100 protein-coding genes (2 of these 100 running past the window's edge) are annotated in these 115,343 nt (G+C 63.7%); 56 read left to right on the top strand and 44 right to left on the bottom strand.

The genetic code is table 11. The annotated features are described in order from the left end of the window. Positions 1 to 1,141, top strand: the 3' portion of a protein-coding gene (locus AC23D6_RS10055; RefSeq protein WP_487749143.1) for a PAS domain-containing protein. Its footprint begins 149 nt before the window's first position; only the last 1,141 of its 1,290 coding nucleotides appear in the window; its start codon lies beyond the left edge, outside the window; it ends in the stop codon at positions 1,139 to 1,141. Positions 1,142 to 1,330: 189 nt separating this feature from the next. Further along, entirely contained in the window at positions 1,331 to 2,095 is a 765-nt protein-coding gene (locus AC23D6_RS10050; RefSeq protein ID WP_487749142.1) for a helix-turn-helix domain-containing protein, read from the top strand. A gap of 189 nt (positions 2,096 to 2,284) precedes the next feature. On the opposite strand, the gene AC23D6_RS10045 is transcribed toward AC23D6_RS10050, so the two are convergent. Beyond that, the gene (locus AC23D6_RS10045) at positions 2,285 to 2,587 is read right to left on the bottom strand and encodes a putative quinol monooxygenase (protein ID WP_487749141.1); all 303 of its coding nucleotides are present in this window, start codon (positions 2,585 to 2,587) and stop codon (positions 2,285 to 2,287) included. A 238-nt stretch (positions 2,588 to 2,825) separates the two neighbouring features. Between AC23D6_RS10045 and AC23D6_RS10040 the strand changes: the two genes are divergently transcribed. Continuing rightward, positions 2,826 to 5,453 carry an excinuclease ABC subunit UvrA gene (locus tag AC23D6_RS10040; protein ID WP_487749140.1) on the top strand — a complete coding sequence of 876 codons (2,628 nt, stop codon included), beginning with the start codon at positions 2,826 to 2,828 and terminating at the stop codon, positions 5,451 to 5,453. A gap of 186 nt (positions 5,454 to 5,639) precedes the next feature. Here AC23D6_RS10040 and AC23D6_RS10035 read toward each other — a convergent pair whose 3' ends face one another. The 4 genes from AC23D6_RS10035 to AC23D6_RS10020 form a co-directional block, all read right to left on the bottom strand. After that, a complete protein-coding gene (locus AC23D6_RS10035; RefSeq protein ID WP_487749139.1) occupies positions 5,640 to 6,563 on the bottom strand; it encodes an arginine N-succinyltransferase in 924 nt (307 codons plus the stop codon). Further along, positions 6,560 to 7,633, bottom strand: coding sequence for an arginine N-succinyltransferase (locus AC23D6_RS10030; RefSeq protein ID WP_487749138.1), 1,074 nt, complete (start codon positions 7,631 to 7,633; stop codon positions 6,560 to 6,562). The genes AC23D6_RS10035 and AC23D6_RS10030 overlap by 4 nt, the downstream gene beginning before the upstream one ends. Further along, positions 7,630 to 8,643 carry a GlxA family transcriptional regulator gene (locus AC23D6_RS10025; RefSeq protein ID WP_487749137.1) on the bottom strand — a complete coding sequence of 338 codons (1,014 nt, stop codon included), beginning with the start codon at positions 8,641 to 8,643 and terminating at the stop codon, positions 7,630 to 7,632. The genes AC23D6_RS10030 and AC23D6_RS10025 overlap by 4 nt, the downstream gene beginning before the upstream one ends. A gap of 144 nt (positions 8,644 to 8,787) precedes the next feature. Next, positions 8,788 to 10,098, bottom strand: coding sequence for a cyanophycinase (locus AC23D6_RS10020; RefSeq protein ID WP_487749136.1), 1,311 nt, complete (start codon positions 10,096 to 10,098; stop codon positions 8,788 to 8,790). A 295-nt stretch (positions 10,099 to 10,393) separates the two neighbouring features. Here AC23D6_RS10020 and AC23D6_RS10015 point away from each other — a divergent pair, with 295 nt between their 5' ends. From AC23D6_RS10015 to iadA, 3 genes are all read left to right on the top strand, one after another. Continuing rightward, positions 10,394 to 13,114 (top strand): TonB-dependent receptor, encoded by a 2,721-nt coding sequence (locus AC23D6_RS10015; RefSeq protein ID WP_487749135.1) that lies wholly within the window; start codon positions 10,394 to 10,396, stop codon positions 13,112 to 13,114. Positions 13,115 to 13,255: 141 nt separating this feature from the next. Beyond that, a complete protein-coding gene (gene yfcC, locus AC23D6_RS10010) occupies positions 13,256 to 14,665 on the top strand; it encodes a putative basic amino acid antiporter YfcC (protein WP_487749134.1) in 1,410 nt (469 codons plus the stop codon). Next, entirely contained in the window at positions 14,662 to 15,822 is a 1,161-nt protein-coding gene (gene iadA, locus AC23D6_RS10005; protein ID WP_487749133.1) for a beta-aspartyl-peptidase, read from the top strand. The genes yfcC and iadA overlap by 4 nt, the downstream gene beginning before the upstream one ends. A 19-nt stretch (positions 15,823 to 15,841) precedes the next feature. Here iadA and AC23D6_RS10000 read toward each other — a convergent pair whose 3' ends face one another. Continuing rightward, complete coding sequence (locus AC23D6_RS10000) at positions 15,842 to 16,264, bottom strand: Lrp/AsnC family transcriptional regulator (protein ID WP_487749132.1); 423 nt, start codon at positions 16,262 to 16,264, stop codon at positions 15,842 to 15,844. Between the two features lie 133 nt (positions 16,265 to 16,397). Between AC23D6_RS10000 and AC23D6_RS09995 the strand changes: the two genes are divergently transcribed. From AC23D6_RS09995 to AC23D6_RS09975, 5 genes are all read left to right on the top strand, one after another. Continuing rightward, the gene (locus AC23D6_RS09995) at positions 16,398 to 17,471 is read left to right on the top strand and encodes an ornithine cyclodeaminase (RefSeq protein WP_487749131.1); all 1,074 of its coding nucleotides are present in this window, start codon (positions 16,398 to 16,400) and stop codon (positions 17,469 to 17,471) included. Between the two features lie 2 nt (positions 17,472 to 17,473). Beyond that, positions 17,474 to 18,448: an arginase gene (rocF, locus tag AC23D6_RS09990; protein ID WP_487752607.1), complete on the top strand. Its 975-nt coding sequence runs from the start codon at positions 17,474 to 17,476 to the stop codon at positions 18,446 to 18,448. A gap of 59 nt (positions 18,449 to 18,507) precedes the next feature. Beyond that, on the top strand, positions 18,508 to 22,161 hold the full coding sequence (putA, locus tag AC23D6_RS09985; protein WP_487749130.1) for a bifunctional proline dehydrogenase/L-glutamate gamma-semialdehyde dehydrogenase PutA: 3,654 nt from the start codon (positions 18,508 to 18,510) through the stop codon (positions 22,159 to 22,161). Between the two features lie 38 nt (positions 22,162 to 22,199). Further along, positions 22,200 to 24,473, top strand: coding sequence for an NADP-dependent malic enzyme (locus tag AC23D6_RS09980; RefSeq protein WP_487749129.1), 2,274 nt, complete (start codon positions 22,200 to 22,202; stop codon positions 24,471 to 24,473). A gap of 321 nt (positions 24,474 to 24,794) precedes the next feature. Beyond that, entirely contained in the window at positions 24,795 to 25,742 is a 948-nt protein-coding gene (locus AC23D6_RS09975; RefSeq protein WP_487749128.1) for a GlxA family transcriptional regulator, read from the top strand. A 75-nt stretch (positions 25,743 to 25,817) separates the two neighbouring features. Here AC23D6_RS09975 and AC23D6_RS09970 read toward each other — a convergent pair whose 3' ends face one another. From AC23D6_RS09970 to AC23D6_RS09920, 11 genes are all read right to left on the bottom strand, one after another. Further along, the gene (locus tag AC23D6_RS09970; RefSeq protein WP_487749127.1) at positions 25,818 to 26,795 is read right to left on the bottom strand and encodes a carbon-nitrogen hydrolase family protein; all 978 of its coding nucleotides are present in this window, start codon (positions 26,793 to 26,795) and stop codon (positions 25,818 to 25,820) included. 32 nt (positions 26,796 to 26,827) lie between these two features. Then, complete coding sequence (locus AC23D6_RS09965; protein ID WP_487749126.1) at positions 26,828 to 27,049, bottom strand: DUF2798 domain-containing protein; 222 nt, start codon at positions 27,047 to 27,049, stop codon at positions 26,828 to 26,830. 180 nt (positions 27,050 to 27,229) lie between these two features. Beyond that, positions 27,230 to 27,991: an HvfC family RiPP maturation protein gene (locus AC23D6_RS09960; RefSeq protein WP_487749125.1), complete on the bottom strand. Its 762-nt coding sequence runs from the start codon at positions 27,989 to 27,991 to the stop codon at positions 27,230 to 27,232. Then, the gene (locus tag AC23D6_RS09955; RefSeq protein WP_487749124.1) at positions 27,981 to 28,841 is read right to left on the bottom strand and encodes an HvfB family MNIO-type RiPP peptide maturase; all 861 of its coding nucleotides are present in this window, start codon (positions 28,839 to 28,841) and stop codon (positions 27,981 to 27,983) included. The genes AC23D6_RS09960 and AC23D6_RS09955 overlap by 11 nt, the downstream gene beginning before the upstream one ends. A 61-nt stretch (positions 28,842 to 28,902) precedes the next feature. Beyond that, on the bottom strand, positions 28,903 to 29,367 hold the full coding sequence (locus AC23D6_RS09950) for an HvfA family oxazolone/thioamide-modified RiPP metallophore (protein ID WP_487749123.1): 465 nt from the start codon (positions 29,365 to 29,367) through the stop codon (positions 28,903 to 28,905). A 94-nt stretch (positions 29,368 to 29,461) separates the two neighbouring features. After that, the gene (locus tag AC23D6_RS09945; RefSeq protein WP_487749122.1) at positions 29,462 to 30,178 is read right to left on the bottom strand and encodes an HvfX family Cu-binding RiPP maturation protein; all 717 of its coding nucleotides are present in this window, start codon (positions 30,176 to 30,178) and stop codon (positions 29,462 to 29,464) included. Positions 30,179 to 30,220: 42 nt separating this feature from the next. Then, the gene (locus AC23D6_RS09940) at positions 30,221 to 31,036 is read right to left on the bottom strand and encodes an SDR family NAD(P)-dependent oxidoreductase (RefSeq protein ID WP_487749121.1); all 816 of its coding nucleotides are present in this window, start codon (positions 31,034 to 31,036) and stop codon (positions 30,221 to 30,223) included. 201 nt (positions 31,037 to 31,237) lie between these two features. Continuing rightward, the gene (locus tag AC23D6_RS09935) at positions 31,238 to 31,657 is read right to left on the bottom strand and encodes an organic hydroperoxide resistance protein (RefSeq protein WP_487749120.1); all 420 of its coding nucleotides are present in this window, start codon (positions 31,655 to 31,657) and stop codon (positions 31,238 to 31,240) included. A 120-nt stretch (positions 31,658 to 31,777) separates the two neighbouring features. Next, positions 31,778 to 31,999, bottom strand: coding sequence for a DUF2798 domain-containing protein (locus AC23D6_RS09930; RefSeq protein ID WP_487749119.1), 222 nt, complete (start codon positions 31,997 to 31,999; stop codon positions 31,778 to 31,780). Positions 32,000 to 32,045: 46 nt separating this feature from the next. Beyond that, on the bottom strand, positions 32,046 to 32,459 hold the full coding sequence (locus tag AC23D6_RS09925) for a cupin domain-containing protein (RefSeq protein WP_487749118.1): 414 nt from the start codon (positions 32,457 to 32,459) through the stop codon (positions 32,046 to 32,048). Positions 32,460 to 32,607: 148 nt separating this feature from the next. Continuing rightward, entirely contained in the window at positions 32,608 to 33,534 is a 927-nt protein-coding gene (locus AC23D6_RS09920) for a LysR family transcriptional regulator (protein ID WP_487749117.1), read from the bottom strand. 107 nt (positions 33,535 to 33,641) lie between these two features. Between AC23D6_RS09920 and AC23D6_RS09915 the strand changes: the two genes are divergently transcribed. Beyond that, positions 33,642 to 34,373: an SDR family NAD(P)-dependent oxidoreductase gene (locus tag AC23D6_RS09915; RefSeq protein WP_487749116.1), complete on the top strand. Its 732-nt coding sequence runs from the start codon at positions 33,642 to 33,644 to the stop codon at positions 34,371 to 34,373. Between the two features lie 55 nt (positions 34,374 to 34,428). Continuing rightward, positions 34,429 to 34,641 (top strand): tautomerase family protein, encoded by a 213-nt coding sequence (locus AC23D6_RS09910; RefSeq protein ID WP_487749115.1) that lies wholly within the window; start codon positions 34,429 to 34,431, stop codon positions 34,639 to 34,641. A 67-nt stretch (positions 34,642 to 34,708) separates the two neighbouring features. On the opposite strand, the gene AC23D6_RS09905 is transcribed toward AC23D6_RS09910, so the two are convergent. The 3 genes from AC23D6_RS09905 to AC23D6_RS09895 are packed head-to-tail and all read right to left on the bottom strand — an operon-like array spanning position 34,709 to position 37,022. Next, positions 34,709 to 35,266 carry a thioredoxin family protein gene (locus tag AC23D6_RS09905; protein WP_487749114.1) on the bottom strand — a complete coding sequence of 186 codons (558 nt, stop codon included), beginning with the start codon at positions 35,264 to 35,266 and terminating at the stop codon, positions 34,709 to 34,711. 5 nt (positions 35,267 to 35,271) lie between these two features. Continuing rightward, a complete protein-coding gene (locus AC23D6_RS09900) occupies positions 35,272 to 35,976 on the bottom strand; it encodes a cytochrome c biogenesis CcdA family protein (RefSeq protein ID WP_487749113.1) in 705 nt (234 codons plus the stop codon). Continuing rightward, positions 35,973 to 37,022 carry an alpha/beta fold hydrolase gene (locus AC23D6_RS09895; protein WP_487749112.1) on the bottom strand — a complete coding sequence of 350 codons (1,050 nt, stop codon included), beginning with the start codon at positions 37,020 to 37,022 and terminating at the stop codon, positions 35,973 to 35,975. The genes AC23D6_RS09900 and AC23D6_RS09895 overlap by 4 nt, the downstream gene beginning before the upstream one ends. Before the next feature lie 317 nt (positions 37,023 to 37,339). Here AC23D6_RS09895 and AC23D6_RS09890 point away from each other — a divergent pair, with 317 nt between their 5' ends. From AC23D6_RS09890 to AC23D6_RS09875, 4 genes are all read left to right on the top strand, one after another. After that, on the top strand, positions 37,340 to 38,083 hold the full coding sequence (locus AC23D6_RS09890; protein WP_487749111.1) for a response regulator: 744 nt from the start codon (positions 37,340 to 37,342) through the stop codon (positions 38,081 to 38,083). Then, positions 38,080 to 39,417 (top strand): sensor histidine kinase, encoded by a 1,338-nt coding sequence (locus tag AC23D6_RS09885; protein WP_487749110.1) that lies wholly within the window; start codon positions 38,080 to 38,082, stop codon positions 39,415 to 39,417. The genes AC23D6_RS09890 and AC23D6_RS09885 overlap by 4 nt, the downstream gene beginning before the upstream one ends. A 73-nt stretch (positions 39,418 to 39,490) precedes the next feature. Continuing rightward, on the top strand, positions 39,491 to 40,264 hold the full coding sequence (locus AC23D6_RS09880; protein WP_487749109.1) for a hypothetical protein: 774 nt from the start codon (positions 39,491 to 39,493) through the stop codon (positions 40,262 to 40,264). Positions 40,265 to 41,201: 937 nt separating this feature from the next. Further along, complete coding sequence (locus AC23D6_RS09875; RefSeq protein WP_487749108.1) at positions 41,202 to 41,597, top strand: hypothetical protein; 396 nt, start codon at positions 41,202 to 41,204, stop codon at positions 41,595 to 41,597. A gap of 471 nt (positions 41,598 to 42,068) precedes the next feature. Here AC23D6_RS09875 and AC23D6_RS09870 read toward each other — a convergent pair whose 3' ends face one another. The 3 genes from AC23D6_RS09870 to AC23D6_RS09860 are packed head-to-tail and all read right to left on the bottom strand — an operon-like array spanning position 42,069 to position 46,798. Continuing rightward, on the bottom strand, positions 42,069 to 45,086 hold the full coding sequence (locus AC23D6_RS09870; RefSeq protein WP_487749107.1) for a Tn3 family transposase: 3,018 nt from the start codon (positions 45,084 to 45,086) through the stop codon (positions 42,069 to 42,071). Between the two features lie 24 nt (positions 45,087 to 45,110). Next, positions 45,111 to 46,379, bottom strand: coding sequence for a site-specific integrase (locus AC23D6_RS09865; RefSeq protein ID WP_046932193.1), 1,269 nt, complete (start codon positions 46,377 to 46,379; stop codon positions 45,111 to 45,113). After that, a complete protein-coding gene (locus AC23D6_RS09860; RefSeq protein ID WP_046932166.1) occupies positions 46,376 to 46,798 on the bottom strand; it encodes a MerR family transcriptional regulator in 423 nt (140 codons plus the stop codon). The genes AC23D6_RS09865 and AC23D6_RS09860 overlap by 4 nt, the downstream gene beginning before the upstream one ends. A gap of 99 nt (positions 46,799 to 46,897) precedes the next feature. On the opposite strand from AC23D6_RS09860, the gene AC23D6_RS09855 reads away from it, so the two are divergent. The 6 genes from AC23D6_RS09855 (at position 46,898) to AC23D6_RS09830 (ending at position 54,815) form a co-directional block, all read left to right on the top strand. Continuing rightward, positions 46,898 to 48,082, top strand: coding sequence for a DUF3703 domain-containing protein (locus AC23D6_RS09855; protein WP_487749106.1), 1,185 nt, complete (start codon positions 46,898 to 46,900; stop codon positions 48,080 to 48,082). Further along, complete coding sequence (locus AC23D6_RS09850) at positions 48,079 to 48,696, top strand: cation diffusion facilitator family transporter (protein WP_046932167.1); 618 nt, start codon at positions 48,079 to 48,081, stop codon at positions 48,694 to 48,696. The genes AC23D6_RS09855 and AC23D6_RS09850 overlap by 4 nt, the downstream gene beginning before the upstream one ends. A 412-nt stretch (positions 48,697 to 49,108) precedes the next feature. After that, the gene (locus AC23D6_RS09845) at positions 49,109 to 50,386 is read left to right on the top strand and encodes a TolC family protein (RefSeq protein ID WP_056878741.1); all 1,278 of its coding nucleotides are present in this window, start codon (positions 49,109 to 49,111) and stop codon (positions 50,384 to 50,386) included. Beyond that, positions 50,383 to 51,333 carry an efflux RND transporter periplasmic adaptor subunit gene (locus AC23D6_RS09840; protein ID WP_080948168.1) on the top strand — a complete coding sequence of 317 codons (951 nt, stop codon included), beginning with the start codon at positions 50,383 to 50,385 and terminating at the stop codon, positions 51,331 to 51,333. Before AC23D6_RS09845 ends, AC23D6_RS09840 begins: the two co-directional genes overlap by 4 nt. 8 nt (positions 51,334 to 51,341) lie before the next feature. Then, positions 51,342 to 54,530 carry an efflux RND transporter permease subunit gene (locus tag AC23D6_RS09835; protein ID WP_046935219.1) on the top strand — a complete coding sequence of 1,063 codons (3,189 nt, stop codon included), beginning with the start codon at positions 51,342 to 51,344 and terminating at the stop codon, positions 54,528 to 54,530. Positions 54,531 to 54,539: 9 nt separating this feature from the next. Beyond that, on the top strand, positions 54,540 to 54,815 hold the full coding sequence (locus AC23D6_RS09830) for a hypothetical protein (protein ID WP_046935218.1): 276 nt from the start codon (positions 54,540 to 54,542) through the stop codon (positions 54,813 to 54,815). A gap of 281 nt (positions 54,816 to 55,096) precedes the next feature. On the opposite strand, the gene AC23D6_RS09825 is transcribed toward AC23D6_RS09830, so the two are convergent. Further along, a complete protein-coding gene (locus AC23D6_RS09825) occupies positions 55,097 to 56,185 on the bottom strand; it encodes a UvrD-helicase domain-containing protein (protein WP_046933399.1) in 1,089 nt (362 codons plus the stop codon). Next, positions 56,163 to 57,740 carry an ATP-dependent nuclease gene (locus tag AC23D6_RS09820; RefSeq protein WP_487749105.1) on the bottom strand — a complete coding sequence of 526 codons (1,578 nt, stop codon included), beginning with the start codon at positions 57,738 to 57,740 and terminating at the stop codon, positions 56,163 to 56,165. Before AC23D6_RS09820 ends, AC23D6_RS09825 begins: the two co-directional genes overlap by 23 nt. Positions 57,741 to 58,002: 262 nt before the next feature. On the opposite strand from AC23D6_RS09820, the gene AC23D6_RS09815 reads away from it, so the two are divergent. After that, entirely contained in the window at positions 58,003 to 59,055 is a 1,053-nt protein-coding gene (locus AC23D6_RS09815; RefSeq protein ID WP_054668669.1) for a DNA-binding protein, read from the top strand. A 20-nt stretch (positions 59,056 to 59,075) separates the two neighbouring features. Here AC23D6_RS09815 and AC23D6_RS09810 read toward each other — a convergent pair whose 3' ends face one another. Then, the gene (locus tag AC23D6_RS09810) at positions 59,076 to 59,834 is read right to left on the bottom strand and encodes a hypothetical protein (RefSeq protein WP_228903388.1); all 759 of its coding nucleotides are present in this window, start codon (positions 59,832 to 59,834) and stop codon (positions 59,076 to 59,078) included. A gap of 120 nt (positions 59,835 to 59,954) precedes the next feature. Here AC23D6_RS09810 and AC23D6_RS09805 point away from each other — a divergent pair, with 120 nt between their 5' ends. The 9 genes from AC23D6_RS09805 to AC23D6_RS09765 all read left to right on the top strand — a co-directional run bounded on the left by AC23D6_RS09805 (position 59,955) and on the right by AC23D6_RS09765 (position 69,037). Beyond that, complete coding sequence (locus tag AC23D6_RS09805) at positions 59,955 to 60,305, top strand: helix-turn-helix domain-containing protein (protein ID WP_046934799.1); 351 nt, start codon at positions 59,955 to 59,957, stop codon at positions 60,303 to 60,305. A gap of 176 nt (positions 60,306 to 60,481) precedes the next feature. Next, positions 60,482 to 60,901 carry a transcriptional regulator CopL gene (gene copL, locus AC23D6_RS09800; protein WP_487749104.1) on the top strand — a complete coding sequence of 140 codons (420 nt, stop codon included), beginning with the start codon at positions 60,482 to 60,484 and terminating at the stop codon, positions 60,899 to 60,901. A gap of 113 nt (positions 60,902 to 61,014) precedes the next feature. Further along, on the top strand, positions 61,015 to 62,883 hold the full coding sequence (locus AC23D6_RS09795) for a copper resistance system multicopper oxidase (protein WP_046934797.1): 1,869 nt from the start codon (positions 61,015 to 61,017) through the stop codon (positions 62,881 to 62,883). Further along, the gene (locus tag AC23D6_RS09790) at positions 62,880 to 64,151 is read left to right on the top strand and encodes a copper resistance protein B (RefSeq protein WP_046934796.1); all 1,272 of its coding nucleotides are present in this window, start codon (positions 62,880 to 62,882) and stop codon (positions 64,149 to 64,151) included. The genes AC23D6_RS09795 and AC23D6_RS09790 overlap by 4 nt, the downstream gene beginning before the upstream one ends. A 12-nt stretch (positions 64,152 to 64,163) precedes the next feature. Continuing rightward, the gene (locus AC23D6_RS09785; RefSeq protein WP_487749103.1) at positions 64,164 to 65,006 is read left to right on the top strand and encodes a c-type cytochrome; all 843 of its coding nucleotides are present in this window, start codon (positions 64,164 to 64,166) and stop codon (positions 65,004 to 65,006) included. Between the two features lie 70 nt (positions 65,007 to 65,076). Continuing rightward, entirely contained in the window at positions 65,077 to 65,619 is a 543-nt protein-coding gene (locus tag AC23D6_RS09780) for a DUF411 domain-containing protein (RefSeq protein ID WP_102254474.1), read from the top strand. 130 nt (positions 65,620 to 65,749) lie between these two features. Continuing rightward, on the top strand, positions 65,750 to 68,086 hold the full coding sequence (locus AC23D6_RS09775; protein WP_487752606.1) for a heavy metal translocating P-type ATPase: 2,337 nt from the start codon (positions 65,750 to 65,752) through the stop codon (positions 68,084 to 68,086). A gap of 28 nt (positions 68,087 to 68,114) precedes the next feature. Further along, a complete protein-coding gene (locus tag AC23D6_RS09770) occupies positions 68,115 to 68,429 on the top strand; it encodes a hypothetical protein (protein ID WP_049395166.1) in 315 nt (104 codons plus the stop codon). Between the two features lie 74 nt (positions 68,430 to 68,503). Then, entirely contained in the window at positions 68,504 to 69,037 is a 534-nt protein-coding gene (locus tag AC23D6_RS09765; protein ID WP_102254393.1) for a DUF305 domain-containing protein, read from the top strand. Here the strand turns inward: AC23D6_RS09765 and hutG are convergent. The 4 genes from hutG to hutC are packed head-to-tail and all read right to left on the bottom strand — an operon-like array spanning position 69,034 to position 73,952. Beyond that, the gene (gene hutG / locus AC23D6_RS09760) at positions 69,034 to 69,996 is read right to left on the bottom strand and encodes a formimidoylglutamase (RefSeq protein ID WP_487749102.1); all 963 of its coding nucleotides are present in this window, start codon (positions 69,994 to 69,996) and stop codon (positions 69,034 to 69,036) included. The genes AC23D6_RS09765 and hutG overlap by 4 nt on opposite strands. Next, entirely contained in the window at positions 69,993 to 71,531 is a 1,539-nt protein-coding gene (gene hutH, locus AC23D6_RS09755; RefSeq protein WP_219718360.1) for a histidine ammonia-lyase, read from the bottom strand. Before hutH ends, hutG begins: the two co-directional genes overlap by 4 nt. Then, positions 71,528 to 73,219: a urocanate hydratase gene (hutU, locus tag AC23D6_RS09750; RefSeq protein WP_487749101.1), complete on the bottom strand. Its 1,692-nt coding sequence runs from the start codon at positions 73,217 to 73,219 to the stop codon at positions 71,528 to 71,530. Before hutU ends, hutH begins: the two co-directional genes overlap by 4 nt. Positions 73,220 to 73,226: 7 nt before the next feature. Continuing rightward, entirely contained in the window at positions 73,227 to 73,952 is a 726-nt protein-coding gene (hutC, locus tag AC23D6_RS09745) for a histidine utilization transcriptional repressor HutC (RefSeq protein ID WP_046932594.1), read from the bottom strand. A gap of 157 nt (positions 73,953 to 74,109) precedes the next feature. On the opposite strand from hutC, the gene AC23D6_RS09740 reads away from it, so the two are divergent. From AC23D6_RS09740 to AC23D6_RS09705, 8 genes are all read left to right on the top strand, one after another. Then, positions 74,110 to 74,502 (top strand): CopL family metal-binding regulatory protein, encoded by a 393-nt coding sequence (locus AC23D6_RS09740; RefSeq protein ID WP_074053011.1) that lies wholly within the window; start codon positions 74,110 to 74,112, stop codon positions 74,500 to 74,502. A gap of 117 nt (positions 74,503 to 74,619) precedes the next feature. Next, positions 74,620 to 77,340: a TonB-dependent receptor gene (locus tag AC23D6_RS09735; protein WP_487749100.1), complete on the top strand. Its 2,721-nt coding sequence runs from the start codon at positions 74,620 to 74,622 to the stop codon at positions 77,338 to 77,340. Positions 77,341 to 77,408: 68 nt separating this feature from the next. Continuing rightward, entirely contained in the window at positions 77,409 to 78,098 is a 690-nt protein-coding gene (locus AC23D6_RS09730; protein ID WP_074053013.1) for a PepSY domain-containing protein, read from the top strand. Continuing rightward, complete coding sequence (locus tag AC23D6_RS09725; protein WP_487749099.1) at positions 78,095 to 79,921, top strand: PepSY domain-containing protein; 1,827 nt, start codon at positions 78,095 to 78,097, stop codon at positions 79,919 to 79,921. Before AC23D6_RS09730 ends, AC23D6_RS09725 begins: the two co-directional genes overlap by 4 nt. 119 nt (positions 79,922 to 80,040) lie before the next feature. Continuing rightward, complete coding sequence (locus AC23D6_RS09720) at positions 80,041 to 80,604, top strand: RNA polymerase sigma factor (protein WP_234932305.1); 564 nt, start codon at positions 80,041 to 80,043, stop codon at positions 80,602 to 80,604. Then, the gene (locus tag AC23D6_RS09715; RefSeq protein WP_487749098.1) at positions 80,601 to 81,542 is read left to right on the top strand and encodes a FecR family protein; all 942 of its coding nucleotides are present in this window, start codon (positions 80,601 to 80,603) and stop codon (positions 81,540 to 81,542) included. Before AC23D6_RS09720 ends, AC23D6_RS09715 begins: the two co-directional genes overlap by 4 nt. A gap of 98 nt (positions 81,543 to 81,640) precedes the next feature. Continuing rightward, the gene (locus AC23D6_RS09710) at positions 81,641 to 84,679 is read left to right on the top strand and encodes a TonB-dependent receptor (RefSeq protein ID WP_487749097.1); all 3,039 of its coding nucleotides are present in this window, start codon (positions 81,641 to 81,643) and stop codon (positions 84,677 to 84,679) included. A 26-nt stretch (positions 84,680 to 84,705) separates the two neighbouring features. Further along, positions 84,706 to 85,536 carry a DUF4198 domain-containing protein gene (locus AC23D6_RS09705; RefSeq protein WP_487749096.1) on the top strand — a complete coding sequence of 277 codons (831 nt, stop codon included), beginning with the start codon at positions 84,706 to 84,708 and terminating at the stop codon, positions 85,534 to 85,536. Between the two features lie 104 nt (positions 85,537 to 85,640). On the opposite strand, the gene AC23D6_RS09700 is transcribed toward AC23D6_RS09705, so the two are convergent. The 5 genes from AC23D6_RS09700 to AC23D6_RS09680 form a co-directional block, all read right to left on the bottom strand. Next, positions 85,641 to 88,781, bottom strand: coding sequence for an efflux RND transporter permease subunit (locus tag AC23D6_RS09700; RefSeq protein WP_487749095.1), 3,141 nt, complete (start codon positions 88,779 to 88,781; stop codon positions 85,641 to 85,643). Continuing rightward, the gene (locus AC23D6_RS09695; RefSeq protein ID WP_487749094.1) at positions 88,778 to 90,292 is read right to left on the bottom strand and encodes an efflux RND transporter periplasmic adaptor subunit; all 1,515 of its coding nucleotides are present in this window, start codon (positions 90,290 to 90,292) and stop codon (positions 88,778 to 88,780) included. The genes AC23D6_RS09700 and AC23D6_RS09695 overlap by 4 nt, the downstream gene beginning before the upstream one ends. Then, on the bottom strand, positions 90,289 to 91,434 hold the full coding sequence (locus tag AC23D6_RS09690) for a TolC family protein (RefSeq protein WP_487749093.1): 1,146 nt from the start codon (positions 91,432 to 91,434) through the stop codon (positions 90,289 to 90,291). Before AC23D6_RS09690 ends, AC23D6_RS09695 begins: the two co-directional genes overlap by 4 nt. A gap of 233 nt (positions 91,435 to 91,667) precedes the next feature. Next, positions 91,668 to 92,063 (bottom strand): hypothetical protein, encoded by a 396-nt coding sequence (locus tag AC23D6_RS09685; RefSeq protein ID WP_102254386.1) that lies wholly within the window; start codon positions 92,061 to 92,063, stop codon positions 91,668 to 91,670. Between the two features lie 137 nt (positions 92,064 to 92,200). Further along, positions 92,201 to 92,461, bottom strand: coding sequence for a heavy-metal-associated domain-containing protein (locus AC23D6_RS09680; RefSeq protein WP_317718892.1), 261 nt, complete (start codon positions 92,459 to 92,461; stop codon positions 92,201 to 92,203). 103 nt (positions 92,462 to 92,564) lie between these two features. Here AC23D6_RS09680 and AC23D6_RS09675 point away from each other — a divergent pair, with 103 nt between their 5' ends. From AC23D6_RS09675 to AC23D6_RS09665, 3 genes are all read left to right on the top strand, one after another. Next, the gene (locus tag AC23D6_RS09675; RefSeq protein WP_347126507.1) at positions 92,565 to 95,063 is read left to right on the top strand and encodes a heavy metal translocating P-type ATPase; all 2,499 of its coding nucleotides are present in this window, start codon (positions 92,565 to 92,567) and stop codon (positions 95,061 to 95,063) included. Between the two features lie 110 nt (positions 95,064 to 95,173). Beyond that, entirely contained in the window at positions 95,174 to 95,530 is a 357-nt protein-coding gene (locus AC23D6_RS09670) for a MerR family DNA-binding protein (protein WP_228903389.1), read from the top strand. Positions 95,531 to 95,945: 415 nt separating this feature from the next. Next, positions 95,946 to 96,875: a zinc-dependent alcohol dehydrogenase family protein gene (locus AC23D6_RS09665; RefSeq protein ID WP_317718890.1), complete on the top strand. Its 930-nt coding sequence runs from the start codon at positions 95,946 to 95,948 to the stop codon at positions 96,873 to 96,875. Positions 96,876 to 97,407: 532 nt separating this feature from the next. On the opposite strand, the gene AC23D6_RS09660 is transcribed toward AC23D6_RS09665, so the two are convergent. Both AC23D6_RS09660 and dmeF read right to left on the bottom strand, forming a co-directional pair. Continuing rightward, positions 97,408 to 97,596: a DUF1289 domain-containing protein gene (locus AC23D6_RS09660; protein ID WP_317718889.1), complete on the bottom strand. Its 189-nt coding sequence runs from the start codon at positions 97,594 to 97,596 to the stop codon at positions 97,408 to 97,410. Between the two features lie 92 nt (positions 97,597 to 97,688). After that, a complete protein-coding gene (dmeF, locus tag AC23D6_RS09655; protein WP_487752530.1) occupies positions 97,689 to 98,654 on the bottom strand; it encodes a CDF family Co(II)/Ni(II) efflux transporter DmeF in 966 nt (321 codons plus the stop codon). 54 nt (positions 98,655 to 98,708) lie between these two features. Between dmeF and AC23D6_RS09650 the strand changes: the two genes are divergently transcribed. From AC23D6_RS09650 to arsH, 11 genes are all read left to right on the top strand, one after another. Beyond that, a complete protein-coding gene (locus AC23D6_RS09650) occupies positions 98,709 to 98,981 on the top strand; it encodes a metal/formaldehyde-sensitive transcriptional repressor (RefSeq protein ID WP_317718888.1) in 273 nt (90 codons plus the stop codon). A 502-nt stretch (positions 98,982 to 99,483) separates the two neighbouring features. Continuing rightward, positions 99,484 to 100,734 carry a TolC family protein gene (locus tag AC23D6_RS09645; protein WP_487752529.1) on the top strand — a complete coding sequence of 417 codons (1,251 nt, stop codon included), beginning with the start codon at positions 99,484 to 99,486 and terminating at the stop codon, positions 100,732 to 100,734. Continuing rightward, entirely contained in the window at positions 100,731 to 101,966 is a 1,236-nt protein-coding gene (locus AC23D6_RS09640; protein ID WP_487752528.1) for an efflux RND transporter periplasmic adaptor subunit, read from the top strand. The genes AC23D6_RS09645 and AC23D6_RS09640 overlap by 4 nt, the downstream gene beginning before the upstream one ends. Positions 101,967 to 101,976: 10 nt before the next feature. Beyond that, entirely contained in the window at positions 101,977 to 105,165 is a 3,189-nt protein-coding gene (locus AC23D6_RS09635; RefSeq protein WP_487752527.1) for an efflux RND transporter permease subunit, read from the top strand. Between the two features lie 106 nt (positions 105,166 to 105,271). Next, positions 105,272 to 105,973 (top strand): HupE/UreJ family protein, encoded by a 702-nt coding sequence (locus AC23D6_RS09630; RefSeq protein ID WP_487752526.1) that lies wholly within the window; start codon positions 105,272 to 105,274, stop codon positions 105,971 to 105,973. Positions 105,974 to 105,997: 24 nt separating this feature from the next. Beyond that, positions 105,998 to 106,639, top strand: a complete 642-nt coding sequence (locus tag AC23D6_RS09625) for a transmembrane anchor protein (RefSeq protein WP_487752525.1) — start codon at positions 105,998 to 106,000, stop codon at positions 106,637 to 106,639. Between the two features lie 119 nt (positions 106,640 to 106,758). Further along, complete coding sequence (locus AC23D6_RS09620) at positions 106,759 to 107,019, top strand: hypothetical protein (protein ID WP_487752524.1); 261 nt, start codon at positions 106,759 to 106,761, stop codon at positions 107,017 to 107,019. 132 nt (positions 107,020 to 107,151) lie between these two features. Further along, positions 107,152 to 107,472 carry an ArsR/SmtB family transcription factor gene (locus tag AC23D6_RS09615; protein ID WP_296281706.1) on the top strand — a complete coding sequence of 107 codons (321 nt, stop codon included), beginning with the start codon at positions 107,152 to 107,154 and terminating at the stop codon, positions 107,470 to 107,472. Between the two features lie 21 nt (positions 107,473 to 107,493). After that, positions 107,494 to 107,997, top strand: a complete 504-nt coding sequence (locus AC23D6_RS09610; protein WP_487752523.1) for an arsenate reductase ArsC — start codon at positions 107,494 to 107,496, stop codon at positions 107,995 to 107,997. Continuing rightward, the gene (locus AC23D6_RS09605) at positions 107,994 to 108,641 is read left to right on the top strand and encodes an aquaporin (RefSeq protein WP_487752522.1); all 648 of its coding nucleotides are present in this window, start codon (positions 107,994 to 107,996) and stop codon (positions 108,639 to 108,641) included. The genes AC23D6_RS09610 and AC23D6_RS09605 overlap by 4 nt, the downstream gene beginning before the upstream one ends. After that, complete coding sequence (gene arsH, locus AC23D6_RS09600) at positions 108,634 to 109,353, top strand: arsenical resistance protein ArsH (RefSeq protein ID WP_487752521.1); 720 nt, start codon at positions 108,634 to 108,636, stop codon at positions 109,351 to 109,353. The genes AC23D6_RS09605 and arsH overlap by 8 nt, the downstream gene beginning before the upstream one ends. Positions 109,354 to 109,431: 78 nt before the next feature. Here arsH and AC23D6_RS09595 read toward each other — a convergent pair whose 3' ends face one another. Continuing rightward, positions 109,432 to 109,839, bottom strand: coding sequence for a MerR family transcriptional regulator (locus AC23D6_RS09595; protein WP_487752520.1), 408 nt, complete (start codon positions 109,837 to 109,839; stop codon positions 109,432 to 109,434). A gap of 100 nt (positions 109,840 to 109,939) precedes the next feature. Here AC23D6_RS09595 and AC23D6_RS09590 point away from each other — a divergent pair, with 100 nt between their 5' ends. Continuing rightward, a complete protein-coding gene (locus AC23D6_RS09590) occupies positions 109,940 to 110,578 on the top strand; it encodes a cation efflux transmembrane domain-containing protein (protein WP_487752519.1) in 639 nt (212 codons plus the stop codon). On the opposite strand, the gene AC23D6_RS09585 is transcribed toward AC23D6_RS09590, so the two are convergent. The 6 genes from AC23D6_RS09585 to AC23D6_RS09560 form a co-directional block, all read right to left on the bottom strand. Beyond that, entirely contained in the window at positions 110,575 to 110,940 is a 366-nt protein-coding gene (locus tag AC23D6_RS09585; protein WP_407073747.1) for a lipid-A-disaccharide synthase N-terminal domain-containing protein, read from the bottom strand. The genes AC23D6_RS09590 and AC23D6_RS09585 overlap by 4 nt on opposite strands. A 5-nt stretch (positions 110,941 to 110,945) precedes the next feature. Further along, entirely contained in the window at positions 110,946 to 111,680 is a 735-nt protein-coding gene (locus AC23D6_RS09580; RefSeq protein WP_487752605.1) for a glycosyltransferase family 2 protein, read from the bottom strand. 70 nt (positions 111,681 to 111,750) lie between these two features. Continuing rightward, positions 111,751 to 113,454, bottom strand: coding sequence for an ArnT family glycosyltransferase (locus AC23D6_RS09575; RefSeq protein WP_487752518.1), 1,704 nt, complete (start codon positions 113,452 to 113,454; stop codon positions 111,751 to 111,753). A 63-nt stretch (positions 113,455 to 113,517) separates the two neighbouring features. Next, complete coding sequence (locus tag AC23D6_RS09570; RefSeq protein WP_487752517.1) at positions 113,518 to 114,264, bottom strand: hypothetical protein; 747 nt, start codon at positions 114,262 to 114,264, stop codon at positions 113,518 to 113,520. 22 nt (positions 114,265 to 114,286) lie between these two features. Next, positions 114,287 to 114,658 carry a diacylglycerol kinase gene (locus tag AC23D6_RS09565; protein ID WP_487752516.1) on the bottom strand — a complete coding sequence of 124 codons (372 nt, stop codon included), beginning with the start codon at positions 114,656 to 114,658 and terminating at the stop codon, positions 114,287 to 114,289. Between the two features lie 111 nt (positions 114,659 to 114,769). Next, positions 114,770 to 115,343, bottom strand: partial view of a phosphoethanolamine transferase gene (locus tag AC23D6_RS09560; protein ID WP_487752515.1) — the final stretch only. 1,046 nt of this gene lie beyond the right edge of the window; 574 of the gene's 1,620 nt are visible here — the last part of the coding sequence; the start codon falls outside the window, past its right edge — the gene reads right to left on this strand; it ends in the stop codon at positions 114,770 to 114,772.

The following is a 115,343-nucleotide window of genomic DNA, read 5'->3' as shown; positions in this document are numbered from 1 at the left end:
CGATGGGGTCGAACGATATGTGCAGGCCTATGGTGGAACCGTCTTCGTCGACCGCCAGCCGATTCACTTTACCGGTGCCCTGGTCGAGATCACAGAGAGCAAGGGCAGGCAGGCGCGTCTGGCAGAGAGCGAGCGACGTTTCAGGCTGTTTGCCGAGAACAGCAATGACGCCCTGTGGATCGGCGATGCAAGGAACGAAGGCTTCGACTACCTGAGCCCGGCGTATGAACGCATCTGGGGAGAGAGACGGGACAGTTTCGAGCCGACGTTCACGCATTGGGCCGGAACCGTACATCCCGACGACAGAGCCCGAGCTCTCGCGTGGAGGGCGCTCGTCCATGAGGGGGAGGCAAAGTCGCTCAAGTACCGCATCATCCGCCGCGATGGCGCCATACGCGAGATACGCGATGCCGCATTCCCCATCCGTGATCGGAGGGGCAGAGTCCATTGCGTGGGCGGAATCGCCAGCGATGTTACGCGGACGCCGTCGCAGCAGGTGTACGTCGTCGGCTTCGATCAGGAATCGGCACGGCGCCTGACCCCGATGCTCGAGCACGTGGGCTACCAGGTTCACCACTTCCCCTCATCCCTATCGTTCATGAAGATCGCTGCCGTACTGCGGCCTGGTTGCGTGCTGCTAGACGGCGCTTCGTCGTTTGCCTACACCCTCCCGGTCCTGCAGACGATAAAAGCGGCCTCCGCAGGCATGGGGTCGATCGTGATAGGACGGCAAGCGGATGGCGTCACTCCGGCCGTCGAAGCGATGAAGTGCGGGGCGGCGGATTACCTGGGTACGGATTGCCTGGACGAAACCTTGCTCGCCTCTGTCGCTGCGGTGATACGAGGGATCCACGACTCGGCGGCGACGGATCACGCGGCAGATACCGCAAAGCAGCGTGTTGCAAGCCTTTCGTCACGGGAGCGGGAAGTGCTCACCGGGCTACTCGCGGGCGGTTCGAACAAGACGATTGCGCGGAAGCTCGGGATAAGCCCTCGCACGGTCGAACTGCATCGCGCCCATCTGATGGACAAGGTTGGCGCCCATGGCCTGCAAGAGCTTTTCCACATCGCGTTGGCGGCAGGGTTGAAGATCGAGCCACGATGCATGGTGGCCGCGCACCCGATCAGGGATGCTACGTAGTGAACACACGGATGTCGGATGCAGGGGCAAGGTCTATATTCCCACTTCTCGCCTGCGCACGATGGCACTTCCGAAGCCCACAAGGGCACCTTCGAAGCTCCAGCCCTGCCGCTACTGACGTGGGCGTTCTCGGGCCTGTGGCTCCAGGTCCATGCTGCAACACTCCCCTGATATTTCGGTGGCACGGACATGCGCAGAAAGGCCGCGGATGCTGAGCGTCATTTTGATGATGTCATGGGTGCTCTCGTGCTGGCCGATACTTGTAGCGATCTGCCGCGGGCGCTTAACGAGCTGCGCGCCATTGCCGTCATCGAAACGTGGCAGCGTGAGGCACCTTGCCACTCTCTGACGACGAACGATTGCTCTGGTTGGGTCCTTGCGGGTGCATTGCGGAAGTTCACCATCGCCCAGGATGGTCAGCGGCGAATCGTCGATTTGCTGATGATGGGCGACGTCTTCGGATTGCCGACCGATGCAGCCGCGCAGTACTTTCTCCAGGCGATCACGGATGACACCGTGACCTTGCGGACCACGCGAAGTAGCTTGCATGCGCTCGCGGACAGGTGGCCGGCCATCGAGCGTGTCTTGCGGGATAGAGCCTTCATCGCGATAGCCCGCCTGGAAAAGCATTGCCTGACGCAAGGTTGCAGCACCGCCATCGAGAAGGTATCGGCATACCTGCTGGAAATGCTCGGCCGCTTTCCACCCGCGCAGAAATGCGTGCTAGTGCTGCCCATTTCCCGTTACGACATCGCCGACCATCTCGGAATTGCGGTCGAAACCGTCAGCCGTTCCGTAACAGCGTTGTGCAAAGCAGGTTACATATCCTTGGCCACACCTAGATGCATCACGATCCTAGACATCCGTGGACTCATGAGCGGTTGTCGGCGCAAGAGTACTTGTCTGCATCAACCGACCTTGGGAGTGGTGGCGGGGCGTTTCCGACTGCAATAGCGGGTGAGCGGCGTACGACCAGCCACCATCATTCTGTGTGCGGACTGACGATGCCGGCTGCGTGGCCTGAACGGGCATAGGTCCAGCCAGCGTTTGCAAGATCGTCTTGGCTGGCAGTGGCCCCCGTCTTCGAGGCAGCCAACGGAGCCGCCCACACGCGGCTCCATCTGCCGGCGCTCTCCGGCTTGCCTAGCCAGGCAGTTTTACTGCAAGCACATCGACTTTCTCGATGGATGGGGGCGCGGAGAACAGTTCTCCGGCCTTTGCCATCAAGGCTGCTGCCACCTTTCCGGATAGATGGGCATCCCGGCCGGCATCATCGGGAAAGGCATCAAAAATTCCGAACGTCGTTGGCCCAAGACGAATCCCTAACCACGCGGTCGTGGCAGGCTCCTCCATGACGAGTGGCAAGCCACTTAGAAGAAAGCTTTCAACCTCGCTTTCTTTTCCGGCTTTCGCCTCGAGGCGAACGAACAACGCGACCTTGACCATGAGCTGTCTCCTGCTGGTGCAACGGAACAACGACGCCCACCCTTACCTGAAAGCCCAAGGATCCATTGAGCGGCCCGCCGGGGCCTGTTGGCCGCAGCTGTCTGACAACATAAGCCCGTGACGCGGGCAGAATGTTACGACAGCGAGAAGAACCTCCCGACGAATCAGCCATTCTTTTCAACGCAACGGGCGATGCATTGATGAGATAGTTGGTTCAGGGCCGCAGGAATCCGATCCCATGCCACGCAAGCCCCCACCTCAAGCCGCGATCGACCACGCCATTCGCGTGCGCGGTGCGCGCGAGCACAACCTGAAGAACGTCGACCTGGATATTCCCCGCGATGCGCTCGTGGTGTTTTCGGGCATCTCGGGATCGGGCAAGTCGTCGCTGGCGTTCGGCACGCTCTACGCCGAGGCGCAACGGCGATATCTGGAGTCCCTATCGCCCTATGCGCGGCGCCTGATCGACCAAGTCGGCGTACCTGACGTCGACGCCATTGATGGGATGCCGCCAGCCGTCGCGCTCCAGCAGCAGCGCGGTACGCCGAACGTGCGCTCTACCGTGGGCAGCATCACTACGCTGTCGAGCTTGCTACGCATGCTGTACTCGCGCGCCGGCACCTATCCGCCGCGGCAACCGATGCTGTATGCGGAGGACTTCTCGCCGAACACGCCGCAGGGTGCTTGCCCCACGTGCCACGGCCTGGGCTTCGTGTACACCGTCACCGACGAGGCCATGGTCCCTGACCCGTCGCTGTCCATCCGCGATCGGGCGATCGCGGCGTGGCCGCCGGCCTGGCACGGGCAGAACCTGCGCGACATTCTGGTGACGATGGGCTACGACATCGACAAGCCCTGGCGCGAGTTGCCGAAGAAGGACCGCGACTGGATCCTGCATACGGAGGAGAAGCCGGTGGTACCGGTGTACGCGGGCTTCACTCCCGCCGAAACGCGCGCGGCATTGCGCCGGAAGACCGAGCCCAGTTACATGGGCACCTTCACCGGCGCGCGCCGCTATGTGCTTGATACGTTCGCCCATACGCAGAGCGCGCTGATGAAGCGGCGCGTTGCCCGTTTCATCTCCGGCACGACCTGCCCAACGTGCGACGGTCGACGCCTCAAACGCGAAGCGCTGTCGGTGACGTTCGCGGGCCTTGACATCGGCACTTTGTCGCGTTTGCCGCTCGCCCGTATCGCTGAGGTCCTCGCGCCCGCGGCGCAGGGACGGTTCGAGGAAATGGTGTCCACCACCACTCTCAGCCGTGCTGCGGGGCGCAAGGACATCGCCAGGCGCGTGGCGGCCGGCGGACAGCCGCACACCGGCGGTACCGACGTGCGGCGTACCGCCAACCTGTCCGAGGAGAAGCGCATCGCGGCACAGCGCATCACCCATGACCTGATCGAGCGCATCGCTTCGCTTCAGGCGCTCGGTCTCGGCTACCTCGCACTGGACCGTTCCACGCCCACCCTATCCTCGGGCGAACTGCAACGCCTGCGCCTGGCGACGCAAGTGCGCTCTAATTTGTTCGGCGTCGTCTATGTTCTGGACGAGCCGTCGGCGGGACTGCATCCGGCCGACGCGGAAGCCCTGTACGCGGTGCTGGACCAGCTCAAGGCGGCCGGCAACACGCTGTTTGTTGTCGAACACGACTTGGACACGTTGCGCCGGGCCGACTGGCTGGTCGACGTGGGGCCCGATGCGGGGCTGCATGGTGGGCGCGTGCTCTACAGCGGCCCGCCGATCGGATTGCGCGACATCCGGGAGTCGCGCACGCGGCGTTACCTGTTCGACACAATGCCGGCCCCGCCACGCACACCGCGTCAGCCGTCGGGTTGGCTCGAGCTCGTTGGCATCCACCGCAATAACCTGCACGGCCTCGGTGTGCGAATTCCGCTCGGCGCCTTTACCGCCGTTACCGGTGTGTCCGGCTCGGGCAAATCCAGCCTGGTGAGCCAGGCGCTGGTGGAATTGGTGGGCGAGCATCTGGGCCACGAGCCCGTCGTGGAGGAGCGAGCCGACGACATGCCATCACCGGACGAACTGGTGCGTACCGCCGGCCACCTCGGCGCGGGCGTCGACGCGATCCGCCGTCTGGTCAACGTCGACCAGAAACCGATCGGACGCACGCCGCGCTCGAACCTGGCCACCTACACCGGCCTGTTCGACCACGTGCGCAAGCTGTTCGCGGCCACGCGCACCGCGAAGGCGCGCCGCTTCGGCGTGGGCCGCTTCTCCTTCAACGTCGCGCAGGGCCGCTGCGCGACCTGCGAGGGCGAAGGCTTCGTCAGCATCGAGATGCTGTTCATGCCGAGCGTCTACGCGCCGTGCCCGACGTGCCACGGCAAGCGCTACAACGACAAGACGCTCGAGGTCGAGTGGAACGGGCGCAACATCGCCCAAGTGCTGGAGATGACAGTCGAGGAGGCGTTGTCGTTCTTCGCCGACGAAGCGCCCATCCAGCGCTCGCTGGCCTTGCTGCACGGCATCGGCCTGGGTTATCTGCGCCTCGGGCAGCCCGCGACTGAACTGTCCGGCGGCGAGGCCCAGCGAATCAAGCTGGCCACCGAACTGCAACGCAGCCACCGCGGCGATTCGCTGTACGTGCTCGATGAGCCGACCACGGGGCTGCACCCCTTTGATGTCGACAAACTAATGGTGCAACTGCATGGGCTGGTCGACGCGGGCAACACCGTGGTCGTCGTCGAGCATGACATGCGGGTCGTCGCCGACTGCGACTGGATGATCGACGTGGGGCCGGGTGCGGGGGAAGAGGGCGGTCGCATCGTCGCCGAGGGGACGCCGCGGGACGTGGCCGTTGCCGGCATCGGGACAACCTCGCGCTATCTGCGGGGCACGTTGTCCTGACGCTGTGAAGACTGGACCATTCCGGTCGCGTGGTACCGAATCGCCTGTACTACCGATGCACAGGCAATGTTGGCGCCAGCGCTGATTGCGCAATCGACGCACATGGCTGCGGGCGAGGAGTGCGGGACATCAGCGATCATGGCCCCGTCGGGGCAGCAGGGATGGGTGTCGAACGCGGTCCCGACGCTATTCTGGAACCAACACCACCGACGTCGCCCCGAAGCCCCCCCACAACGCTTGCGCGATATCGGCGTGGACTGCGATTACGCCCTCCTTGGCGCTGCAAGGCGCGAACACCGCCACCTTCTGCGTCGCGTCCACCAGCCAATGTGGTGTCGCGCGGATCGACTGCTCGACTACCTCGATCCGGTGCGGCACGTTCCCATCCCGGTCATCGGGGTCGAACCGATAAACGGGCCCGCCATCGTCGATCGAGACATGGCCGGACGGAGCGAAACGCGCCGCCTTCAGTGCCGCCTCCAACGGCGCGTACTGTGCCGCCGCGCATTCGAGGCTCGACTGACCGGAGGGAGCGAGCAGTGACACCAGGACCGGCTGCTGCGGCAGCAGCGACGCGATGCCCGATCGCCAGTCTTCGATCCCCAGCCGGGCGATGGCGTCCTGGCGATCGCCGTCATAGAAGTGCCTGCCGAAGCTGTCCCAGAACGGCGAGCGGCCCGCTTCCGTCACCCCGGGGAGCGCGACGATCACCGCCGTACGATCGCCGTCCCCGTCGCCGATGTCCATCGAGGGCGCCAAGGCCAGCACTCCCCGTAGCAGGCAGGTCAACATCCCCGCGGCCTCGTGCGGTTCCAGATCCGGTTTCCACCACACGTCCTGACACTGGCTCGCCCCGGTGAAGTCGCTGCCGAGCACCAGCATGCGGTCACGACGATGGAGGCCGAGTGCGGGTGCCGAATGCACCCTCGTGCCCAGGTAGAACCAGTAGGCGGGCTTCTGCTCGCCCACGCGTAGCGCCACCGTCAACGAGGCCAGCGGCGCCTGCCATCCGGTCGCTCGGTCGTGGGCTTCCAGGTCGGCCCGCCACTGCCGGCCCGAGCGGCCGGGGCCGCTTTCGAGCGGCGTGGCGCGAACACGCAACAGTGTCATGGGCGATCCCTCCGCACGCAGGAGAACGGGGCGGCAAGCAGCGGCGAGCCCGCAACGAGTTGCAACGCAGCGATGCTTCGAGGGTCCAGACGTGCGTGACGGCCCTCCACCGATCCGTTGGCCACGGTCGCCCGGAACGCGGCACGCTCGCCATTGCCGACCAGCAGTGGCGCTGCAGCAGCTCCTGAAATGCCGGCCAATGGCCCTTGCAGCGTGGCGTCCACATGACTCCCGACCGACTTCAGCGAAGCCAGGCGGGCCTGAGCAATGGGGCCGGCATCGAAGATGTCGACATAGGTGTCGGCCTCCATGCCTTCGTCCAGCAAAATCGAGAACGGCAGCGCCGCATCGGGGTGCAGCTGACCGATGGCCCATTGTGCTTCTTCGGGCAACAGCGGGACATAGAGCGGCGATGCAGGCATCAGCTCGGCGATGAAGGACTTACTGCGACCCTCGGCCACGCGCTCGGCGGCAGGGTAGTCCATTCCGAAGAAGCGCCGACCGACCGCGTCCCAGAACGGACAGTAGCCCGACGCATCCGCCAGTCCCGGGCTCTCGGCCGCGATGCGGTCGGAGAAGTCCCGCGCATTGCCCAGGATGAATAGCAGTCGCGCGCGCGAAAGCAGGTCGGCGGCGACGCTGTCGTGGTACGCCGGCAGCAGGTAGTACGAGGTCAGCAGTGTGACCCCCGTGAGGTCGTGGCAGGGATGCAGCGTATGGATGCGGTTGCGGGCATTCAGTCCCGTGCTGCGATGCACGAGGAACTCGCTGCGATAGGTGTAGAAGGGCTCCGAGAAGCCCGCGCGCGCGGCGATGCCGCTGACGCCCACGACCTGCCCGCGCTCACGATCCTCCATGACGAACAAGTAGGTCTCTTCGCCGCTGGTGTCTTCGCTGGAGAACGCATCGAGCGATCGTTCGATCCGGAGCGACAGCGCGTCGCGGTCGTGTGGCAGGGTGGTCAGGCCGAAAGCGCTGGCTTCGGCGAACGCCTCCAGCGCATCCAGGTCGCGGGGTTCGCTGGGGCGCAGCACGTAGCGTCCTGCCTGATCGTCAGCAAGCGGAGTCATGGGTTTTCTTCAAGAGGAGCGGAAGAGGGCGCAGTCCTCGCGCGCCAGGCGTGGGCGCGCAGACTGCGTTCATCGCGTGGGGTGTGGCCGAAGTGGCTGCGATAGGCGTGCGAGAAATGCGCCGCCGAGGAGAATCCGCACTCCAGCCCGACCTGGAGGATCGAATGCGGGCTCTCCCGCAGCATCTGCCGTGCGCTCGCCAGTCGCTGTTCGAGGTACCAGCGGGAAGGCAAGGTGTCGACGTGCTGCTTGAACAGGCGTTCGAGCTGGCGGCGCGACACGCCCACCAGGTCGGCGATGTCCTGCGTGGACAGCGGTTCGGACAGGTTCGCCTTCATCAGCGCCATGGCTTCTTCAAGCCGCGGCGAGACGCGTGCGGCGGTCGGCGCCGCGTCGACGGGCAGGCCGGCCTGCAGTTCCTCGCTGCTCCGCAAGCGCTCCAGGCCAAGTCGGACGAGCAGGCCACCGACGAAATCCGCGTCGTGCTGGCCCTGCAGCCACGCGATCATCATGTCGATGCTGGCGGTGCCACCGGCGCAGCTCATCCGGGTGGCATCCAGGCAGTAGTAGGTATTGACCACGTCATGCCGGGACAGCTCGGACGCGACCGTGCCTGCGTGCAGTACCGACACGGTGAACCGATGTCCCTGCATCAAATGGGCCTGCGCAAGCCACAACGCGCCCATATCCAGGCCGCCGAACCAGGCGCGGCTCGCCATCGGCGACAGCAGTTCGCGCAGGCGGGGCAGCCGCGCATCCCCGTCGCGCGGTGGTTCGGAGGCGATGACCAGCACGCCGGCCAGAGCCGTGGAGGCCCAGGAAGGATCGGGCAGGGCAGAAGGCCATGCGGCCGAGCTCGATGGATCCTCCGTGGCCGGCAGGTGCAGGAGCACGGTGGCGTACCGGTCCTCGCCCAGTTCGGCGTTCGCGGCGCGCAGCACGTCGACGACGCCGGCCACGGGCAGGCGCGCGCAATCGCCCAGCGTCAGGATTCCCACCTGCACGCTCATCACGTCGATCCCGGCAGATGCCGCGTGCGCGCGCGGCGCAAGCGCGACGCCAACAGCAGGAAGTCCTGGATCAAGAGGGCGCGCACGCAGGCGATCGATGGGAGGAAGGAAACAGGGACATGTGGGCGCGATACCCGCAGGCGGTCATTCTGGGACCCCGTGCCACGGACCGTAAAGAGGTTGCGCGAACCTGACCGGCGCGATGTCCAGATACACCTGCGAAAGCGTGTAGCGCTCGCCGCCCCCGCCAGTGGTCAGCCAGCCCCGCGTTCCCGCTCCCTTGTAGAGGTGGAATTCAAACCCGAGCGCATCCTCGGGTGCCGCCCCGGGGGCGAACGCCAGACCTTTCACGTGGTCTGCCCTGCCATCGAGCAGACGCGCCATCGCCGTGGCCAAGGTGCCATCACCCAGCATGTCCGGGTAGAAGGCACCGGTCGTGTAATAGGGCGAATAGCCGGGTTCCGCCGGATCCAGCAAGCGTCCTTGCAGCTTGTCCTTCGCCGGATACGGTCGTCCGTCCGCAAGATCCAGGCGATCACCGCTTTCCAGATACGTCACCCGTGCACCGTGGATGCCGAATGCGCCGCCGCTGCCCGCGTCCTGCGCTGCCGTCAGATCGACGAACACGACACCGGCGCTGCCCACGACCTCCACCTGCCCGGCATGGATGATCGCGGCCGTGTCCTCTTCCACGCCAAGGCCTCGGGCGATGCGACGCGCCTGCATCACCGGCAGCAGGCGGCCGATGCGGCCGCGGCGAAGGAAATGCTGGTCGACGAACAGGTCGGGACCCACGAATCCCAGGCCACGGTCGATCTCGCGCCCCCATCGCATCTGCCCTCGCATCACCGGCAGGACGTCTTGGGCATCGCGGAACATCACCCCGCTCATCACGGCCGCGCCAGCGGATGTACCTGCCACGACGCCACCGCGCCGCATCAGGCGCCGGATCGCGTCCAGTACCGGGGTCGCGCGCCCGTCGGGCTGCAAGATGGCGGTGATGCGCTCCTGCGCCCCGCCCGCGAAGAACACACCGCTGGCGCCCTCAATCTGGTCCACCGCGTTCCCTGTCGTATCCGTGCTGTCGTTACCGGGACGTCCCAGGACGACAGGCACATAACCCGCGCGCGCACCATGGGCCTGCAACGCGGCGACGATCCGGTCCGCAGACGCCTGCGGGGTCTCCGATGCCATCGCCAGTACGACGAAGCGTGCCTGCCTTCCGCCTGCCAGTGTCACCAGCTTCGACCACACCGCGTGGTTGTCGTCGCGCAGCGCGCCTCCGATGGGGACGACATAGCCTTCGGAAGAGGGGCTGGAAGACCCCGCGTTTGCCGGGTGTGGAACGCCGGACAGTGCCACGAACAACCCCCAGGCAATCCAGGCCTGCCACCACCACGCGCGCGAACCCATCTTGCCGGCCTCATCTCGATCAGGAATGGCAAAGCATTGCATCCGGAGCGCCGGCCTCCATGCGCGACCCCGCGCCAACAGCGCATGCACGCTAGTCCATGTCGCTTTGACGATAGTCGTGTCGTCATACCGACGCTTTTTTCATGTCAGCGACACCGCTGTCGCACACGCGACAATGGTGCGTAGCACCACGCTCCGTCCGCTCGTCCACCCCGTACATTCCGCTCCCAGTCCGAGGCGACACGCACCCGTGTTCGCAGCGGCCCTTTCAGACCACCGGGGAGAGCGGATGAGCGGATTGAACACTGGCCGGGCGTGTAGTCGCCGGCGCTATCGCATGAAATCGACGTGGGTCCTGGCCGCCATGTGCAGCGCGATCCTGCAGCAGGCGGCCATGGCCCAGGAGGCCGCACCTGCGTCCGTCACCTCGCTGGACTCGGTGAAGGTGACCGGCTCACGTATCAAGCGGGTGGATGCCGAAACCGCGTTGCCGGTGGAGATCATCAACCGTGAGGAGATCAGCAAGCGCGGTGTCACCACCGCGGCGGAACTGGTCAAGACGCTCACCGCGAACACGGCGCCGGTGGGCGATGGCGCCAGCATCACCGACAGTACCTCCGGCCAACGCGGACTCAACGGCGCCAATCTGCGCGGGCTCGGCGTATCGAGCACGCTCATTCTGCTCAACGGCCGCCGTCTGGCGAACTTCGCGTCGCCCGGCGACAACGCCGGCGTGGACCTCAACACCATTCCCGCCGGCGCCATCCATCGGGTGGAAGTGCTGAAGGACGGCGCGTCGGCGCTGTACGGCACCGATGCAATCGGCGGCGTCATCAACTTCATCACGCGCACCGACTACCAGGGGCTGGATCTGTCCCTCACCGCCGCCGACACGCAGCACGGCGGTGCCGACAAGCAGACCGTCACGCTCAGCGCAGGCCACGGTGACCTCGACCGCGACGGCTTCAATTTCTTTGGCGTGCTGGACGTGCAGAAGTTGGGCGCATTGCGCTCGGGCCAGCGCGACTTCATCGCCGAACGGCCGTTGGCGACGACGCTGCCCGCCCTCATGTCCAGTAATACGTACCCAGCGAACGTCGATATCAGCACGGCCCAGCGCAACGCATTGATCGCCGCAGGCCTGTTGCCCGCGGGGACGACGCGTACGCGCATTAATCCCAGTTCGCCGGGCTGCAACCCGCCGGCAACCGTCTATGCGCCGCAGGGGCCGGGTGGCCCGGTGGCCTGCAGCTATGACTACATGCAGGACACGGAAATCTATCCCGAAGCGGACAAGCTCAGTTTCCTCGGTCGCGGCACCGTAAAGCTGGGCGATGATCATCGCCTGTTCGGCGAGCTCACCTACACCCAGGCCGAGACGACCTACGTACTGAGCCCCAATCCGCAGCGCATCCGCAATCTGCCGGTCGCGATCCTGCCCGAGCCATACCGGACCGCGCTCACCGGCGTCGGCCTGCCGACGACATTCAGCGGCATCCGCTACCGGATGACCGAGGCAGGCAACCGCACCAACGAGGTGACGAGCGAAGGCCTGCGTGTGCTGGTGGGCGCCGAAGGGCGCCTGGGTGAGTGGGACTACGACGCCGCACTGCTGTACAGCGTCAATGAAGTCGACGACAAGTACGTGGATGGCTACGTGCTCTACGACGGCTTCGAGGCCGGCGTACGCAACGGCACCATCAATCCGTTCGGTCCATCCTCGGATGCGGGCAGGGCGCTGATCGAGAGCCTGAAGGTCAACGACGTGGCCCGGCGCTCGAAGGGGACCTCGCAAGGCGTCGACTTCAACCTCTCGCGGACCCTGGGCACGCTTGGCGGTGGCGATCTCGGCGTGGCGGCTGGCGGCGAGTTCCGCCGCGAGTCACAGCAGTTCCGTCCGTCCGAATTGCTGTTGAGCAACAACATCGCAGGCGATCGCGACAGTAGCGGACTGGCGACCGACCTGGCACCGACAGACGAAGCGCGCAACATCGGCTCGGCCTATATCGAATTCAGTGCTCCGTTCAGCTCGACACTGGAGATGCAGGCTGCCCTCCGCTACGACCACTACAGCGGCGGCGTTGGCTCCACCGTCAATCCCAAACTGGGCCTGCGCTGGCAGCCGCACGAAGACTGGCTCATCCGCGCCTCTGCGGGCACCGGTTTCCGCGCGCCTTCCCTCAACGATCTTTACCGCCCGACCACCTACGGCACGGCGTCGAGCTTCCTGACCGATCCGCAGTGCGTGGCGGCCGGCGACTCGATCGACAGCTGTACGGACCAATGGCCGGTCGAGCGCCGCAGCAATCCCGACCTGGATCCGGAACGTTCGCGCCAGTTCTCGGCAGGCGTGGTGTACGCGCCTTCGACCGCGTGGAGCGTCGGGCTGGACTACTGGAACATCCGCAAGAAGGATGTCATCAGCACGCTGGGCGAGCAGATCATCGTGGAGAGCCCGGACAAGTACGACGGCACCTACATCGAACGCGACGCCGACGGGTTCATCACCAACATCCTGCTGCAGAAGGAAAACCAGGGCGAACTGCGCACGTCGGGCATCGACCTGAGCCTGAGCCTGCGCGGTCGCGAAGCAGGGTGGGGGCGCCTGGGCCTCGATGTGTCCGGTACCTACATCCTCGAATACGACCGCCAGTTCGGTCCGCTGGAGCCCTTTCGCAGCAACCTGGGCGTGTTCCTCAACGACCAGGTGATCCAACGCTGGCGCCATCGCATCGGTCTGAACTGGGATCGCGGTCCCGTGGGCTTGACCCTGTCCAACAGCTATTCCTCCTCGTACCGTGACCAGAACACGACGTACGACCCGGTGTCGGACGAGTTGCTGCCCAGCCGGCGTGTGAAGGCCTACTCGCTGTGGGACCTCACGGGCAGCTGGCAGGCCAGCGATGCACTGCGTATCCGTGCAGGGGTGCTGAATCTGCTGGACACCGATCCGCCGTTCTCCAACCAGGCGTACTACTTCCTGGCGGGCTACGACCCGACGTACACCGATCCCCGCGGACGGTCCTTCTACGTGAGCCTGGACTACAGGTTCCGTTGAAGCATGCCAAGGCAGCGCCCGGCCCATGCCGGTGCGCTGCCGCGGTGTCTGGACGTGACGCATGCGATCCCTCACGATGCGGGCATCCGGCTCCCGCTTTCTTTACGACGTCTCGGCCGTCACACGCGCCGGGGAGATCCGATGACCGAAGCCCACCCCGACCATCCGCGCGGGATCAATACGCTGGTGCTGCTGTTCGTGATCGTCAGTGTGCTGGCGTTGGCCGCGCCCTGGTTGCCGACCGGGCGATTTCGCGCCGGCGAGCCGATCTCGCTGGCCAGCTTCGAGTACGCAGCGCCCGACAGCGCGCTGGCGCTGTTCGCCAGCGGAGACGGCGTCGGCTTCCTCAATTTCCTCTTCCACGGGCTGACGTCGGGCAATGCGACCTCGGCCGCCGTGGGCGTCATCGCATTGTTGTTTCTGGTCGGCGGCGCATTCGCCGTGGTCAGCGCCACGGGCGCCGTCGACCGTGGCCTGGTGCGCCTGGTGCATGCGACCGGCGGGCGTCCGGCGCTGCTGCTGGGATGCCTGTTCGTGGCGTTTTCGCTGGGGGGGGCCGTGTTCGGCATGGGCGAGGAGACGATCGCCTTCCTTGCCCTGCTGCTGCCGCTGATCGATCGCCTCGGACTGCCGCGCGAAAGCGCGGTGATGTCCACCTACATGGCCAGCCAGATCGGCTTCGGTACGTCCTGGATGAACCCGTTCAGCGTGGCGGTGGCGCAGGGCATCGCGCAGGTGCCGCTGCTCTCCGGGGCGCCGTTCCGGATGGCGATGTGGGCGATCTTCACCGTGGTGGGCGCGGCCTTCACCATCCACTACGCACGGCGCCATCGCCATGAGGTGGCGCTCGCAGACCGCGACAGCGTGGTCAGCGCGCCGATGAACTGGGCGGACATCGCGATTCTGGCGGCCGTGCTGGCCACGGTGGTCTGGATCATCTGGGGCGTCACCGCGCAGGGCTATTACCTGCCGGAAATCGCCGCGCAGTTCTTTACGCTGGGCTTGGTGTGCGGTCTGATCGCGTGGATCGATGGACGCATGAACCCCAATCGCATCGCCGAACTCTTCACCGACGGCGCGCGTCAGCTGGTTCCCGTGGCTCTGGTGATCGCCGCGGCCAAGGGCATGTTGTGGTTGCTGGGCGGGGCCGATCCGCATTCGCCTTCGGTTCTGAACAGTCTGCTGTACGCACTGGCGACGATGATGGAAGGCTGGCCCGCGTTGCTGGCGGCCGAGGGCATGTTGCTGGTGCAGTCGGTCTTCAATTTCTTCGTCACGTCGGGGTCTGCTCAGGCCGCGATCACCATGCCGCTGATGGCCGGGCTGAGCGACCTGGTGGGTGTCTCCCGGCAGGTCGCGGTGCTCGCCTTCCAACTGGGGGATGGAATGACCAATCTGCTGATACCCACCTCGGCCGTGCTGATGGGCGTGATCGGCGTGGCCGGGCTGACATGGGCGCGCTGGATTCGTGCGATCTGGCGCCTGGCGTTGATACTGCTGGCGTTGTCGATCGGCACTGTCGCCGTCGCCGTCGTCGTGGGGTTGCAATGACCGAATTGGTACTGATCCGCAATGCGCAGGTGTGGTCGCCCGCGCCCTTGGGTCGACGCGACGTGCTGCTGGGCGCGGGCCGGGTGCTGGCGATGGAACCCCAGTTGGCACCAGGCATGGCGACCACCACCATCGAGGCCGATGGGGCCTTGCTCTGTCCCGGGTTGATCGATTCGCTGGTGCACCTGTCCGGGGGCGGCGGCGAAGGCGGATTCGCCACGCGCACGCTGCCGCTGGCGACGGCGGAAGAGCCGCTTCGTTCGGGCGTCACCACCGTGATCGGCGCACTGGGAACGGACGACACCACCCGGACCCACGTGGACCTGTTGGCCTGCGCGCGCGCACTGCGGCTGCAGGGCCTCAATACCTACATTCTCACCGGCAGCTACCAGACGCCACCGGTCACCCTGACCGGCAACGTACGGCAGGACCTGATCGTGGTGCCCGATATCATCGGCGTGGGCGAGATCGCCATCGCGGATCATCGTGGCTCACAGCCTACGGTGACGGAGCTGGCGCGGATCGGTGCCGATGCGCGTGTGGGTGCCATGCTCGCCGGCAAGCGCGGCACGGTTTTGATCCACGTGGGCGATGCCAGCGATGGACTGGAGTTGTTGCATGCGGTCAGCGATGCCAGCGCCGTGCCCGTCGGCCAGTGGCACCCGACGCACATCAACCGCAGCCGCGCATTGCTGGAGCAGGCACCGGCGTGGCTGGCCCGCGGCGGCAGCGTCGATCTGACCACCAGCACCACGCCTGCGTTGCTGGCGGCAGGAGACCTGCCGGCCGCCTCGGTGCTGGCCGAATTGCTCGCCGACGGCGTGTCCGCAGCGCAGATCACCCTGAGTTCGGATGGGCAGGCGAGCCTGCCCCTGTTCGACGCGGCCGGTACGCTCGTGGACATCCAGCCCGCGCCCATTGCCAGCCTGTTCGAGGCGATGCGCGAAGCCGTGCTACGACACCAGGTAGGCCTCGACGTAGCGCTGACCACCGTGACGCAGACGCCGGCCGCGGTGTGGGGCCTGAAGCGCAAGGGCGAGATACGGGTGGGCGCGGATGCCGACCTGCTCTTGCTGGATCCGGACTCACTGGAGGTGCGCTCCACCTTCGCCCGCGGACACGCGCATCACTGGCGCTCGCCTTCGAACCGGATCTAGCGGACGACGGAGCGTGCCGTCATCCGCGGTACGTCGCCAGGTGAATGCTGGTTTCCGACGTCTGGATGCCCCGTAGCAGGCGGATGCGTTCGAGCGCAGCGGACAGCTGCTGCAGGCTGCCTGCGCGCAGCTCCGCCAACAGATCCCAACGGCCATTCGTGTCGTGCAGGGTCGACACGCACGGTTCGCCAAGTAGGGCGGCGATGACGGCACGGGTCTCGTTGCCGTCCACCACGATGCTCATCCACGCGCGGATGTCGTCCGGCTCAGCGTCCGGCCGCAACCTGACCGTATACCCGCCGATGATCCCTTCGCGCTCAAGTCGCTGGAGCCGATTGGTGACGGTACCGCGCGACACCTTGAGCCGGTGGGCGAGGGTGGCCACGCTCGTGCGTGCGTTGCTGCGCAGAAGGGCAATGAGCTGGGTATCGATGGAGTCCATGCGGGTTGACGTAATGGCAGCGCAGGCCGCCATTATGCGAGACCAGCACACAAAAACTTTCGTTTCTTGGCATTTCGATTGGCGCGAAACGTCGCCACGATGACGGCCTCGCCACCGCCATCGGACACCTGCCATGACCGCCGCTTCCCGTACCGCCACCCGGTTCCTCAGCGCCGAGCGCACCGCCCATCTGCTCCGCGAGGCGGGCATGCCCGACGTGATGGAGACGCTGGCCGGCTACATCGCAGAGGACTTCAGGCGTTGGCCCGACTTCGACAAGTGCGCACGCGTGGCCAACCATTCGCCCGACGGCGTGATCGAGCTGATGCCGGTAGCCGATACGCATCGTTACGCGTTCAAGTACGTCAACGGACACCCGAAGAATGCGCGTTTCAACTTGCCCACCGTCATGGCCTTCGGCGTCCTGGCCGATGTCGATACCGGCCTGCCGCGATTGATCAGCGAACTGACGCTGATGACGGCGGTGCGGACGGCGGCGATGTCGGCACTGGCGGCACGCAGCCTGGCCAAGGCCGGAAGCCGTCGCATGGCCCTGATCGGCAACGGCGCGCAGAGCGAATTCCAGGCGCTGGCGTTCAATCGGCTGCTGGGTATCGACACCTTCCATCTGTTCGACACTGATCCGGCCGCCACGGACAAGCTGGCCGCACACTTGGACGCGCTGGGTCTGCACGCGATGCGGTTCGACTCCACCGCCGCCGCCGTCCGCGGAGTCGACATCATCACCACCGCCACGGCCGACAAGGCCAATGCCACCATCGTCACGCCGGAGATGCTCGAGGCGGGCATGCACATCAATGGGGTCGGTGGCGATTGTCCGGGCAAGACCGAACTGCATGCCGAAGTCCTGCGCAGGAGTCGCGTCTTCGTCGAATACGCACCACAGACCCGGATCGAGGGCGAGATCCAACAGATGCCGGAGGCATTCCCGGTCACCGAACTATGGACGGTGCTGACCGGCACGTCGCCCGGGCGGACACGTGACGATGAGATCACGGTGTTCGACTCGGTGGGTTTCGCGCTGGAGGACTATTCCGCGCTGCGCTTTCTCGCCGATCTGGCGGACGCCTCTGGCGTGGCGGACACGATATCGTTGATCCCCGACCTTCCGGACCCGAAAGACCTGTTCTCGTTGGTCGCGTCCTCGGGCACCGGCACGTTCAGCCAGGCGAACCTCGCCGCATGAGCATGCAGATCCTGCCTGCCCACGCCGCAACACTGCATCGACATCCGCGACCCTCCAGGCCGGTGTCGCTGATCGGCGCACCCACCGACATCGGCGCCAGCACGCGGGGTGGCAGCATGGGGCCGGCCGCGCTGCGCATTGCGGGTATCGCCGGCGCCCTGGCGGGCATGGGATGCGAGGTGGTGGATCGCGGCGACATCGTCGGACCGTTCAATCCGTTGCGGCCGCCGGTCAACGGGTACCGCCACCTTGACGAAGTGATCGCCTGGAATCGCTCACTGCACGACGCCTGCCTGGCGGAGCTGCACGATGGCAGGATGCCCGTGACGCTGGGCGGCGATCACTGCCTGGCGGTCGGCTCCATCAGCGCCGCCGCTCGCTATTGCAGGGAGCGTGGACGCACGCTGAAAGTGGTCTGGCTGGACGCACATGCGGATTTCAACACGGCTGAACTGACCCCCACGGGAAACCTGCACGGCATGCCGGTCGCGTGCCTGATGGGCTTCGGGCCCGACGCGCTTGTCGCGATGTCGGGCCAGGTGCCCGCGCTGGTCCCGTCCCAGCTCAGCCAAATCGGCATCCGCAGCGTCGACGAGGGCGAAAAGCATTTCCTCGACCAGCAGCGGCTGCAGGTCTTCGACATGCGCCAGATCGATGAAATCGGCATGCGCAAGGTGATGGAACGCGCGCTGATGGACGTAGATGCCGACACCCACGTGCACGTGAGCTTCGACGTGGATTTCCTCGACCCCAGTATCGCACCCGGCGTCGGCACCACCGTGCGCGGCGGTCCGGGCTACCGTGAAGCGCAACTCTGCATGGAAATGCTCGCCGACGCCGGCTACCTGGGCTCGCTGGACGTCGTCGAGCTCAATCCCGCGCTCGACCACGGCAACGCCACCGCCGAACTGGCGGTCGACCTGCTGCAGAGCCTGTTCGGCAAGAGCACGCTGGTCCGGTCCACGACCGCACGCTGAGTTCTCCCACGTCATCCGGGCCCTTGTGCCCGCACATCGCACCACGACCGGCCCCTTCGATGAACGCACCCGACTCCCTGCACGTGCCTCTCGCCACACGCAACGCCATTACCCAGGCGTATCGACACGATGAGATCCCGCTGGTGCGCGCGCTGATCGAGCGCCTGCAGACCGGCGGCCCTGACGCTTCCATCGTGGCGAAGGACGCCGGCCAGCTCATCGCGAGGCTGCGCGGGCCGCGCCCGCACGGCGGCATGCTGGACGCGGTGATGCGGGACTTTCCTTTGTCCCGGCCGGAGGGCGTGGCCCTGATGTGCTTGGCCGAAGCACTGCTGCGGATTCCCGATCGGCCCACCCGCGACCATCTGGTCGCCGACGCAGTAGCACGTGGCCGATGGCTAGATAGCAAGGCGGATTCGCTGTTCACCCATGCGGCCGCCTGGGGACTGTGGCTGACCGGACACGTCCTGCCGACGGAGGAGCAGCAGGATCTCCCTTCGTCGCTACGGGGACTGATCGCGCGGGGCGGCGCACCGCTGATCCGCGCAGCCATGGCGTGGGGCATGACGCGGCTCGGACGACAGTTCGTGATGGGAGAAACCATCCAAGAGGCGTTGATGCGCAGCCAGGCCGGGCGAAAGCTCGGCTATACCCATTCGTTCGACATGCTGGGAGAGGCGGCGGCCACGCAGGCCGACGCCGAACGCTATCACCAGGCGTATCGCGACGCGATCGAAGCGATCGGCCAGGCGGCGACAGGGCAGGGCGTGGTCGGTGGACCGGGGATCTCGGTCAAGTTGTCCGCGCTGCACCCACGCTATACGCGCCAACAGCGTGCCCGCGTCATGGCCGAGCTTTACCCGCGCTTGCACGCGCTGGCGCAGCGCGCCTATCACTACGGAATCGGACTGACCCTCGATGCGGAAGAGGCCGACCGTCTGGAGCTCTCGCTCGATCTCATCGACCGGCTGGCCCATGAGCCGGGGTTGTCCGGCTGGGACGGTCTAGGCGTGGTTGTCCAGGCGTACCAGAAGCGCGCACTGGCGGTCATCGACCATCTGCAGGCGTTGGCCGCTCGCACCGGGCGACGCATCATGGTGCGGCTGGTGAAGGGGGCCTATTGGGATACCGAGATCAAGCGTGCCCAGCTTGATGGGCTGGAGGACTATCCCGTCTTCACCCGCAAGGTGCACACCGACCTGTCCTACCTGGTGTGCGCGGCGAAGCTGCTGGACGCCGCCGACACGCTCTACGGCCAGTTTGCGACCCACAATGCGCATACGCTGGCCAGCGTGCGCACGATGGCACGCGACAGGAGCGTGACGGACTACGAGTTCCAATGCCTGCATGGCATGGGCGAATCCCTCTATGACGATCTGGTGAAGCGGGGTACGCGTTGCCGTGTGTACGCACCGGTCGGCGGGCATGCGACGCTGCTGCCTTACCTCGTCCGACGACTGCTGGAGAATGGTGCGAACAGCAGCTTCATCCACCAGATCGCCGACCGAACGCGCGATATCACCACCCTGCTGGAAGACCCGCTGAGCCGACTCCGGCGGGAAGGCCTCCATCGCCATGCCGCCATTCCCCTTCCGGGCGCCCTGCTGGCGGACCGGCAGAATTCCGAAGGTTGCGACATCACGGACGAACGTACGATCGCGCACCTGCATGGGCGCTTGGCCGCGCTTCGCTCTCGGCGGTGGCACAGCGGCCCCGTGATCGCCGATGCCGACGCTGATGCCGGCCACCTGGCCCGTGGCCAGGCCTGCCCGCGCATCAATCCGGCCGACACCGGAGACATCGTGGGCGACGCGATCGATGCGGTCGCAGAGGATGTTCCGCGCGCCGTGGGCATCGCCGAGGGATACGCTGCCACGTGGAATGCGCGATCCCCGTCGGACCGCGCCGGCATCCTGCGCGCCTGTGCGGACTTACTGCAGGCGCAGCGCGACGCGTTGCTGAGCCTGTGCATCCGCGAAGCCGGCAAGACCTGGGCCAATGCCGTAGCCGAGGTTCGCGAAGCGATCGACTTCCTGCGCTACTACGCAGCCCAGGCCGAACATGCGGCACCGGGGCCGGCCCCTGGCCCGGGACCGGTGGCCTGCATCAGCCCCTGGAACTTTCCACTCGCCATTTTCGTCGGCCAGTCGAGTGCGGCACTGGCGGCCGGCAGCCCCGTACTGGCCAAGCCGGCCGAACAGACGCCCCTCATCGCCCATTACGTGGTGAAGCTGATGCACGAGGCCGGCATTCCGGTTCAGGCGCTGCAACTGTTGCCCGGTCCTGGCGAAAGCATCGGCGCGGCCCTGGTGGCCGATCCCCGCATCCGCGGCGTGCTGTTCACGGGCTCCGATGCGGTGGCGCGCCTGATTCAACGCACGCTGTCGCAACGTCCCGGAGAAGGCCCGCCGGCGCGTTTGATCGCCGAAACCGGCGGCATCAATGCGATGGTCGTGGATTCATCGGCATTACGCGAACAGGTGGTGGCCGATGTCATCGCATCGGCGTTCGACAGCGCCGGCCAGCGGTGCTCGGCGTTGCGGATCCTGTTCCTGCAGGACGAGATTGCCGACGCCACGGTGGAGACACTGCTGCATGCCATGCGCGAACTCTCCGTCGGCGATCCGGCCGCTCTCGCCACGGATGTGGGACCCTTGATCGACGACGCGGCCGTCGAGGGGGTGCACGCCCACTTGGCACGGTTGCGTGCCCACCCGGGGATCGCGGTGCATCAGTCGCCGCTTCCGCCGTCGCTTCCCAGCAGCCGATTCGTGGCACCCACCCTGGTGGAACTGGCTTCATCGACGCAACTGGACCGTGAGGTGTTCGGGCCGGTGCTGCATGTCGTGCGCTACGCATCGGCAAATCTGCAAGGCGTCATCGATGCCGTCAACGCCAGCGGTTTCGGATTGACGTTCGGCCTGCATACCCGGCTGGAATCGCGAGCCGCCCGGATAGCCGAGCGCATCAGGGCCGGCAACATGTACGTCAATACGGCCATGGTCGGCGCCGTCGTGGGTCTGCAGCCGTTCGGCGGGGAAGGCAGATCGGGCACGGGGCCGAAAGCAGGCGGGCCGTTTTACCTGCCCGCCCTGATGGGCGTGGGCGCGACCGATGCCGATGCCGCATGGCGGCAGCGCCAGGGTTTCGTCGGCGAAGAGGTGGCCCTCATACGCTTGCATCGCTTGATGCGGTGGGCGCGGCAGATCGACGACCCGACGCTCGTGGACACCTGCGCCTTCTATGCGCGCGCCACCCCTTGGGCAGGCGCATTCGAACTGCCTGCGCCCACCGGTGAGCGCAATCGCCTGCGCTTGTTCCCCCGCGGACGTGTGCTTTGCGACGCTGCGGATGAGGGTGGCCTGCTTCACCAGTTGGCCGCCGTCTGGGCCACCGGCAATGCGCCGCTGGTCCTGCCGTCGGCGTGGCGCGATGGCGTGGTGAACCGGCTGCCTCCGGACTTGCGCAACCTGGTCGTCTGCGTGAACGCAGCGCCTGGCGACGCCGATGCGGTGCTATGCGATGACGACGGCGCGCGGGCTCAAGCCTGGGTTCGCGCGGTGTGCCCGATACCAGAGGCGATCGTGCCGGTGGTCTGCCTTGGTCGTCACAACGGGCGCTACGCGTTGTACCGGCTGCTGGCCGAGCGGACGCTCACCCTCAACACCACGGCAGCGGGCGGCAACGCACGCTTGCTGAGCGTACAGGACTGACAACGCCCGTCCTCCCTTCTGCCCACCGGACCCCATGCATGGATCATGACGTCTTGCGACAGGCCGCGCTCGAGTACCACCGGCAGTCCCCGCCGGGCAAGATCAAGGTCGCCCCGACCAAGCCGATGCTGACCCAGCGCGACCTGGCCCTGGCCTATTCCCCGGGCGTGGCCTACGCCTGCGAGGCCATCGTCGAAGACCCGAACGCGGCCAGCGAGCTCACCGCGCGCGGCAATCTGGTGGCCGTGGTCACCAACGGCACCGCGGTACTGGGCCTGGGCAACATTGGCGCGCTGGCCGGCAAGCCGGTGATGGAAGGCAAGGGCGTGCTGTTCCAGAAGTTCGCCGGCATCGACGTGTTCGACATCGAAATCAACGAGACCGACCCGGACAAGCTGGTCGAGATCATCGCCTCGCTGGAGCCGACCTTCGGCGGCATCAACCTGGAAGACATCAAGGCGCCGGAGTGCTTCATCGTCGAGCGCAAGCTGCGCGAGCGGATGAAGATCCCGGTCTTCCACGACGACCAGCACGGCACCGCGATCATCGTCGGCGCGGCGGTGGTCAATGCGCTGGAAGTGATCGGCAAGAAGATCGAGGACGTGAAGTTGGCCACCAGCGGCGCCGGCGCGGCCGGCATCGCCTGCCTGGACATGCTAGTGGCGCTGGGCCTGAAGCCGGAGAACATCCTGGCGTTCGATCGCGACGGCGTGATCTACACCGGCCGCCCGCACCTGGATCCGGACAAGGCACGCTATGCGCGCGATACCGACAAGCGCTCGCTGGCCGAGATCGTGGACGGGGCGGACATCTTCCTGGGCCTGTCGGCCGGCGGCATCCTGAAGCCGGAGATGGTGGCGACGATGGCGGACAAGCCCGTCATCCTGGCGCTGGCCAACCCGACCCCCGAGATCTCGCCGGCCGAGGCCAAGGCCGTGCGCCCGGACGTCATCATCGGCACCGGCCGCAGCGACTACCCGAACCAGGTCAACAACGCGCTCTGCTTCCCGTACATCTTCCGCGGCGCGCTCGACGTGGGCGCCACGGTCATCAACGAGCAGATGAAGGTCGCCTGCGTGCATGCCATCGCCAAGCTGGCGCGGCGCGAGGCCTCCGACCTGGGCAGTGCCTACGGCGACGACGTGCCGTGCTTCGGTCCGGAATACCTGATCCCGCGCCCGTTCGACCCGCGCCTGCTGGTCGAGGTGGCCGCAGCGGTGGCGCAGGCGGCGATGGACTCCGGCGTGGCCCTGCGCCCGATCCCGGACATGTGGGCATACCGCGAGAAGCTGGGCCAGTTCGTCTACCGCACCAGCCTGATGATGAAGCCGGTCTACGACCGTGCGCGCGCCGACAAGAAGCGCGTGGTCTACGCCGAAGGCGAGGAAGAGACCGTGCTGCGCGCGGTGCAGACGGTGATCGATGAAGGCTTGGCGTTCCCGATCCTGATCGGCCGCCCGGACGTGATCGAGGCGCGCATCCAGCGCCTGAGCCTGCGCATGCGCGCCGGCGTCGATTTCGAAGTGACCAACCAGGACGACGATCCGCGCTTCAACGACTACTGGCAGCACTACCACGCGCTGACCGCACGCCGTGGCGTGACGCCGGCGGCGGCCAAGAACCTGATGCGCTCGCGTCCCACCCTGATCGCGGCGGTAATGGTGGCCCGTGGCGAAGCCGACGCGATGATCACCGGCCTGGTCGGCCGCTTCCACAAGAAGCTGGGCTACGTGCGCAGCGTGATCCCGCTGGACCCGGGTGTGCAGTCGACCTCGGCCATGACCGGCGTGATCAACAACCAGGGTGCGTACTTCTTCCTGGACACGCACGTGCAGGACGACCCGACCGCCGAGCAAATCACCGAGGCGACGCTGCAGGCGGCCTATCGTCTGAAGCTGTTCGGCATCGAACCGCGTATCGCGCTGCTGTCGCACTCGAACTTCGGCAGTCACGAGACGCCGGGCGCGATCAAGATGCGCAAGGTCCGCGAGCTGCTGTTGAAGCGCAAACCCGACCTCAACGTCGACGGCGAGATGCAGGGCGATACCGCATGGGACGAAGTGCTGCGCCACCGGATCATGCCGGGCAGCACGCTGACCGGGCGCGCCAACCTGTTCGTGCTGCCGAACCTGGACGCGGCCAACATCGCCTACAACATGGTGCGCGTGGTGACCGACGGCGTGGCCATCGGCCCGATCCTGATGGGCATCTCGCGCCCGGTGCATATCCTGACCACCAGCGCCACCCCGCGCCGCGTGATCAACATGACCGCCATCGCCGCGGTGGATGCGCAGATTCGAACCTCAAGCTGACGCGGCGAATACCGTTTTTCCTGCTCTCGTTGCTGGCAACCCCACCGTCGCGATCCGGGTGCATGGCGCATATGCATTCGGCTGCCTCATCGGCGAACACGCGGACCGCGCCTGATCCGTCGACGCGAGGGCCTGAGCCTTGCCGAGGACCAGGCGCGCGGATCTCCCAAGACCCCTTCAAGAACATCGCCTGCTGGCCAAAGGCTGCCGCCATCCGGCAATGTCCGCTTGCGACCCATAGAAAACGTCAGCCGAGTAGTCGCATCACCCGCGCCTCAAATATACTGTATCCCTCCTTTTAGGTCGCAAGAGCCCCGCATTGTGCTAACGATCGGCTTCATCCTTCCGCCCGGTTTCCAGATCATGGGTCTCGCGGCCGCCTCGGCCTTCGAGATGGCCAATGTCGTGGCGAAGGAAACGCTGTACCGCGTGCTCCTTTTGTCGGAAGGCGGAGGTTCCGTGCCCAACTCGTTCGGCATTCCGGTCGAAACGCGCCCGTTGGCGCGTAACCGCGTCGACACCCTGATCGTCACTGGCCTCCTCGTGCCGGCGCGTTCCTCGCCGGGGCTGATTCGATCGCTCCGCAGAGCATCCGAATCTGCGCGTCGTACTGCATCGGTATGCACCGGCGCCTTCATCCTCGCGGAGACGGGTCTGCTGGACGGTTGCCGCGCGACCACCCACTGGTTCCACGCACGCGACCTACAGAAGCAGTTTCCCAGGGTCTACGTGGAAGAGGACCGTATCTACATCACCCATGGAAGGATGTGGACGTCTGCGGGCATGAGCGCCGGCCTCGATCTCGCACTCGGCATGATCGAGAAGGATTTCGGAGCCGACGTGTCCCGAAGAGTGGCGCAGAACCTGGTGATCTATCATCGGCGCGCCGGCGGGCAGTCACAGCATTCCGCGCTGCTGGAGCTCGACGCCAAATCCGACCGCATCCAGGCGGCGCTGGCGCACGCACGAGAGAACCTGCGCGCAGCGCTGACGGTCGAGGAACTCGCAGAAGCGGCCCATCTCAGTCCGCGCCAGTTCACGCGTGCCTTCCGCGCAGAGACAGGACAATCGCCGGCCAAGGCAGTCGAGCACCTGCGCGTTGAAGCGGCGCGCGTAATGATCGAGCAGAGCCGCTATTCGATGGACGAAGTCGCCTCCGAGACGGGGTTCGCCGACACCGAGCGCATGCGTCGCGCCTTTCTGCGGGCGTTCGGGCAACCGCCACAGGCGCTCCGCCGCAACGCGCGCCTGGGCGAGGCGCGCACCTGAAAGCGATGGCGCGCCTAATCAGAGGCGCCGGAGCATCGGCGCTATGACCGTGGTTTGCGTGGCGTTGCCCGAGCGCTAGACGAGCTCGGTATGCCGGATCGCATGCTGGGCGGCAACATCCCTTCGCTCGTGGATATTGGATGTCGGCGTGCGGTCGATCAGCAGCGACAGGAGCTCCGGGCGGTTGTAGTGCCCCCGCGAGTCCATCAGCATCTTGCGGCGATCGATCAGGGAGAAATCCAGGTCGGCAATGACGTCGCCTTCGCCCTCGCGCAGAGGCTGGCCGATCAACATGCCGTCGGGCGCAATGATCGCGGTGAAGCAGCCACCCGAGATGGCGCCGATGCCGCACTGCGTATCTTGCATGATCTGCGCCTGCTGCTCGGCACTGAGCCATGCCGTCGCGTTGACGACGAAACAGCCCGACTCCAGCGCGTGCTGGCGGATGTTTATCTCCATTCGCTGGGCAAATCCTTCCCCAAATGCCGAGCCGGGGTACATGGCCGAATGGATTTGCTCGCCGTCCGCCATCAGGGCATAGCGCGCCAGGGGATTGTTGTGCTCGAAGCACGCCAACTGGCCGATGCGTCCGACCCGCGTGTCGACCGCGCACAAGCCGGAGCCATCGCCCTGGCCCCAGATCATCCGCTCGAAGTGGGTGGGCGTGATCTTGCGGCGTCGCTGGACCAGAGCGCCATCGGCATCGAACAGGAGCTGCGTGTTGTAGAGCGTGCCGCCATCGCGTTCGTTGACGCCAATGGATACCACCATGCCCGCCTTCTTCGCCGCAGCGCCGATCGCTTCCGTCGCGGGGGAGGGCACCGTGACGGCCTGGTCGATCAGGCGCAGGTGCTCCGTTCCACCCAGTAGTTCGAGCGGTGTCTGGACCGCTGAGAAGTAGGGGTAGTACGGCACCACCGTCTCGGGGAACGTGGCGAACTGAACGCCAAGCTGGCCCAGTTCTTGGATCTTGCGGACGACCTTGTCAATGGTCGCTTCGCGGCTGTACAGCACGGGACTGATCTGCACGGCGGCAGCTTTGATGACAGTCATGGTTGAGCTCTCTTCATGTTGAGGGGAACGGCCTATCGAATCAGCCGCTCGACCTGCGCTTGCACGCGCGGGCCGACCAGCAGGATGACCGGGATGACGATGGCGTAGCCGATGCTCCAGGCGCGCAACCACCGGGAGGCAAAAGTGCTGGAAAAGCCGACGTTCAGCGCAAGAAGAACGAAGGAAATGATGCCGGTGGTGAGTGCGCCCATGAGGAGCGCGAATGCGATGCGTCGTTTCAGCTGGATGTTCACGGGTACGCTCCACGTCTTCGGATTGCGGGGGTTAGTGCAAACGATGGCGGCGGATATGACATCGATCGGGCCGCCCGCCGTCGTGCTCGAACGCCTGGTCGCGGTGGTTTGGTCCGGAGGGCATGCGGCGCTCCGTGCCGGAGCACTCGATGGGCATGACGGGGCTTGTCAGGCTCAGCATTACGGTGCCTGCGCATCCGATAACGTGCCCAACACGATGCCCTGCTTGCGCATCTGTTCCAGCAAGTCGAGGCCCTGGGCCTGGATCAACGCCGGATCGGCCTGCGCGTCTACCGCCAGCGCGAACAGATGGCTTCGCCCCGTGCGCTGTACGTTGCGCACGGAGGTCAGCAGATGGAATGCAAAAGGGCCGATCTGCGAGAAGCTGACCTGCTGTGAGGCGTTTCGCCACACGAGCAGCAGGGTGGGTGTATCAGACGCTGCGCTCGGGACCTGCCCGGGACCGATCTGCAACACCGGCCACCGGTAGAGCAGGGGTTCCGCCCAGGGCGAGAACACGGGGATACCGTCGAACAGGTCACCGTCCGGGTCGTGCGACGGGGGTTGCGCGTCGCTGGTGAACAGCGCCTGCTCGATCCATTCGTAATGCGCCATCTCGGCCAGCCAGGCGGGCTGGACGCCCGCCTCGGCTTGCTGCCGAAGATGGTCAACGAATTCCGCCGCGATCCGCGGGAAGAGCGGGGTGCGACTGCGGTACGCCGCAAAGTATCGCTGCACCACGTTCTTCCACTCGGCAGGCCCGAGTGTTGCGCTGATCACCGGAAAGCTGCCGCGGAGCAGACCCTCGATGTTTTTGAAGAACAGATTGCGATAGACGCGCAGGCGTCGGGCGTCCAGGTCGGTGGGCGCCGGGTGGACTCCGGGGTCGCGCAGGTAACGTGCGAAGGTGAACTGCTGTTCGCGCAGCGTCTCAGGCGGCACGGGGCTGCTCCCTCAGGCGGGCGCGCGCGGCATGGCTTTCCTGCATGGCACGGATGCGATCGGTCTCGGCCAGCAGCGCCTTGATCGGCGGAAAGTTGAAGTCGCGCTCCAGCAGCGTGGGGCGCAGACCGAAACGCCGGTAGGCGCTGTCCAGCAGCGCCCAGACGCTGGGCTTCACCGGCGCGCCATGGGTGTCGATCTTCAGGTCGATGGCCTGGTCGTGATGGCCGGCGATGTGGTACTGCGCGATGCGTTCGACCGGCAGGCTGTCGAGGAATGCCTCTGCGTCGTAGTCGTGGTTGATCGCATTGACGTAGACGTTGTTCACGTCGAGGAGCAGGTCGGTATCCGCCTCGGCGAGCACGGCGTTGATGAAATCGGACTCGGCCAGGGCCTGGTGAGGTGCGGCGTAATAGGAGACGTTCTCGATGGCGATGCGACGGCCGAGCACGTCCTGCACCTGGCGGATACGCGCGGCGACGTGGTGTACCGCTTCGTCGGTGAACGGGATCGGCATCAGGTCGTAGAGTTGGCCATCGTCGCTCGTGTAGCTCAGATGCTCGCTGTACATCGTCACGTCGAAGCGCTCGATGAAGTCGCGTGTCGCGAGAAGCAAGGACATGTCCAAGGGCTCGGTGCCGCCGAGGGACAATGAAAGACCGTGCGCGCTGATCGGGAAGCGCGCGGCCACTTGCGCGAACTGCTCGCCCAGTAGTCCGCCGACGCCGATCCAGTTGTCGGGCGCGACCTCGAGGAAATCGACGGCATCGGAAGACAAGCCGAGCAGGTCGGGCATCAACTTGCGTCGCAGGCCGAGACCGGCGCGGAGAGGCGGGTGGGGAGTTTTCATCACGGTGGCTCCTGGGAAAACGACCCCGCGCGATGGCGGGGTCGCTTACGGCTTGGCTGACTCAGTCCTTGGTGGAGAACAGCCCCTTGGGCAGTTCACGGCCGTTCGCGTTGTAGGCGGCCTTGACGCTCAGGTACGACTCCATCTCGTCGATGTAGCCGTCCTTGTTCGTGTCCTTCCTGGCGAACGCCGCAGCACCTTTCGGTTCGACCTTGAGGAACTCTGCGCGGGAGACGCGGGCGTCATCGTCGGTATCGACCGAATTGAAGATCGCGTCACCGCACTGGCCTTCGCCGCACTTGCCTTCGGCGGTCTTGGTCTGCGCCTTCGGTGTGGTTTCGGTGCTGCCGCACTTGCCTTCGCCACACTTGCCTTCGCCACATTTGCCTTCCGCGGTGGCATGCGTGGCGCCCAGCATGTAGCCCTGTGCCAGGGGCTGGACGGCGAAAGCAGAGCCGCTGAAGACGAGCCCGGCGAGCGCCAGGCCAAGCATGCCAGCGGATGTGTTGCGGGGGTTGTCAGACATTGCAATTTCTCCATGGGGGAGGGTAGGGGCGGGGTGAGCCGCCGGGAGTACTGCGGACGCAGTACGAAGCGAGAAACAAAGGGGCACGGTGCGGTCAGGCGGACGTGTGCCGGATCGCGGCGAGGGTGCCAACACGCGAGACGACGAGGATCACGCCGGCCGCGGCCACCGTCATGCCGAACCCGGGCACCAGCAGCGCGGTCGTCGCGCCAAGGGCGGCGAGCACGATGCCCCAGGAGGTGGCGCTGGCCGTGCCCTCGGTCGCGGTGCCGAACGCCCTGCGGACCAGGTGGTCCACGCTCATGCGACCGGCGCCCGAAAGTGCGAGCGGCAGCAGCATCACCAGGTAGAGGAGTGGAAGCTTGTAGTTGCCATGACCGTTGTCGCTTATGGCGTAGCCCTTCCACAATTCAGCCAGGCTCGACCAATCCGATGGCCAGTGCACCGCATGGATCGCCACCACCGTCAGGACCCAGAGCGCGGCCGCGGCATAGCGTGTGCCGATGCCCAAGAGCAGCGCGATGCTGCATATCAGTTCGAACCACGTGGCCAGCGTCCAGTTGATGCCGGGGCTCATCAGGGAGAAAGGCGGAGGGAACCTGTCCCCCAGTTCGGCGAACCAGTTCTGGCCGTGCAGCTTTTCCCTCCCCGCCTCGAAGAATTCCCATGCAAGCAGCAGGCGCAGGCCCAACGGACCCAGCCACTCGCCCACGCCGTCGAGGCCGGAAAAAAAGGACGAGCGCGCGGCGTGGGATTGGGTAAGCAGGTTCATCTCGATGTTCTCGGGCAAAGGCAGGTCGACGGCGGCCACGCGGTGGCGTGGCGCACGCTCAATTGTTGGGGAGCGATTCGACTAGGGGTTCGTGGAAGCCGCGATGCGATAGCGCGGTGCGGGTTGGGCGTTGGAGAGTTGCGGCGCCAGGGCCTTGCGGGCGTTCTCCAACACGGTCCAGTCCCTCAGATCGGCGAGCGCAGGAATGGTGACCTGTTCGCCCTGGTCCAGGCCGGCCAGTGCGGCATCGACCATGGCGTCGGCGGACATGACGATCGCTTGCGGAAGGTGGCTCACCGGCAAGCCGGCGACATCCCAGAAGTCGGTCGCGGTGGCGCCCGGCAGCACGACCTGCACGCGCACGCCCTTGTCGGCCAACTCATGCTGCAAAGATTGGGAAAACGCTAATACGTAGGCCTTGCTGCCGCCATAGACACCGTTCAGCAGTTCGGGCGCCAGCGCGACAATGGACGCGATGTTGATGATGGTCCCGGCGCCGCGCGCGACGAAGGCGGGCGCCACCGCGTAGGCCAGGCGGGTCAGCACGTTCACGTTGAGCGTGATCATGCGCTCCATGTCCTCCGCGCCTGACTGGAGCAGCGGGGCGGTGGCACCCACGCCGGCATTGTTCACGAGCATCGTGATGCTCGCATCGGTGCGCAGCTGTTCGACAACCCGAGCCACACCCTCGGCGTCGGTGAGGTCAGCGGCCAGGGTTTCGACCGAACGGCCCGTCCGGTCCGTCAGCGTTTGCGCCAGCTCGCGCAGCTTGTCTTCCCGGCGGGCGACCAGGATCAGATCGTAGCCCTGGCGAGCCAGCCGGTCCGCATAGACAGCGCCGATACCGGACGACGCGCCCGTGATCAGTGCCGTGCCTTTGTGAATTCGAGTGTTCATGATGTCTCCTTGATCCGGGGTTCCGGGGTGATGCCAACGCTACACGCGGCACCCAATGGCGCAAATGTCATATATCCCACCCTTTAAGACATCCGCGGTGGTAGCAGTGCTGGGCTGGCTGCGCGCAATCACGCGCTTGGCGGGCAGGAAGTACCGTGGCCGCCTGCGGCATCCGGGTGCACCAGGGCCACGGCAGCGCGTTCAGGCAATGTGGGTCTCGACATCGATGTTGCCGCGCGTGGCTTTCGAGTAAGGGCAGATCTTGTGCGCGGCCTCGACCAGCGCGCGGGCAAGGTCGTGATCCAGGCCTGGGAGGCTGACGTTGAGGCGTGCCGCAAGGAAATACGCATCACCGGTCAGGCCGAGGTCCACTTCCGCATCCACTGCGGCGTTAGAGGGCAGAGCGACGCCCGCCGCCTGAGCCGCCTTGCCGATGGCGCCTAGGAAGCATGCCGACCAGCCGGCACCGAAGAGCTGCTCCGGATTGGTGCCAGGGCCGTGACTGCCAGGGGGCGACAGTTCGATGGCCAAGCGGCCGTCATCGCTGCGCGAGGCGCCTTTGCGGCCGCCGGTGGTATGGGTCTTGCCGGTGTAGACGACATGTTCGATATGGTTGATCACGGGAATACCTGATGGGGTTGGAGGTAAGTGCGCCAGGGAGAAAGACGCCGGACACGGCGCATGTCCGGTGGGTGGCAATCGGCGGGATGCAGGCGGGAGTGCGGCCCGGTCGCGCAGCGCCTAGGGGATCAGGCGATCGATGCGCGCCTGCAGACGCGGCCCGACGAGCAGGATGGCGGGGATCACGATGACGTACCCGAGACCCCATGAGCGGAGCCACGTGGCGAGGAAGCCTTGTGAGAAGCCGAGGTTGAGGGCGATCAGGACGAAGGAAATGATGCCGGTGGTGACGATGCCCATCGAAAGGGCGAAGGCGACTTTCCGTTTCAGTTCGACGTTCATGGCGTGTGATCTGTGCGTGTTGATGTGTCGATTCGACGCGCGGAGCTCAGGGCGCCCCGCGTCGCAGCGCGACGATGGGCTTGCCTTTCTCGACCAGGTAGGTCGCCAGTTCTGCGGCGTTCGCCTGGCCGGGGTTGTGTGCGGCATGCGGCATGCCGGCGGGGATGAAGAGCGACTGCCCGGCGGTCAGGGTGACCGGGGGTGCGTCCTCGAATGCGTACTCGAGCGTCCCTTCCAGCACGTACGCGACTTCGATGCCCGGATGCGTGTGCATGCCGAACTTCGCGCCAGGGGCGAAGTCGACGCGCACCTGCACCACTTCTCGAGCCGGATCGTCCAGGTCATGCCGCAATGCCTCGTGCCGGCCGATACCGGCAGGCTGGGCAGAGGCTGCCCACAGCGTGGCGCTGGCCAGGGCCAGCAGCGCGGCGGCGATCATTCTGTGCTTCGTGATGTTCATGGCGGGCCTCCGGTGGATGGGAGGTCATTTCACGCCGCTTGCGTATCCCGGCTGTGTCCGGGTGCGGGCATTTTTGTATCGGTCCTTGTCCGCCCTGCGGGCTTGCGCAAAGCCCAGGCCCGGCGGAGCTGCCGTTGCGGCGGGCGGTTCAGGCGTGGAACGGCTGACTACGCACGGATTCGAACAGGAAGTCGATGAAGGCTCGTACACGCTGCGGCATATGCCGCCCGCGCGGATACAGCAGGTTGAACGGCCGGCTGCGGCCGCCGTGCGAAGGCAGCATTTCCACCAAGCGGCCCGCGGCGATCTCGCGTTCGACCGTAAAGCGATAGGCCTGGAACACGCCACCGCCATTGCACGCGAGCGAAACGCCGCCCAGCACATCCTCTGAGAGCAGGAAGGGGCCATCCGTTTCCAGTTCGATCTCGGTCGCGCCGTCCCTGAAGAGCCAGGGGATCCGCCGCCCGGTGCTGGGCAATTCGAACTGGATGCAATCGTGTTGCGCCAGTTCGCCCAGGTGCTGCGGCACGCCGCGCCGCTGCAAGTAGTCCGGCGAAGCGACCAGGACCAGTTCGGCGTCTTCCAGATGGCGCGCGACCAGGCCCGATTCGGGCGGCTTCCGGACGCGGATGGCCAAGTCGAATCCTTCCGCAGTGAAGTCGATGTTCCGGTTGCCGATATGTATGTGGGCCTGGATGCGCGGGTGACGGCGGTGGAATTCGGCGAGCAGCGGTAGCAGGCGGTAGTGCCCGTACGTGGTCGGCACGCTGATGCGCAGTCGCCCGGCAGGGTCGGATTGTCCACCGGAGGCTTCACGATCGGCTTCCGCCAACTGGTCCAGCGCCTGCCGGCAGTGCAGCAGATAGGCGCGCCCGGCATCCGTCAGCCGGATGGTGCGGGTCGTGCGCACGAACAAACGCACGCCCAGCCTCTCCTCGAGTCGTGCAACCGACCGACTGACCGCCGCCGGTGTGACACCTGCGGCGGTCGCCGCTCGGGTGAAGCCACCGGTTTCCGCTGCCAGGCAGAAGAGCTCCAGGCTGCCGACCAGGATGTCGTCGAATCGCCGTTGCATTGATTACGCTGCGTAACAGGTGAAATGCATTCTGACTCATTTATCGTCAGATTTGACGGGAATAGAGTGCCGCTACGCCGAAAGGCACCCCAACTCTCGAGGATTCCATGAGCTCCAAGACCGTCATCGTCACCGGTGCCTCCAGCGGCATCGGTTTCGCCATCGCCCGCGCCTACCTGCAACGGGGGGACAACGTCGTCGCCAATGCGCGCACGCTCGACCGGCTGCAGTCTGCCGCCCTCCGGCTCGGCCACCCGGCCAACCTGCTGCTCGTGCCCGGCGACATCGCCGAACCCGATACCGGCAAGCGCCTGGTCGATGCCGCCATCGAACGCTTCGGGCAGGTCGATACACTGGTGAACAACGCCGGGATTTTCGTCGCCAAGCCGTTCACCGAGTACGACCCTGATGACGTGCAGGCGCTGGTCGACACCAACCTGAAGGGCTTCTTCTTTGCGGCTCAGGCCGTCGTGCCGCACATGCGCGAACGTCGCTCTGGCCACATCGTCAACATCACGGCGAGCATCGCCGCGCAGCCGCTGCAATCGGTGCCGGCCGTCCTGCCGGTTCTAGTCAAAGGTGGCATCAACCAGGCCACCCGCGCGCTGGCGCTCGAATTGGCGCCGCACAACATCCAGGTCAACGCGGTCGCGCCGGGCATCATCGATACGCCCCTGTACGTGCCGGACATGCATGGGTTCCTCAACGGGTTGCAGCCCGCCGGTCGCATCGGCACGGTCGATGAAGTCGCCGATGCGGTGCTTTACCTGGGCGATGCCGCGTTCACCACGGGCGTTGTGTTGCCGGTCGATGGCGGGATGTCCGCCGGTCGCTGGTGATCGTGCAGGGCCGCTGCATGCGGCCCTGCCTTCCCTTTTTCGCAGGAGACAGTCCATGCCTTTCGTCCACGTCAGCATCACCCGCGATGGCACTTCGCTGGCGCAGAAGCGCCAACTCGTGCGCGAGATCACCGGCACCCTGGAGCGCGTACTCGGCAAGCAGCCCGACCTGACCCACATCGTCATCGCCGAAGTCGACACCGACGATTGGGGCCATGGGGGCGAGCTGGTGACCGAGCGACGCGTGCGCGAGACCGCGGGACGCTGAAGCCCCGAAGGACCTGCTCGCCACCCACATTCGGGAAGCAGGCCGGCACGCGCCGGCCTGCCGCGCGTCAGCGGGTTTTCTCCGCAGCGGCCAGGAGCGAGCGGATCTTCGCTTCGGTTTCCGCGTACTGGCCTTCGCCGAAATGCTGGTAGACGATGCGGCCCTGCTGATCGATCAGGTACAACGCGGGCCAGTACCGGTTGCCATACGCATTCCAGGTGTCGTAATCGTTGTCCTGCGCCACCGGGTAGGTGATGCCGAAGCGCTGGACTGCGGCCCTGAGGTTGCTCAACTTCTTCTCATAACCGTACTCGGGCGTATGAACGCCAACGACCACCAGTCCCTGAGTGCGGTATTTGGCATGCCAGCGCTTGATATGCGGCATCACGCGGATGCAGTTGATGCAGGAGTATGTCCAGAACTCCACGAGCACCACCTTGCCACGGAGGTCGGCTAGACGCTGTGGGGGCGAGTTCACCCAATGCTCGATCCCAGTGAACTCCGGCGCCCTTGGTGCGGGAGCGGCGTGAGCGGGTTGGACCGGATCGGCCTGCACCTCCGGCGAGCACGCGGCGGCAAACAGGCATGCGCTCAGCAGGGTGATGAACGAAGAAAGCTTTTTCATGGAGGTCAGAGTCCTTGAGAGAGAGGGGGAAGCCACTGCGTGACCCAGGCAGACACGAGGACGTCGTACTGGAGCAGTTGAAGTACGGCGACCGCGATGGCCAGCGCGCCGAAGCCTTTGCGCACCAAAGGCGCGTGGCGTTGGAGGAACGGCAGGCGTGCATTGATCCAGCGCCCGCCGTAGGCGATCAGCAACATCGGGATCCCGGCACCCAAGGCATACAGGCCTAGCAGCAGGCTGGCCTCGGCGGGCGCCTGAGCGCGGGTGGCCAGCGCCAGGACCGACGCCAGTACCGGGCCTGCGCATGGCGTCCATGCCAGCCCCAGCGACGCGCCGACGACCCATGCGCCGGCACGTCCACCGACCTGAGGAAGTGCCAAATGGAACGGCCGCGCGCGCTGCCATTGCATCTGCACCCGCGCGACGGCGCGTTCGAACGGCGCGGGCCAGAAGCAGGCCAGGCCGGCCAGCAGCAACACGAGGATGGAGCCGGTACGGAGGCCATCCTGCAGCGCGCCGGATGACGTCGCCAGGACACCCAGCAGCACGCCGCTGCTGGCGAATGTCGCGACGAAGCCGCCGATGATCCAGACGGGCACCGTGCGGTCCCCGCTCGACCCAGTAGCAAGCACGATCGGCAGGATCGGCAGGATGCAGGGCGACAGGATGGTGGCCATGCCGGCCAGCAGCGCCAGTGCATAGTCGATCATGGCGCGTTTCGTGCCGAAGACAGGTTCACGGCGTCGATGACCGCCTGCACGAAAGCGGCCGGCGTTTCCTGCGGCGGATTGTGGCCGATGCCTCCGATGAAGGTGCGGTGTTCGTATTTGCCGGTGAACTTCGCGGCGTACGCCTCCGGTTTCGGGTGCGGCGCGCCGTTGGCATCACCCTCGATGGTGATGGTGGGTACCGTGATGGGCGGCGCCTTTGACAGGCGCTGCTCGAGTGCCGCGTACTTCGGCTCGCCCTCGGCCAGGCCCAGGCGCCAGCGGTAGTTGTGGATGACGATGGCCACGTGATCCGGGTTGTCCAGGGCCGCCGCGCTGCGGTTGAAAGTCGCGTCGTCGAATGCCCATCGCGGCGATGCCAGTTCCCATATCTTGCGTGCGAAGTCATGGGTATAGCGCGCGTAGCCGGCCTGGCCGCGTTCGGTGGCGAAATAGAACTGGTACCACCACTGATGTTCGGCCGAAGGGGGCAGCGGCGTGCGGTTGGCTTCCTGGCTGCCGATCAGGTAGCCACTGACCGACACCAGTGCCTTGACGCGCTCAGGCCATATAGCCGCCACGATGTCTGCCGAGCGGGCACCCCAGTCGTAGCCGGCGAGCGTCGCACGACGTATCTTCAGTGCGTCCATCAACGCGATGACGTCCGACGCGAGTGCGGCCGGCTGCCCGTTGCGTGGCGCGTCCGCAGACCGGAAGGTGGTGGTGCCGTAGCCCCGCAGATGCGGAACGACCACGCGGTATCCGCGTGCGGCCAGTTGGAGAGCGACCTCCGCGTAGCTGTTGATGTCGTACGGCCAGCCGTGCAGCAAGATGATGACCTCACCCTTGGCAGGGCCGAGGTCGGCGTAACCGATGCGCAGGTCTCCCGCATCAACCTGCTTGTTGGCTATCAACTCGGGCGGCAGTGTGGGGGAAGCCGCCTGCGTCGCCGGCTGCGCGAAGGCGGCTCCACTGAACGTCAGGAAGGTGCCCGCCAGCCATGACAGGGCGCGCAGGCGACAGAGGTTCGAGGCAGAGATCGCGGACATGGTGGATCCTCCAGCAGGGTGGATGAGGGGACGGATCGGAGGGAATGCGCGTTGCGGGAAGCAGTCTGTGGAGCCTGCGTGTCGCATCCCTCGGGTGATGCCGGCGGGTCGTCCGCCGGGATGGACGCATTTCGCGCCGCCGGCTCATCCCCCACGTGTCGCCACGGCCACCGATTTGTTAGCCAATGCTCTGAAAAGTCCGCCAGATACACTCCGATACAAAGCCGGCGTCGGCGGGGCCTCGTCACGCCAACGACAGGCGCTACCATGCGCGGCAAAAGGCAGTGCATGCCGCCGCCGCATCCCGGAGTCCACGCATGTCGTCCCACACCGATCACATCCTCGTCGTCGACGACGATCGCGACATCCGCCAGATGGTCGGGGACTACCTGCGTCGCAATGGCCTGCGCGTCAGTCTGGCGGCCGACGGTCGTGAAATGCGTGCGGCGCTGGATACCAGCGACGTCGACCTGATCGTGCTGGACGTGATGATGCCGGGTGAGGACGGTCTTTCCCTATGCAGGAACCTGCGCGCCGGCAAGCATCGCGCCGTACCGGTGGTGTTGTTGACCGCGCGCGATGACGAAACGGACCGGATCATCGGTCTGGAAATGGGCGCGGACGACTACGTGACGAAACCGTTCTCATCTCGCGAGTTGCTTGCCCGCATCAATGCCGTGATCCGGCGCGCGCGCATGTTGCCGCCGAACCTGCAGGTATCGGAGGCCAGTCGCTGGATCCGCTTCGGTGACTGGCGGCTGGACACCACCGCGAGACATCTGCTCGACGCACAGGGAACCACCTATCCGCTGAGCGGTGCTGAATTCCGGTTGCTGCGGGTCTTCATTGATCATCCGCAGCGCGTACTCAGCCGGGACCAGTTGCTGAACTTGACGCAGGGGCGTGATGCCGACGTGTTCGACCGCTCCATCGACCTGTTGGTGAGCCGCTTGAGGCAACGCCTGGGCGACGGCGCCCGCGAGCAGAGCTACATCAAGACCGTTCGCAGTGAAGGTTATGTTTTCAGTCAGGCGGTGGTGCTGGAAGGCGGGGACACATGACCATCCTGGGCTCGCCGCGCTGGTTGCCCGGGACGCTTCGTGCGCGGTTGATCCTCATTCTGGGCACAGGTCTTCTGCTTGCGCATGTCCTGTCGTTCGCGCTCCTGTTCGGCGAGCGCATGGATGCCACGCGCTCGATGATGCTCAGGAATCTCTATGAAGACGTGCCGGTCAGCATCGCGCTGCTGGAGCGTCTGCCCGCGAGCCAGCGTGCCGCGTGGATGCCCCGCCTCGAACGAAGAACCTATCGCTATCTCCTGCGGCCGGCGGCTCCGGGCATACCGTTGTCCACGGAGCGATCCCGTCAGGTGGCCGGACTGATAGACGACGCACTGGGCCGGCGATATCCGCTGCGCCCACGGGCGGTCTCCTCCGTACCGGAGCGTTACGAGGTGGAACTGACGCTGTCCGACGGCCAGCCGCTGACCATCGAGGTGACGCCCGCTCCCATGCCGGTGGCGACATGGCTGCCATGGGTGTTCGCCGCTCAGGTGCTGATGCTGTTGCTGTGCGTCGGCGTCGCGGTGCGTGTGGCAACCCGTCCGCTGGCCAGGCTCGCGCAGGCGGCCGAGCGCATCGATCCGGCGGGGAACAACGCGCTCCTTCCACAGGAAGGTCCGTGGGAAGTTGCCCAGGCGGCGCAGGCGTTGAATGCGCTGCAGACGCGCGTTGCCGCGCATATCACCGAGCGCACGCAGATCCTGTCCGCCATCTCGCACGACTTGCAGACGCCGATCACCCGCATGCGCCTGCGGGTAGAAGCGATGGAGTCCGGTCCCGGCCAGGACAAGCTGCTGGGCGATATCGATCAGATAAGCCAGCTCGTGCGTGAGGGATTGGACTACGCGCGGAGTGCGAGTGTGACGCTCGGATCGGCGGTCCGTCTTGACCTGACCGCCTTCCTGGAGAGCATCTCGGGCGACTATCAAGATGCGGGTCGTCCCGTGCAGGTGTTGCAAGGTGCGATGGCGTCACGCGACACGCATCCGCAGGTCTTGCGGCGCGTCCTGCAGAACCTGATCGACAATGCGCTGAACCACGCCGGCAGCGCCGAGACCCAGGTACGTATCGACGGGGCAGGGCGCGCATGCATCGATGTGCTTGATCGCGGTCCCAGCATTCCGTCCGACCAATGGGAGACGGCACTGAAGCCGTTCCAAAGGCTCGAGCCGTCGCGTGCTCGTGCCACAGGGGGCACCGGTCTCGGTTTGGCCATTGCCCAGCAACTGACCCAAGCGTTGGGTGGTTCCCTGCAACTCTCCCATCGTGAAGGAGGCGGACTGCGGGCGACCGTCACTCTGCCTGGCAGCACGTCACCACCCGCTCAATCCTGACTTCCGTCTTGGGGGGATGTCCGCTTGTGGCCGGAAGCGGACGTCGGTGGGGCAGGTCCGCTCCAATGAGGTGATGGAGGACCCGTGCAGCCCGCGCGGCCGGTCCAAGGCCGACAGCGAGACCTACAAGTTCCCGATCAAGGACATTGGCCACCTCTACGTGTCGGCCAACTCGCCGCACACCATCAAGTACCGCATGCCGGCGCTCGTCAAAAAGGCGCTGATCATCGGTGGGCTAGGTGCGCTCGCGCTGGGCTCGGCGTGGTTCCTGCTGTTCTGCAACGCGTATTCCAGCATCAGCGACAGCGAAGGCAAGCCGGCGGCGGGTGAGGCTACGCCGAACCCGAGCCGCGGCGCAGCCTCGCGTGCGTCGCCCGGTTCGCGTGCAGGTAAGCAGGAACCCAGGTGGGCCACCCTCATCGACTACGCGACCGATCACGTGCCGCGCTTCGGTATGGCCCCATGGACAGCCAAGGTCTACGACGACCGCGAAGTGACCGCCGATCCGCAGCTGTACTGCCTGAGTTCCAAGCCCGGACCGGACGCACGCGGCGATTGGCAGGACTACACCTGCACGTGCCTGACAGAGCAGGGCACCGCCTACGTGATTCCGCAGGGCGAGTGCCGCACGCTCGCGCGCCAAGGCCCGGTCTACAACCCTTACCGGCGTGAGACAGCTAACACGGCTGCCAGCGCACCGCCCGCAGAACAGGAGGCGCAGCCGCAGGCGTCCAGCGATCCCGGTGTCAGCATCGGGTATCGCCCAGGCGCGCGCGCGGACATGTTTCCGCGCAGTCCGGGGTACGAGACGGGCGAGACGTTCACGGGCCCCACGGCAGGGCTTTGACGGGGTGTAGGGGCGTTCGCCCCTACGCAAAACGCCTCACGAGCGGCCTAGGAGCCCGCAAGCTCTGGCCAAGGATGCGCACGCCCAGGTTCCGGTCCGAAGGCCGGCCACCGCCATGCGCAACGCCTGTGTTAGCCTCGCGCCGTCGTCACGGAGGGATGGCAATGGGGAAAACATGCGCAACGATCTTGCTGATGGCTTTGGCTCTGCCGGCCGTCGCGCAAACAACTGCGGGTCAGGGGAGGGGCGTCCCCCGAGTCGGCCCCGCGCCTAGGGCGGACTACAACTCCACAGCTAAAGACACGACGCCTTTCAACTGTGAGAGCTACGCGAACAATTCGCATCTCGCAATCAAGCCTATGTGTGATCGCATCGAAGCCGATCACATCAAGTCGGAAGCTAGACGCGCGGGACGGCCGGGCCCTTCAAGCAGCGTCATCAAACTGCCCGCGCTCGGGTCCGCGGAAGGTAAGCGCACCGGCTTAGTGTGCATTGGCGGCCAAGCTATGCGAAAGATTCAGAATGGCTGGGAACAGGCCTGGGCAGACGATGGTTGGCAACGCTGCACTGGCGGGTGAACTAAATCGGAGATGATTTGTGAGCAAGGGTGAATCTAAGCTTTTAGACTTCAGCAATGTCTCATTGCCTTTCTTTATTACCAGTGAGCAGATATCAAACTCGTTGACCGAGAAGAAGGCGAGTTCCTCATGCATGTCATGCGGTAGCACTGAATGGACGCTTATTGAGGAGGCCGCGGTAATTACGCAATGGTCTGACGCTGCGCGTCCACCTTTTATCCCGGTAGGCGTACTGATTTGTTCTAACTGCGGTTTCGTGCGAATGCATACCCTAAAGCAACTAGGGTTGCTGCCTGATTCTGTCGATACTCCTGTAGAGAAACCCGTAGAGACAGCGGTGAGTCGGGAGGACGATGCGAATGAATAGGCCCGTCGCATTCAAAATTACCGGAAAGTACGACGCCAATCCAAAACACTATGTGCTAACGGAGAACGAGATAACGCAGCTTCGCGATCTTTCTTCCATACACGAACGCGAGTATTCCTTGTTCTTCGTAGGGCTCTTCATTCCATGCATCATTGGTGTTGTCGATAAGTGGCCAAAAGAGGGCGTGATGCCGTCCAATGAGTTCCTTCTAAACGTTGTTTTTAGCGGGCTTTCTTTCCTACTCGGAGCTATCCAGATAAGGGGATGGGTGAGGAAGCGGCGGGCTTACAACAACTTCGTTAATGAGCTTGATGCCCGTGACGATTGCGACTTCACCGTTCGTCCCAAAGCGACCCCCATGTACGGCAATCCAAACGTGTCGGCTTAGATCATCCTGCTCGGCTCCCAAAGTGCCGGGCGTGCCAGTCGGCGAATTCCACGACAACTACCTTTACTGGCCCGCGTTTGATCGGCTTTTCAGCCTCGCGGCGCGAGCGCAGCCCGGCACGGCGTAGTTCCATCGTGTCTCGCCAAAGGAGGCCGGCGAGTCGCTCGGGTGTAATCCTGTCTCGGTCTGGACTCACAAGGTGCTTTCCATTGGCTGAGAAGGACCAGCCAGCCCAAGCGCTGGGGACGTCGGTGCGAATCTCCACGATTCGCGGGGCGTCGGGGTTCAAGCGGCGCTGCATGCGTTCAAGCTCCTTGTGGGTACGGACTTGAGGGTCGGCAGGGATTCGTGAGAAATACAGCCGAATCCGTTTTAAGTTTTTGATGTTGCGTGCTTTTCTTCTTCATACGCCGCTGAGGCCACGAAGTGGCCTATTAGCACTTCGCGTCGAAACTGAATAGACAGAGTCCGCTACCCTCTCGGCTCGGCGATCTGCGTCCAGTGGGGCTCCAAAACGATCTCGGTGAATTGGAGAGGCGCGACCTTACGTTCCAGGTCGAGCGTGTAGTCTCCGAACCGATTGATGTGGCTGGTCCGATACGGCGACAAGCCGCCCAGAACCTCGGGATTCAACTCCATCCCCTCCTCCTGCAGGCTGGCCAACGTGCGTGTCATCTGGTCTACGTTGTGCAGGATGATCATATTGGCCACGAGCTGGTTGTACTTCACGACCTTTCGCTGCTCATGAAGCACGTTCTCGGCAATGATCCCTTCTCCGCCGAAGAAAACCCATTTGACGAAGCCATTGAACTCTTCGCTTTTGTTGGTGGCCGCCTGGATAGTCCGACGCATGTCCACGTCATCGATGTAGCGCAGCAAGAACAGCGTGCGAATGACCTTCCCAAGCTCCCGGAAGGCGAAGTACAACTTGTTCTTCCGGCTGTAGGTTCCCAGCCGGCGAAGGATCGTCGAAGCGGTGATCTTGCCCAACTTGATCGACACCGTGACCCGCAGCATGTCGTGCAGATGCGTTTCGATCAGGCCCCAGTCGATGCTGTCGCCGAACAGCGCCTGGATGTTCTTGTACGGGCGACCCGCCTCCGCGCGGAAGAAGGTCAGATCCTTGATGTTGCGAATACGTGGCATCAACTGAATGCCCAACAGGTAGGACAAACCAAAGACCGGATAACTCTGGGCCTGGGTATCCCCATGCACGATTTCAGGCTGGATATCAGACGTGTTGGCCAGCAATCCGTCCAGAATGTAGATCGCTTCGTGCACACCGCACGGAATGAAGTGACTGAACAGCGCCACGTACTTGTCAGAGACGTGGTAGTAGCCGATGCCGCCATAACCACCGTAGCGGATGTGGTACTCCGAGAGCAGGTTCTGCTCGTACATGCTCCACTTGGTGCCATCGGCCGACGCACTCTTGCCCGAGCCCCAGTAGCCAGGCAGATCGAACTTGTTGAACGTATTGATCACCTGCACGATCGCCTTGTCCAACGTGTCTTCAGTGACGTACTTGAGGTTAAGCCAGGAAATCTGGCGCCGACTGAAGCCCTTGATTGAGCGCGCAGTCTGGGTCGGGCCCAGGTTGCACCCGTAGCAGAACAGCGTAGTGATCACCCGGCGCATGAGATCGTCCACGCGCGCATTGGTGCCCGCAATCGGCCGGAAATGACGGTGCAGCTTGAGCCATTGAGCCGCATCGATCAGCACGTCTACGATACTCATCGCCGGCAGCCTCTCGGTGATAAGAGCATCGACCGTGGCAATGGCGCTGGAGATCTCAGGCCGTTGCAGCTTCCGGAGCACCAGGCGCCCATCCACCACATCGGCGTGGACGTTCTCCGGAAAACGTGCATCCACCGTGTCGGCCAGTGAGCTCAGCTCTTGCTGCAAATGGCGCACGAACTCGCTGGCCTCGGTGGCCAGACCAGATACCTCACCGTAGGCCTCCAGTTCCTGGGCGAATGTGGCCTCATCCACCAGTTGCTCTCGGTAATCGTCGTAGCGCTCCCCGTGGGGAATGAACAGATCACCGGATTTGAGTTCGTCTTTGATCTGGGCCAGCACAGCTAGCTCAAAGTACTTGCGATGCACCCAGCCCGGCCCCAGCGAGTCCGCTTTGCGGCCGAAGACGTGCCTGCGCCAGTTGACTGACAACCAGCCCAGATCCTTTTCAACATCCAGACCGATCGAGCTGGCCTCAATCATGTCCCGCCGCTGACCGCGGAGCGACAGCAGAGCAGCGATCATGCGTTCCATGCCCGCGTCCTGGCTGGTGGAGCGCAGTTGCATGATCTCCAGGCAGTTGAACAGCAACGGGCGGACAACGCTGTAAGGCTGGATCAGGAATGGCAGGTAGTTGCGGCCTGCGTACGCCATATGTTCATCGCATTCGGCCAGCAGTGTGGAAATGTCCGCCACCAGACTCAGTCCGATGGCATCCACACGCTGTGTGTCCGTTCCGTCGATCTGATAAGCCTGCAGGATCTCCTTGAGCTGCGCGATAAGCGTATCAGCACGCTTGCCGTGCTCTACTTGGTAGGCCAACAGTCTTTGCTGGGCCGTGTTCTCCAGGTTCTGCATCAGCCGGATGTACAGGTCGGCCGCATCGTCCAATGTCTTGGCGTACTGGGACCGAATGAAGATCGTCGCCAAGGCATAGCGCTTGGCCGGCTTGAGTTCGGCCAGTTCGCTGGCATCGAGCGCACGCGCCATGGCGCGGAACTGCTTCAGCTTCGGAACCGGAATATCCACGGCCGGCAACTGATGGGCCAGATGTTGCAGGCGTTGGATATGTTGCAGATAAAAGCGCACTTCCTTATTGGTGGGCCGTTTGGGCTCGCGCTTTAGCGCATTCCAGCCGGTATATGTGGCATTGGCCGGTGCGGCCAACAGTTCCTTGATCAAGCTCTTGGCTGGCGCGGTCAAGGCCTCATTGATGCTGCGGTAATACTGCTCATGCACCTGCTCGCGGGCCTGAACCGCAATCTTCTCCAGCGTACTGAAGCCCGGCAGCTCAAAGCGATGGTGAACCAGCTCCTCCAGCAGCACGTTGATGATGTCGGCGATGACATGCTTGGTTTGAGCGGCGGCCTGGGCCACCGTTGCCAGCCATTCCCTCCCGCTGACATCCAGCGGACGAACGCGCAGGAACTTTCGCAGGCGCGCCATATGGGCGCGTTTAGCGCCGGAGACGTCGTAGCGATTCAAGTCTCGGATGGATAGCGCCCGGCGCAGCCCGGCTGCCTGGGCAATATGTTGCCGAATCCGTTCTGGGACATCGGCTAGGATCACGAAGTAGCCCAGCCGCTGGAACATCTTCAGGTGAATGAGCACAGCCAACTGAGTGGTTGGCTGGGTCGCCATGCTACGTGCGAGGCGCACTTCGCCGCCGCTGGGCGTGTAAATCTCGTCCAGTTCCTTGGCCGTGGGATCAGGTTTCAGGCGCGGATACGCGGTCTCGTGCAGCGTCGCCATGCAGTGCCCTGGTCAGGGTTGAGGTCAATCCCAGTGACGCCCGTCCTCGGCGCGCACGGAGGCTTCCAGAAAGCAGTGGTGGTTATCGGCAACGCGATGCATCTCATCCAGCAGCATGGCCATCCTCTCGTCCATGTCCGCGGCGTCGACCACCGGCATCGTGAGTCGGTACTCGCTTCCCTCGGCATCAAGCCGATGGGCTTGAAACGGGGATAGGCACATCGCCTCAATGCGTGCCCGAGCGCGGCCAGCGCCCCTGCCTCGGGGCGTAAACGGGCTCACTAGCAGGCGCAGCGTCAGGCTCACGGTCGCGGCCGGCGCTGGCAGCGCCGCCGAGGCGAGCGCGGGGGGCGGCGCGGCCTGGAGGCCGGCTTCAACGCGTTGGCGGGCGAACGGATCGCGGCCCTGGATGTAACGCATGGCCGAGTGCACGTCTCGCCATCCGACGTACTCCATCAGGGCTTTCACGTCCCAGCCGTTGTCATTGGCCCAGCCCGCAAAGCCCCGGCGAAGGGAATGGCTGCTGTAGCCTCCCACGGCCTCCAGACCTGCGGACTGAAACAGGTCGCGCAGCAAGGGGATCAGGCTGTTCGGATGCAACCCTTGGCTGCCGACGTTGCCCCATTGATCGACACGCCGGAACAGCGGGCCTTGAGTTAGCGCGGCTGCCTGCACCCAGGCCTGCGTGGCACTGACCGCGCACAAGCGCGACAGAGCGGGCACCTTGTACGTATTGCCTGCCGACTGTCTGTCGCCCTTGCTGCGCGGCAGGAAGCAGATCATTCCCTGCTCGGGTACCAGTTCCAAGTACTCAATCTGCAGCCGGATCAACTCATCGCCGCGGAATCCTCGCCAAAAGCCCAGTAACACCAGCGCCTTGTCGCGCATGGCACGCAAGGCATACGCGTGGTCGGCGCGCTCCTGGGCCGCCAGCGTGGCTTGGTCCAGCCACCCGACTACTTGGGTCAGCTGGGCCAGCTGCAACGGCGTGGCCTGCTTTTCGATTCGGGGGTGTAGCGTCTGAATGCCCTTGAGGACCTTGCGTACCAGCGGCGTACGCGTGGGATCGACGAACCCGTGCTCGGCGTGCCAATGCGCCAGTGCTGCCAGTCGTTGCTTCAGCGTGTTGATTGCTGCCTTGGGGGCCTGCTCGGCCAGATAGCGGGCCACGCTATCGGGCGTCGCCGGCAGATGGCCACCCCATTCGACCTCGAAGTGGCGCAGCGCCGAGGCATAGCTGCGCTGCGTGTTCTGACGCGTGGCCGCTTCGAGGTAGCGGTCCACATCGCTCACGCCTGGCAGCACTCCGCCGACGCGCAACCGGCCGGTTGTCGCAGCGTAGAGAGGATCGTGCACTCGGCACGTTGTCCGCCATGGCAACTGGCGATCACCCGCTCCAGTTCCCGGGCCATCCTGCGCAGATCCTCCATCCGGGCCTGGATATCAGCCAAATGACTGCGTGCCAGCCGATCTACGTCCATGCAGGACATCTGGTCGTCCCCGGACAACTGCAGCAGGCTGCGGATCTCTTCCAGACTGAAACCCAGATCCCGGCCGCGGGTAATGAAGCGCAAACGCTCGATATCGGCAGGCTCGTAAACGCGATACCCGCTGCCGGTGCGACCAGGTTGGGGTAACAGGCCGATCCGCTCGTAATAGCGGATGGTTTCCAGATGGCACCCACTGGCCTCGGCGGCCTGACTGATCTTCATGTGGCGACTTGACTCTGTAGTAGCTACGGACTTTACCTTGCCCCCTGTCCAGCCGCCAGCCTCCCGCCCGCGCGCCTCTACCCGTGTCCGGAGCTCTCCATGTTGCGCTCACGCCTGATCCGGTATGCCGCGTATCCCGCCCTGATGGGCGCGGTTCTGGCCGGCACGGCCGCAGTATTGGCCGATGGCCTGCCGGCTTGGCCAACCTTGGCGATCCTGGCGACCGCGGGCATTGCCATGGTGGCGCTGCTGGAGTGGCTGCAGCCCTACGAGCCGTCTTGGCGCCATAGCCAAGGCGACCTCAAAGCCGACTTGATGCATGGCGCCGTCAACTTTGGCCTGCTGGCCGGCACCGCCTATGGATTGCATGCCTTTCGCGGCCTGCTGCCCGCCGGCAGCCTATGGCCGATCCAGTGGCCCCTGATCGGGCAGATGCTGCTGGCGGGGCTGGTGATCGACTTGGGCCTGTATGCCATGCACCGCTTCAGTCATCGGGTGCGATGGGCATGGAAACTGCACGCTATCCACCACAGCGCTGAGCGCTTGTATTGGCTCAATGGAGAACGTCGTCACCCGTTGAGTGCACTGCTGATGGCCGGCCCGGGCTTGGGGTTGACTGTCGCCTTGGGTGCGCCGCCGCTGGTGATCAGTGCGTGGCTGACACTGATGAGTGTTCAACTGGCTTTCCAACACGCCAACTTGGACTACCGCGTTGGCCCGCTACGTCGCTGGCTAGGCGTGGCCGAAGTACATCGGTGGCATCACAAGCGTGACTATGAAGATGCCCAGGTCAACTTCGGCGAGTTCTTCATGATCTGGGATCGTCTGTGCGGCACCTTCCTTGATCGCCCTGAAACGCTGCGCGCCGGCGAGGTCGGGTTGCGCGAGGAAACGATGCCTGCCAGCTATTGGGCGCAGATGTGCTGGCCGTTTAACGAGGCTCCAGATCAACGGGATACGGCCTTTGCGCAATATCTTTGGCAAGGCGATCAAGCGCTACAACAAGGCGATCTCACGACGGCCTACAAACGGTACGAATTGGCCCACGTGCTCTCGCAGCACCGCACGCGCTTGCACGTGCGTAGTCATTGGGCGTTCGCAAGATGGGCGTGGCAAGCCCACGACATGCGCGAAATGGCTGGACAACTGCTGCGCCTGATGGCCGCTGCGACCCTGACATGGGTGTGGATGCCTAAAGGCAATACCGGTGGCGCTCGGGTAAACGCCTTGCGCACGATGCCGATTCCTTCAGAACTGCGTAATTACATGGAGAACACCCGATGAGTGACTGTGGCTGCCATCACGAGGCCAAGAACGCCCAGGAGCGACGTGTACTGTGGATTGCCTTGGTCCTCAACGCGGCCATGGCCGTCATTGGTGGCATCGCCGGCTGGATTGCCCATTCCACAGGTCTGCTGGCTGACGCGCTGGATATGCTGTCTGATGCCACCGCGTACGCCATTGGATTGGTGGCCATCGGACGCACGGCCCGCTTCAAGGCCAATGCCGCTTGGCTCAGTGGCAGCATTCTGCTGGTGCTGGGTATTGGCGTGCTGGTGGAGGTCGGACGACGGGTACTACAGGGCGCCGAACCACTCAGCGGATGGATGATCGGCACCGCGCTGCTATCGCTTGTAGTCAACGTCATCGTGTTGCGCATGCTCTCGCCGCTGAAGTCCGGGGAGGTCCATCTGCGAGCAACGTGGCTGTTTACCCGAGCCGACGTGGTGGCCAACATCGGCGTCATTCTTGCGGGCGTACTGGTGTGGTGGCTGGCCAATCCCTATCCCGACTATGTGATTGGCACCCTTATCGGTTTGTACGTGATCAAGGAAGCCATCGAGATCCTGCGTGACGCACGTCGGGCCAGCACGCAAGTGGGCAAGCCGACCGCGTGAAGATGCGTGTGCGAGCTCTGCCCGCGTTCCGCTGGCTGCTGGCGCTGAGCCTGGCACTGGGTGCCATATGGCACCCGGTGCTTACGGCGGTGGGCGAAATGCACGAGGCAGCCCATACGTGGTCCGGCGCTCACGCAGTGCTGATGACGTCCCACGCGGCCGCTGATGAGAGCGCCTTGGGCAAATCGCTCCATCAGTTGCATCAACTCGCGCATTGCTGCGCGCACGCAGTCGCCGCTCCGGCGATGACTTGGGCGCCACCTCCTGCTCCGCAGCAGCAGGCCGTAGAGCCACACGCGGTGGAGACGGTGCCCACAGGGCCATTGGTCGATCCGTTCCGACCGCCTATTGCGGGCCAAGCGCTGGCGTAGGCCAGTCCTTAACCCTTGGTCTGAACTTCTGGAGTGTTGCTATGCAAGTGCGACGTGCGGCGCTGGCCGCTTGGTTGCTGCTGGGTGCAGGGATACCTGCCTGGGCGGTCGACCCCATGACATTGGACGACGCATTCGACCGCGTTGCCCAAGCCCATCCAGACCTGCGCCTGGTGCAGGCACGTACCGCGGTACTGGCGGCCGAGCACGAGGGCGCCAATCAGCGCCCGCCTTGGACATTGGGTGCCGAGGTGGAGAATGCCCTGGGTACCGGAGATGCGAGAGGCTTGGACAGCGCCGAGTTCACCGTGAGTCTGAGCTCGGTGCTGGAGCGAGGCGGGAAACTGGATGCGCGCAGGGCCCTGGCGCAGAGCCGCATCGATGCGCTGGCTGTTCAGCGGGAAGCTCGTCGGCTGGATCTGTTGGCTGAAACGGCGCGGCGCTATCTGGCATTGGTTGCAGCGGACAAGGCCGCCAAGATTGCCCAAGTCGATATCCAACAGCGCCAGCGTACCGTGGCCGCTGCTCGTCAACGTGTGCAGGCCGGCGCCTCACCCGAGTCGGTGCTGTTGACTGCACAGGCTGCCTTGGCAAGAGCCGAGCTGGCCCAAGCAAGGGCCTCCCAGCAAGCCAGCGCTGCACGCCAGCATCTGGCCGCCCTCTGGGGGGAGCGTGAACCCGTGTCGGCGCCGGTCGCTGGCAACCCGCTCGCACTACCGGCGATCGGTTCTCTGGAAACCCTTTCCTCAGAACTGCAGCGTTCTCCCGAGCTGGCCCAGTTTGTCGACGAGCGGCGCATTGCCGAAGCACGTTTGAATCTGGCTCGCACAGCAGGCACGTCGGATCTGGCTTGGCAAGTCGGCGTGCGTCGGATGCAGGACACAAGCGACACCGCGCTCGTGGGGGGCATCTCGCTGCCTTTGGGTGCTCGAAGCCGGGCGCAACCAGAGATTCGTGCCGCTGAGGCGGAGTTGGAAGTGCTTTCGATCGAACGTGAGGCGCAGGGAATGGCGTTGTATTCCACCCTGGTCGAAGCCCACGGCCGTTACACCGTCGCCCGTGACGAAGTGGCCCGTCTTCAAGACGATGTGCTGCCCAAGCTGACCAAGGCTGAGCAAGCGGCCGAGCGTGCATATCGCGCTGGGGCCATCAGCTATCTGGAATGGGCGCAGCTGCAGTCCGAAAGGACCGCAGCTCTGCAGCAACAACTGGACGTCGCGCTCGATGCGCAACGTGCCCTCATCGAAATCCAACGGCTCACCGGCCAGGCCATGGTTGCCTCTGCCGCTGCCGCCACCTCCGGAGAGTTGACCCCATGAGCCGTTTCCCCTGGATCGCGCTGGCCCTGACATTGGCCCTGACGGCTTGTAGTGGCCCGGCACCCAATGCCCGTGGCGAGGCCGAAGAAGGCCATGAGGCCGAAGAACAAGGCGAGCACGAAGAACTGCCCCAACAGACCACGATCGAGGCCCAAACGGCACAGTCCGCCGGCATCCGCGCCGCCCGCGTGGGTCCTGGCCAGATCGCCGATGAGCAGGAAGTCCAAGGGCTGCTTACGCCGGTCGAAGGTCGCATCGCCCTGGTGACTGCACGTTTCCCCGGTCCTGTGCGTGCCGTTCGCGTAGGCGTGGGCGACCAGGTCAAGGCAGGACAGGTGCTCGCGACGGTGGAGAGCAACTTGAGCCTGACGACCTATTCCGTTACCGCCCCCATAAGCGGCGTGGTGATGGCGCGGACCGCCTCGGTCGGCACGTCTGCCGCCGAAGGCGCGCCCTTGTTCGAGATCGCAGATCTGTCCACCTTGTGGGTAGATCTGCATATCTTCGGACGGGACGCCGGGCACATCGAAGCTGGTGTGCCGGTGACCGTGAGCCGATTGAGTGATAGCGTTTCCGAGCAGACGACCTTGGAACGCGTGCTGCCCGGCACCGCCACGGCCAGCCAAAGCACGATCGCACGCGCGAGCTTGCGCAATGCCGATGGACGCTGGCGGCCAGGTTCCGCCGTTAAAGCACGCATTACCGTTGATCGCGCAGAAGCGGATCTGGTAGTCCCCGTGACCGCGCTGCAGACCGCCGAAGATCGGGACGTGGTGTACGTGCAACAGGGCGAGGTCTATCACACGCGCCCGGTGAAGCTAGGCCGACGCGACGCCGAACGGGTGGAAGTCTTAGAAGGCCTGAAGGCCGGTGAGCAGGTGGTGGTGGCCCAGAGCTTCCTGGTCAAGGCCGACATCGAGAAGTCCACCGTCGAAGAAGAAGAGTGAGGCCCGCCATGCTCGAACGCCTCATCCATTTTTCCATTCGCCATCGCTGGCTGATGCTGGTACTGACCGCAGCGCTTATTGCGCTCGGCGTGTGGAGCTATCGTCAGCTGTCCATTGACGCCACGCCCGACATCACCAACGTCCAGGTCCAGATCAACACCCAGGCGCCAGGTTACTCGCCGCTGGAAGCCGAGCAACGGGTGACATTCCCCATTGAAACGGCGATGGCCGGCTTGCCCCAGTTGGACTACAGCCGCTCGTTGTCTCGCTATGGGTTATCGCAGGTGACGGTCGTCTTCAAGGATGGGACGGACCTGTACTTCGCGCGCCAGCAGGTCGCCGAGCGCCTGCAGCAAATCACGTCTCAGCTTCCTGAGGGGCTAGATCCTGAGATGGGGCCGATCTCTACCGGTCTAGGTGAGATCTTCATGTACACGGTGGAAGCCGAGCCCGATGCCCGCAAGCCCGATGGCTCCCCGTACACGGCCACGGACCTGCGGACGCTGCAGGATTGGGTGATCCGCCCGCAACTGCGCACCACGCCTGGGGTGACCGAGGTCAACACCATCGGTGGCTTTGAACGGCAGATCCACATCACTCCCGATCCAGCGCAACTGGTAGCCCTGGGATTCACGCTCCAAGACGTTGTTGGCGCGGTGATGCGCAACAACCAGAACGTGGGAGCCGGCTACATCGAGCGCAACGGGCAGCAGTTCCTGGTGCGCGTACCGGGCCAGCTACGGGATGTGGACGCGGTCGGCAGCATCGTGCTGGATCGTCGTGATGGCGTCCCGATCCGCGTGCGCGATGTCGCCACCGTTGGCGAAGGCAAGGAGCTGCGCACCGGCGCGGCCACGCAGAACGGGCATGAGGTGGTCGTCGGTACGGCCTTTATGCTGTTTGGCGCCAACAGTCGCGACGTTTCTCGGGCCGCTGTGGCCAAGCTGGAGGCTGCCAACGCCAGTCTGCCCGAAGGTGTGCACGCCAAGGCGGTGTATGACCGCACGGCGTTGGTAGATCGCACCATAGGGACCGTTGCCAAGAACCTGATCGAAGGCGCGCTTCTGGTGGTGGTGGTGTTGTTCCTGTTACTGGGCAATGTCCGGGCGTCGTTGATCACCGCAGCTGTGATCCCGCTGGCCATGCTGTTCACCATCATCGGCATGGTGCGAGGCAACGTATCGGGCAATCTGATGAGCCTGGGCGCGTTGGACTTCGGGCTTATCGTGGATGGTGCGGTCATCATCATCGAGAACTGCCTGCGTCGTTTCGGCGAGGCGCAGAATGCGCTGGGCAGGCAACTCAACGATCAAGAGCGATATGACCTGACGGCTTCGGCAACGGCGGAAGTCATTCGACCGAGCCTGTTCGGCCTGGGCATTATCGCGGCCGTCTATCTGCCGATCTTTGCCCTCTCCGGCGTCGAGGGGAAGATGTTCCACCCCATGGCCATTACCGTCGTCCTGGCGCTGACCGGCGCGATGATGCTGTCGCTGACGTTCGTGCCAGCGGCCATTGCAACCTTCCTGCGTGGACGCGTGGCCGAGCACGATAACCGACTGATGCGCTGGTCACGAGCTCGCTACACGCCGCTGCTGGATTGGGCGCTACGCCGTCGATTGGCCGTACTGGGCGGCGCCACGGTACTGGTGGTCGCGTGCGGCATCCTGGCCACGCGGCTGGGATCGGAGTTCGTGCCCAGCCTGGATGAGGGCGACATCACGCTGCAGCCGATGCGGATTCCAGGCACGAGTCTGGAGCAATCGGTGGCGATGCAGGAAACATTGGAGAAGCGATTGGCGCAGTTTCCCGAGGTGGCCAACATTTTCTCCAAGATCGGTACCGCCGAGGTAGCCACCGATCCGATGCCCCCCTCGATGGCCGACACGTTCCTCATGCTCAAGCCGCGGGATCAGTGGCCAGATCCCCGCAAGCCCAAGGCAGAGTTGATCGAAGAACTGGAGCAAGCCGCCAAGAAAATCCCCGGTAGCAACTATGAGTTCACCCAGCCCATCCAGATGCGCACGAACGAACTGATCTCCGGCGTCCGCTCGGACGTGGCGATCAAGGTCTATGGCGATGATCTGGATCAGCTCGCACGACTTGCTGGCCGCATCGAGCGGGCAATGCGTGAAGTGCCTGGTGCTGAGGACGTGAAGTCTGAGCAAGTGAGCGGACTGCCGTTGCTCACGGTAACCCCAGACCCGGTAGCGCTGGCACGGTATGGATTGAATCCAGGAGATGTGCAGGAGACGGTGGCCACCGCTATCGGTGGTCAGGTAGCGGGCCAGTTCATTGAAGGCGATCGTCGCTTCGCTCTCGTGGTCCGGCTACCCGAAACATTGCGCTCAGATCCGGCGGTGCTGGCAGACCTGCCGATTCCGTTGCCCGAGGACAATAGTCCCGATGAGTCCAGCCGTGAGGCGACATGGCGTGGCGGTAGCCCTCGGACCGTGCCGTTACGTGAGGTCGCTACCATCCAAGTCGAGCGTGGACCGAACCAGGTGAACCGCGAGAACGGCAAGCGACGCGTGGTCATCACGGCCAATGTGCGCGAACGCGATCTGGGAAGTTTCGTGGGAGATTTGCGCACCAAAATCGGCGAGGAAGTGAAGATGCCGGAAGGCTACTGGGTGGCCTATGGAGGCACGTTCGAGCAATTGATCTCCGCCAGCCAGCGCCTTTCCGTAGTCGTTCCGGTCACCTTGGCTCTCATATTTGCTCTGCTGTTCATGGCCTTTGGGTCGGCAAAGGACGCTGCGATCGTGTTCAGCGGGGTACCGCTGGCGCTGACCGGCGGCGTCATCGCGCTGGCGCTGCGCGGAATTCCGTTGTCCATCTCCGCCGGCGTGGGCTTCATCGCCCTATCGGGCGTGGCGGTGTTGAACGGCTTGGTCATGATTGCCTTCATCCGACGCCTGCGCGAACAAGGCGATCCGCTGGATGAGGCCGTGCGCGATGGTGCGCTCGGCAGGCTGCGTCCGGTGCTGATGACCGCGCTGGTGGCTTCTTTGGGCTTCTTGCCGATGGCTCTCAATGTCGGTGCGGGTTCGGAAGTCCAGCGGCCCCTGGCGACCGTGGTGATCGGTGGCATCTTGTCCTCGACCGCCTTGACCCTGTTTGTATTGCCCGTGCTGTACCGGTGGTTACACCGAGAGCGCGACCGGCCCGTTCTCCCGACCACGGCGCTCGCATGAGGCAGCATCATGCCCAAGCCTGACCTGGAAATTGTGCGTGCGGCGATGTTCGCCGATCCCGGGGTGAAGGCGGTCGACGATCTGCGGTGGATGCCTGCCGCATCCGGGCTGGGCATTCAGGCCACGGTGACAGTGGCCTCATCGGCGGTGGACCTGGCCACAGTGCAGGCCGTCGTGGGCCAGATTCTCGCCACTCAGTTCGGCGTAACAGAACTACACCTGACATTCAACGATCCCGGGCCGGCACCGGCGCAACCGACCCGTGGGCCTATCGAAAAGAGGTAAAGCGGAGGGCGGCATTGCCGCCCTCCGAACCCTCAACCAATCCAACCGAAGGCAAACACCGTTCCCAAGGTCGTGCTGAGCGCTGCTACGCCCCACAACCCAAACGCTGATCCGTCGCAATCGCGTGCAGGTGGCGGCCAGCCTGGGGTCGGCTGGGCACGGAGGAGCGCGTGCTCGCCATAGCAGTGCGCCAGAGAGCGCCAGCAGGCCAAAGGCCAGGCCGAACACCAACGCCTTGTGCAGCCCACCGGGCGCGCCGGCAGCGTGGGAGCAGCACCCGACTAGTCTCGGGACTCATAGACTTGGTGCCCTGGCCAGGCGCAGGCGCCTGCCAGGACAAAGGCCACGCTTTGCCGGGCCCGCGTGAACGCCACGTAGTACTTCGCCGGTGAGGTGATACGGGAGGCGTCAGCGGTGCGCAGGAACTGGGCCAGGGGGCCATTGGGATAGATCAGCACGCGGGAGTATGTCCGTCCCTTGGCTTGTCCAAAGTTGACCGCAGGATAGCCATCGCAGGCTTCCCGCCGGTCGTAACGCAGGACGGTGGGCGCGAACTGCAGTACATATTTTTGCACCAGAGTGGGTGCCACCACATAAATGCCCTCATGCCCGGTCAGCTCGCTATTTCCTGACTCGGTGCGCGGCATCTGCGGATACAGCGCATCGGCCAGATCACACAGCGACTGCGCACAGCGGTGGCTGATCACCCGATGCTGGATCTGACACAAGTTCCGCGCCTGCCAGGCTTGGAAAAGCCCCATCATGGCCACACCACGGTATTGCTGGTGACGCGGAGAATGGTTGGTGGCGTAGGTCGCCTGGCGGGTATCACCCACCAGCGTGATCTCGATGCCGCTGGAGAGCAGGCGCTCGACCAGGTCCAGGTCGTAGCCGGCCAAGTCCTGGACCTCATCGATGTAGAGCTCGTCGTACATGGCCGCCAAACGCTCGATGACACGGCCTTGGGTAAGCTCATCGCAGCGCACGGCAAAGTCAGCGGCGCGATCGGAATATATTCGATCGCCGGCCAGATAGTGACGAGCCACCTGACTACGGGGAGCACGATTGTTGGTCCTGCCCTCAACGAAGAGGATGGACTCCACGCGGGGCTGGGCACACAGCGCCGCCTGATAGGGCCGAATGCACTCGCGCAGCAGAAAGCTGTACCAACTGTAGAGCGACACGTGCGCCGGCACGGCGCCAGCCTGCCGTTCAAACGCGCGCCTGATCTCTTCCAGGTTCTCAAGCGTGTAGGTCAGGATGGCGATCCGGCGTTGCGGGCGCGCCAGGGACTGGCGCACCAACATCGTCGTCTTGCCCGAACCGGCCGCCGAGAGCAGTACCTGATTAGGCGATGGCACGCTGGACATAGTCCGGAAACACGATCGAGTGGGGACTATTGAAGATGGCCAACGCTGTATCGGTCTTGTTGCCCTTCATGAACTTCAACAGCGCCGCCTCATCGGCGAACGTTTTATCCAACACCAGATTCAATTGCGCCAGCGTATTTGCCTTGATCAATTGTTGCTCCAGCGAGGGTGCGTCCTCATCGGAGTCATAGTAGATGTAGTTCAGGAAATCAGCGTAGCGTTCCTGCAGCAGGGCTACGTCGCCGTCGTTGTCGGTAACGACAGCGGTTGGGATATCCAGGCGTTGGGCGATCTGCAGAAATCGCTTGAAGGCCAGGGAGTTGACCGAGATCACGTCCACGCCACGGGCCAACGGCGACACGCCGTGGTGATCCTTGAAGGCTCGCTGGACGATCAACTCGTCCGAGGGGCCCTCGACAAGGATCGCCTGCTTGGCCAGGATCAACCGCAGGGTGTCATGACCCGGCAGCTTCATGAAGTAGTCGTGCGTATCGGTCGGCAGTTGGTCCAGTTTTATGTGTCCGCGTGCACTGAAGAGGATCACGTTGTCCACGCCGAGCTTGTTCAACACGAAGCTGCTATGCGTTGCAATGATGACTTGCTGGGCGGTGGACAGAGCTGCGATCTTGTCGATCAGTTGGGTCATACTGGAGAAGGACAGATGATTCTCGGGCTCTTCTACCAGCAGCACGTGCGCAGCACCGGCCGCGCGCATGGCCAGTTTCATTTTGACCGCACTCTGTTCGCCTTTGCCGGCGTGGGTGAAAGGAAGATCGTCCAGGTAGGGAGACAGACTGGCCTCCCACGTCGACCGCGCCGAGGTGTCCACACCCACGGTCAGCGTCTTATTGCTGATATCGCCCGCATTTTCGGCCAGGAACGTGTTGATGGCCGCCACGTCCGTTTCCTGGGAAAAGCTCTGCCGCATGCGGCGATAACTCAGCGACAAGGCCACGCGCTGAGCCGGAGAAAGCACCTGGTCGATGATGCTGCCGATGTAGCGATCCGTGCCTGAAAAGGTCTTGGCACTGGTGGTATCGATTATCGTGGAGTCGAATGGGATGCTGCGGGCGGTGACGCCATTGTTGGCGAAGGAATACCAGCGGACGGTGTAGTACTCCACCGGCAAGCTGCCCCCCTGGTGCTCGCGCAAATAGGCATCGAACTCGGGGCGATAGTCTTCGTTGAGTTCGATCAGCAGCCGAATGCCGGCCATGTCAGCGCCGAGGGAGTTGTTGGTACCCCGCAATGAAGCCAGGGTGGCATCCCGTCCGAGGTAAGCCTCGATCACGATCCGCGGAGGCGAACCAGGCTGTCCATCCCGCAGACGTGCCAGATACTCGTCGACAGCCGGTTGGTGGAACAGGTAGGGGGTGATTTCGTAGGCGATGCCTCGTCCGTACAATTGGCCGGTCACGACAGCATGAATAGCTTCCAATAGCGTGGACTTGCCGACCTCGTTGTTGCCCACGATCAGGTTCATGTGGGGGTTGAGCGGCAAATCCAGGTGGCCAAACGCCTTGAAGTTCTCGATGACGACTCGTTCGATCGGCATGGTTCATCCCTGTACGACTGCAGCGCGAGCACGGCGCCCGGAGCCATCCGGACACGCCGGCATGGCGTTCATACTAAACCGGGCCAGTGGGGCGGATTTCGTACGGGTGAGATACCCCGGAGGCGGCTGGTGGCCGATCACGCGGGATAATTAAACATTATCCCGCCTGAGCAAAGCCGCCGCCGAACGGCCGCCTGCATTCTTTATTAGTATGTAATTACATGGTATGTAATACATTACGAAATAATTGGAGAACAGCATCATGGCGCGCGCAGGACTCTACAAAGGGGATGTCCAGAAAGCGCGTGACGCGCTGCTGGCCCAAGGCAAGAAGCCTTCCGTGGACGCGGTTCGGGTGGCTCTGGGCAACACGGGCTCCAAGACCACGATCCATCGCTACTTGCGTGAACTGGAAGAGGAGGAGGGCGGCGGTCCGTCACGTGCGGTGGCCGTGAGTGAGGCCTTGCAAGACTTGGTCGCGCGCCTGGCTGCGCGACTTCAAGAGGAGGCAGAAGCGATCCTCACCAGGGAGCGAGAACGCCATGGGGCCGAACTCCAGCGTCAGCAACAAGCGCTTTCCACCGCCCAACAGGAAGCCGCTGCCCTGGGCAGTCAGCTGCAGCGCACTGAGACCAGCTTGACGCAAGAGCAAGCCGCTCACGCCCTACTTCAGCAGAATCTGCGCGACAAGGTCGCGGAAATCGCCCAGTTGAATGAGCGCATCGCCGGCATGACGGTGCGGCTGGCTGATTACGAGGCGCATACGCGTTCTCTGGAGGACAAGCATGCCCACGCCCGGGAAGCGCTCGAGCACTACCGCGCTTCAACCAAAGAGCAGCGCGAGCAAGAGCTTCGCCGTCACGAGCATCAGATCCAAGAGCTGCAAGTAGCCTTACGTCAGGCCAATGAAGCCTTGGGCGCGAAGAATCAGGAGCTGTTGGTGCTTAACCGCGACAATGGCCAATGGCTGGAGCGCCATGGGCGGATTGAGCGTGAGCTTGTCCAGTTGAGGCAGGTCCACGAAGGCCAACACAGCGAGATCGTGGCGTTGCGCCAGACCGCAACGGACCACATGGCACTGCAGGAGCGCTGGAAGACTGACGTCAAGGCCTTGGATGCCCTGCGCAGCGAGCTAGCTCAAGTCCAAGACACCCTTGCGCAGGAGCGTGAGCGCCGCCAGAGCGCTGAAGCCGATGCGTTGCGTGCCAACGCGCGTCTTGAAGCGCTGGAGCCCCTGCTGAATCAACTGACGCCGGCACAAAATACGGTGAAGAGAACCCGGCGCAGCAGTACGCAGGGTGGGGGAGCGGACTAACGAGGCTACTCGTTTGCCTGCTAGCGGCCGGGATAGCGCTCCCCAGTCCAGTACGCCCATTCCATAGGTACGACCCAGTCTACGAACAGCTTGGCTACTGAGGACTCCGGTGCCAGATGGTAGGGCTTGAACATGCCTTGCTGGGGCGAACTGGTCATCAGGTAGCGCAAGCGCTTCTTGACCTCTTGAAAGATGGCCTCGCGCACATGGGCGCTGTCGTGCACGCCAAGACGCATTGCCACCGACGCGCCTTGGCGTACCGCCGCCCAGCAACAATAGCGCCACTGCGCGATCGGCAGACCCCGCGGTCCGGATTGAAACACGAACCCCACATCACGTGCCCAGCCTGGGTCGAAGTGATGTTTGAGCAATTGCTGCTCTAGAAACTGCTCGGTCTCCCAGAGTGCAAGTTCATCCCACAGCTCTAGTTTTGCGTCCGCCAGTTCTACATCGTGTGCCATATCACCGAGTTGGTCTTCCAGCACCGGGAGCAGGTGCCTGCGCTCGTGGGTAGACCAGGCGAAAGCCCATTGCAGATCTTCGATGGGCGTGACCTCGGCATCGGGTCGGATCTGCCATCGATCCGCTGGCCAGGGAACTTGGATCAGGGCCAAGTCTCGCAAGGCGTCCAGCACCAGCAAGGTGGAGCGGCGTGTGGGCGCCACCGGTATGCGTCGTAGCTGCGCGGCCAGCAGCGCGGCAAGGAAAAGGGTGCCACGAAGCCCCAACGCCTCGATGCTGGCGACCCCAGATGGCGTCATTGACGAGGTTCCGGGCATGCGGGTTCCGGGGGTGAGGGAGCGGCGTGGCTCCTGGCGATGGCAGCGCTACCGGGGTCGCCGGTTGCCTCAAAGCTAAGAATATCTTAGTATGCAAGGCAGGGTACATCCGCCATCCTTATGGGGTCTCCATGGGGTGCGCGCGTGACTTTGTCAGTCGACTCAACACCGACCTTCGCTCGACGCCTCAAACAAGCCCGCCTGCACACGGGCTTGTCGCAGAAGGAGTTGGGCATCCGGGCCGGTCTGGATCCTCACGTGGCCAGCCCCCGAATCAACCAGTACGAGCGTGGCAAGCACGAGCCGAAGCTGGAGACCGCTGAGCGGTTGGCTCAAGCGTTGGGGATCCCCGCCGCGTTGCTGTACACCGATGATGATCTGCTGGCGAAGTTGCTCCTACGCTGGGGCTCGCTCAGCAAGCAGCAGAAGCGCGAGCTGGTGAAGCTGATCGAGAGCACATCCGAGAAGTAGGCCGTACGGTCGCTCACTTTATGGGCAGCACTTCGCTTCAACCCGGCCCTTTGGAGCGCCCCCGGATGGAACACCAGTGGGCGCGGCTAGCGCGACTAACGGGGCGCGGCATCTCAGGCCTGCCTGAGATTTTGTTCACGACCGATACACGCGCGCCTTGTCTAAAGTGATTTACCATGTCGCCCGTGTCAGCCTCCTCACTTCTACTGCGACTGATCCTGATCGCCATGCTCGTGCTTAACGGGGCGTGGTCGGCGTTTGCGTCGGTCAGTATGAATCCGGTGATGGAAGAGCAGGCCAGCGAAGTCGCTGCCGCGGTGCAAGTCGACGAAGACTGCGTCGCCCATCACAGTGCTGAGCATCATCCCGATGCCACATCGATTGAAAAGGCTGGCACTGGGCACGGCGATCATGCCGGCCCCGACTGTTGCAAGTCGTCTGCGTGCCGGTGCGCCTGCGTGCACGCGTGCGCGAGCGCATTGCCTGCGAGCCTGCATGTTTCGGTACAACTGGCCTTGGGCCTGGATGTCATGCCGCTGCCCTTGGGGCATCCGGCGCCTGCCTTGCCTCATCTGATCCGACCACCGATCGGCTAAGCGTCCCTAGGCGCCGCAATGGCGCCGTTGGTGTGGCTTGCATGCCTGTATAGGCCAGCCACCCGCTCTGTACCACCGCCTGCCGGTGGCAACACGACGCTTGGAGCATTTACATGTCGCATGATGATTTTCGTGGTCCACATGGTGGACCGCTGCTGCCTTCGCGGCGGCGATTTGTCCAAGGCTTGGCCTTGGGAGGCGCAGTCGCAGGATTGGGGTTCTGGCCCAAAGCCAGTTGGGCGCTCAAGGGCCCCGGACAAGCCAACGTATTGTCGGGCACCGAGTTTGACCTGACCATCGGCGAGACGCCGATGAACTTCACCGGCAAGACCCGCACCGCGATCACGGTCAACGGGTCCGTTCCGGCGCCGTTGCTGCGGTGGCGGGAAGGCACCACGGTCAACCTGCGTGTCTCCAATGCATTGCCGGCCAACTCCCTCCATGGCACGGATACTTCCATCCATTGGCACGGCATCATTCTGCCGGCCAACATGGACGGCGTGCCGGGCCTGAGCTTTGACGGCATCGGACGTGGTGAGACCTACCACTATAGGTTCACCCTGCATCAGGGCGGAACCTACTGGTACCACAGCCACTCAGGTTTCCAGGAACAAGCTGGGCTTTATGGACCGATCGTGATCGATCCACTGGAGCCAGAGCCTTTCAGCTTCGATCGCGACTACGTCGTGATGCTGAGCGATTGGACAGACCTGGACCCGACGGCCCTGTTCGATCGTTTGAAGAAGATGCCGGGCCATGACAACTACTACAAGCGCACGGTCGGCGATTTCGCGCGCGATGTGAAGCGCAATGGTCTGTCGGCCACGTTGGAAGATCGCAAGATGTGGGGCGTGATGCGAATGACGCCCACGGATCTGTCCGACGTCAACGCCAACACCTACACCTACCTGATGAACGGCACGACCTCTCTGGGCAACTGGACCGGGTTGTTCCGCAGTGGCGAGAAGGTGCGTCTGCGTTTCATCAATGGCTCTGCCATGACGTACTTCGATGTGCGTATTCCGGGGTTGAAGATGACCGTGGTCGCGGCGGATGGCTTGTACGTCCATCCGGTTTCGGTCGACGAGTTCCGCATTGCAGTAGCAGAAACCTTCGATGTGATCGTGGAGCCCTCCGGGCAGGACGCATTCACCATCTTTGCCCAGGACTCCGGTCGCACCGGCTACGTCAGCGGCACGCTCGCCGTGCGCGAAGGACTACGCGCGCCTCTTCCGTCTGTGGATCCCCGGCCGCTGCTGACGATGGCAGACATGGGCATGGATCATGGATCGATGGATATGTCTGGCGGCAGCAAGGGCATGGAAGGCGGCTGTGGTGCAGCCATGGGCATGCCCGGCATGACCCCACCTGCCAGCGGCAATGAGGCCTCGGCCCATGCGGGTCACGCGATGCCTGCCGCCGGCGATGGTGCCATGGCCGGCATGCAGCATGGGGGCATGCAATCACACCCTGCCAGCGAGACCAACAATCCACTGTTGGACAACCAAGCCATGAGCGTGACTTCGCGCTTGGACGATCCGGGCAATGGCCTGCGCGATAACGGCCGTCATGTACTGACGTATTCCATGCTCAAGAGCACCTTTGAAGACCCTGACGGACGCGACCCCGGTCGCGAGATCGAGCTGCATCTGACCGGACACATGGAGAAATTCTCCTGGGGTTTCAATGGTCAGAAGTTTTCCGATGTCGAGCCGCTACGGCTGAACTACGGCGAGCGCATGCGCATCGTATTGGTCAACGACACGATGATGACCCACCCGATCCATTTGCACGGCATGTGGAGCGATGTGGAAGACGATAGCGGCAACTTCATGGTGCGCAAGCACACGGTGGACATGCCGCCAGGCAGCCGACGTACGTATCGCGTGCGTGCCGATGCGTTGGGCAGCTGGGCGTTCCATTGCCACCTGCTCTATCACATGGAAGCCGGAATGATGCGCACGGTGAGGGTCGACGAATGAACATCAATAGACGCAATACCACCCTGACTGCGCTGACCCTGGCTATCTCGCTGGCCCTGGCCAATGCGGCCAGCGCCCAATCCATGCAGCACGGCTCCATGCCGATGGAGCAGGGCGCGCAGACCCAGGCTCAGGATCACTCTGCACATCAGGCGCCGACATCAAAGCCTGCGCCAGCCCCCAAACCTACAACACCGGCCAAGACCAGCGAAGCGACTATCGATCATGCGGCGATGGGCCATGCCGCGCCGCCGGCTCAAGCAGCCGAGCCTGCCATGCAGGGCATGGACCACTCGCAGATGGGGCACAGCTCGCCCGCGAGTACACCTGCAGCGCCCAAAGCGCAGACGCAGCCGATGCAGGGCATGGATCACAGTCAGATGGCACAGCCCGCTGCGTCCGACGCCTCCAGCACGTCCACGCCTGCGATGCAGGGGATGGACCATTCGCAGATGGGCCACGGTTCGCCCGCATCCGCTACGCCAGAAGCTGGCATGCAATCGATGGAGGGCATGGACCACAGTCAGATGGGACATGGGCCTGTCGCACCAACGCAGCCGCGCACCCCGATTCCTGCGGTGACCGAGGCTGATCGTCAGGCGGCCATCGCGCCCGCACACGCGCATCCGGTGCATGACAATTCGATCAAGAGCTACGTACTGCTCAATCGCCTGGAAGCCTGGGATGCCGATCCGGGCACCGGGCTGGGTTGGGAGGGTCAGGGTTGGATCGGTACGGACCTCAATCGCGTCTGGTTCCGCAGTGAAGGCGAACGCACAGATGGTCAGACCGAGTCGGCTGATCTGGAAGTGCTCTACGGCCGCAGTATCTCCACGTGGTGGGATGTGGTGGCCGGTGTGCGCCATGACTTCAAGCCGGGGGCTTCGCAGAACTTCGCCGCTATCGGCGTACAGGGCTTGGCACCGATGAAGTTCGAAGTATCCGCCACAGCCTATCTCGGCGAAGGCGGCCAGACTGCTGCCAATGTCGAGGCCGAGTACGAACTGCTGCTGACCAATCGGCTGATCCTGCAGCCGCTGGTGGAGGTCACGGCGTATGGCAAGAACGATCCATTGCGCGGAATAGGTTCGGGTCTGAGTACCGCTGAGGCGGGCCTGCGACTTCGTTATGAGTTCACCCGAAAGTTCGCTCCCTACATCGGCGTGGTGTACGAGCGTGCGTTTGGCAATACCGCAGACATGCGACGCGAGCATGGCGAGTCTTTTGAAGACACGCGCTTGGTCATCGGCCTTCGTACCTGGTTCTAAGGGGAACTGACAATGAAATCCAACAAAAGGATGTGGGTATGGCTCGGTGCCGGCGTGGGATTGGTTGCGGTCGCGGCAACTGCCACGGTCTCTCTGGGCGTGTACAACGTGGCCGCCGACGATCCGCATAGTCGCCCGGTGTATGCGCTACTTGAAACGGCGCGCGAGCGTTCCATTGAGGTGCGCGCCGCCAAGCTTCAGGTGCCCACGAACCTGGATGATCCTGAGCGTATCCGCCAGGGTGCGGGCAACTACAACGCCATGTGCGTGACCTGCCATCTTTCGCCAGAGGCGGCGGCCACCGAGATGAGCAAGGGCCTGTACCCCGCGCCACCGAACCTAAGCAAACAGTCGGTCGCTCCAGCTGAGGCGTTCTGGGTGATCAAGCACGGCATCAAGGCCAGCGGCATGCCCGCGTGGGGCGGCAGCATGGACGATGAGTTCATCTGGAACATGTCGGCCTTCCTGCAGAAGCTGCCCACGCTGGACAAGGCCGGCTACCAGGCGTTGGTGGCCAGCAGTGATGGTCATTCACACGGCGGCGGTGAGACCGGCGGGCACTCGCACGGCGAGGAAGCGGGTGCAGATCACCATGGCAGCGGTGATGGAGCAGAGATGGGTGATGGCCATGACCAGGGTCATCAAGCCGGTGGCATGGACATGGACATGAGCAAAGCTAAGGAAGGCACCACGCACGTGCATGCTGACGGCAAGACGCACGTGCATGCGGCCGAGCCAGCCAAGCAACCCGCGCAGGCCACATCCGAAGCTGAGCACGATCAGCACTCCTCCATGCCAGCCAAATCAGCCGAGCCAGCTCCCAAGGCCGATGACGGCCACGACCACCAGCATTGATCCCTTCATGGAGCTGCCCCGGCTCCACGCCCGAGCGCCTCGACGCTCGGGCATCTCTTGAGGACGCATGATGAATACTTCTCGCAGCTGTCTCTTTCTGCTGACCACGGCCTTGTCGCTGACTGCATGCGCGCGCCCCGAATCGGCTGTCAGTACAGAGGCGGCATCGGCCGCCCAATCTCCGACAACGTCGGCTGCGCAGCAGGTCGCTCAACCGCAGCGTCCGTTGCCGTTGGTCAAAGTACATAAGAGTGCGACCTGCGGTTGCTGCCAACTGTGGGTGGAGCATCTGGAGAAAGCAGGTTTTACGGTTGAGGTGCACAACAGCGAAGACCTCAACCCGATCAAGGCGCGCTTGGGCGTTCCTTATGGACGCGGCTCGTGCCATACCGCCGAGATCGATGGCTACATCGTCGAAGGTCATGTGCCGGTGCAGGACATCCTGCGCCTGCTTCGTGAGCGCCCGGTAGGCCGTGGATTAGTGCTACCGGGGATGCCCGCCGGTTCTCCTGGTATGGAGATGCCCGACGGACGTGTTCAACCCTATACGGTGGAATTTGTACTGCCCGACGGCACCACGCAGCCTTACGTCCTGCACGGTCAACGCAGCTGACAGTTTGCTCGCGATCCCTTCTTCCAGACCAGAGTGATCCATGTCCCCTCATTCCCACGATGAAGCCGGCAAGGCGATGCCGCAGGGTGCCAGCGATGGTCCAGACTCGGTGCGTGATCCGGTATGCGGTATGCAGGTCTCTGCGGCTAGAACGCCGTACCACGCCCTGCATGGCGGAACGAAGTATCACTTCTGCTCAGCCAAATGCCGAGAGCGGTTCATCACCAATCCCGTCCGCTATACGGACGATGCTCCCCAGCAAGTTGAAGTGACCGCCCCAGCAGCGGTGGCCCAACCCAGCGGTACCCACGCCACGGTCTACACCTGCCCGATGCATCCGCAGATTCGTCAGCCAGGTCCCGGCACCTGTCCGATCTGTGGCATGGCGCTGGAGCCGGAGATGCCCTCGCTGGAGGAGGACGACAATCCGGAGTTACGCGATTTCACCCGAAGGTTCTGGTGGACATTGCCCTTGACCTTGATCGTCCTGGTCTTGGCCATGCTGGGACACCGTCTGCCCGGCTCGTCCACGCAGGCGCGCACCTGGATTGAGCTCGTGCTGAGCGCTCCAGTGGTGCTCTGGGCGGGGTGGCCATTCTTTGAGCGCTGCCTACAGTCCATCGGCAATCGCAGCCCCAACATGTGGACGCTGATCGGCATCGGCGTGGCCGCCGCGTTTGGCTACAGCGTGGTGGCCACCGTGGCACCGGGCCTGTTTCCGGACTCTTTCCGCGAGCATGGACGGGTAGGGGTCTACTTCGAGGCGGCAGCGGTCATCGTCTCGCTCACCCTGCTCGGACAGCTGCTGGAGCTGCGGGCGCGTTCCAAAACCTCGGCGGCCATCAAGTCCCTGCTGGGATTGGCGCCCAAGACGGCTCGCCGCGTCAAACCCGATGGGGGCGAAGAGGACGTTGCGCTGGATCACGTGCACGTGGGTGATCTGCTTCGCGTACGACCGGGCGAGAAGGTGCCGGTCGATGGGGAAGTCATCGAAGGCCGCACCAGTGTCGATGAGTCGATGCTGACCGGTGAACCCATTCCGGTGGAGAAGGCTGTCGGTGATCACGTTATAGGCGCCACGCTCAACGGGACGGGCGCCTTGGTCATCCGGGCGGACAAAGTCGGATCCGGGACGGTACTGGCGCAGATTGTGCAGTTGGTAGCCCAAGCCCAGCGCTCCCGCGCGCCTATGCAGCGTATGGCGGACAAGGTGGCGTACTGGTTTGTCCTGGCCGTGCTGGCCACGGCGGTGCTTACGTTCTTCGGATGGGGTCTGTTTGGACCCGAACCGTCCTGGACCTTTGCCGTCCTCAATGCCGTATCGGTTCTGATCATTGCGTGCCCGTGTGCCCTGGGTTTGGCTACCCCCATGTCGGTCATGGTCGCCACCGGCCGGGCTGCACAGGTCGGGGTCCTGTTCCGCGATGCCCAGGCGATTGAACAGCTACGTCTGATCGACACGTTGATCGTGGACAAGACCGGTACGTTGACCGAGGGACGTCCAGCCTTTCGCGACACGCTTTCCTACGCCGGTTTCGATGCCGATCAGATCCTCAGCTTGGCTGGCAGCTTGGAGCAGGGCAGTGAGCACCCCTTGGCCGAGGCCATCGTGGCTGAAGCCCAGCGACGTGGCTTGAACCTGGTGGCCGCCCAAGATTTCGATTCGCTCACCGGTCAAGGCGTTCGCGGGCGCGTGTCCGATCAGGATGTCGTGCTTGGCAACCAAAGCTTGATGGCATCGGTAGGAGCTGATGTTGCGCCCTTGCAGAGCAGCGCCGAGCGTCTGCGCAAGGAAGGCGCCAGCGTGATGTTCCTGGCGGTCAATGGACGATTGGCCGGCGCCATTGCGGTAGCAGATCCCATCAAAGCCACGACCTTGCCTGCCTTGAACCTGCTACGTGCCGATGGCCTGCACGTGGTGATGGCCTCTGGTGACGCACAGGCGACGGCCGAGGCCGTGGGGCGCACGCTGGGCATCGAGGATGTGCGTGGCGGCGTCAAACCTCAGGACAAGGCCGAACTGGTCCAGCAACTCAAAGCCCAGGGTCGTCGTGTGGCCATGGCTGGCGACGGCATCAACGATGCGCCGGCCCTGGCGGCAGCCGATGTGGGCATCGCGATGGGGACGGGCACGGATGTGGCCATGTCCAGCGCCCAGCTCACCCTGGTCAAGGGTGATTTGAGGCGCATCGTGCAAGCCCGTGCCATCTCGTCTTCGACGGTGGCCAACATGAAGCAGAACCTGGGCTTTGCCTTCGTCTACAACGCCATCGGCGTGCCTATCGCCGCCGGCCTGCTGTACCCCAGCTTCGGCCTTTTGCTCAGTCCGATGATGGCGGCCTTGGCCATGAGCCTGAGCTCGGTTTCGGTGGTCACCAATGCCTTGCGTTTGTCCGGCTCCACCGTTGTTGCCACCTCCCACCCTGACCGCGCCGATGAGCCTGCGCGCGGCCATTCCTGTCACTGATGGCTCATATCCCACAAGGAGTACTGCAATGAAGCGTTATGCCTCCCTCTCGATGATGGCCCTGTTTCTGATGGCGGGCGCGGCCTTCGCCGGCGGCCAGACCACCACGCCCACCACTGACCACGGTCAGCACAAGCCGATGGACCACAAGAAGCAGGAGCATGGTCAGCACAAGCCGGCCGCGGCCGATGCCGATTTCACCAAGCTCGATACCAACAAGGATGGTGCGCTGTCCAAGGAAGAACTGGCCAAGCACAAGCTCGCGCCGCACTTCGGCATGCTTGATGGCAACAAGGACGGCAAGCTGAGCCCGCAGGAATTCGCTGCCGGCAAGGGTATGTAACTGCTATCTCCCCGGGGGCTGGTTCCTTGGCCCCCGGGATTCGGCGATGTTCTGCCATTCCCACGGAGATCGACATGTCTTCTTCGCACGGTAAGCACGAAAGCACGCACACGCAGCATTCAGAGCAACACGCCTCGCACGGAAGTTCCGGTCAGACGCATCAGGGCCACTACGGTCGCCTGCTGCTGATGATGGCCTTGTCGTTCCTGGCCATGTACGCCCTGATGTATGCCATGGTCGATCAGTGGGCCAACGTCTATCACAACGTCAACCAGTTCTACATGGCGGGCCTGATGGCCGCGCCGATGCTGTTGATCGAGCTTTGGCTCATGTCCAGCATGTACCCCGATCGTCGGCGTAATCTGATCCTGGCCGGTGTGACCGTGGCGTTCATGCTGTTCTGCTGGTGGGGAATCCGCACGCAGGCCGCGGTGACAGATCGGCAGTTCATCCGTTCCATGATTCCCCATCATGCCGGCGCCATTCTGATGTGCGAGGAAAACCGCCTGAAGGATCCCGAGCTGGTCAAGCTCTGCCAGGAGATCATCACCTCGCAGAAGCAGGAGATCGCCCAGATGAAACAACTTCTGGCTGAGCGCTCCCGCTAGCTCACTGCCTTTTGCCAGCCGGTATCACCCCACTGAGCCTGCGCGCTGACCATGCGGTGGATCAAGCGCGCAGCCACACGTGCGGTGGCCTGATCCGGATCCAGGGGCGGACACAGTTCCGCCACGTCGACCACACGTACCTTGCCCGAGGCCATGACCAGATCCAGCAGGGCTTCCAGGACCTCCAGACTCACCCCGCGTGGGTTGGGGGCACTCACGCCCGGGGCCACCGCCTGTGGTAGCACGTCCAGGCACAGCGTCAGGTAGATAACGTCAACTGCATCACACCACGCACGCAGAACCTCAGCCTGTGCCTGCCAATTCCAGGTGCACAGCAAGTCATCGGTGAGGTAATGGGCGCCTTCGCGGTTGGCCGTGGCGAATAGACGCGCCGTGTTGCTGGATCGACTTACACCAATGCAGTGATACTGCAGCGGGGTGCTAATGCTGCGGGCATGCTCCAGTGCCTGCAGGAAGGGCGTGCCCGAGCTTGCACTGCCTTGCTCGCGCAGATCAAAGTGTGCATCGAAGTTGAAGATACCGATGCGAGCCTTGGATGCGCCCAGGTGTCCGCGCAGTGCGGCGTAGCTGGCATACCCGATCTCGTGGCCGCCGCCCAGACCAATCACCCAATGCCCCTGATCCAGCAGTTGCTGCGCTCGATGCGAGTAGTGGGCCTGCGCCAGCTCCAATGCCTGATCCGCGCAGGTGATGTCTCCCGCATCGTAGAGCGGAGCGCAGTGGAGCACGGGCAGGTTGGCCAAGGCGTTGCGAAGTGCACCGGGCCCTTGTGCGGCGCCCAGTCGGCCGGCGTTGCGACGAATCCCTTCATCGCTGGCAAATCCCAGCAGGGCAATACCGGGCGCCTCAGGCTGCGGATCCAAGGCCACCCTTTGGTGCCAGCGTTGCGTATCGGCGGTCGCCGGCAGGTCCACGCGTCCGTGCCAAGCCAGATTCACGCGCGCAGATCCTGCAGCGGCCAGTCCAGGAACGCGCGCAAACCGCCCCGCTCGATCAAGGCTTCCATCGCCTGCATTTCCGGGGCCAGATAGCGATCCTCATCGTAGCGGGGTACCTCGCTACGCACCTGCGCATGGACTGCCTCCAATGCTTGCGAAGACACTAGTGGCCGCCTGAACTCGATGCCTTGGCACGCGGCGAGCAGTTCGATGGCCACGATCCGGCGCACGTTGTCGGCCACCTCGCGCGACTTGCGCGCGGCGAAGGTGGCCATGCTGACATGGTCCTCCTGATTGGCCGAGGTGGGCAGGGAGTCCACACTGGCCGGGTGGGAGAGGGTCTTGTTCTCGCTGGCTAGGGCGGCCGCGGTCACGTGCGCGATCATGAAGCCGGAGTTCACGCCCGGATTGGCGACCAGGAAGGCGGGTAACCCGGAGATCGTGGCATCGATGAGTAGGGCGATGCGCCGTTCCGACAGGGCGCCAATCTCGGACACCGCCATCGTCAGCTGGTCTGCGGCAAAGGCTACCGGTTCGGCGTGGAAGTTGCCGCCGGAGATCACCTCGCCGGTGTCGGTGAACACCAGCGGATTGTCGGAGACTGCGTTGGCTTCGGTCAGCAGCACGTGGGCGGCGTGCTGCATGACATCGCGCACCGCCCCCATGACCTGAGGCTGACACCGAAGGCTGTAAGGGTCTTGCACGCGGGTGTCGTTGTGAAGGTGCGATTGGCGAATGGCGCTGCCGGCCAGCAGTCGCTGGTAGTGCGCGGCCACTGCTATCTGGCCGGGCTGGCCACGCACGGCGTGGATGCGCGGATCGAACGGCGCATCGGAGCCGCATGCCGCATCCACGCACATCGCGCCGGTTAGCACGGCGGCCGCGTAGACTTGTTCGGCGGCAAACAGCGCCATCAGCGCAATGCCCGTGGACACTTGGGTGCCGTTGAGCAATGCCAGCCCTTCCTTGGCTGCCAGTCGGATGGGAGCGATCCCGGCGTCTTGCAGGGCCTGGCTGGCCGACAGGATCTGCCCGTCGACGCGTACCTGGCCTTCGCCCATGGCCGCCAAGGTCAGATGCGCCAACGGGGCCAGATCACCGGATGCACCGACTGAGCCTTGGGAGGGAATACAGGGCCAGATCCCGGCGTTGTAGATCGCGATCAGGGTAAGCAGGGTCTGCTCGCGTACACCGGAGTAGCCTCGCGCCAAAGAAGCGATCTTGGTGGCGAAGATCAGGCGCACGCAGGCATCGTCGAGCAATGTCCCCATGCCCACGGCGTGCGAGCGCACCAGGTTGGTTTGCAACTGTTCCAGCTGCTCGCGCGGGATATGGACTTTGGCCAGCTTTCCAAAGCCGGTGTTGATGCCATAGGCCGGCTCGCCGGCGGCCACGATGGCCTGCACGGCCTGCGAAGAGGCGCGGACGTTGTCCCAGCAATCTGCGTCCAAGGCGATAGGATCAGTCCCTTGCGCGATCTGCCGCAGTTGGGCCAACGTCAGCTGGCCCGGTGTCAGGGTAAGCATGCGATTCACTCCAGAATGGCCGGCAAGGTCAGGCCATGCTCACGGGCACAGGCCAGTGCCTGCTCGTAGCCCGCGTCGGCGTGGCGCATCACGCCCGTTGCCGGGTCGTTCCACAGCACGCGCGCCAGCCGGCGATCAGCTTGCTCGGTGCCATCGCACACGATGACCACACCGGAGTGTTGCGAGAACCCCATGCCGACGCCGCCGCCATGATGCAGGCTCACCCAGGTGGCACCGCCACTGGTAGCCAGCAGCGCGTTGAGTAGCGGCCAATCCGAGACCGCATCGGAGCCATCGAGCATGCCTTCGGTTTCACGGTTGGGGCTGGCTACCGAGCCGCAGTCCAGGTGATCGCGTCCGATGACGATCGGTGCTTTGAGCTCGCCATTGCGCACCATTTCGTTGAAGGCCAGCGCTGCCTTGTGGCGCTCGCCCAAGCCCAACCAGCAGATCCGTGCGGGCAGACCTTGGAAGGCAATGCGCTCGCGGGCCTGGTCCAACCAGTGGTGAAGATGCGTGTTGTCTGGAAACAGTTCCTTGACCTTGGCATCGGTCTTGTAGATGTCTTCTGGATCCCCGCTCAGGGCCACCCATCGGAACGGGCCCATGCCGCGGCAGAACAGCGGACGGATACAGGCGGGCACGAAGCCGGGGAAGGCAAAGGCATTGTCCACGCCCTGATCCAGCGCCACCTGGCGGATGTTGTTGCCGTAATCGATCGTCGGCACGCCCATGGCGTGGAAATCGAGCATCGCGCGCACATGCGTGGCACACGAGGTTGCGGCAGCCTGCGCCAGCTCGCGTCGCTGACCATCGCCACCGCTGCGGGCCTGTTCCCACTGTGAGAGGGTCCATCCGGCGGGCAGATAGCCATTGATCAGATCGTGCGCCGAGGTCTGATCGGTCACCGCATGGGGGCGGGCGCCGCCACTACGTGCAAGGGCGACGAACTGCGGCAGCAGTTCAGCCGCATTGCCCAGCAATCCCACCGACACGGGGACTGGACTACTTTCAATGATCCGCAAGGCCTGCTCGATGGAGGTTGCCTTGTGATCGACATAGCGCGTGCGGATACGAAAATCGATCCGAGACTCCTGGCACTCGATCACGATGCTGCTGGCCCCGGCCAAGGTCGCCGCCAACGCCTGCGCGCCACCCATACCGCCCAAGCCGGCGGTAAGGATCCACTTGTTCTGCCAGTTGCCACCGTAGTGCTGGCGCCCCAACTCCACGAAGGTCTCGTACGTGCCCTGGACGATGCCCTGGCTGCCGATGTAGATCCAACTGCCGGCCGTCATCTGGCCGTACATCATCAAGCCCTTCTTATCGAGCTCGTTGAAGTGCTCCCACGTCGCCCAATGGGGGACGAGGTTGGAGTTTGCGATCAGCACGCGTGGCGCATCGGGGTGTGTGCGGAAAACACCGACGGGCTTGCCCGACTGGACCAGCAAGGACTCATCGTTCTCAAGCGATCGCAACGTTTCCAAGATGCGGTCAAAGCTTTTCCAGTCGCGCGCAGCACGACCGATGCCGCCGTAGACCACCAGGTCTTCCGGGCGCTCGGCAACATCGGGGTCCAGATTGTTCTGGATCATGCGGTAGGCCGCTTCAGTCAGCCAGCTCTTGCAGTGCAGCTGGGTGCCGATCGGAGCGCGAACGGTGCGCGCAGGGGAAGCGGAGCGTTCCAAGGTATCCATCAAATCCTCAAGGGGTCAGGGGGGCGCCAACCTGGAAGGTGCCCACAAAGCGGTAACGAGATGCCGGGTGAATCAGCCGCACAAAGCTGGCCACCTGTCCGCGCGACCATGTACGTCGGGTCAGCACCAGCAACGGATCGCCTTCGTTGATCTTCAGTTGCGCAGCCAGACGCTTGCTGGCCGTCTCGGCTTCAATCACATGTTCGGCGCGCTCCAGCGGCGCAACGCGCATCAAGTACTGATGCGGAATCTCGGTGTGGAAATCGATGTCCAGGTAATCCGGCGCCACGCTGGGTTGCACAAAGCGATCCTCCAACTGCACGGGCTTGTCATCGCTGTGGTGGAGCAGGCGGCTGTGGAACAGCTCCGTGCCCGGTGTCAGGCCGAAGTTGGTCGTCACACTGGAGCGCGCCTCGACCGTCTCGCAGATCAATACCTGGACCGAGTGTGTCTGGCCGCGGGACTGAATCTCTTCGCGAATGTTGCGCACCTCGAACATCGCCGATTCGGCCTTGGGCCCGGCGACGAACGTGCCCACGCCTTGCACTCGGGTCAGCACGCCGGCATCGGTCAACTCGCGCAGCGCTCGATTCACTGTCATGCGAGACAAGCCGAACTTGGCCGTCAGTTCGTTCTCGCTGGGGACGCGACTGCGCGCGGGCCAGTCGCCGTTGGTGATGTGACGCAGGATGAAGTGCTTGAGCTTCTGGTAGTGCGGCTTGGGTTCGTCCATGGCCCAAGCATTACATGTCTATACAACCAGTCCAACCACTTTCGATGCTGTGCTGCACAAGCAGTTGACACTAAGAATTTCCTCGTGATATTGCTGTGGTATAGACAACCTGCGGGTTCGCCACACGCTCATGCCGTCGCTTCGCGTGCTACTGCGTATGTTCCTGATCCTCGTGCTCTGCGCGGATGGGATCCTGAGCGCGCAGGCCACCACGCGGATGGCCGTGCGGCATATTCCTCCCCCAGGTGCGGTGAATGGCACCCACTCGGTGCACGGCGGCGCGCGTGTCAATGAACGCGCCAAGATTAGTAACGATTGCAACAAAATTCGTCCCGGTGGCAAGCAAGCCGGGCAGGGTGATCAGAACGATCATCAGTGCGACTGCAGCACCACCTCCTGCGACTGCAGCTGTGTGCTCACCTTCTTCGCCGGGCGTGTGCCGGTCATCTTTGCCGCCCAGCACGCCCTGACGAGCACCTACCTACCTACGCCTGAGTTGCCGCCGCTGCGACGACAGGTATCCCGGCTGTTCCGACCTCCCATCGGCTAATGCTGCTTGGTCGCCATTGATTGGCGACGTCTACGCACGCCCTGATGTCGCATAGGCCCCCACGTCTGGGGCACCAGGGTCATACGCATGCATTGCCCTTCGGGGGAGAGAGAACCCATGTACTTCAAGCGCAATCCTTTGGCGGTATCCGTCGGTGCCCTTCTGTGCGCCGGTTTTTCCACGGTGGCTCTGGCTCAGCAGGCTGAACAGGGCGCCACGAGCGAGTCGGCCAAGACGCTGGACACCGTCCAGGTCACCGGCAGCCACATCAAGCGACTGCAGCTCTCCGGTGTTGGTCCGGTCAGCGTGGTGGATGCCGAAGCCATCGAGCGCTCCGGCGCCACTTCGGTGGAGACGCTGCTGCAGCGCCTGCCGGCCTCGGCCGGCTTTGCCGGCAGCCAGTCCAACGCCTACTGGGCCGAGAACGGCTACGGCACTACTCAGGTCAATCTGCGCGGCCTGGGCATTAACCGCACGCTGGTTCTGCTCAATGGTCGTCGTGTGGTCAATGGTGGCACCGGTGCCAACAGCTCGGTGGACCTGAACATCATCCCGGTAGCGCTGATCGAGCGGATCGAGGTCCTCAAGGACGGTGCCTCAGCCATCTACGGTGCCGATGCCGTGGCGGGCGTGGTGAACATCATCACCAAGAAGAACTACGACGGTGCCGAGGCGGCAGTGCGTTATGGACAGACCTTCGAAAGTGATGGCGAAGAAAAGTCGTTCGATTTCGCCTGGGGTATTACGTCAGACCGCGGTTCGTTGATGGCCGGCATCAACTACTCAGAGACCGGCACGGTCAACATGGCCTCACGCGCACCGTGCGGCTTGGGTGAGGTCGACGGGCAACTAGAATGTGTGGGCAGCTCGGCCACCATCGGTGGGCGCGCATTGCTAGCCGATGGCTCGCGCGTGAACTTCAACCAGGATCCCAATGGTGACGGGGATTTCTATGAACCGTATTCGGCGGCCAAACATAACTACAACGGCAATCCCTATCTCAATGCCGTCAACCCCATCAAGCGTTTGAGCTTCAGCCTGTTCGGCGACAGCACCGTGAATGAAACCACGCGCGTGTTCACCGAGTTGATGTTCACCAACCGCCAGTCCGACCAGTTGGCCACGCCCGGCAGCCTGGGTGTCTATCGCCCGATCAACATCGCGGCCAGCCACCCGACCAACCCGACCGGCCAAGACCTGCTGCTGCAGCGCCGCCGGTTGGAAGAGGCCGGCCCGCGCGAGTTCTTCCAGGAAACCAATACCTTCCGCGTGGTCGCGGGCATTGAAGGCCAGTTGGGCATGAACTGGGACTGGTCGGCCGCGCTGAATTGGGGCCGCAACACTGGTGTGGATGGCTCGACCAATGTGGCGAACCTGGACCGGGTGGATGACACGCTCAACACCGCGCTGTGCAGCAACACGCCCGGCGCGGCGATCCCCTGCGGTGACTACCTCGGCTACGGCGACCTGACCCCCGAGGTGCTCAACTACATCCTATACAGGACGCGCGACAACGGCGGCAACGACCAGAAAAGCTTCACCGCCAACATCAGCGGCCAGCTATTCGAGATGCCGGCCGGTTGGGTGGGCTTTGCCTCCGGCATCGAGGTTCGCAAGGAGCGTGGTTGGCGCGATCCCGATCCGCTGACGGTGCTGGGCATTGCCAACACGAACCAACAGGATCCGATCGCAGGTGAGTACACGGCCAAGGAAGCCTTCGCTGAGTTTGCCGTGCCGCTGTTGCAGGACAGCGTGATCGCCGAGAGCCTGACGCTCAATGCCGCGGTGCGTTACTCCGACTACGATCTGTTCGGGGAAGACGTGAACTACAAGGTGGGGCTGGATTGGCAGATCGTGCCGTCCTTGAAGGTGCGCGCCAACTACGCCACGGCTTTCCGCATCCCTAACATCCCCGAGCTGTTTGGTGGCGTGGCCGAGGGCAACCTGACCACGACCGATCCCTGTAGCGGCTGGAGCAGCTTGCCGGCTGATTCGGTAGTGCGTCAGAACTGCCAGGCGTACGGCGTACCGGCGGGCTACGTGCAGCCGGGCAACACGATCCTGACCACCTCCGGCGGTAATCCTGACCTGGAGCCGGAAGACGCCAAGTCCCTGACCGTGGGCGCGGTCTGGACGCCGAGCTTCTTGCCCGGGCTGACGCTGACGGTGGACTACTTCAACATCAAGATCGACAACGCCATCCAGCGCATCGATGGCTCAACCAAGCTGTCGATCTGCTACAACACCCCGGGCTTGGCGCATCCGTTCTGCGGTAACGACAACTTCACCCGCAACCCGATCACCGGTGAAGTGGACTTCCTGTCGTCCCAGCCGGTCAATGCCGCCAACGAGCGGGTACGGGGCATCGACCTGGGTGGTCTGTACGAGTTCGCGGTCGCTGGGTTCGATTCGACTTTGAGTGTGGATGTGTCCTATCTGGACCAGTACGACGTGCGGCCGTTCCCGGGCGCGGAGGTGATCGAGTACGCCGGCAAGATCACCGGTGGCCGTGGCAGCTTTACTCACTGGCGCGCCTTGACCTCGCTGACGATGGAGCGCGAAGCTTGGTCCGGCTCTTACAGCTTGCAGTACATCGGCAAGGCGGATGACATCAACGCCAGCCCCGGCGACATTGGCGATCATGCCCCCAGCGTTACCTACCACAATGTCCAGCTCAAGTACGCACCGAACAAGACCTTCGATGTGTCCTTCGGCATCGACAACCTGTACGACAAGAAAGCCCCGTTCATCCAGAGCTACACCGACGCCAATACCGACACGATGACGTATGACCTGCTGGGTCGTCGTTGGTATGCACGCGTGGGTTACCACTGGTAAGGCCCGCTTCACCTGCTCCCGTCCGTGTGACGGGGGCAGGTGTCGTCTTCCTGTCGAACGAGATCACTATGAAATCGGCTTTCTGGGCGCGTAAGGCCCACAAATGGATTGGCCTGATCATCGGCGTGCAAGCGCTGCTGTGGATGATCAGCGGCGTATACATGACGGTCATTTCCTTGGACATCATCCATGGCGATCACCTAGCCCATGCGCATCAGCAACCGCTGGTCGCACCCACGCACTTGTCAGGTGAGGAGTTGCAGCGCCGCTACCCGGGCATGACCCAGGTCAAGCTCAAGCGCCTGCTAGAGCGGGATGTCTATGAGATCCATGCCCACGACAAGATCTACCTGCTCGACGCTACGACCGGCCAGGTGCTCTCGCCGGGCGATCAGCAAATGGCGATCGCGCTGGCCAAGGCGGTGTACCAGGGCCAAGCGCCGGTAGCCCGGGTTGAATGGGTGACGCAGGCGCCGCAGGAAGTCGCCACGCGTCCGGTTCCAATGTGGGCCGTGCACTACGCCGATGCCGGTGAAACGACGTTGTACTTCTCGCCCTATAGCGGCGAGTTGCTGGCGCGGCGGCACAGCCTGTGGCGTTGGTTCGATTTCCTGTGGATGTTCCACATCATGGACTACGAGGCGCGCTCGGACGTCAATAACACCCTGTTGCGCGTGGCCTCGGCGGTCGGACTGGTGTTCGTGCTCAGTGGCGCCTGGCTGTTGTTCTACAGCTTCCGCAGGAGGGCCGCAGCATGACGCCCTGGATGAGAACGCTGCACAAATGGGTCGGCTTGATCATCGGCCTGCAGTTGCTGCTTTGGATGGCCAGTGGCGTGATGATGAGCTGGCTGGACCACGATCAGGTGCAGGGCCATCAGTTCCAGGCCCACGCGCAGGCCGCGCATGACTGGCCCGCCAACGCCCGATCACCGGCCAGCTTTCTGGGTAGCAACAAGAAAATCAGCCGCGTGAGTTCTGGCTGGCTGTTGGACACGCCGGTGTACCAATTGGCCGATGCGCAAGGTGTCACCTTGGCCAACGCCGTTACGGGCCAGCCGATCCCCTTGGATTCGGCCTGGGCCACCCGCCTGGCTCAGGCCTCCTACACCGGACCGGGCACGCTGAAAGCGCCGCGCCTGTTGGAGTGGAGCGGGGAGGTGCGCGATCACGAGGGGCGTCTGTGGCGTGTGGACACCGATGACACGCAGGACACCACGGTGTACCTGTCTGCCCAGACGGGCGAAGTGCTCTACCACCGCAACAAGACCTGGCGTCTATTCGATGTGTTCTGGATGTTGCACATCATGGACTACACCGGGCGCAAGAACTTCAACAACCCGTTGGTGGTCACTGCCGCGATCGGCGGTCTGTGGTTGGCCCTGACCGGGATCTGGCTGCTGTTTGCCAGCTTCCACTGGAGCGAGTTCGTGCCGCGCCGCTGGCGTCCGGCCCGCGAGTTGTCGGTATTCGGTCCGGACGGGACACGGCTGCGCACCGTACGAGCGTCGGCAGGCGACAACGTCTACGTCTCGCTGGCACGCGAGGGCGTGCAACTGCCGTCTAACTGCGGAGGAGGGCAGAGCTGTGGCCTGTGCGAGGTGCGCTTCCGCGGCGCGGCACCCAAAGCCACCGCGGCAGATCGCGCCCACCTGGGCGCCAGCAAGGTCAAGATGGGCTATCGCCTGGCCTGCAACCTGGCCGTGACGGAAGACACCGATGTCGAGGTGGCTGGCGGGGCCAGCCTGTGGACCGAGTATGGAGCCACCGTGGAGCAGGTCACGGCGGTGACGCCTTTCCTGCGCGAGATCGTGCTCAAGCCCGATGAGGCCCCCGGTCCGGAATATCAACCTGGCGCTTACTTGCAGGTGCATGTGCCCAACTACGAGGTCCCGGTGCACAAGCTCGTGCGGCCCGAGCACCACCATCAGGAGTGGGCAGGCGTGGACCTGCCCGAGAAGTTGGTCAATCGCGAGCCGGTACGCCGGGCCTACTCCTTGGCCTTGCCCATTGATCAGGCGCAGGGTCGTCTGACGTTGCTGGCGCGCTTCAGTCCCGGCAGATCGGACAAGAAGCGGCAACCGCCGGGCAGGGGATCGACCTATCTGTACACGCTATCACCGGGGGATCGGGTTTCTTTCAGCGGCCCCTTCGGCGACTTCGCGCTCAAACCCCACGGGCGGGAGAAAGTGTTCATCGGCGGCGGCGCTGGCATGGCGCCGCTGCGCGCGATGATTCGGACGCTGTTGGCGGGGCAGGGTGGTGAGCGGATCCACTTCTGGTATGGCGCGCGCAGTCTCAAGGAAGCGCCCTACATTGAGGAGATGGAGCGCCTGGCCCAGCAGCACGAGAACTTCAGCTGGCACTTGGTGCTGTCGGATGAAGCGCAGAACGACGATGCGCTCTTGAGGGGTCTGGTTCACGAAGTGGCCCACGATCGTCTGCTCAAAGCCCATCAGGCCTTGGCTGATTGCGAGTTTTACCTGTGCGGACCGCCGGCCATGCTCAAGGCCACCCGAGAGCTACTGAGCAGGCTGGGGGTACCCGACAGCCAGGTGGCGTACGACGACTTCAAGATCTGATCCCAGCGCCCGCCGGCCAAGCAGGCCGGCGGGCGCTGCGGTGTACCGGATTTCCTGACCGCGCTCGTCCCAGTGAATGGACGTGCTTGAGCCTGCCCGATGAATCAGCGAGTACCCTGGTGACCACCGCACTGGATGAGTGGTTCATCGCCCATGTCTTGCCGCTGGAAGGCTTGATCCACGCCTTTCTGCGCCGGCATGGGCATGAGGACAGCGAGATTCCTGATCTTCGGCAGGAGGCTTACACACGCATATACGAAGCCGCGCGTCGGGGTCTGCCGTCGCAGGCCAAACCTTTTGTCATGACCACCGTACGCAACCTGCTCATTGATCGCATCCGCCGCTCACGCATCGTGTCCATTGAAGCCATGGCCGATGTCGAGCAGGCGGTGATGCAGAGCGATGAGGTGACGCCGGAGCGGCATCTGGGCGCACGCGATGAGTTGCGGCGCCTCCAGCAAGGCTTGCAGAAACTGCCCGCCAAATGCCGGCAGATCGTCGAGCTTCGCAAGATCTACGGCTTGAGCCAACGCGAAGTGGCCAGCCGCCTGGGGATCGCCGAAGATACGGTGGAGCGCCAGACGTTGTTGGGCATGCGCGCATTGGCGGACTTCATGCTTGGCGGTACCGGCAAGATTCAGCGCCCGGCCCGGCGCTTCAACAAGGAACGTTCGCACCCATGAGCCCGCACAACGACATCGAACAAGTTGCTGCGCAGTGGATCAATCGCGCCGAATCTTCGCAGTGGACCGCGCAGGACCAGAGGCAGCTTGATGCTTGGTTGGGGCAGGATACGGCCCATCGTGTGGCCTGGCTTCGTTTGAAGTCGGTGTGGGATCGAGCCGATCGACTGGCGGCCGTGCGCGGCGTGCAATCACCTCGCACGCGGCGTTGGGCCTCACCGGTGCGTTGGTCAGTGGCCGCGGCGGTGGCAATGCTGGCCGTACTGCTGAACATGCCCTGGTGGGGGCCGGGTACTCGCTACACCACCGAGGTTGGGGGGCGGGAAGTCGTGGCCTTGTCGGACGGTTCGCGGGTGGAACTGAATACGCACACCGAGCTCCGCGCGCAGGTGGATCCCTCGCTGCGCCATGTATGGCTGGACAAAGGCGAAGCCTTTTTCGACGTAAAGCCAGACCCTGCGCATCCGTTTGTGATCCATGCCGGCGACCACAAGGTGGTGGTCTTGGGAACGAAGTTCTCCGTCAGGCAAGAACGCGAGCGCCTGGAAGTGGCGGTGCTGGAGGGCAAGGTGCGCGTCGAGCCGATGGTGGCCAAGCCCGGCCGCCCGCCCGTGATCGTACAGGGCGGCGGTTTGCTGTACAGCAAACCGGCCGGCACGCTCGTAGCGGTGAATGCGCAGGACAAGGTGCGGCGATCCCTGAGCTGGCGCCATGGCACATTGGAGTTCGATCAATCCACCTTGGCCGATGTGGCAGCCCAGTTCAATCGCTACAACGAAAAGCAGCTGGTGCTGATGGATCCGGAAACCGCCCACATGCGCGTGGGTGGCAGCTTCGATGCTGCCGGGGTGGATGCCTTCGCGCGACTGCTGGCCACGGGCTTCAATCTGCGCGTAGAGACACACGGCGATCAGATTCGTGTCTCGCAACCGCATTGAATCGCCTACAGACATCAATCTGAAATATTTCATACCGGAACTGCGTCGCCATCTCGTCTCAGACATAAGGCCGATTTGCGCCGACCTGGGGAAAATGCATGGCACGTACGAAAGTGGCGAGGACAGCGTTGGCTGTCATGTGTGGTCTGGTCATCGCGGCCTCAGCCGCAGCACAAACAAGCACCTTTGATATTCCAGAAGGGGATCTGAAGGTCGCGCTGGAGGCCTATGCCAGGCAGTCGGGCGTTCGTCTGGTCTACCTGAGCGAAGACGTGCGCGATCGGCGTACCTCCGGGGCGCGCGGTGACATGTCCCAGGACGCGGCGCTGAACCGTCTGCTGGCGGGCACTGGGTTGACCGTCAAGCGGGATCAAAGTGGCGCATTGGCCATCGTCCGCGAGGCGGCAAATGCACCGGCGCCCAGTACCCGCAGCACACCATCTTCCAGCCTAGGGCAAGCCGGCTCCGACACGTACGCCTCCACCGTCTCCGGCGGCGCCGACGCCTCCACGACGTCGACCACTGCACCCACCACCTTTGATGCGGTCCAAGTAACTGGCAGCCATATCAAGCGTGCCCAGATGTCCGGCGTGGGACCCACTACCGTCATCGATGCTGAAACCATCCAAAGCTCCGGCGCCGTGTCCGTGGAAACACTGTTGCAGCGCTTGCCTGCATCGGCCGGCGCGGCCGGCTCGCAATCCAACAACTTCTGGACCGGTAACGGTAACGGCACCACCCAGATCAACCTGCGTGGCTTAGGCGTAAACCGCACATTGGTGCTGCTCAACGGCCGGCGCGTAGTCAATGGTGGCACCGGCGCCAACAACTCGGTGGATCTTAACGTGGTGCCCTTGGCCCTGGTTGATCGCATCGAGATCCTAAAGGACGGCGCATCTGCCATCTACGGTGCCGATGCCGTAGCCGGCGTGGTGAACATCATCACGCGCAAGGAAATGGATGGCGTGGAGCTGTCCACCCGCTATGGCCAAACCTTCAAAGGTGATGGCGAGATCGGCTCGTTCAACTTGGCCTTCGGCACCACGGGCGAGCGCAGCTCGATGTCCGGTGCGCTGACCTATGCCGAGAGCGGCACCATCACCATGGCCTCGCGCGCGCCGTGCCCGCTGGGCGTAGTGGCGGGCACGCTGCAGTGCGTGGGCAACTCATCCACCATCGGCGGTCGTGCACGCTTGGCCGATGGCCGGGTAGTCAACTTCAATCAGGATCCCAATGGAGATCCGCGCTCTTACGAGCTCTACGATCCCGCCAAGCACAACTACAACTACAACCTGCTGCTCAATGCCGTCAGCCCGATCAAGCGCATTGGCCTGAGTGGCTTTGGCCAGTTCGACCTGACTGAGAACACGCGCCTTTTCACCGAACTGATGGCGACCAATCGCCAGTCCAACCAGCGTGCCTCGCCCAACACCCTGGGCGTCTATCGCACGATCCGGATTGCTGCCACCAATCCGACCAACCCCACTGGCCAAAACCTGACCTTGGAGCGCCGTCGGCTGGAAGAGGCTGGAGCGCGCATCACCGAGCAAGAGGTAGACACGTTCCGCACCGTGCTAGGGCTGGAAGGGCAGTGGGGCGATAACTGGGCGTGGAATGTGGCGTTGAACTGGGGGCGCAATTCGGCCACCGACAGCTCGACCAACATTGCCAACCTGGATCGGGTAGAGAACACTCTCAACACCAGCCTGTGCAGCAACACCCCGGGCGCTGCCACTCCTTGCGGCAACTATCTGGGCTACGGCAATCTGACGCCTGAAGTGCTGGACTACATTCTGTTTACCCAGCGTGGCTCGGGTGGCAACAGCCAGCAGGGCTTTAGCGGCACCATTTCCGGCGCCCTGTTCGATCTGCCCGCCGGCAGCGTCGCCTTCGCCTCGGGCGTGGAGTTTCGCAAGGAACGCGGTTGGCTGTATCCGGACCCGCTGGTGGTCAACGGCAGCGCCAACATCGTGCGTCAAGATCCGATCGAAGGCGAGTACTCGGCCAAGGAAGCGTTCGTGGAGTTCGCTGTCCCGCTGTTGCAGGACATTCCGCTGGTGGACTACGCCACCTTGAACCTGGCCGGCCGCTATTCGGACTACGACCTGTTCGGCAGCGACACCAACTACAAGGTGGGGTTGGATTGGCAGGTGGCCGAACCCCTGAAGATTCGTCTCAACTACGCAACCGCTTTTCGTATCCCCAGCATTCCGGAGTTGTTCGGTGGCATCGGCCAAGGCAGCCTGACTACGCTGGACCCGTGCAGCAACTGGAGCACGTTACCGGCCGACTCGGTCATTCGGGCCAACTGCCAAGCCGCGGGCGTGCCGACCAACTTTCGTCAGTTGGGCAACACCATCCTTACCACGACCGGCGGCAATCCCGACCTCAAGCCTGAAGATGCGCGGACCTTCACGGCAGGCTTTGTGTGGACCCCAGGGTTTGCGCCGGGACTGACGCTCACGGCCGATTACTACCGTATCCGCATCGAGAACGCGATCCGTAGCATTGAAGGCTCGGTCAAGCTGCGTGCGTGCTACACCACTCCGAACCTGGCCCATCCGTTCTGCTCGCCGGCCAACTTTACCCGTGATCCGGTCACCGGTGAGGTCAACTACCTCTCGTCCCAGCAGGTCAATGCGGCCAGCGAGGAATCCGAAGGCGTGGATATCGGCGTGCTGTATCAGTTCGATCTGGCCGGCTGGCAGGCCAGCGCGAGTCTGGACGCCTCGTATCTTGAGCGTTACGACGTCACTCCCTTCGCCGGTGCCACCACCATTGAGTACGCCGGCAAGATCACCAGCGGCTTGGGTAGCTACACCCAGTGGCGTGGCTTGGGCTCACTGCGCATGGGCAAAAACCGTTGGACCGGCGTCTATTCGGCGCAGTACATCGGCAGCGCGGACGACATCATCGCCGTGCCCGGCACTATCGGCTCGCATGTGTCCAGCGTGGTGTACCACAACCTGCAACTGAGCTACGGCATCAAGAAGAAATGGGACATCTCCGCTGGCGTTGAAAACGTGCTCGATAAGAAGGCGCCGTTCGTGCAGAACAACCCCAACGCCAACACCGACACCATGACGTACGACTTGCTGGGTCGTCGCTGGAATGTCCGCTTTGGTTACCACTGGTAAGCCACGATCCCAAGGAGCTACACATCATGAGAAACACGCAACTATCCGCCGCACTAGTGCTGTTCGCGGTGGCCGGCAGCGCCGGCGCGCACGACCTGTTTGTCGCTTTCTCCAAGCCCGGCACCGCAGCGGGCGAGGCGAACACCGCGTTGGTGAACAATGGCACCTTCGATGAAAGTGCAGGTGCAGTCACCCGAGCGCGTCTACAGGACGTTTCGCTGAGTCAGGGCGGCGCTAAGGCTGCCCCGGACTTGGCCAGTTGGAAAGAGGTCGGCAAGCAAAGCCAGCTCACCGTGCATCCAGCGGGCGAGGGCACCTATCTGCTGGGTGTCTCGACGATGGCTTCCACTAGCACCCGTACGGCCAGCGAGTTCGGCAAGTACCTGGAGTTGGAAGACTTGCCCGATACCCTGGCCACCTATGATGCGAGCAAGTTTCCCAAAGGGGTCACCTATAGCTATACCAAGCATGCCCGTGCCATTGGACAGGTGGGCACGAAACTGACCGACGACTTCGCTGCCTCCCTGGGCTATCCGTTGGAGATCCGCTTGGCCCGCAATCCTGGAAGCGTGAAGGTCGGCGAACAGCTGTCGTTCCAGGTGCTGCAGCAGGGCACGCCAGTGCCCAACCTACGCGTGTACGTCGGTCATCGTGCTGACGCACCGGTCAAGGGTGGGCACGGTAGCGCTACGCTCCTGCGCACCGATGCCCAAGGCCAAGCCAGTTTCCAGGTGACCACCGCCAAGACCTGGTACATCCACACCAATCACATGGTGCCCTCTACACAAAAGGGTTTGGATTTTGTGTCGGATCGGGCGTCGCTGAGCTTTGAGATTTCCCCGCACGCCGGGCACTGATAAGTAAGCACGTAGGCGGTACTCTCCCCTTTGACGCCAGTCATGACTTCTTCCATGACTGGCGTCTTTTTGTGGGGACGGACCTCAAGTGCTCAGTCTGTCTCTCATTGGTCGCCCCGCGCCGCGCGCAATCCACGTCGCCGCACCAGATAGAACGCTGCGGGAATCACTACCATAGAGAGCACCGGTGCGGTGAGCATGCCACCCAGCATCGGCGCGGCGATACGTTGCATGACCTCCGAGCCGGCACCGGCACCGACGAAAAGCGGAAACAACCCGGCCAGGATGACGGCTACCGTCATCGCCTTCGGGCGCACCCGCTGCACGGCACCTTCGTAGATAGCCTCTTGCAGGGTAGACACATCTTCCGGCGCACCGCCGGCCAAGCGCTGCTCCCAGGCATGACGCAGGTACAGCAGCATGATGACGCCGAACTCAGCCGCAACGCCGCCCAGGGCGATGAATCCGATCATGCTGGCCACCGAAATCGCATGGCCCAGCCCCCAGATCAACCAGAAACCGCCCACCAACGCCAAAGGCAAGCTGAGCAGGATGATGGATACATCGCTAAGCCGGCGAAACACCATCCAGATGACCAGGAAGATGATCGCCAACGCCGCGGGCACCACCCATTGCAGGCGTGCCAGTGCCCGTTGCAGATACTCGTACTGCCCCGACCAGGCCAGACCGTAGCCGGCAGGCAAACTCACCTGGGTCTGCACCGCGGCTTGCAGGTCTTGGACCACCGATCCTAAGTCGCGATCGGCTACATCCACGTAGATGTAGCCCACCAACCGGCCGTTATCGCTCTTGAGCATTGGCGGGCCTGGGCTGATTGACAGCTCCGCCACCTGGCTCAAGGTCAGTTGCACACCGCCTCGCGCAATCAGCGGCAGATCCTGCAAGGCCTGCAACGAGTCACGCTGGCCACGGGGGTAGCGCAAGACGATGGGATAACGTTCGCGCCCCTCGATCGTTTCCCCGATTGGATCACCGCCAACGACCGTGGCAATCAGTTGATGGAGTTGGCCTTGAGTGAATCCATAACGTGCAGCGATTTCCGGGCGCACCTGTACATCGACATAGCGCCCACCCGTGACGCGTTCGGCCAGTGCCGAACTCACGCCGGGCACGGTCTTGGCCACCTGCTCGATCTGCTGGCTCAGGCGCTCGATCTGCTCCACATCGGGTCCGGAGACCTTGATCCCAATCGGGCTCTTGATGCCGGTGGCCAACATATCGATGCGATTGCGAATGGGCGGGACCCATAGGTTGGTCAGACCGGGAATCTTGACCGCTGCGTCCAACTCCTGGCGCAGCTTTTGAGGGGTCATGCCAGGGCGCCATTGATCCCGCGGCTTGAAGGTCACGGTGGTCTCAAACATTTCGATCGGGGCCGGATCGGTCGCACTTTCGGCACGGCCCGCCTTGCCGAACACGTGCTCAACCTCCGGTACGGTCTTGATCATCCGGCCCGAGAGCTGGAGCAACTGACGGGCCTTGTCGGCGGACAAGCCGGGCAGGGCCGTGGGCATGTACAGCAGGCTGCCTTCTTCCAAGGGCGGCATGAACTCACTACCCAACCGGCTAAAGGGGATCAAGGTGAGCACTAGCAGCAGGCCGCTGAGCAGCAAGGTGACAGCGGGATGTTTGAGGACCCACAGCAGGATGGGCCGGTAGCCCGCGATCAGGATGCGATTGATGGGGTTCTGCTGTTCCGGGCGGATGCGGCCGCGGATCAGGTAGCCCATCAAGACGGGGATCAAGGTCACCGACAACCCTGCTGCGGCGGCCATCGCGTAGGTCTTGGTGTAGGCCAGAGGCGAGAACAATCGCCCTTCCTGCGCCTGCAGGGCAAAAACCGGCACGAAAGACAGGGTGATGACCAGCAAGCTGGCGAACAGGGCCGGTCCGACCTCGGCCGCCGAGCGGGCCATCAACTGCCAGCGCTCCTCACCCTGAGGTTCCCGGCCGTGCGCCTCCCGCCAGTGCTCCAGATGCTTGTGTGCATTTTCGATCATCACCACCGCTGCATCGACCATCGCACCAATGGCGATGGCGATGCCGCCTAATGACAGCAAGTTGGCGGAGATCCCCTGGGCGTGCATCACGATGAAGGCCGCCAGGATACCCAAGGGCAGGGTGATGACGGCCACCAACGCCGAGCGTAGGTGCCACAGGAACAGCAGGCATACCAGCGCTACGACCAGGAACTCTTCGCCAAGCTTGTGGGTGAGGTTGCGTACCGCATCCTGGATCAGCTCGGAGCGGTCGTACACCGGCACCACTTCCACGCCCTCGGGCAAGCTGGATTGCAACGCCTGCAGTCGCGCTTTGACGTTCCGAATGGCCCCCAAGGCATCCTTGCCGGTCCGCAGGACGATCACGCCGCCGGCCACCTCACCTTGACCATCCAACTCTGCGATACCACGACGGAAGACCGGCCCGCGACTGATCGTGGCCACCTCGCCGAGCAGGACGGGGATGCCGTCGTTGCCGGTTACCGGCACCTGTTCGAACGCCTCCTGTGTCCGCAGGTAGCCTTCGCTACGCACCATCAGTTCGGCTTCGCCTTGTTCGATCACCGAGCCCCCGGTAGCGCCGTTGGCCGCATCCACCGCCTCGATGAGCTCGGCCACCGTCAGTCCACGGGCCGCCAACGCCTGCGGATCGGGCTGGATCTGCCAGGCGCGCACCGCACCGCCCACACTGGCTACTTCAGCCACGTCCGGCACGGTTTTTAGCTCATAACGAAGAAACCAGTCCTGCAACGCACGCAGCTGCCCCACATCACGTTGACCGGTCCGATCCACCAAGGCGTACTGGTAGATCCAGCCTAGTCCTGTCGCATCAGGACCCAGCGCCGGATTCACATTCGGCGGAAGTCGATCGCGTACCTGACTCAAGTACTCGAGCACTCGAGAGCGCGCCCAGTAAAGATCAGTGGCATCGTCAAACAGGATGTAGACGAACGAATCACCGAAGAAGGAGAAGCCGCGTACCGCCTTCACGCCCGGGACGGACAACATCGTGGTGGCCAACGGATAGGTCACTTGGTCTTCGATGATGCGCGGGGTTTGCCCCGCCCATTGCGTGCGGATGATGACCTGGGTATCCGACAGGTCCGGCAGCGCATCCAGCGGCGTGTTCTTTACCGACCAGATACCGACCACCGCCAGCAGCGCGGCGGCAACCAGCACCAGCACGCGATTGGCAATGCAAGCATGGATCAGGCGCGCAATCATGGTGTGCCCTCCATCGCTTCGGACATGACCTCGCTTGCCTGGCAATCAGCGGCTGCGGCGGGGCCGAACTTGGGTACCAACTGCATATCCATGAACGGTGACTTGCCCGGCTTGTCGAAATGCTTCTCCGGCACCATCGGGTCATACCAGTACTGCACCGGGCAGCGCGGCGGCGTAGAGGTGGAGGTCCCTGGCGCGACAGGCGCAGGCTGTCTGGACGGTGACGGCACGACAGTGCGAGGGTCGTGCCCGGCGTCATGGCGCTCGTGCACACCTGATGCGCTGGCAGGGCTTGTCGGTTGTGCAGCGCCCAGGCGCTCCAACGCACCCGAGAGACTGGCTTCAGAGTCGAGCAGGAACTGACCCGAGACGACCACGCGTTCACCACCGGCCAAGCCTGCCACGATCTGCGTGCGCCCTTGCACGCTACGTCCGACACTCACCCGCACCGGCCGGAAGCCCCCGTCCGGATCCTGCACGATGAGCCGGCTGTCCCGCCCGGTGGCGATCAGCGCCTCCGTGGGAACGACTGGCAGGGCCTGCTCGGCATCGGGCTGCACCAGAACCTCGGCGAACATGCCCGGCACCAGCCGACGCTGCGGGTTGCGCAGCACAATTCGCGCCCGCTGCGTACGACTAGCCATGTCGACCTGGGGAAGCAACGCCTGGATCTGTCCGACAAAGCGCTCTGCCGGCCAGGCACTGACCGTGGCCTGCACTGAGGTCCCAGGCCGCAAGGTGCCCAGCGCTGCCTGGGGCACCGAGGCCTCCAGCCACAGCGTGTCCAGCCCATTGATCTTGAACAGTGGCGTACCGGGCATCACCGTCTGTCCCTCGCGTGCCAGAATCTCGGTCACGACACCACTGTGGTCTGCGCCAAGGACGACGCCATTTCTGGCCGAGGCGCCAGAAGGAACACCCAACGAACGCAACCGTTGTTGCGCCGCACCGTGTAGCTCACGCGCACCCGCGGACTGAGCTTGGCTCAGGGCATGTGCTTCGGCGATGGCAGCGTTCCATGCCGGGGCCTGCACGGTGGCCAGCGCTTGACCACGACGAACCTCGGTAAACGGCGCCTTTACCTGCACGTGGGTGATCAAGCCTTCCATGCGCGCACTGACCACGGTTTCCTGGGTCAGATCCCACGTCAGTGTGCCCGGCACGCGTACGGCACTCCCTAGTGACTCTACCGTCACTTCCTGAGTGCGTATGCCCACGTTCTGCTGCAGGCGCGGATCGATCTGCGTTCCGCCCCCCATGGCCTCATCTGCGTATTTGGGCAGCAACTCCATATCCATGAACGGAGATTTGCCCGGCTTGTCGAATCGCTGCTCCGGCGCCATGGGGTCGTACCAGTACAGCACCTTGCGTGCTTGATCTGCGCCGCTCGTGCCGGTGGGCGGGGTGGTATCAGAGGTTCGAGTCATCCAGGCGTAGCCGCCGGCAAAGCCGAGCGCCAGCAACCCGAGGGCCACGGCGAGCTGTGTGAGACGCGTCTTGGTCGGGCTCATGGCGTGTTCTCCTCATGGGGCAGCAGATAGGCCAGTGCCGCCCAGGCACGGCCCTGTTCGCCCAGCAGACGGGCGTTCTCCAGTTGCAATTCGATCTCATCGCGCCGCGCTTCCAGCCACGGCTGCAGGTCGGCACCGGCGCCGTAGGCGGCCAACGCCGTGCGTGCGCGATCGCGCGCCAAAGGCAGGCTCTGCGTGTTCTGACGCTCCAACTGGCCGGTTAACCCGCGCCATCGCGCTATCGCGCGTTGCACCGACTCGGCTTGGATGCGCCGGGCCTCATCGCGCTCTGCGGACACCGCCTCCAGCTCGGCCCGCCGTGCCGCGATGCCTCGTGCTTGGCGGTTCTTCTGGAACAGCGGCAGGCCCACACCCACTTCCACCATGAGCATGTCGCTACGCGCCATGCCGTCGGGTGCGCGCTCGCGACGTCCGTAGGTGAGCTCCACACTCCAATCCGGGCGGGTTTCGGCCACGGCCGCATCCACCTGGGCCTGGGCTAAGCTCTGGCGTGCCTCCCAGCCCAGTAGTGGCGTGTGCTGGTCCAGTTTGGCCAGCAGTTGGGTGGGCTCCAATGGCAACTGCGAAAAATCCGGTGCCGCACCACTGGCCAAGATCGCCTCTGGTGCAATACCCAACCACCGCGCCAGGCCGGCCTGCGCGGCGGCGTGCTCCGCATGTTCCTGCTCCAGGCGATTGTCCAACTGCAGTAGGGCGGCCTGGGCGGCAAGCACATCACTGGCCCCGGCCGTGCCGCCTGCCAAGCGAGCACGCGCCGCACGCTCGGCTATACGGGCCGGCTCGCGCAGACCTTCCAACGCATCCACGGCTTGCTGCGTACTCCACAGCTCGATCCAGGCCAGCGCGGCCGCTTGGGCCACCATCTGCTGTTCGGCCATCGACAGTGAGCGCGCTTGCGCCAGCGTCGCTTGCGCCAGCGCTTGCTCGGCACGTCGTTTCGCACGCGCAGGAAACTCCTGCATCAGACCGATTTGCTGGGTGGTCATCTCATCGGCCCGCAAGCTGAAGGCATCGGGTCCGCTGACGGGCCAGTTCGCCAGCCCCACGATCAAACGTGGGTCGGGAAGCGCGCCAGCACGCGCGGCTTCTTCGGTACTGGCATCGATCTGGGATCGGCGCACCTGCAGGGTTGGGGCGTTAGCAAGCGCCCGTTGTAGGGCTTCTGTGTAGCTGATCGGGATAGCGGGCGGTGCCGCCAGCACAGGACCACTGAGCGCCAGGGCAAACACGAACCCACACGCCATCCTGCGCCTTGCACGCAAGAAGAAAGACATCTCCATAAGACCTCCGGACAAACGACAACGAGCGCGCTGCAACGCATGCAGCACGAGCACGGGTCAATCCAGGAGGGGGCTTAAATCAGCAGGCTACAGAAGCGCTGCAGGGGAGGCGGATCGGACACGCACACCGGAACATCCCGATAGAACTGCGCGTGTACCGGTGGCAACAGAGCCTGCACGAGCGCGAAGGCGGCCAGCGCGGGCTGGTAAGGCACTTGAGGGGCCTTCGCATCGGCCGTGGCGATGTGATCGCGCTGGCAATGCTGGTCGCACAACGCCGGAGCATCGGGATCCGGCGCGGACATCTCTTCGCAACCGACCATCAGGGTCGCTTGTCCAGCTTCCACCGATTCCAGCGGACAGGCGTAGGCCACCAGCGCCAGTTGCTGCAGCAGCAGCGCCCACAGTCCCAGCCATGCCAGTCGGGCACGAGAACGGGGTCGCCGCCATCGCCTCAGCAGCTTCACCATGACAGCTCCCGCACGCCCGCAGCAGCGCCTGCGGACGCTGGGCAGATCAGGGCAGGGGACGTGCGAGCTCTCATGATGGCCAGTCTAGCCCTCTTGGGGCCGACTGGCATTGATCAGGATCAAGCCCTCGCGCGGACTCAGCGGTGGCATCCGCCACAGCAGGAGGATGCGGCCGGGGTGGCAGGCGTACCGGCCTCAGAAGGGAGCACGGCGGCGATCACATAGCCTTGCCGCTGGATAGCCTCAACCGCCTGTTCTACCGCAAGCAGGCCCTCGATCTTGACCACGCCACTGCCCAGATCGACGTCCACCTGGGCGTGGGGGTCAAGGGCCTGAATGGCTTGGGTCACCGTTCGGACACAGTGACCACAGGTCATACCTTCAACAACGAGATTCATGGACAACCCTCCAAAAGCATCGGCGGTTTGCCGACGCTGTCACGATGAGCCTTCCCACTGTGGGAAGGTCAAACGACAGGCAAGTTGAGTGGAGAACCGTCCCGTGTTGTTGACCTTCCCATCATGGGAAGGCTCAGGCTACCTGCTCGTTCCTATTGGCCTTTACTCCATGGACATAACGCTCACCTCGCCGCAACCGGTGCCTGCGGCCACCCATCGCTTCAGTGTCGCCGGCATGACCTGCGCCTCATGTGTAGGCCGGGTAGAGCGCAGCTTGCGGGCCGTTGCCGGCGTGAGCGATGCGTCGATCAATCTGGCAACAGAAGTGGCCGAGGTAACCGCGCCGGCGGCCGCGTTGCCCGCCTTGATCGCGGCGGTGAAGCAGGCCGGTTATGAGGTTGCCAGCCAGGAGCGGGATCTGATCATCGAAGGGATGACCTGCGCTTCATGTGTGGCACGGGTAGAGCGTGCGCTGCGTGCTGTGCCGGGCGTGATGGAGGTGTCGGTCAATCTGGCCACCGAGCGTGCGCGCATACGGGCCACGTCACTGGTGGAGGTCACATCCCTGGTTGCCGCCGTCAGCGCAGCGGGTTATCGCGCGGTCGAACCGCAGACACTGGAAGGCAAGATCGATACAGCGCCGGCGCGCCAGGCGCTCAGTGGTGACACCCTCAAACTACTGATCTCTGCGGCCCTGTCCCTGCCGTTGGTCGTCCCGATGCTGGGATGGGTCGCAGGTCAGCACTGGATGCTGCCGGGCTGGATGCAGTTCTTGCTCGCAACGCCGGTGCAGTTCTGGATCGGTGCGCGCTTTTATCGCGCCGGATGGCACGCCCTGCGCGCCGGCACGGGCAACATGGATCTGCTGGTCGCTTTGGGGACCAGCGCCGGTTATGGGTTGAGTGTCTATCACTTGTTCAATGATGCCGGACACCACGGCGATGCCGCGCTGTACTTCGAGACCTCGGCGGTCATCATTACCTTGATCCTGCTGGGCAAGTGGTTAGAGGCCCGCGCCAAGCAACAGACCACGCAAGCGATCCGAGCCTTGCAAGCACTGCGGCCAGCCACCGCACGCGTGTATCAGGACGGACAAGAGCGCGAGGTTGCCATTCACGAGGTTGCCGTCTCGGACATTGTCAGTGTGCGGCCAGGCGAGCGTATCCCCGTGGATGGCGTGATCGCGGAGGGCCGCACGCACGTCGATGAGTCCCTGATCACCGGGGAGTCCATGCCCGTGGCGCGCGGGGAGGGCGATCGCGTCACCGGTGGGGCTATCAATGGCGAAGGCCGCATCCTGGTACGCACACTGGCCATCGGCGCCGAAACCGCCTTGTCTCGGATCATTCGCCTCGTGGAGGATGCACAGGCCAAGAAGGCACCTATCCAGCGAACCGTGGATCGGGTGAGCGCGATCTTCGTGCCGGTAGTGATCGGCCTGGCTTTGCTCACGCTGCTCGGCTGGGGTCTGGGAACGGGTGATTGGAACCAGGCGATCCTGAGCGCGGTAGCGGTGCTGGTCATCGCATGCCCGTGCGCGCTGGGGTTGGCGACCCCGACCGCGATCATGGCCGGCACCGGCGTGGCCGCCCGAGCGGGCATTCTGGTCAAGGATGCCGAAGCGCTGGAAGTGGCAGGTACCGTAAAGGTGGTGGCCTTCGACAAAACAGGCACTTTGACCCAAGGACGTCCGGTACTGACCGAAGAAACTGCCACCCGTGGCCACGCGGCCGATCTGTTGCCGTTGGCGGCGGCCCTGCAGCAAGGCAGCGAGCATCCCTTGGCCAAGGCCGTACTGAGCGCAATGGGTCAGCGGGCCATTCCGCTCTCACGCGACGTGCAGGCGGTGCCTGGCCGCGGCATCACCGGCAAGGTGGATGGCAGGAACCTGTTGCTGGGCAGTACCCGTATGATGCTTGAGCATGGCGTGGCGCTCACGGCATTGCAGACCCGGGCCGACCTACTCAGCCAGACCGGCCACACGGTGTCCTGGCTGGCAGAGCAGGGCACCGATCATCCGCAATTGCTCGGCATACTGGCCTTTGAGGATCCACCGCGTCTGAGTGCAGCTGCGGCCGTGCAACGGCTGCACGCGCTGGGTCTACGCACCGTCATGATTTCTGGCGACAACCCCGGCGCGGCCGCCTCGGTGGCCAAGGTGCTGGGCATCCAAGAGGTGCGCGCCAATGTATTGCCTGAGCAGAAAGCTGCGTTGGTCGCTGAATTGGCTCAGTCGGCACCGGTGGCCATGGTCGGCGATGGTGTCAACGATGCGCCAGCGCTGGCTGCCGCCAACTTGGGGGTGGCCATGGGAACCGGTACCGATGTGGCGATGCATGCCGCTGGGGTTACCCTAATGCGCGCTGAGCCGGGTCTGATCGCCGATGCCATCGACATTTCCCGCCGCACGACCCGCAAGATCCATCAGAACCTGTTCTGGGCTTTCGGTTACAACGTGGTCGGCATCCCTCTGGCGGCCCTGGGCTTGCTTGATCCGGTCATCGCCGGCGCAGCGATGGCCTTGTCCAGTGTGAGCGTGATTGCCAACACGCTGCTGTTGCGCCGTTGGCAGCCAACCAAGACCGATATGGGAGAGGCATGATGGCAACCAGACGCAGCTCCAAGGCATTGCGGCCCGAACTGGCCGACGCGCGCGAAGCCGGATTGCATAACATTGGCGAGGCCGCCGCGCTCAGTGAGGTCAGCGCCAAGATGATTCGCCACTACGAAGGGATCGATCTGATCCCTCCGGCTAGTCGCACCTTTGCGGGCTATCGCCTTTACACCGATGCCGATGTGCACAGGCTTCGGTTCATTCGTCGTGCCCGCAACCTGGGCTTTTCCATCAAACAAATCCAATCGCTCTTAGGCTTGTGGAGCGATGACCGGCGAGCCAGCGCTCAGGTCAAGAAACTGGCCCAGGGCCACATCGACGATCTGCAGATCAAGATTACCGAAATGCAGGCCATGCAGCGAACGCTGCGCGACCTGGCCAGTCGATGCCATGGCGACAACCGCCCGGAATGTCCGATTCTGGATGATTTGGCGAGTCCGACGAACGGGCATTGACGTTGCCACAGTGGGAAGCCTGACGCTAGCTATCCCTGCTGGTTGGAGTAGTAACGCATGCATCGACTACATATCCCGGCCATGGCCTGCAGCGCCTGCCACACGCCCATTCGACGCGCATTGATGACGCTAGATCCTTTGATGCGGATCCAACTGATCCCGGATCAGCGCAGTGTCAGCATCACCACGCGTCGCCCGCTTGAGCAGGTTAAGCACGTGCTGCGCTGGGCGGGTTATCCGGCTCACGTTCGCCCGTAGTCGGACCCGACCATGCGGTGGCTTGCAATTTACTATCGCAATGATAGGCCCGCTCCCTTCCAGCCCCATACCGTGAGATGCGCTTATGCACGCCTATCGTGTTGTTCGTGGAGAAGGTCCACAGAGCCTGCACTTGGTCGACTTGCCCGGTCCTACCATGGGCGAGAAACAGGTTCTGCTGGCCGTCAAGGCAGCCTCGCTCAACTACCGCGATCTGCTGGTCGCACGCGGCCTGATGGGGGAGGGTGACTACCGTATTCCACTCTCTGATGCAGTGGGACAGGTGATTGCCATCGGGCCGGCAGTTACGGACTTCGTTGTTGGTGATGCAGCAATCCCAATCTTTTTCCCGCAATGGAGTGAGGGCTACCCCAGCGAAGATGCCTTGGCCTTGTCACTCGGCGGAAACGTGGAGGGGGTGTTGGCCACACACGTGGTGGTTGACGAGCGCGCCTTGGTGCGAGCGCCACGAACCTTGTCCTGGGAGCAGGCTTCCACGATTGCCTGTGCAGGGGTTACTGCCTGGAACGCGCTGTTCGAACTGGAGCCACTGCCACCGCATGCCCGTGTGTTGATCCAAGGCACGGGGGGCGTTTCCACCTGGGCAGTCCAGTTGGCAGTGGCCGCCGGCCTCCAAGTCACGCATGTGTCAGGCAGACAAGAGGGCACTGAGCGCATGATGGCCCTCGGTGTGCAGGCGGCGATCAACTACCGCAGCGAATCCAACTGGGATGAGCGGGTCATGGCCATGACAGGTGGGGTGGATCGCGTTCTTGATATTGGAGGCGCAGGCACCATTGCCCGCTCACTCAGGAGTCTGCGTCCGGGGGGGCAGGTCGTGACCATTGGCGGCGTAGCGGGCGGATTTGGACTGAACATTGATCCGTTTGCGCTTATTGGCGGCAGATCTCTTACGGGCGTGGTCGTGGGGTCACGGGCGATGACTCAATCCCTGGTCAAGTTCATCGACGAGAACGCGCTTGTCCCGGTCATCGATTCAGTGTTTTCCTTCGACCAAGCTGCCAATGCGTATCAGCGTATGGAACACGGCAGACCCATCGGCAAAGTCGTCATCGCCATCGATTGACCCTGGAGGCATTCACCCCATTCTTAGGTGCCTCTTATCACTACCATGGTCTGCCGGAGCGCTTCCGCATCACTGACCGAGCAGATCTCAACCCGGGTGATTTAGCTGGCCTATCGTTTGCTAGGCAAACGAAGTGATCTCATCGCTACCGCTATCACCTACGTCACAATCGCGGACTGGATTGTCGGCGGAGAATCGCTTAGCGGGATTGGCCTTGCGAGCTCCGCGCTTGAGATCAGCATGACGGCGAGACTAGCACCGAAGTGGAGAAGGCCACTAATCTGAGCGAGGTGTTTACCTGATTCGAGTGGCTCTTGGATGCGGGGCACCTCACCTAGCTACGCGCATGTTCACGACGCACCTACGCCGCCACAGCGCTACGTCAGCCGTTAGCGCCGCTGGGCGTCTTTCATTGAGGATCGGCTGGCATTAAGAAGAAACGGCTCTAACACTTGCTTCTGCTAGTGATCGTTGACTAAGAGGGGCGTTTCATCGTGGTGAAGGTGGTCATCCTGCAGTTGCTGTAGCAGCACTAGTCAGCGCGTCGTCGCGCCTGGACCTTGGCCCGGCGACGTGGCACATCCGAAAGAATTCTCTGTCTCTTGTGCTCGGTGAACTTGCGCCAGCTTCTGATTTCTTCGGTGGTCCGGAAACAGCCAACGCAAACTTCGCTCTTACGATCGAACTGGCAAATGTCAGTGCAGGGGGATTTGATGGTCATGACGACATTCTGCTGAGCGCAGTTCCCAATGACTCCATTAGGAGGTCAGCGATGGATGCGCTGAGGTTTCATGGGGCGGCGACACACGCTGACTAAGCTGTCCGCGCCTCGATGGTGACATGCACGATTTCTTCGTGAATGGCCAAGGCATCCTTGAAATGATCCGGATGCACCGTCTCTACGGTTACCACCTCGGCCACGCAAGCGAACTTTCCACGGCCGACCTGCCAAACGTGCAGATCACTGATACGGGCCGGCACCTGTCCATTCTCGATGGCTTCCCGGATCTCCTCCACGACGGGGGCGTCCATTTGTGCATCAAGCAAGACCTTGCCGGTTTCTCGGATGAGGCCCCAAGCCCAGATGGAAACCAATGCTGCGCCCACCAGACCAATGACCGGATCGAGCCAGGCAGCCCCGAAGTACATGCCGCCTAGCAGCGCGATGATCGCTAACACCGAGGTTGCGGCATCAGCAATCACATGCAGGTACGCCGAGCGCTGATTCAGGTCGTGATGGGTGGTGTGAGCATGACCATGGTGCTGCTCATGATCATGATGTTGGTGGTGATCATCGTGACCGTGACCATGGCTGTGATCGTGATGATCCCGAAGCCACCAGGCGCAGAGCAGATTTACCGCCAACCCCACAACAGCAATGACGATAGCCTGTTCGTAGTGGATGGTGCTGGGATGGAATAGGCGGTCGACGGACTGGTACGCCATCAGTGCTGCCACGCCCATCAGCAGAATTGCACTGGTGTATCCCCCCAATATCTCAATCTTCCATGTGCCAAATGCAAAACGTCGATCTTGCGCAAAGCGACGCGCGCAAGCATAGGCAAACACCGACAATCCCAGTGCTAGTGCATGTGAACTCATGTGCCAGCCGTCGGCCAGCACGGCCATCGAGTTGTACCACCAGCCTCCGGTGATCTCCACGACCATCATCACCAGGGTCAGGATCATGGCCCGGCGGGTATTGCGCTCGGCCAGCGGATTGCCTTGATCGAAGGCATGGGAGTGGCGCCGGGCGGCGGCGAGGGCGTCAAGGTTCATAGCGGGGACGGCTCAGATTGATATATACCCCTATAGGGTATATGATCTCTCACCATGGCGCATACCCATCGAGATAAAAAGAAGCTGCTTGCCCGCGTTCGCCGTATTGGCGGGCAGGTTGCGGCCCTTGAGCGGGCGTTGGAATCGGAAGGCGACTGCGCCGATATCCTGGTCCAGATCGCCGCAGCCAAGGGCGCCATGCACGCCTTGATGATGGAAGTGCTGGCTGGCCACCTAAGCGAGCATGTGGTTGCTGCCGAGACCGAGGCCGAGCGGGCCAAGGAAGCCGGCGCCATTATGGATTTGTTGGCCCGTTACGCCCGCTGACATGGGCTGTCGAGGTTTAGGTAACGCTAACTAGACACGTCGTTCTTTCACCCTTTAGGCTAATGAAGTGAAACGGCTTTCTGCCCGCGCCAAGAATGTTCTGCATGCCAGCATGTTGTTGCTGTTGGTGTTGGGACTTTTCGTGCGGCCGATACTGAATCTGGTTGGCGAGATTCACGGAGCCACGCATGTGGCGGCGGCAGCCGAGCACGGGCACAGCCATTGGGGGAATGATCACACTGCTGGTCACGATCAGGACCACGCCTCCGGTAGCCACGGGTTGCTGCACCAGGCTGACTCCAGCTCAACCTCGGGAATGCCGGTGAGTTTCGGTTTGCCTGAGGTGGAAGTTGCGGTTTCCCAAGCGTTGCATTGGGCCGCGACATGCTCGCTCCCCCAGCGACTTTCCTCACCTTTTAGACCTCCGATTGCCTGATGACAGGGCCGGCCGCCTTTAGCGCGGCCTGAGTACGTCTGTCCATCAACCAATCGGAGATTTTCCGTGAACTTGCGTTATGCATGGGTTCTGGCCTTGGCCGGAGCCTGTGGTGTCGTGCCATGGGCACACGCCACTGAACCTCTGCGCCTGCAGGAGGCGGTTTCCCGCGCCTTAGGTGCAAATCCTGCCTTGGCGGCTGAAGCCGCCCAACTTGATGCCATCAGAGCCCGCGCTGAGCGCGAGGGCTTGGCTCCGCAGTATTTCATTGTCGGCGAACTGGAAAACGTGGCCGGTACCGGCGCAGTGAGCGGCGTAACGGGGGCCGAAAGCACGCTCCGTGTCGGCCGCTTGATCGAGTTGGGTGGCAAGCGCGCCGCACGCCAGGCCCTGGGTGCGGCGGAAATCGATCAGCAACAAACCGCGGCCGATGCCACGCGTATCGAACTGGCCAGTCGCACCGCGGCGCGCTTCATCGAAGTCGCCGTGGATCAGCAACGCCTGGACTTTGCCAACGAACGCGTTCGCCAGGCCGAGCGTACGCGCCGCGAGGTGGCCGGCTGGGTCTCGGCCGCGCGCAATCCCGAATCGGATCTGCGTGCGGCAGAAATCGTCGTGGCCAACGCCGAGTTGGATCGTGAGCATGCCGAGCACGAGCTCAGCAGCGCACGCACCACCTTGGCCGCGAGCTGGGGCGACTCGATCCCCGACTTCGACACGGTGGCGGCCGATCTGACCGATCTGCCCGAGGTCGAGCCGCTGGACACGCTGCTGGCCCGCTTGCCCAACACGATCGATCAGCAAGCCTTCTCGCGTGAGGCCCGTTTGGCCGAAGCGCGACGCCGGATCGCCGAGGCGGCGCGCAAACCCGATCTGAACTTCAACGTCGGGGTGCGTCGTCTGGAAGGGCCCAGCGATCAAGGTCTGGTGATGTCGGTGTCCGTACCGTTGGGCAGCCGCACGCGGGCGGGGTACTCCATCGCAGAGGCAGACGCGCAACTGGCGGCCATCGAAGCACGCCGCAAGGCCGAGCAGTTCGAGCGCCATCAGCTGGTCTTCGAGAAGTACCAGGAACTGGGCCACGCCCGCACCGAAGTGGAGTCCTTGCGCGGACGCGTGGTGCCCAAAGCCGAGCAAGCCCTGGCCTTCACCCGGCGCGGCTTCGAAGCAGGTCGGTTCTCGTTCCTCTCGCTCTCCCAGGCGCAGACCACGCTCTTTGAACTGCGCGAGCGCCTCGTCGAGGCCTATGCGCGCTACCACACCTTGCTGGTGGAGCTCGATCGGCTCACCGCAACCACCCAGGACACCCTTCCATGAGTCGTCATCTCACTCTCTTGCTGTTGCCTTTGCTGTTGGTGGCGTGCGGCGGTGGACCGGCATCCCAGGCCGGTGAAGCCGCCGCTGAAGCGGCCCCGGCCAGCGGCGACTACGAGCGTGGCCCCAATCGCGGCCGCATGCTGCGCGATGGGGATTTCGCCATCGAAGTCACCATCTTCGAAACCAACGTCCCGCCGCAGTTCCGCCTGTATGCCTACGAGGACGGCAAGCCGGTCAATGCCAGCGAAGTGATTCCCACCGTCACGCTCAAGCGACTGGACGGGGAAACCAACGTGTTCACCTTCAAGCCGGAAGGCCAGTACCTGACCGGCAGCGGCCAGGTGACCGAGCCGCATTCCTTCGATGTGGAAGTCAAAGCCCAGTACGCGGGGAAAACCCATACCTGGACCTACGACTCCTATGAAGGCCGCACGACGATCCCGGCCCAGGCCGCCAAAGCCGGCGGCGTGGTGGTCGAGAACGCGGGGCCGGCCGCGATCCGCGAGACCATCCAGGTGATGGGCAACGTGGCCGTGGATGACAACCGGCGCGCGCAGGTCAAGGCACGCTTCCCCGGCATCGTGCGCTCGGTCCAGGTCCAGCAGGGTGATCGCGTCAGGCGCGGCCAGACGTTGGTCACGGTCGAGGGCAACGACAGCATGCGCACCTACGCGGTCACCGCACCCTTCGATGGCATCGTGCTGCAACGCCCGACCAACGTGGGTGATGTGGCCGATACCAACACGCTGGTGGAGATCGCCAACATGTCGGATGTGTGGGTGGATCTGCGGGCCATCGGCCCGGATGCGGAGAAGATCATGCCCGGCCAGGCGGTCAAAGTGTCCTCGGCCACCGGCGGTACCAGTGCCGAAGGCACGATCGAGACGCTGCTGCCACTGGCCTCCGGTCAGACGGTGGTGGCACGCGTGACCCTGCCCAATACCGAAGGGCGCTGGCGCCCGGGCATGGCGGTCTCGGCCGAGGTGACCGTGGCCTCGCGCGAGGTCCCGCTGGCAGTCAAAGAGTCGGGCCTTCAACGCTTTCGCGACTTCACCGTGGTCTTTGCCCAGGTAGGGGAGACCTACGAGGTTCGCATGCTCGAATTGGGCGCGCGCGATGGTGAGTTTGTCGAAGTGCTTGAGGGGCTGAAGCCCAACACGTCCTACGTCAGCGAGCAGAGCTTTCTGATCAAGGCCGACGTCGACAAGTCTGGCGCCAGCCACGACCACTGAGGACAGGACAATGCTAGAACGTGTCATAAGAGCTGCGATCGCGCATCGCTGGCTGGTCCTACTGCTGGTATTGGCGGTCAGTGCTCTTGGCGTCTGGAACTATGGGCGCCTGCCCATCGACGCCGTGCCTGACATCACCAATGTGCAGGTCCAAGTAAACAGTGAGGCGCCCGGCTACTCACCGCTGGAAGCCGAGCAACGGGTAACGTTTCCAGTTGAAACCGCTTTGGCCGGCATGGCCGGCATGCAGTACACCCGCTCGATCTCCCGCTACGGCTTGTCCCAGGTAACGGTGGTGTTCGAAGACGGCACCAACATCTACTTCGCCCGACAGCAGGTCAGCGAACGGCTCCAACAAGCCGCCTCGCAATTGCCCGCTGACGTGAAGCCCACTCTTGGTCCGGTCGCAACCGGTCTAGGGGAGATCTTCATGTACACGGTCGAGGCCCAGCCGGGTGCGAAGAAGGATGACGGTACCGAATGGACCCCGACCGATCTGCGTACGCTGCAGGACTGGGTCATTCGCCCGCAGTTGCGCAACCTAAAGGGTGTCACCGAGGTCAATACGATCGGTGGCAACGTCCAGCAGTTCCACATCACGCCCGACCCCGCAAAATTGGTGGCCTTCGATCTGACCATCAACGACCTGCTTAGGGCGGTAGAGCGCAACAATGCGAGTACCGGCGCGGGCTACATTGAGCGGGGCGGTGAGCAGAACCTGATCCGCATCCCCGGCCAGATCAGTGATGAGCAGGGCTTGCGGCAAGTTGTCGTGGCTACACGCGATGGACTGCCTTTGCGCGTGCAGGACGTGGCTGAGGTAAACATCGGCTCGGAACTGCGCACCGGTGCGGCGACCAAAGACGGCCATGAGGTCGTGCTAGGCACGGTATTCATGCTGGTGGGCGAGAACAGCCGTGAGGTGGCCTTGCGTGCGGGTGACAAGCTTAAGCAGATCGAGGTCGGCCTGCCGAAGGGCGTGACTGTAAAAGCGATCTACGATCGCACCAACCTGGTCGATCGCAGTATCGCTACCGTGCAGAAGAACCTGCTCGAAGGCGCGCTTCTGGTTATCGCGGTGCTGTTTCTGCTGCTGGGCAATATCCGGGCCGCCCTGATCACCGCGGCGGTTATTCCGGTGGCGATGCTGCTGACGATCACTGGCATGGTTCAGAACCGTGTCTCGGCCAACCTGATGAGTCTGGGTGCGCTCGACTTCGGCCTGATCGTCGATGGCGCGGTCATCATCGTGGAAAACTGCTTGCGTCGCTTCGGCGAGCGGCAACACCAGTTGGGTCGTCTTCTCACCCGTGAGGAGCGTTTCGATCTGGCCGCAGTGGCCAGCGCCGAAGTCATCAAGCCGAGCCTGTTCGGCTTGTTCATCATCGCGGCGGTGTACCTGCCGATCTTCGCGCTGACCGGTGTGGAGGGTAAGACGTTCCATCCGATGGCGATCACGGTAGTGATGGCATTGACGGCGGCGATGGCCTTGTCGCTGACCTTCGTTCCGGCGGCGGTGGCCCAATTTGTCACCGGCAAGGTCGAGGAGAAAGAAACCAAGATCATGCGCGGCATGTCGCGTCTTTATGGCCCCATGCTGGAAAAGGCACTGGCCATGAGGGTAGCGGTGGTTTCGGCGGCCGCGGTGCTAGTGGTGCTGTGTGGTGCGCTTGCTACGCGACTGGGCACGGAGTTCATTCCGAACCTAGATGAGGGTGATATCGCCCTGCATGCGCTGCGTATTCCTGGCACCAGCCTGACCCAGGCCATTGGCATGCAGGAACAACTGGAGACCGCCATCAAGGCGTTTCCTGAGGTCGATAAGGTGGTCGCCAAGCTCGGTACAGCTGAGGTAGCCACTGACCCGATGCCGCCCTCGGTGGCGGACACCTTCATCATGATCAAGGATCGCAGCGAATGGCCAGATCCGCGCAAACCCAAGGCAGAGCTCGTCGCTGAGTTGGAGAAGGCCGTTCGCGCCATCCCCGGCAACAACTATGAGTTCACCCAGCCGGTCCAGATGCGCATGAACGAGCTAATCGCCGGGGTCCGCGCGGAAGTGGCGATCAAGGTCTTCGGCGACGACATGGAGCAGCTGGAAGCCATCGGGTCTCAGGTCGAAGCCGTGGCCAGCCGGATCGAAGGCAATGCCGACGTGAAACTGGAACAGGTCACCGGTCTGCCGTTGTTGGTCATTGATCCGGACCGTGCCGCCCTGGCGCGCTATGGATTGGCCGTGGCGGACATCCAGGACACGGTAGCCGCTGCACTGGGTGGAGCCACCGCAGGCCAGCTGTTCCAGGGCGATCGACGTTTTGACATCGTCGTGCGACTGCCCGAAGGCAAGCGTCAGGATCTGAAGGTGCTGGCTGCCTTGCCGATCATGGTGCCGGCACAGCGCGATGCGAGCACCCAAGGTATGGCGTTGCCGTCTTCGGTTCCGCTGGGCGCGGTGGCCAAGATCGCCATAGAGCTGGGACCCAACCAGGTCAGTCGCGAGAACGGCAAGCGCCGCGTGGTGATCACCTCCAACGTGCGTGGTCGTGACTTGGGTTCCTTTGTCGAGGAGCTGCGCGGCAAGGTGGCCAGCGAGGTGGAACTGCCCGAGGGGTATTGGATCGAGTACGGCGGCACCTTCGAGCAGTTGATCTCGGCGAGCGAGCGTCTGACGGTCGTGGTTCCGGTGGTGCTGGTCATGATCTTCGGCCTGCTGTTCATGGCCTTTGGATCGGGCAAGGACTCGGCCATCGTCTTCAGCGGTGTACCGCTGGCGTTGACCGGTGGGGTGCTGGCACTGGTGCTGCGCGGGATTCCGTTCTCCATCTCGGCAGGCGTGGGCTTTATCGCCCTGTCCGGTGTGGCGGTGCTCAATGGCCTGGTGATGATCACCTTCATCCGCAAGTTGCGCGAGGACGGCAAGTCCTTGCACGAGGCGGTGGTCGAGGGTGCGTTGACGCGCTTGCGGCCGGTGTTGATGACCGCGCTGGTGGCCAGCTTGGGCTTCGTGCCGATGGCGCTCAACGTGGGCACCGGTGCCGAGGTGCAGCGTCCGCTGGCCACGGTGGTCATCGGCGGCATCATCTCGTCCACCTTGCTCACCTTGCTGGTCCTGCCGGCGTTGTACCGCATGGTCCATCGCAAGGAAGAGCCGCGCGCCGAGGCGCCGCCGAAAGTCGAGCACGTTCCGAGGGCCCCGTAATCCAGTGGGGTGGGGCGCGCGTGCGCTCCACCCCCTCCTGATCCCTTCCCCATATCTATAGATGCGAATGAACTCACTTCTCTACAAACCCTCCGGATGGGGCGGCATGATCTCCGCCTCCACCACGCGCACGCTGGTTCTGTTGGCAGGCCTGCTGCTGTTGTTGTTCACCGCCAACGGCGCCCTTGCCCATGCCGTAGCCGAAGGCGATAAGGGCTACATCCAGGAAATCAGCGGGGTGCACCTGCTGTCGTTTGCCTACCTGGGCGCCAAGCACATGGCCACCGGGTACGACCACATCCTGTTCCTTCTTGGCGTGATCTTCTTCCTGTACCGCATGAAGCAGATCGCCTTGTACGTCACGCTGTTCGCGGTGGGTCACTCCACCACGATGCTGTTGGGCGTGTACTTCAACGTGGGCATCAACAGCCTCCTGATCGACGCGATCATCGGCCTGTCGGTGGTCTACAAGGCGCTGGACAACATGGGCGCCTATCAACGCTGGCTGGGTTTCCAGCCCAACACCAAGGCGGCCACGTTGATCTTCGGTCTGTTCCACGGCTTTGGCCTGTCGACCAAGATCATCGAGTACGACATCTCCCCCGATGGCCTGGTGCCCAACCTGCTGGCCTTCAACGTCGGCGTGGAAATCGGCCAGCTGCTGGCCCTGGGCGCGATCCTGATCGTGATGGGTTACTGGCGCCGCTCGCGCGGCTTCTGGAAGCACGCCTACACCGCCAACGTCGCGATGATGTGCGCCGGTTTCATCCTGATCGGCACGCAGCTCACTGGCTACTTCGTTTCCTAATTCAAGACATTGCGAGAACACACCATGTACAACAGCAAGCCTCTCAACACCGATCTGCCGTCCTCGCGCCAGTTGCTGCGCTCGACCATCATCGCCTTCATCGTCGCGGTGGTGCTGCTGGTCACCGTCGTGCTGCCTTCCGAGTACGCCATCGATCCGACCGGCATTGGTCGCATGCTTGGGTTGACCGAAATGGGCGAGATCAAAGGCCAGTTGGCCGAAGAAGCCGCCGCCGATGCCGCACGCGATGCGGCCGCGGTCGCGGCTGCGGCACGCGCGCCGGTGTCATCGGCCGCCTCATCCGCAAGCCCGGCCGCACCGGCCACGCCGGCCGTGGACACCACGCAATGGCGCGATGAGATGCAAGTGGAGCTGGCACCGGGGCAGGGCGCCGAGGTCAAATTGGCGATGACGGCCGGTCAAAAGGCGAACTTCGCCTGGACCGCGCAGGGCGGTGTCGTGAACTTCGACACCCATGGCGATGGCGGTACCGGCGGCGAATCGACCAGCTACGAAAAAGGACGCGGCGTGGCCGCCGACGACGGCGTGCTGGAAGCGGCCTTCAACGGTAACCATGGCTGGTTCTGGCGTAACCGCAGCGAGACCGAGGTGACGATCACCCTGCGTACGGCCGGCGACTACGCCCAGATCAAGCGCGTGATGTAACCCCGTGGCGGCCAGGCGCTTGTAACGGGCCGTGGCATGGCCTCGACCCACCGTCGCGAGCCTGGATCCTCGCGACACCTACTCATCCTCGGCCAAAGGTCGATCACGAAGGAATTGAAATGAAAGCTCGCTCACTGTCCATTGCAGGCCTGGTTGCGCTATCGCTTGTCTCGCTGTCCGCCTTGGCGCACCCCGGAGCCCACGACGAAGAGAAAGAGATTCCCATGACCTGTGAGGATCTGAAGGACACCAAGCGTTTCACCGACGACTCGGCGTATCCGGAAGTCAAAGCTCTCAAGGAAAAATGTGGCGCGCAGGGCAATCCGGTCAAGGCCGAGGAGGCTAAGAAGCCGGCCCCGGAAGCTAAGAAGACCAACTGATCGCCCACGGGCCCTTGGTGGTCAGTTCGACTGACCGCTGAGGGCCCACTCTATCGTTCAGAGGTGGCCCGAGCGGTCATCTGGCTGAAACAACGGGTTGAAATACTTCCTATATTCCGGAACTATAGAAGTATGGATACACCCCAGACCGTTCAAGCGCTTCGTGCGCTCGCGCACGACCATCGGCTTGCCGCCTACCGCGCTCTTGTACAAGCCGGCCCCGGCGGTATGGCGGTTGGCGAGCTGCGCGATCAACTCGACTTGCCGCCTGCGACGCTGACGGCCCATCTGAACCAGTTACGTGCCGCAGGGCTTGTCACCGACGAGCGAGAAGGACGGGTCATCCGGATACGTGCCGACTATGACCGCATGAACGGTCTGATCGGCTTCCTGACGGAGAACTGCTGCGGCGGGAAGTCCTGCGTGCCGGCAGTCAAGAAGAAGCTCCGCTGATCCGCACTCCAGAGATACGACATGACTAACAAGACCTACAACGTACTGTTCCTGTGCACCGGCAACTCCGCACGCAGCATCATGGCCGAGGCGATCCTCAACGTGCTGGGCCACGGCCGGTTCAAGGCCTATAGCGCCGGCAGCCATCCCAGCGGCCACGTCCAGCCAATGGCGCGGGAGCTTGCCCAGGCCATCGGCTATGACGCCAGCCAGGTGCGCAGCAAGAACTGGGACGAGTTCGCGGGGGAGGGTGCGCCCGAGATGGACATCGTCATCACGGTTTGCGACAACGCCGCTGGTGAGGCGTGCCCCGTATGGCTGGGTCATCCTGCACTCGCGCACTGGGGTGTGCCCGACCCGGTAGCCGCCACGGGCGTTGAAGAAGATCGCCGTCGAGCCTATACGGCAGCATTCGCAACACTGCGCCGTCGTATCGAGCTACTGCTGTCCCTGCCGCTGCAAAGCCTCGACCGGTTGGCAGCACAAGCAAAGCTTGGCGAGATCGGACGCGTCGGCGCTGAATGATCCGCCAGCGTCTCCTTGCCGAGTTCTTGGCGACGGGCCTGCTGCTGGTGACAGTAGTGGGCTCGGGGATCATGGCTGAGCGTCTTGCGGGCGGAAACGACGCCGTCGCCTTGCTAGCAAATACCCTGGCGACCGTTGGCGGACTCTACGTTCTCATTGAGGTGTTTGGCCCGATCAGTGGTGCGCACATGAACCCCGCGGTCAGTGCCGTGATGGCTGCGCGTGGCGAACTGTCCAAAGCCCTATTGCCGGCATACATCCTGGTCCAGCTCATGGGCGCGGTGAGCGGTGCTTTGTTGGCGAACGCCATGTTCGATCTTCCGATGCTGGAGTTCTCCGCGAAGGTGCGGACCGGCGCGGGTCAATGGCTGGGCGAGATCGTTGCGACAGCGGGTTTGCTGCTGGTGGTGCTGCGGGCACCTGCATCCCGTGTAGCCGTGATGGTGGCTGCGTATATCGGTGCGGCCTATTGGTTCACTTCCTCTACTTCATTCGCGAATCCTGCAGCCGCCTTCGGCCGCATGTTCAGTGACAGCTTCGCCGGCATTTCGCCCGACGACGTGCCTGCCTTCGTTGTGGCGCAGGCCATTGGGGCTGCTCTGGGTGCCATGATCCACAAGCTACTTGGAAAGCCTCATGTCTAATCCTGGCGATCTGCCCAACATCTCGGCCGAGCTGTTCCATGTTCCCCAGGTTGACCGCCTATTCCTGACCGCACGTGCTACGCATGGCCCGCGGATTCTTCTGCTCTACGGATCGCTGAGGAAGAGGTCATACAGCAAGTTGCTCGCGCTGGAGGCGGCCCGACTACTGCAGGCGATGGGGGCCGAGACCCGGCTCTTCGATCCGACAGGTCTGCCGCTTCCAGATGCAGAGCCCGACACACATCCGAAAGTGCAGGAACTGCGGCAACTGGTGCAGTGGTCGGAGGGCATGGTCTGGAGCTCGCCCGAGCGACACGGCTCCATGAGCGGCATCATGAAGGCGCAGATCGACTGGATTCCGTTGTCTCAAGGCTCCGTGCGGCCAACTCAGGGCAAGACGCTGGCCGTCATGCAAGTCTCTGGCGGTTCGCAGTCATTCAATGCGGTGAACCAGCTCCGCGTGCTTGGACGTTGGATGCGCATGATCACGATCCCCAACCAGTCCTCCGTCGCAAAGGCATTCAATGAGTTCGATGAAGATGGACGCATGAAGCCCTCTGCGTTCTACGACCGCGTCGTGGACGTCATGGAAGAGCTCTTGAAATTCACACTACTGACCCGGGATGTCTCGCCCTACCTAGTCGATCGCTATAGCGAACGGAAGGAAAGCGCTGAAGAGCTTGCCAAGCGGGTCAGCCTTCGCGCCATCTAGGTGTGGAAGTGGTCCGTCCATCTTTCTGGCCAGCTCCCTACGTCCGCTTCCGGTCGAGAGTAGAAATCCGCTACAAAGTCAGACTTTGGAACGTTGCATTGGCTGGCGTAGCGTCGAAAGAATCGTGCACTCGGCCCGCTGTCCCCCGTGGCAACTGATGATGACACGCTCAAGTTCATCGGCCATCCGACGAAGATCTTCCTGGCGCGCACGAACATCGGCCAGATGTGTACGCGCCAGGCGATCGACGTCGTCGCAGGACAAACGCTCATCGCTGGCCAGTTGCAGGAGGCTGCGGATCTCTTCCAGACTGAAGCCCAGATCCCGCCCTCGCGCGATGAACCGCAGGCGCTCGATATCGGCGCTCGTATAAACCCTATAACCACTGTCCGTGCGGGTGGGGTGGGGCAGCAGCCCGATCTTCTCGTAGTAGCGGATGGTTTCAAGGTGGCATCCGCTGGCTTCGGCAGCCTGACTGATCTTCATGGAAGGATCGCTTGACTCTGTAGTTACTACAGACTTTACGCTAGCTTAGCCCAAACTGTGATTTTCCGGTTGCAGGAGTGGCCCCTCAACGGAGCGCGTGATGTCTGAATGCTGTGGCTGCGGCAAGGTAGTCGATGTAGCGGGTATGCAAGCCAAGCAGCGCAAGGTGCTGGTGATGGTGCTGCTGATCAACCTGGCGACCTTCGTCATGATGGCCTTCGCCGCGTGGCACTCCCACTCTTCGTCCCTGTTGTCCGGAAGCCTGGACAACCTGGGGGATGCGCTGACCTACGCGATGAGTCTGGCGGTGGTGGGCGCATCGGCCCATCTGAAGGGCCGCGTAGCCGTGCTCAAAGGCTTCTTGATTCTGGGGGCCGCGATCGCGGTTGGCGTACAGATCGTCTGGCGCTTGGCCCATCCAGGTGTTCCGATATTTGAGAGCATGGGCGTGGCCGCATTGCTGAACTTGGCGGCCAATGCGGTCTGCTTGTGGTTACTGACCCCCTATCGCGCCGGCGATATCAACATGGCCTCGGCGTGGGAGTGTTCACGCAATGATATCTACGAGGGCGTTGCCGTCATCCTGGCCGCGGCGCTGGTGTGGGCCTTCGGCGCGGGATGGCCCGATCTGTTGATTGCCGCAGCGTTGCTGGTTCTGTTCCTGCGTTCAGCTTTGCGCGTGTTGCGGGCCGCGTGGCGCGAAAGTCGACCAAGCGCGCAGCCCAGTGCCACGATCTAGCAGGAGTGATCGTCCTCGGAAGGGGACGAGGCGGGTTTGGCTACGGCGCTCGTACCAATGCTACGGTGATGGCGTATGTCCAGATACAGGCTATACGCGGCGGTGAAGGCCGGCAGCAGGTTCTGCACGACGCCCACGGCATCCTGCTTGGACGAGAACAGGAAGTAGCTCAAAGCCATCAGGCTGCCACACAGGCTCATGTACCAGAACAGGCGCGGGATCACCGGCCGGCCGGCGCGTTTGGACGCCACGAACTGGATCAGCCAGCGCACGCCGAAGAAGGCCGCACCGGTCAGGCCAATGAGCTTCCAGGGCGTTGTATGTAGGCCCGTCCAGCTCAGCCATAGGATTTCCTGATCCATTACGTTCATGACTTGGGGCCAGCACTGAGCTCGCTGGTGGCGGTTACATGGCTGCGCTGGATCAGCCAGGCCACGCCCATCAGGTCGCGGATGCCCACCAGCGCACGGCCCAGATTGGTGTACTTGGATTGGCCCGATCCCCGCGGTCGGTGGGAGACCGGCACACTGAGTGTCTTCCAGCCGGCGCGCTGCATCAGTGCCGGCAGGTAGCGGTGCATGTGATCGAAATAGGGTAGGTCCAAGAATGCAGCGCGGTCGAACAGCTTGATGCCACAGCCGGTATCGGGCGTGTCATCCCGCAACAGTGATTGCCGGATGCGATTTGCCCAGCGCGAGGCCCAGCGCTTGCTGGCCGTGTCCTTGCGCTCGGTGCGCCAGCCAGCGAACAGGCGTATCTGCGGCGAAGCCGCTTGGCGAGCGGTCAGTAGTTTCAGGATGTCGGCCGGATCGTTCTGGCCGTCGCCATCGAGCGTGGCGATCCAGGGCGAGAGCGCGTGCTTGACGCCATTGCGGATGGCGGTGCTTTGCCCACTGCGTTGATGGTGCAGCAACACCCGCAGTTCGGGCACCTCGGCTTTGAGCCAGCCGAGCACCTCACGCGTGTCATCGTCGGAGCGATCGTCCACACAGATGATGTCGAAGGCGATCTTGCCGCGCAGGTGATGCACCACCTCCTGCACGAGCGGCCCGATGTTGCCGCGTTCGTTGAAGACGGGAATGACGACTGACAGACTGGGCATCCGGGGCAGGGACGGGCTTTGCATGGCGAAGGACTCAGCAGAAGGGCGTGCGGGAAAGAAGAAGGAGGACTCAGTCTTCGCTGACATCGGCTGACCACGTGGCCGGGACTTCGCAGTCCGGAATCCAGGCCGTACCCGGTGCCAGAATCCAGGCGCGTCGATTGGAGGCGCCGATGTCGATGACCTGCGTTGGATCCAGGCAAGGCCCAATGGCTTCCTTGCGCAGGAACAGCCAGCGTCGCGTGGGGTCCTGCAGCAGCCAGGTGTGCGCCTGCTGCCACTGCTCCACCCAGGGCTTCTTGAAACCGAACTCGGTAATCGGCCGGTCGGCCTGGAGCAGATGCTGTTCGCGCCAGCCGAGCATGGCCAGTTCCGCATCCAGATCGATGGTGGCCTCCACGCGTTGCATCAGCGCTTTGGCAGAACTGTCAAGACTGAGCGCCGGCATGAATCCCACGCCATAGGCGATCCACAGCGAGGCGGTGACCGCCACCAGCGCAAACACCACCCTCCGGCGTGCGGCGACCATCACGACCAGGCTCACGACGGTGAAGGCCAGCAGCCAGCCACTGACCTGCTTGACGGTGCTCATGTCCATGCCGCGTCCTTCGAGCAGGCCTTGCACGCGTTCGGGCGAGGCGGTCAGTAACCACAGGCCCAAGGCGCCCGTCAGGGTGACCACCACCGACAGGTACGACCACAGCACCGCGCGTACGCCACGCCGGCGCAGCAAGCCGGCCAACAACGGCGATGCGGCGAGCGCCAGGGCAGGCAGCATCGGGAAGATGTAGACCTCGCGCTTGCCCGGGCTCGCACTGAAGAAGACCAGCACCAGCAGCGCCCAACCGAGCAGTAGCGCGTAACGCGGGTCCACGCGACGCACACGCCGCCACCACGCCGGCAGCAACCACGGCGCGAGCAGCACGCCTGGCAGCCACAGCGTGAGCATGGTCTGTAGGTAGTACCAAGCGGGTTTTACGTGGTGCCAGGCATTGGCGTAGCGGGTGCCGGTCTGCTTGAACAGCATTTCCCGCGCGTAGGTGTGCAGGGCCGGATCCGATGAGGCCGCCACCGTGGCCAGCATCGGTACCAGCCACACACCCGCGCCCAGCACAAAACCCGCAATGCCGGCCAGCACATGCACCCCTCGGTGCGAGGGCAGGAGGTGGGGCGACTTCCACCGCACCCACAGCCAAGGCACGAACACCAACAACGGCAGAAAGCCCACGCCCTTGGTGACCGTGCCCAAGCCAGCGGCGAAGGTGCCCACCATCAGCAGCCAGGGGCTGGGCTTTTCAAGCAGGTAGCGCACCAGCGCCCATAGCGAGAGCGTGGTCATGCCCACCAGCACCATGTCGATCTGCGCGCGCTTGGCTTGCAGCACGAACTGCAGGCAGACGAACAGGCCCAACACGGTGTAGTCGGTCGTGCGCTTTCCCCACAGGCGCCGGGCAAGATCGCCGGTCAGCCACAGCGTCAGCAGCGCGGCCAGCAAGGACGGCAGCAGGAATGCCACATCCCAACTGCGCACCAGCACATAACTGGCCGCCTGCAGCCACATGAAGGTGGGCGGCTTCTCGGCATAGAGCTCAATCCCGCGCTGCGGGAACAGCCATTGGCCGGTCTCCACCATGGTCTTGGCCGCCAGTACGAAGCGCGGCTCGTCTGCGGGCATCGGCTCGCGTAAGCCCAGGCCGGCCAGCAGCGCCGCGATGACCAGCAGGATCAGCAGCCACGTCTGGCGAGGGGAGAGGTCGCTAAGGGAATGACGCATCGGCGTATCGCTCGTGCAAACAGAGGAAGAGAACGGGAAACCTTCGGTGCGGGATCGCGCGATCTAGAAGCGGCGTCGACGCTTTCGTCCGCCGTGCGGCGGCGGCCCGGACGGCCTTTTGCGCAAAGGCGGCGACGTCCCGTCCGGTGGGGACGGCCGGTTCTGATGGCGGGGAAAGGGATTGCCGAAGCTCTCGATCACCGGCGATGACAGGGCGCGTGCCTGCTCGATCGAAGCTCTGAATTTGGCCGCCGACACCCAGGCCGCGATCGCTGCCAGGGCCGACGTCACCCCCAACCACGGCGCGGCGCCCTGCATGCCCGTGCGGGTGGCGACAGCCGACTGCAGGACCGCGGTGATGGTGAACAGGGCGCCGTAGATCACGCTCAGCACAATGCCCGTGCGCCGCCGGCGCACGGGTATGGCCTGCAGGGGTCTGGCCATCAGCGCCGACGCGATGGCGAGCGCGTAGAACGGCGCCTCCAGGGCGGCGACCACGGTGCCGGCGGTGCCCACGGATCGATAGGCGATGAGCAAGCCGAGCAACATCACCGGGGCAGCCACCAGCAACTCACGCAGGCGTGGCCGCATCGCGGCCGCGAACTCGGACAGATACCGGCGATCGTCGCGCTTGAACGCCACCAGCAGATCCAGCGCGTGCAGGGTGACCACCACCCAGAACAGCGCGCCCGTCAGCACCACGGTGCTGCTGAGAATCACGGTGAGGCCATCGGGGTGGGGAATCGACATCGCCGACTTCAGTCCCCAGCCCAGGGCAATCACAAGTGCGGCTAACAGTACGTATGCCATATCACGCTCCAAAGGCGTCGCATCAGCTGGCCAAGATGGCCAGCCATGTCAGCGCCGCCATGGCCAAAGTCAGGAAGACGGCGGCCGAGCCCATGTCCTTGGCGCGACCGGCCAGTTCGTGGTGTTCGGGGCCGTAGCGCTCGATCACTGCCTCGATGGCCGAGTTGAGAAGCTCCACGGGCAGTACCAGCAGGACGGAGCTCGCCAGCAAGGCGCGCTCCACACCGTTCTCACCCAGCAGCAGTCCCAGCGGTGCCATCACAAGGGCGATTACCACTTCAAGTCGGAAGGAGGATTCATGCAGCCAAGCGGCGCGCAGTCCTTGAAAAGACCAGCGCGTGGCCATCATCAAACGCTTGGGACCACGCGGCAGGTGGCCATACCCATCAGCCATGGGACGTTCCTCGAGAAAGAGTGAGTGCGCGCTTCGATCGCAATCGCGCGCGAAGCATCGGAAGGCCCGGCGATGTTCGCCGGGCAGAGGTCGGAGTACAGTCGGAAGGCCTCATGGCGAGGCTCCCGCCGTGGCCTGACATCCGGAGAACACATCCAGCGTCGGCTCGTAGGCCTCGGTCTTGACCTGCATCAATCCCAGGACGGAATGGAACAGGTTGTCGTGGCTGACCGGCTGGCTTGCCCGACTGCGCACGCACGCGGTGTTGACGCCCTTACCGCCGGCCATGCCCGGTGAAAGCCAGGCCACCATCGGCACCTTGATCTGGGTGTCCGGCGCAATGGAGTAGGGCAAGCCGTGCAGATAGACGTTGCCTTCGCCCAGCGACTCGCCGTGATCGGAGACATAGATCATCGCCGTGTCGTGCGTGGTGTCTTGCGAGAGCATCTGGATCGTCTTGGACAGGAAGTCATCCGTTTCCAGGATGGCGTTGTCGTAGGCGTTGACGATCTCCTGCCGCGTGCAGCTGCCCAGATCCGAGGAACGACAGTCAGGCCGGAACTGGCGGAGTGCTTCCGGATAGCGTTTGAAGTACGCCGGTCCGTGGTTGCCAAGTTGATGCAGGACCACCACCGTGTCACCGGGGTTGTCATCGATCACATCGTGCAAGCCCTGCAGCATCACC

Source organism: Pseudoxanthomonas sp. G3 (assembly GCF_057654715.1).
This window is presented reverse-complemented; position numbering and strand designations above follow the sequence as displayed.

Coding starts and splice junctions, on each gene's coding strand:
- AC23D6_RS10050 (WP_487749142.1), top strand. CDS start 1,331: ATGCGCAGAAAGGCCGCGGATGCTGAGCGTCATTTTGATGATGTCATG.
- AC23D6_RS10045 (WP_487749141.1), bottom strand. CDS start 2,587: ATGGTCAAGGTCGCGTTGTTCGTTCGCCTCGAGGCGAAAGCCGGAAAA.
- AC23D6_RS10040 (WP_487749140.1), top strand. CDS start 2,826: ATGCCACGCAAGCCCCCACCTCAAGCCGCGATCGACCACGCCATTCGC.
- AC23D6_RS10035 (WP_487749139.1), bottom strand. CDS start 6,563: ATGACACTGTTGCGTGTTCGCGCCACGCCGCTCGAAAGCGGCCCCGGC.
- AC23D6_RS10030 (WP_487749138.1), bottom strand. CDS start 7,633: ATGACTCCGCTTGCTGACGATCAGGCAGGACGCTACGTGCTGCGCCCC.
- AC23D6_RS10025 (WP_487749137.1), bottom strand. CDS start 8,643: ATGAGCGTGCAGGTGGGAATCCTGACGCTGGGCGATTGCGCGCGCCTG.
- AC23D6_RS10020 (WP_487749136.1), bottom strand. CDS start 10,098: ATGCAATGCTTTGCCATTCCTGATCGAGATGAGGCCGGCAAGATGGGT.
- AC23D6_RS10015 (WP_487749135.1), top strand. CDS start 10,394: ATGAAATCGACGTGGGTCCTGGCCGCCATGTGCAGCGCGATCCTGCAG.
- yfcC (WP_487749134.1), top strand. CDS start 13,256: ATGACCGAAGCCCACCCCGACCATCCGCGCGGGATCAATACGCTGGTG.
- iadA (WP_487749133.1), top strand. CDS start 14,662: ATGACCGAATTGGTACTGATCCGCAATGCGCAGGTGTGGTCGCCCGCG.
- AC23D6_RS10000 (WP_487749132.1), bottom strand. CDS start 16,264: ATGGACTCCATCGATACCCAGCTCATTGCCCTTCTGCGCAGCAACGCA.
- AC23D6_RS09995 (WP_487749131.1), top strand. CDS start 16,398: ATGACCGCCGCTTCCCGTACCGCCACCCGGTTCCTCAGCGCCGAGCGC.
- rocF (WP_487752607.1), top strand. CDS start 17,474: ATGCAGATCCTGCCTGCCCACGCCGCAACACTGCATCGACATCCGCGA.
- putA (WP_487749130.1), top strand. CDS start 18,508: ATGAACGCACCCGACTCCCTGCACGTGCCTCTCGCCACACGCAACGCC.
- AC23D6_RS09980 (WP_487749129.1), top strand. CDS start 22,200: ATGGATCATGACGTCTTGCGACAGGCCGCGCTCGAGTACCACCGGCAG.
- AC23D6_RS09970 (WP_487749127.1), bottom strand. CDS start 26,795: ATGACTGTCATCAAAGCTGCCGCCGTGCAGATCAGTCCCGTGCTGTAC.
- AC23D6_RS09955 (WP_487749124.1), bottom strand. CDS start 28,841: ATGAAAACTCCCCACCCGCCTCTCCGCGCCGGTCTCGGCCTGCGACGC.
- AC23D6_RS09950 (WP_487749123.1), bottom strand. CDS start 29,367: ATGTCTGACAACCCCCGCAACACATCCGCTGGCATGCTTGGCCTGGCG.
- AC23D6_RS09940 (WP_487749121.1), bottom strand. CDS start 31,036: ATGAACACTCGAATTCACAAAGGCACGGCACTGATCACGGGCGCGTCG.
- AC23D6_RS09930 (WP_487749119.1), bottom strand. CDS start 31,999: ATGAACGTCGAACTGAAACGGAAAGTCGCCTTCGCCCTTTCGATGGGC.
- AC23D6_RS09925 (WP_487749118.1), bottom strand. CDS start 32,459: ATGAACATCACGAAGCACAGAATGATCGCCGCCGCGCTGCTGGCCCTG.
- AC23D6_RS09920 (WP_487749117.1), bottom strand. CDS start 33,534: ATGCAACGGCGATTCGACGACATCCTGGTCGGCAGCCTGGAGCTCTTC.
- AC23D6_RS09915 (WP_487749116.1), top strand. CDS start 33,642: ATGAGCTCCAAGACCGTCATCGTCACCGGTGCCTCCAGCGGCATCGGT.
- AC23D6_RS09910 (WP_487749115.1), top strand. CDS start 34,429: ATGCCTTTCGTCCACGTCAGCATCACCCGCGATGGCACTTCGCTGGCG.
- AC23D6_RS09905 (WP_487749114.1), bottom strand. CDS start 35,266: ATGAAAAAGCTTTCTTCGTTCATCACCCTGCTGAGCGCATGCCTGTTT.
- AC23D6_RS09900 (WP_487749113.1), bottom strand. CDS start 35,976: ATGATCGACTATGCACTGGCGCTGCTGGCCGGCATGGCCACCATCCTG.
- AC23D6_RS09895 (WP_487749112.1), bottom strand. CDS start 37,022: ATGTCCGCGATCTCTGCCTCGAACCTCTGTCGCCTGCGCGCCCTGTCA.
- AC23D6_RS09890 (WP_487749111.1), top strand. CDS start 37,340: ATGTCGTCCCACACCGATCACATCCTCGTCGTCGACGACGATCGCGAC.
- AC23D6_RS09885 (WP_487749110.1), top strand. CDS start 38,080: ATGACCATCCTGGGCTCGCCGCGCTGGTTGCCCGGGACGCTTCGTGCG.
- AC23D6_RS09880 (WP_487749109.1), top strand. CDS start 39,491: ATGGAGGACCCGTGCAGCCCGCGCGGCCGGTCCAAGGCCGACAGCGAG.
- AC23D6_RS09875 (WP_487749108.1), top strand. CDS start 41,202: ATGAATAGGCCCGTCGCATTCAAAATTACCGGAAAGTACGACGCCAAT.
- AC23D6_RS09870 (WP_487749107.1), bottom strand. CDS start 45,086: ATGGCGACGCTGCACGAGACCGCGTATCCGCGCCTGAAACCTGATCCC.
- AC23D6_RS09860 (WP_046932166.1), bottom strand. CDS start 46,798: ATGAAGATCAGTCAGGCCGCCGAGGCCAGTGGGTGCCATCTGGAAACC.
- AC23D6_RS09855 (WP_487749106.1), top strand. CDS start 46,898: ATGTTGCGCTCACGCCTGATCCGGTATGCCGCGTATCCCGCCCTGATG.
- AC23D6_RS09850 (WP_046932167.1), top strand. CDS start 48,079: ATGAGTGACTGTGGCTGCCATCACGAGGCCAAGAACGCCCAGGAGCGA.
- AC23D6_RS09845 (WP_056878741.1), top strand. CDS start 49,109: ATGCAAGTGCGACGTGCGGCGCTGGCCGCTTGGTTGCTGCTGGGTGCA.
- AC23D6_RS09840 (WP_080948168.1), top strand. CDS start 50,383: ATGAGCCGTTTCCCCTGGATCGCGCTGGCCCTGACATTGGCCCTGACG.
- AC23D6_RS09835 (WP_046935219.1), top strand. CDS start 51,342: ATGCTCGAACGCCTCATCCATTTTTCCATTCGCCATCGCTGGCTGATG.
- AC23D6_RS09830 (WP_046935218.1), top strand. CDS start 54,540: ATGCCCAAGCCTGACCTGGAAATTGTGCGTGCGGCGATGTTCGCCGAT.
- AC23D6_RS09825 (WP_046933399.1), bottom strand. CDS start 56,185: ATGTCCAGCGTGCCATCGCCTAATCAGGTACTGCTCTCGGCGGCCGGT.
- AC23D6_RS09820 (WP_487749105.1), bottom strand. CDS start 57,740: ATGCCGATCGAACGAGTCGTCATCGAGAACTTCAAGGCGTTTGGCCAC.
- AC23D6_RS09815 (WP_054668669.1), top strand. CDS start 58,003: ATGGCGCGCGCAGGACTCTACAAAGGGGATGTCCAGAAAGCGCGTGAC.
- AC23D6_RS09810 (WP_228903388.1), bottom strand. CDS start 59,834: ATGCCCGGAACCTCGTCAATGACGCCATCTGGGGTCGCCAGCATCGAG.
- AC23D6_RS09805 (WP_046934799.1), top strand. CDS start 59,955: ATGGGGTCTCCATGGGGTGCGCGCGTGACTTTGTCAGTCGACTCAACA.
- copL (WP_487749104.1), top strand. CDS start 60,482: ATGTCGCCCGTGTCAGCCTCCTCACTTCTACTGCGACTGATCCTGATC.
- AC23D6_RS09795 (WP_046934797.1), top strand. CDS start 61,015: ATGTCGCATGATGATTTTCGTGGTCCACATGGTGGACCGCTGCTGCCT.
- AC23D6_RS09790 (WP_046934796.1), top strand. CDS start 62,880: ATGAACATCAATAGACGCAATACCACCCTGACTGCGCTGACCCTGGCT.
- AC23D6_RS09785 (WP_487749103.1), top strand. CDS start 64,164: ATGAAATCCAACAAAAGGATGTGGGTATGGCTCGGTGCCGGCGTGGGA.
- AC23D6_RS09780 (WP_102254474.1), top strand. CDS start 65,077: ATGAATACTTCTCGCAGCTGTCTCTTTCTGCTGACCACGGCCTTGTCG.
- AC23D6_RS09775 (WP_487752606.1), top strand. CDS start 65,750: ATGCAGGTCTCTGCGGCTAGAACGCCGTACCACGCCCTGCATGGCGGA.
- AC23D6_RS09770 (WP_049395166.1), top strand. CDS start 68,115: ATGAAGCGTTATGCCTCCCTCTCGATGATGGCCCTGTTTCTGATGGCG.
- AC23D6_RS09765 (WP_102254393.1), top strand. CDS start 68,504: ATGTCTTCTTCGCACGGTAAGCACGAAAGCACGCACACGCAGCATTCA.
- hutU (WP_487749101.1), bottom strand. CDS start 73,219: ATGGATACCTTGGAACGCTCCGCTTCCCCTGCGCGCACCGTTCGCGCT.
- hutC (WP_046932594.1), bottom strand. CDS start 73,952: ATGGACGAACCCAAGCCGCACTACCAGAAGCTCAAGCACTTCATCCTG.
- AC23D6_RS09740 (WP_074053011.1), top strand. CDS start 74,110: ATGTTCCTGATCCTCGTGCTCTGCGCGGATGGGATCCTGAGCGCGCAG.
- AC23D6_RS09735 (WP_487749100.1), top strand. CDS start 74,620: ATGTACTTCAAGCGCAATCCTTTGGCGGTATCCGTCGGTGCCCTTCTG.
- AC23D6_RS09730 (WP_074053013.1), top strand. CDS start 77,409: ATGAAATCGGCTTTCTGGGCGCGTAAGGCCCACAAATGGATTGGCCTG.
- AC23D6_RS09725 (WP_487749099.1), top strand. CDS start 78,095: ATGACGCCCTGGATGAGAACGCTGCACAAATGGGTCGGCTTGATCATC.
- AC23D6_RS09715 (WP_487749098.1), top strand. CDS start 80,601: ATGAGCCCGCACAACGACATCGAACAAGTTGCTGCGCAGTGGATCAAT.
- AC23D6_RS09710 (WP_487749097.1), top strand. CDS start 81,641: ATGGCACGTACGAAAGTGGCGAGGACAGCGTTGGCTGTCATGTGTGGT.
- AC23D6_RS09705 (WP_487749096.1), top strand. CDS start 84,706: ATGAGAAACACGCAACTATCCGCCGCACTAGTGCTGTTCGCGGTGGCC.
- AC23D6_RS09700 (WP_487749095.1), bottom strand. CDS start 88,781: ATGATTGCGCGCCTGATCCATGCTTGCATTGCCAATCGCGTGCTGGTG.
- AC23D6_RS09695 (WP_487749094.1), bottom strand. CDS start 90,292: ATGAGCCCGACCAAGACGCGTCTCACACAGCTCGCCGTGGCCCTCGGG.
- AC23D6_RS09685 (WP_102254386.1), bottom strand. CDS start 92,063: ATGGTGAAGCTGCTGAGGCGATGGCGGCGACCCCGTTCTCGTGCCCGA.
- AC23D6_RS09680 (WP_317718892.1), bottom strand. CDS start 92,461: ATGAATCTCGTTGTTGAAGGTATGACCTGTGGTCACTGTGTCCGAACG.
- AC23D6_RS09670 (WP_228903389.1), top strand. CDS start 95,174: ATGATTCGCCACTACGAAGGGATCGATCTGATCCCTCCGGCTAGTCGC.
- AC23D6_RS09665 (WP_317718890.1), top strand. CDS start 95,946: ATGGGCGAGAAACAGGTTCTGCTGGCCGTCAAGGCAGCCTCGCTCAAC.
- AC23D6_RS09660 (WP_317718889.1), bottom strand. CDS start 97,596: ATGACCATCAAATCCCCCTGCACTGACATTTGCCAGTTCGATCGTAAG.
- dmeF (WP_487752530.1), bottom strand. CDS start 98,654: ATGAACCTTGACGCCCTCGCCGCCGCCCGGCGCCACTCCCATGCCTTC.
- AC23D6_RS09650 (WP_317718888.1), top strand. CDS start 98,709: ATGGCGCATACCCATCGAGATAAAAAGAAGCTGCTTGCCCGCGTTCGC.
- AC23D6_RS09640 (WP_487752528.1), top strand. CDS start 100,731: ATGAGTCGTCATCTCACTCTCTTGCTGTTGCCTTTGCTGTTGGTGGCG.
- AC23D6_RS09635 (WP_487752527.1), top strand. CDS start 101,977: ATGCTAGAACGTGTCATAAGAGCTGCGATCGCGCATCGCTGGCTGGTC.
- AC23D6_RS09630 (WP_487752526.1), top strand. CDS start 105,272: ATGATCTCCGCCTCCACCACGCGCACGCTGGTTCTGTTGGCAGGCCTG.
- AC23D6_RS09625 (WP_487752525.1), top strand. CDS start 105,998: ATGTACAACAGCAAGCCTCTCAACACCGATCTGCCGTCCTCGCGCCAG.
- AC23D6_RS09620 (WP_487752524.1), top strand. CDS start 106,759: ATGAAAGCTCGCTCACTGTCCATTGCAGGCCTGGTTGCGCTATCGCTT.
- AC23D6_RS09615 (WP_296281706.1), top strand. CDS start 107,152: ATGGATACACCCCAGACCGTTCAAGCGCTTCGTGCGCTCGCGCACGAC.
- AC23D6_RS09610 (WP_487752523.1), top strand. CDS start 107,494: ATGACTAACAAGACCTACAACGTACTGTTCCTGTGCACCGGCAACTCC.
- AC23D6_RS09605 (WP_487752522.1), top strand. CDS start 107,994: ATGATCCGCCAGCGTCTCCTTGCCGAGTTCTTGGCGACGGGCCTGCTG.
- arsH (WP_487752521.1), top strand. CDS start 108,634: ATGTCTAATCCTGGCGATCTGCCCAACATCTCGGCCGAGCTGTTCCAT.
- AC23D6_RS09595 (WP_487752520.1), bottom strand. CDS start 109,839: ATGAAGATCAGTCAGGCTGCCGAAGCCAGCGGATGCCACCTTGAAACC.
- AC23D6_RS09590 (WP_487752519.1), top strand. CDS start 109,940: ATGTCTGAATGCTGTGGCTGCGGCAAGGTAGTCGATGTAGCGGGTATG.
- AC23D6_RS09585 (WP_407073747.1), bottom strand. CDS start 110,940: ATGGATCAGGAAATCCTATGGCTGAGCTGGACGGGCCTACATACAACG.
- AC23D6_RS09580 (WP_487752605.1), bottom strand. CDS start 111,680: ATGCCCAGTCTGTCAGTCGTCATTCCCGTCTTCAACGAACGCGGCAAC.
- AC23D6_RS09575 (WP_487752518.1), bottom strand. CDS start 113,454: ATGCGTCATTCCCTTAGCGACCTCTCCCCTCGCCAGACGTGGCTGCTG.
- AC23D6_RS09570 (WP_487752517.1), bottom strand. CDS start 114,264: ATGGCATACGTACTGTTAGCCGCACTTGTGATTGCCCTGGGCTGGGGA.
- AC23D6_RS09565 (WP_487752516.1), bottom strand. CDS start 114,658: ATGGCTGATGGGTATGGCCACCTGCCGCGTGGTCCCAAGCGTTTGATG.